Origin of the sequence: Bacillus sp. HMA207, from assembly GCF_003402455.1 — a bacterium.
Classification (GTDB): domain Bacteria; phylum Bacillota; class Bacilli; order Bacillales; family Bacillaceae_G; genus Bacillus_A; species Bacillus_A cereus.
Map to the genome: position 1 here is coordinate 3,052,298 of NZ_BEZT01000001.1, position 115,343 is coordinate 3,167,640.

Genomic DNA, 115,343 nt, shown 5'->3' on the forward strand with positions numbered 1-115,343 from the left:
AATAAAAACAATCCTATTTTCTCACTTATTAACCATTCCATCTTACTTTCAATTGCTGATCAAAGTAATAAAGAGATTAACAATTTTGAAGCAAGAAGTGCCATGGAGTATATGCTACAAGTAAATGAATGGTTAAAAACATATCACATCCATATTGCTTAACAAAAAGGAGTTCAAGGATAAAAACCTTGAACTCCTTTTATATTAATTAGCACATTGTTTATTATCAGTATCAATAGACCATCCAATAATCGTGGCACAGTCTCTACCTTTCCACTGCAGTACATTTGTTAATACAGGCTCAATCTGCAAGCTATTTCCGTCGTGTAATATTTCTACTAAAGATTGATCATCATCAAATCTTCGTTTGTCACACTCTAAAATACCGTCCGTTGCCATTACAATGTGATTCATTCCTTTTTCTAATCCTCTTACACCTGACGTAAAGCAAGGTGTATTTGCTGCAAAAATATTTTTCCTGCCAATATATTCGTAATTTTTCCGTTTATTTAATCGTCCTTTTCCATTTTTCGTTTTCTCAGAATGGAATAAATACGCGAAACAATCACCAACTGATAACCAATATAAAAATTCGCCTTTTCGTAAACAAATTAAGCAAGCGAGTTCCTCATCATCTTGATCACACTTTTTAATAAATAACTCATCTGTAAATAACGCTAATAAGTACATATGTGTATGATGAAAAGCTAAATGTATTGGATATGAGAATAACTCTTTTAGTTTTTCTTTTCTTTCCGAAATCGCTTCTATTATATAATCTATATTTTTTGTTTTGTGATGTGTATCAAAAATCATAACAAATTCAAATTGTAATTCAGGATCCCACCAAGCCAGCACCGCATCTCCTCGTTCATATGCATCACTCTCTTGATTTCCCCCATATACGCCGACTGAAAGAGGACCACATTTTTCAACATGTATTTCATCTACATACATCTGTTCATGACTAATCCATTTGAATGTATTCACAGCTATCATCCTCTCTCTTGCTAAATGTATACCTTTACACATAGATTACCTTATATTTCAATAAAAATAAACTTTTTCAACATTTTTTATCCAAATAAAAGGGTTTTATTTCTAAAATGACGAATATATCTTACTATACGATATAAAAAGGAGATTTATTATTATGAACAACATTAATCAACATTGGGAGAGCATTTATTATCACTTACGATACGAATACGAGGACAACCTTTCCCACCAAGCAATTCGTATTTTACAAATCGTTTCTCGTGAGAAAGATATAACAATTGGAAAAGTCGCTACTGAGCTTAGTCTTTCTCATAACACAGCATCTGAACATATAAAACGCCTTATTCAAAAGGGTTTCATCGTTAAAGAGAGAAATAAAAAAGATGAAAGAGTGGTAAACCTTACATTAACAATTGAAGGAATTGAAGTATTAGAAAAACATACTTTACTAGATAAAGAAAAGATAAAAATATTAGAATCACAGTTATCAAAAGAAGAACAACAATTAATTGAAAAAGCATTTTCCTTATTAGCGAAGGAGGCAAAATATGCATTTCCTCGTTAAAGTAATCGTTTCGGCACTTATTATCGGCGTTATCACTGAAGTCGCTAAACATTACAGTACGATAGGTGGCTTTATTGCTGCCCTTCCTCTCGTGAGTTTACTTAGTCTATTTTGGATTTCATTCGAAGGCGGGAATAAACAAGAATTGAGTCAATTTGCTTTAGGGGTATTATATGGATTCCCCGCATCAGCACTACTATTATTTATTGTCTATATTGGTTTAAAAAATTCATTTACACTTAGTACATCTGTCCTACTCGGTATAGGTGTTTGGTGTATCGTTTTTGCTTGTCAAAAATTATTTCAAGCTTAGGAGGAATTAACATTCATAAATTTGTAGAAATAATGGGGCAAAATATAGAAGTACATATAAAAGGAGATGGTAAACAAACTGTAGTCATTGAAACCGGAATGACTTGCTCATTTTATGATTGGTTTCCTATTATAGAAAAGCTTTCAGAGCACTTTACAGTTGTTTCATACCATCGCCCAGGTTACGGAAAAAGTGATTTAGGCAATCAGCCGCGTACAATAAGGCAAGTTACAAAAGAGCTACATATGTTACTAAACAAACTAGCTATTCAAGAACCATTTATTCTAATCGGTCATTCCTATGGAGGATTATGTGCACAACATTTTGCGATGTTACATGAAGATAAGCTGCAAGCACTTATTTTAGTTGATTCTACTTCGATGAACTTACACCGTTTAGATGAACTTCATTTACCAATTTCTGATCAAACTGATTCTGATGATGTTTGGTTTCACAAATATAATATATATTCCAAAATGGATGTAGACACACTTTATAATGAACTAAAACCTATTCTCACCGATCAATCAAAACAGCAAATTGAATTCTCTACCTCGCCTTCATTATATAAAGCGACAGCTTCTGAACTATCGGCGTGGAAAAACTGTGCTCTCTCACTAAAAGAGCTATGTAAAACATTAGAAATACCATTAATCGTTATCGGTAGAGATCCTCAATATTCTATTACTCAATTTACTAATGGTGGCATGCCAAAAGAGGAAGCAACACAACTTGAAGCAATGTGGCAAGAGCTAATTCACGAACAATTACACCTCTCAACTAACAGCCAATATATTCTTGCCAAACATGCTAGTCACGGTATAGAAAATGATCGACCAGATATTATTATTGAGGCGATTCATTTCTTACAAATAAAAAAAGGAAGCAACTAAAGCTGCTTCCTTACTTATCTATTCATAATCTTCTTCATCATCGATTTCTTCGTAATATGAACTTCCATTACTTACATATATAGGGCCATTCGCAACATCAATACGTAGTACCCACGCCCACGGCACAGCTAAACGTTTATGTATCGCTCGCCAAAAGCTCATTGATTTTCTTTCGTACTCCTGGAACTCCTGAAGTAACTCTTTGTAGGAGGAACCGTCTAACTGAATATTTGCTTCTAACAAACGAGAATGGGCATAGTACTGTAACTCTAGTTCAGCAGCAATTTCCATTTCTTCTTCCGTTGCCATACCAATGATTGTTCCATCTTCTGGTGCAATTTCATATACGTTTTGAACTTCAATAAGCCCTTCTTTCTCTTTCTCAAACATGTAAACAGCCTCCTTTAACATATATTTTTTATGTTACAAAGTCATACTTCTACAATAACTTCTCTCTTTCCTCTTTTTTTGATAAACTTTTACAAAATATTTAACCGATGACCTGTTTTCTCTATTCTTTCAGCAGAAATGAAACGATTTTTATCAAAATTTAATTTATACACATCAGGCATATGAAGTGTTTTCCAAAACTCAAAATCATATTTCGAATTAAAATAATTCATGAGTAATACCATAATATTTCCATGCGTACCTATTACAATATTCTTACCTTCATATTGTTTTAATATATTTTGCATACATATTACAGCGCGCCTTTGTGCGATATCATTCGATTCTCCGCCTTCGTATGCAAAACTCCAATCCTCCCACACATTCTCGATAGCATCATTAAAATTTGATACTGGCTCTGTGCTCAATAATCTTTCACGCAAATCTTCTTCTGTTTGTATTGATAATTTATATGTATTCGCAATTCCTTGTACAGTTTGGATTGCTCTTTTGTACGGACTAGAAATAACAACATCAATATGTTTATCTTTTAATAAATGTGTTACATTCTCTGCATCACAGTGCCCTTTTTCAGATAAAGGTCGTTCCCGTTCTTCTTTTGTATATGTAGAATGGGCATGGCGAACGAAATATATTGTTGTCATTTTTCAACCTCCTTTCTTATTTTCAATTTATATTCAATAATAAGATTGGAAAATCCTGTATTACAAAAGAGCACTTTTCATAAGTGCCCCTTTGTTTACATAATAAAATTATTTCATTATAATTTATTTCTGAATTCCTCACTTATGACAATATCTCGAATAAAGTAATCCATATTACTTAGAAGCTTTTCAAATGCTTTTTCACTCAAATTGTTCATCATAAAGACAATCTCAATCTTATTCCCTTTTTTATCAGTACCATAGAAACTATTTGTTAATACAAATGCCGTAGAACCACCTTTCTGTCCAGCAAATTCGAACATACCCTCTCCTACGGTTCCTTTAAATATATTCTCAATCTCACCTTGCATTTGTGGTGTAAAATAATTTCTGCTATTTATCTTTTCCAGTAAACTCATGTAATCCTTCGCATTTGCACCTATAAACCGATCTGACCAAATACGCTGAAAGTCCATATCGGCTTTTAAAGATATCTCGCGTTTTGTCCATTCTTTCTCGTCTTTCATCCATTCATGTATTTGCCATACATGCTTAACATATTCATCATTAGACATATTACGTAGCTTGTCCAATGCTTTATTTTGAGGAATATGCAGTTCTTTTTCAACATAGCCCCTCATATATAATGCCCCTGTATACGTTGGATAAAATTCATCGTGACTATTTAAGCCTAACTCTTTCAAACTTTCATTTATCCGCGCTGCTCCAAGCTTGTCTAATAAATATGATGCATTCGCATTCGAACTATAATGGATCATTCCTTTCACTACTTCTTCTAAAGAAGTTTGACCACCCTTCACTAACTCTTTAACTTTTACATCATCTAGCCATGCAGGGTGTGCACCACCATCAGTATTTTTCACATAGTATTTTTCTAATTCTATCAATGAAATTTGCTCGTCTTTTCTTATTTTCCCTTCAGCTACTTGCTTAGCATATTCAATTGCTATAACGATTTTCGACATACTTGCTAGCGGTAGTTTTTCTTTTTCATTTATTGATGTCAATGTTTCACCATTTCTTTTAACAATTAAAGAAGTTGTTTTATCATCCTTATGTTCTTTTATGTAATTTAGCACATAATTAGAGTTTTCTTTGGAATTGACATATTCCTTCACTGAAAAGAAAGCTATACAGCCTACTATAGTAATTCCAGCTATAATTCCAACAACTTTTAATCCCCTCATGATACTCCCCCTAAAATAAACATATTATATATTATACTAAATAAATTTCCCTTTTTAAGTAATAATTAGATTATTTATACAAAAATACTTCTTTTCTTAAACAACAAAAAAACATGCCTTCATTAGGAAAGCATGTTTTGTGATATCCTTCACATTGTTTAGTTAAAAAATAAATGTTTACTTACCATGATGTAACATTAAATCACTAAGTTCTTCTTCAATGTGATTTAATTTCGCAACGCCTTCTTTCCATTTATGAATATAACGTGAAACCCCAACAAAAAACAAAACAATAATTGTGGAAAGAATAATACCATATACGATTGCTACAGTACTCATAGTTACACTTCCTTATAATTAGTAATGTGGTTATTAGTTATATTTTTATTATAAACCTTTTTCTTTTAAAATACTTCGATTTCAACTTTTTGTAACAAAATTGATTTTTCTAACATTTTGTTCGTGAAAATGGCATATTTTTCACAAATTATACAAAACTTCACCATATGTACTATTACCATATGAGTTATATTATTAAATAGAATAAAGGGGATGATATACTATGACGACTTGGTTTATTGTAATGTTAGTTGTATTTGGAGCATTTAAAATTATCGTTTCTAGCCTTCCTAACTCTGTTATTGAATCCATTATTAGTCGCTTTGAAACACATCCACAACTCGAAGAAGAGAATGTGACTGTTACAATGAACGGAAATAACTTAGTAGGCGAAAAGAAATCAAAAATTATTCATGATTTTAACGAAGGTTTATTTTTAGATCGCTATTATGCACCACCACATAATGAGGGTACTCCTTTAATTATTAATGCAAAACGTGGCAAAAAAGATTTTACATTTTATATTTATAGTCATGAAGAGCATGTTGATGTTGTAAAACAATATAAAAAGAAGGTAGTTGCTTATAGTTTACGCTCTAAAAACCTTCAAAATAGTGATATGTTCGTGTCAGCTGATTTAGCTTAATACTCATATATAAAAAGGAATCCATGGCATATGGATTCCTTTTTACTATTTACTGAAAAATAAGCTCTGTCTTTAAACTATCTTTCGGTAACAACCAGCCTTTTTTCTCTAAACTCGCTATTAATAATTCCCTTTGCTTTGTCGCAATACTTTCTTCATTTGTTTTAAATGACACTTCTATTACGAAGTCATCTTCTAATTTCCCAGTATTACTTAATGGCCAAATTTCAATATTTGCTTTTATGTTTTCAAAATCTCCTGTATATCGCTTCATTAATGCAGGACCGTAAATACGGGAATTCTTTAACATCTCTTCTCCCCAATTTGTATACAACCATTTGTTCATTTTCCCTGGTAATTTTTCTATTAACATGTTTTGAGCAGCTTTTTCGTTTGGTAAATCAAGTACTTCATATCCTTTCGCACTGTAACTTTTCTTATTTGAAATACTTAACGTTTTCTTCTCAAATCCCCAGTCTATTTCTGCCTCATAATTATCAGTTTTACTATCAAATCCATCTTTTTTAGCCAATTCTAGTGCATCTTGAATTACACCGTTTTGAATAGGGTATCTTTTTTTATATGTTAGCTCAAAATCTTTACTAAATTCTTTCTTTCGTATTCTAGCAAACCAGCCCTCATTACTTAAATTTTTATTTGCCGTATCTAAAAACTGTACTTGTATTCTTTCATAATTTGTACCAGCCTGGAAATGCTCTAGTACATCTTGCTTCATCTCTTTGTTAGGACCTAGTACTTGTTCTGGCTTTAATAATAACTTCACTTCAAAACTAGGTGTCATTGGACTAGTGGCAAATCCTTCCTTAACGTTATAAAGGAAACAACAAAAGAAAACACTTACGAATACAAATACTCTTTTCATATACCTATCCCCTTTACATTTCAAATGACTTCTATACCTTCCATAGTAAGTGAATATACATTTTCATACCCTTCCGTGCTAAGCTTTTTCTGTAATCGATCCGTATCCTCTTTCAATGCGTGTACTAACACCGTATGTTCTGGTGATAATGCATTTAACATCTCTTTTACATCTCTTATACTTTGGTGAACTTTATATGGCACTCGCTTCATCCTACATTCTTTATCTACACGTTCTTTCAAAACTTTTTCTGCAAAACTCCCTTTCGCAATATGCCCAGTAAAAATAACGGCATTCCGTTTTTCATTCCGAAGTTGTTCATAATATAACTGCGCTCGTTTCGTTTGCATATTCGCATCACTCATTACAACTATTCCGTAACTATTTTGCATACTAATATCATTATCCATCACTATTATGTTTCTTTTTAAACTCTCCATAACCCATTTAAGTTCTTCATTATTTTTTATCCAATCTTTATATACGAACATCTCTTCAAACCCAGCCAAAATTTCTTTATCTACTATAAGCGGAAATTCTTTATATCGTTCATATAAATACAATACTATATCTTGTGCCCTACCAAGTTGTGGCAGCGGTAATAATGCTATTCCTTTATTTTGCATAACTCGTTCAATTTCTGCACATAGATCGTCTAATCTTTCATTTTGCGAAACATCCTCTGTGTGATAAGCGGCATCTACAATTGCAACTTTTATATTGTGGCCCAATTTCTCAGGTAAATTAGCTCGTAGTATATTAGACTCTGCTGAATAGTCGCCTGAATAAAATACGTATGTATTACACATATCAACTAAAAACCAAACAGCTCCTAATACATGCCCACTATATCCCCATTGAAACCGCAATGTAGGAGTAATTTGTACCCATTCATTTGGATTGCTAATCTCATCAATACATACATAATTTAAATCTTTTATGTGTTGGTCGCTATAAGGTAAATTCCACCCTTGCATCACATTATAGTTTCTCCATTTTTCATAATATAACGGCAGTTTCTCCTTCGTATAACGAGTCGTCCAAATTTTTTTCTTATATCCATACTTCGCTAATAAAGGTAAACCCATCGTATGATCTTCATGAATATGTGATAAAAATACTGCATCTAAAAACGGTACAACTTCCCTCTCTATTTTTGGATAACTATCCTCATAAGATCGATTAATACCACAATCAAATACTATTTTCGTCTCTTTATTTTTTACAAAATAGCAGGAGCGACCGTACTCTCCTGCTCCTCCCCATACTTCTACCCTCATCATGCTACCCCTTTTCGTTTTTGCTCCATATGCTGCAGAAATAATAAACATAGTGTTGTAAGTCCAACTGAAACGACAGCCATCGCCATTCCAATAGATACTTCTCCTTGTTCAAATTGAGCAAAAATAAATGTTGCTGACGTTTCTACTGATGGAGGTAGTACGAGAAGCGATGCTACTAACTCCCTTATCGAAATTGTAAATGTCATCGCCCATCCGGCAAGAATACCTGGGATAATAAGAGGCAATATTATTTTTCTAAAAATATAAATATAATTTCCAGAAAAAACACTTCCTGCCTGCATGAGAGAATCATCAATTTGTCCGAGTGATGATTTTACATATTGCACCGTGTAAGGTAAAAACAGAACAACATACGTTACGATAACCATGATTGGTGTATTATAAATTGACATAGGCATATATGGTGAATTCCAAAATAGAATAAGACCTACAACCATAACGATTCCTGGTACCATATTCGGTAACATACCGCACATATCAAGCCATTTTTCAGAGGTTTTTTTCCCCTTTCGAATCATAAGTGCCAAAAAGACTCCAATCATTACCGCGATAATCGCTGTTACGAGTGAAAAAAGAAAACTATTCCATAAAGCCTCTAATCCCGGAGATCCTATTGTAAACAATGCCTCATAATGGCTTGTTGTAAAGTTATTTACATGTAAACCGCCGCCTCTTAATTTTGACAAAGAAGCAATAAGTATAGAAAAGTATGGAATTCCAATTGATACGATTAATAAACCAATTACATACATCCATGCTACAACGCGCGTAAATATAGACAAAGTATATCTTTTAGATTTCACACCTTTTCCACTAACCATTGCATATGAATACTTTCGATTCAATACATTTTGCATATACCAAATGAGCATACAAGCACTAAGTAATAAAGAAGATAATGCTGTTGCACTACTAAAATCAATTGGCCAACTCGAAATAAATTTATGGATTTCTGATGTTAACACGTGGAATCCTATTCTACGTCCGAATGTAGCCGGTGTTCCAAATTCAGCAATCGTCTTTACAAAAATGAGTAAAGCACCCATTACATAACTTGATACTAATAACGGCAATATTATTTTTCTTAAACGATAGAAAAAACTTCCGCCATGAACTGCTGCAGCTTCTTCTTTACTACTCCCAATCTGAAGTAACGTGTTTTTCAGCATGAAATAAAGGAATGGGAATAAATGCAGACTCATAATTAAGACCATACCTCCTAAACTAAAAAACGATGATGAAACTGTCTTTAGCATCGGAAAAAATTGTTCAAAATAGCCGTTAGGTTGCATGAACAAAATCCAGCCCATTGATCCAATATACGGCGGTGTCATAAATGGAATCATAAAAACAATATCTAACTTACTATACTTTCCTACATCTGTTTTGCTCATAATAAACGCCAATGGAAATGCAAATATTGTAGCTCCTATTACAACGAGTACACCTAGAAGCATCGAATTCAGAAAAATCCCAGCTAATCCACCACTCTGCATCACTTCAAAAGGCTTTAAAAAATTCCAACTGCTATTTTCATATACACTAGAAAATAAAATAAGAAAAAGTGGAATGACGATTAACATCGCCACAAGTAATAACGCTACCGTCATTCCAACTTGTCTTACTGATACGAATCGATTTACCATGGAATCACCATCTTATTGAAATACTTTCTTAAATTGTTTTCCTATTTCATCTTGCTCTTTCTCAACTGTTTTCCAATCAATATTTAATACTGGAATCTCTTCTACATTTGGTCTATTTTCAGCTTTTATATCTGTTCTACCAGGCAATAAATACGCTTTAGAAACTTGTTTTTGTACATCATCGGATAATAAATAATCAATAAACTCTTTTGCGCCTTCTACATTTTTACTATCCTTCATAATCCCCGCTGCGCGTGGACTAATAACTGTTCCGCTTTTTGGATATACGATATCAACAGGTTCACCCTTTGCTTTTGCGCTGTACGTCATATAATCAACACCCGCAATTACCATATCTTTCGCACCTGTTACAACTGGGTCTAACGCTTCCTGATTTGCTCCTGCTACTGTAACTTCATTTTTCTTAAGCTGCTCAAATAAATTCCATCCATCCTTTCCATTCTTTTTCACATATCCTGTTACAAAATCTAAAGCTGAACCTGAAAGTGCTGGATCTGGAAGATTCACTTTCCCTTTCCATTCTCCTTTCGTTATATCGCTCCAATCTTCAGGCGCTGTCTTCACATTTTTTGTATTGTACACAATCCCTAATGCTGAAGCACTATACCCGAAATAATGTCCTTTATCATCTGACCATTCAGAACGCAGCTTATCAGCTTGTTTCGCCTCTTTATAAGCTAACGTTTGACCCTCTTTCTTTAATCCTTCCATCGCTGGTAAGGAAGCGAGTACGACAACGTCAACGACTGGATTTTTCTTTTCAGCTTCCATTCTCGCTAAAATTTTACCAGTTGTCCCTTGAAACATTTCCACCTTTATACCAGTTTTCTTTTCAAAGTCTTTTTGAATTTTTTCTGCTAATCCTTTTGGCCCTGCACTATATACAACAATTTTCTTTTCATTCGTATTTTTACTTTTTGCATCTGCATTACCTGTCTTTGAACTACAACCCGTTACTACAGTAGAAAATAGTAAAGTACATACAAATAAAGACTTAAGCGAACTGAATTTCTTCATACGATTCTCCCCCTATATGATGAATACATTTTTTTGGTACATATAACGATACTGGTTTCCCGATGCTTAGCTTACTATTGTGATAGGCTGTCCAGATGCCTAAAGTCCCCATATTTACTTTCACTTCATAACGTTCTCCTACATATGTAACGTGCTGAATTTCACCTGTATACATTTCGCACACATCATTTTTTGTCCAACTCACATGCTCTGGACGAATCATTTTTTCACCCTCTACAAGCCAATTCGCCTTACCAACAAATTTGGCAACAAATTCATGAGACGGTTTCACATAAATATCTTCCGGTGTTCCTTTTTGTAATACTTCTCCTTGTTTCATGACAATAATTTGGTCTGACATTGACATTGCTTCTGTTTGATCGTGAGTGACATACAGTGCAGTTAAACCAATGGAATGAACGATATCCATAAGCTCTATTCTCATTTCTTCTCGCAAAATTGCATCGAGTGCACTTAGCGGTTCATCAAACAAAATAAAATGAGGTTTTGTTACAATTGCTCTAGCGAATGCGACACGTTGTTGCTGTCCACCAGAAAGTTCGTGTGGATACCGTTTCTCCATACCTTGCAGGCGAACTCGCTTTATCGCATCTTCTACTTTTTCTCGTAAATGATTCGTTTGCTTTGTAGCCCTTAAACCAAATGCAACATTTTCAAAAACAGTCATGTGCGGCCATAAAGCAAAATCTTGAAATACCATACCGATATTCCGTTCATGAGGAGATGTCTTTATCTTTTTTGTAGCAGAATACATGCACTGGTCTCCAAAATATATTTCTCCTTTATCCGGTTCTTCAAGTCCTGCTATCATTCTAAGCAAAGTCGTTTTCCCACACCCCGAAGGTCCTAAAAGTGTAGTGAATTCCCCTTGTTTCATTACAATCTGCAACGGCTTTAACGCCTGTATTTTTCCAAATGTCTTTTCTAATCCACTAATTGTAATATCCATTGCTTCACCTCTCTCCCCTCATTCTTAACCTGCTTTCATTCTATATGGAAGATTTATACTCAATGTTAATGTACTGTAAAGATTAAATTAAAAAACTTCTAATAAACTATTTATTTCTATAAATTTTTTCTATAGTTAAAATAAAAAAGGCGGCAATTCATAATGAATCTCTTAAAATTAGAAATTGTAGTACTTATTAAGAAATACAAAAAGCTTACAATCGTTGCAGAAAAACTTGGCGTTAAACAACCAACTATTACATTTCATATAAAAAGCTTAGAAGAAGAACTCGGTGTGTCTTTATTTGAATTACGTTCTGGAAGGTATTTCTTAACAGAGGCTGGTGAGGCTTTGCACCATTATGCTTGTAAAATAGATGCGCTTATGAAAGAAGCTAGACGTGTCACGCAAGAGTTTAAAGATTTTCATAAAGGTGCTATAACAATCGGCGCTAGTTATGTACCAGCGACTTATCTTTTGCCAGAAGTCGTTCATCAATTTCAATGCGAATTTCCCAATATAAAAATAACGCTACTAGTGAAAACAGCCCCTGAAATTCGAATGATGCTACAAAATCACGAAATCGATCTTGGGATAATTTCCGCTGCTCCATTTGATGAACCACTTTTAAAACAAACGAATATAATGCCCGATACACTTGTTCTTGCCTTTTCCAAAGAACATCATTTTTCAAAGAAAGACAATGTATCGTTACAAAATATCGAAAAGGAACGCATACTATTGCATCGTAATCCATCTACAACGAGAGATTTACTTACACAATGGACGTTGGCGCACAACATTACATTCCAATCTGAAATTGAATTAGACTCATTGGAAACGATGAAACAAATTTTAAAATATGGTAATGGAATTGCCTTTATTTCTAAACTTGCTATCGAGCAAGAAATACAACGAAATGAGCTATGCTATATACCAATCCCTGAATTTGAATTTCAGCGTAATATTTATACGATTCATCATGAGGACAGATGGAATTCTAAAATCATTTCTTTTTTACTACAAAGCATCACTTCATTTACAACAAAAAATTAAAAGGCTGTCGTTATACACGACAGCCTTTTAAACTATAAATCTATTTATTTTTCTTTGCCTCAATTTTTGCTTGCGCCTCTTCAGCCTTATCTAATGCTTCTGATACTTTCTTCTCTTTTTCTTTCACTTCATCTATACTATCGACAGCTTTAATAAGTTTATCGATTCCTTCTTCTTCTACCTTTCTACGCTTTGCCACTCTTTCATTTACTTTCTCTTCCACATCTTTTGCTTTTTGAAGCATATTCTCTGCATTTGATGTTACAGCTTTTTCAAGTTCATCATCTTTTTTCTTTTGTAACACTTCATTTGCAATGTCTTTCGCTTCTAAATACTTACCGTCTTTTAATGCTGTTGCTCCGTGATCCATTTTCTCAGCAACTTCTTTATATGATTTCGCTTCGTTTCCTGATTTCTCTTTTTCTGCTTTTTCGAACCACATTGTTGCATCACTATACTTTTCATCTTTCAATGATTGCATACCTGTTTCAATATATGTGTCATAATTGCTACATCCAGCCATTACGACTAATAGAAAAAGCATAACAAAACTTAATTTTTTCATGCTGTTGTCTCCTTTTCTTTGCCTGCTCACTATACTGTAACATACATGAAAAAGAGTTTCAAAAACTAAAATACTAATTCGGTCATTTTTATAATAATAAGTCGAATTTTCATTATTTTCTTATTTTTAAGCGGACACATCTACTTGTTTTTTCGCCATATGTTGCTTTACTCCAACTAATACAACTAACAATAACCCTCCGCCTATTGTCATCATAACAATGCTAGTTGGCAACATATCTAATAGTAGTCCATATACAATCATACCAAGTGGTGCGATTGCAGTCGCAATTGTTTCAAGCAGGCCAAACACACGCCCTAGGTAGCTCGGATCTGTCGTTTTTTGCATATGTACTTGCATTGGAATGTTTACAATCATAATTGCTATACCAGTTAACATCATAAAAGCAATATAGTAAATAAAACTTGCTACTTTTGGAATGATAACTAACAACGGAAAGACTGTACATAAACTTAAACCTGCAAACAAAAACAGTCCAGTATAAATAGAACGAAACGGAGTATTCACTTCTTTACGCACTGATAAAGCAATCGCTCCCATTAGCATCCCGACTGCTAACATTCCTTCTACAGTACCGAGTTGCTTTGAAGATAAATGCAATGTATGGACGATAATGTAAGGAAGTGCAACTGTTAGACCACACGCAAAAAAGTTTACCCACAATGCTATTTTCATTAAACCATATATTTCATGTTGTCTTTTTACATATAAAAAACCTTCTTTTATACTCGTCAAGAAATGCTCTGTACTCTCAGCCACTTCTTTTTTATATAAATCAAATACGATAAATAATTGCAAAATAACCGCTAAAAAGAACGTAATACTATTTAATAGGAAAAACGATTTAATTGAAAAGAAACCATATACAACTCCGCCAATAATCGGTCCTAAAATATTTGATAAAGAAGCCGCCGTTTGATTTAAAGCACTCGCTTTTTGAATACGTCCTTCATCTACTAAACTCGGAATAGACGAAGTTAATGCAACAGAATAAAAACTTGCACAAATTGATAATAATGCTGCTGAAATATAAATAAAAAGAAGTGATGGTCCAAATATAGTAGCAAGAATAAACATACTAAGCATTGTTAAGCTACTTAATAAATCAGTACCAATGACAAGCCATTTTCGATTCACACGGTCTGCTACAGCACCAGCAATTGGGCCACAGATCATCCTTGGAAGTGATCCGCAAACGAGCGTAGTTGCAAACCCCATCCCTGAACCAGTAGTCTTTAATACATATAACCCCATTGCGAACGTATAAATACCTGCGCCTAATAAAGACGTCATTTTTCCAATCATCATTAAAATGATATTTCTCGTTGCAATCTTCATTCTTGAATCATGTTGTCCTATACTTATATCTTCCATTTTTGACTCTCTCCCCTTAAAAGTTAAATTGTGTTAAACTTATTATATAATCAACTTTCCAATTTTCACAACAAAAAGTTAAATACAATTAAACTTTTTAAATATAAAGGAGCAACAATATGGCAACTCTCGGCGAAAAAATTAAAGCATTACGAAAAGAAAAAAAGCTTACGCAAACAGCACTGGCAGGTTCGGAACTGACAAAAAGTATGCTTAGTCAAATTGAAAATGGAAAAGCTACACCTTCTATGAAAACATTACAATATATTGCGGAAAAACTTGAATGTGAAACGAGCTTTTTATTAGAAGAAGATGAAGGAGAAATTGTAGAACTCATTCAAAAAATGGAGCAACTAATAAAGGCAAATAAATGCGATGAAGTATACAAGACTTTACTACCTATCGTTCAAACAGAGCTACCTTCTACTTTAAATACAGCTCGCTTATATAAACAGTTCCTAACAGGAGCAACTATTATGAACGATTATCATATTGAATATTACGTTGAAACTGCTGTTTCTATATTTGAAAAATATACTTTATATCGAGAAAGCACTGAAACGAAACTACTGTTTTACTATATGCTCTTCAAACATAAAAAATATAAAGAATGTTTACAGATGATTGCTACAATTCGTGATGAATATAAAGCGAAGAATTTAGAAATGGATCTCATTACACATATACAATTATACTTAAAAGAAGCCATTATTTTACTCGCATACGGCAATTATGAAAAATGTGAAAAAGTCATTTTAGATGCACTTGCATTTTCAAAAAAACATCAAGTGTATTATAAAACAGATGAATTTTATCGCATTTTATCTTACCAAAAAGTCATTACAGCTGATAAAGAACAGTATTTATATTACATAAAAAAATCGGAGCAATTTGCCATTTTTACAGAAGATATTCTATCCATTGCGATTATTGATATTTTAAAAGCTTACTACTACAACACAATTACTAATGAATATACAATCGCATTAGAACATCTAGAACAATTCCGAGAAAAACTAAAAGATGAACCAATCTTTCAAGACGATGGATTATATTATCTTGAAAAAGGAAAATCTTTGTATGGCTTAAAACGTTATAAGGAAGCTTTGGCAATATTAAAACACGCTACCATACCAGATTATATGAGTCATCCACTTGATCAATCGTGGGTATTAACAGCTGGGTCTTATCGTGCCCTGTGTCATATAAAACTTCAAGATAAACCAGCTGCTCTGAAAGAAGCAAAAGAAGCAGTTCAAACGATAGATGGTTATCCTGATTCCATCTTTTCTTCATTTATTAAAGAAACATTACAAATAATACAAAAACTTTAAGAATGTCTCTAAATGGTATATTATTCCTCTTTTTTAGCAAAGATAATAATGATGGGAGGAATATAAATGAATATACAACGTGCAAAAGAGCTTTCTATGTCAGCAGAACAAGCCAATGTCAATTTTCAAGGCATGCCTGTTATGATTCAACACGTCGATGAAAGCAATGAAACCGCCCGCATATATGAAGTAAAAAACCCAGGACGCGAATTAACTGTTCCAGTTAATAGCTTAGAGGAAATATAAGAAATGCCACTTCTCTTTTGAAGTGGCATTTTTCTTCTTTCAGATTACTTATTATAAATTTCTTCAACTCTTTATTTTACATGAGCTGAAAAAATAAGAATTTTCTACTTCTTTTCTCTTTGTGACCTGCTAAAATACAAACTATGGATTAATTATTCGTACTATACATTAAGGAGGAAAAATAATGGCATCTAATTTAGAAAAAAACCAGCCTTATTATGCAGTTATATTCACTTCTAATTTATCAAATAATACAACTGACTATAATACCGTTGCCGAAGAAATGGAGAAACTTGCAAAGCAACAACCTGGATTTTTAGGTGTAGAAAGTGCACGAGGTAATTCTGGACTCGGAATAACAATTTCTTATTGGGAATCACTTGATGCGATTGAAAATTGGAAGAAGAACACCTTACATAAAGAAGCGAAAAAAAGAGGTCGTGAGCAATGGTATGACAACTTCCACCTGCGTATTTGTCTTGTTGAGAAAGAAATTAAGTTTCATAGAGGTACTTTATAACTATGAAGGAAAAATTAGCTCTCGTTATTGTTCATGAAATATATGGTGTGAACGACCATATGCATCACGTTACCCAGCACTTTACTTCATCTCATATAGATGTATTCTGTCCTAATCTGCTACAATCGCAACCTGCATTTCATTATATTGATGAAGAAAAAGCATATCATTTTTTTATGAATCATATTGGATTTGAAGATGGAAAAAAGCAAATTGAAACATTCATTACTCATCTTTCTAGTCGTTACACACATATTGGACTTATCGGCTTTAGTGTTGGAGCTACCATCTCATGGCTATGTAGTAACAATCCGAAAATAGATTTTATTATCGGATGCTACGGTTCCCGTATACGTGACTATGTTCACATAAAGCCTACATGCGCTACACTACTTATATTCCCTGAAAAAGAAGCTAGTTTTTCAGTATCCGCTTTCATTCAAACATTGCAGCAACAGAATAACCCTTTATTAGAAATAAAACAACTACACGGTGAACATGGATTTCTAAATCCGTACACTGAAAAATATAACGGGCACTCTACAAAACAAGCATATAATGTAATAGATTCATTTCTTGTAAAAAACACTCTTATATAGGAGATGTAAATGACACTTACATTACTCTTACTTATTTTCATATTCATTGCCTTTTTCTCAGTGCTAACTATTATTTTCGTAACCGTAAAAAAGGGGGAGTTTTCCAAACGGCCCTACTTACAATCTATTATCGTTTGCATTTTTTTTTACAAATTGGATTTTATATTTATCAACTTTTTATGCGTTACTTCCCGAGAAAATTAGTGAGTTCCTATTCCTACCCATTTGGTTTTTCCTTTGTATTTTAGGTTTTATAACTTTCTTGCGCGAATGGAGAAATAATCGTGTATTTTCCATATGTATCGTTCTTCTTTCCTTTATTAGTTTTTTATTTGGGTTATTGTTGTTAGTTCTTTTGGGGATGTAATAGAAGAAGGAAGAAAAGCCAACTTTCAACTTTTCTTCCTTCTATGTTTACCTTTAGTTTTCACTGTCACTGATTCACAAGGTGTATAATATATTTGAGGTGTCGCCTTATCAACAAACATCATAAACGTAACGAAACCGATAATAAAGAAAATAAACAACGTTAACAAAATTGCTCCTATCGTTAAAAGTATCATAACACCACCCCTATATTTTCATGTTATTACACCTTTCGCTATTATATGAGCGTAATCCTTTTTAGAAAAAGAAACGTAACAAAATAATCACAACCACTCCTGTTAATACTGTACCTAATAAACTACGAGTATATATGGCTACAAGAAATGTTGGAATTGCTGCGATCAGGTAATCCCATTGCACCGTCTCATGCATAAATAATACTTGTGCTAAAAGTGCTGCTAATATTGCAATTGGTATGTAATTTAACCATTTTAAACCCCAGTCTGGAATTTGTAGTTTGCTAAATACGAGTAGAGGTAAAATACGTGGCACGAGTGTAACAGCTCCTGCTGCTAGTAAAAGTAATAATACATCTAATCTCATTTCCATTTTTCAATCACCACTCCAATCGTCGCAGCTAGTAAGGTTGCGATAATAACCGCTATACTATCTGGCATAAATAGGTGTGAAACGTATGCAAGTATAATCGCTACAATTGCAACACTTAAATGAATTGCTAGCTTTGGTTTACTACTTATGAGCTGAAGTACAAATAATCCGATAAACATCGCTGGTAATGCATAATCCATCCCGTATGTATGTGGATCTGGTATCCACTCACCAAACAGACCACCAATAATGGTAGCAAGAATCCAGTTTAAATAAGCCGTTACATTTAGCCCAATCATCCATCTTTCGCCTAAATATCCTTTTTGCGCTGCATGCTGCACTGCGACGCCGAACGTTTCATCTGTAATTTGCGAACCAATAATGACGTTTTTTAATAGAGGTAGTTTCGTAAAGTACGGTGCGAGGGCAGCACTCATTAATAAATGGCGTAAATTAACAAAAAACACAGTAAAAATAATTGCGGAAGCAGGAGCACCGGCTGCATACATACCAGCTAATATAAATTGGGCAGAACCTGCATAAATTAAAGTCGACATAAATGCAATTTCAATGATAGAAAAACCTGCTGTTTTTGCAATTACACCAGCTGCTATACCGATGCTCAAATAACCAAATACAGTTGGTAAACAATCTTTTACTCCTTGCTGAAATGTATCGTCACTCTGCAAAGCTACATGTGCCTGAGCTTTACTCATCTCTATCATCCTCCATTCCTTCTAAAGTTCGTTTTCCTGTTACGACATGAACTAAATCTATATTTTCACGCCATAACGTATCTAACTTATCAGCTCCAAATTCCTTTGTGATTTCTTCAACCATAATATCGTGCCGCACATACTCTGTAGCAACGAGAACTAGCGCTGGGTCATACGTTGTAACGGCCCATGAAGTGCTATCATTTGAGAAGTTCGCAATTAATACTTCCTCTCCATCACGAGCAATAACAGTTAAATGACCACCCATTCTCTTTTCAACAACGTGGGGCGTCATATAATTATGATGAAACGTCGCTCCTATTTTTGTTTCTGGAGCTCCAAATAAGATTGAAAATATATGTACGCCTTCCTCTTCCTTTTGATGAATGTATGGTTCAATTTCATGCACTTGTTCTTCCCATACAGAAACCCATAACTCTTCCTTAGCTCTACTAATTATATTGCATATTTCTTTCAAAACACGATCATTTGAACGAATATGCGAAATTACATCTATTTGTCGCTCTTGTTCTAAACAATTTAATTTCTCATCTAAAAATTCAAAGGACTTTTCAAAGTCTTTTCGCATTCGATTCATTAATTCGGTAGCTGGTACTGGTACATATTTAACTGGTTCAGAAGGTACAATATGCACTGCTCCTTTATCCATTAACTTACCGAGTACCTCGTAAATCATAGAACGAGGTACTCCTGTTTGTTTACTCACTTCATAGCCCGTTACTGGGGAATGTTTTAGTAGTCCAATATACGCTTTACATTCATACTGAGAAAATCCTAACTTTTGTAACTCCTTTATAATTTCATCCATCGGTAACCCCTCACAATCTAAATCGCCCTTACTTCAAAACGACGATTTTGCTTCCCTTTACTTTTTACTTTATCAATAACAAGTGTTCCTATTTCACTCGTATTTTTCACATGTGTGCCTCCACAAGCTTGTTCGTCTAAATTTTCAATTGTAACAATGCGGATTTCTTGGATGGTAGTTGGCAGGAGATTTATTGCTGTTTTAATCATTCCTACAGCATTTTCTGCTTCTTCGCGGCTCATATAACGAGTGGAAATTTCTTTATTTTGCTTAATAAGTTTATTCACTTCCTCAACAATTTCTTCTACTTCCACGCTCGATAACTCTTGTAACTCATTAAAATCGATACGTGCTTTATCAGGATAAATTTGATTTCCGGTGCATAGAGCTCCATACTTTTCATAAACGACAGCTCCGATAAGATGCAGTAAAGAGTGATGACGCATTAAATTATGACGTCTTTCCCAATTCATCTCTAATTTAACTGGACCTAACTTTACTTGTGCTTCATCTTTTATATAGTGAACTATTTCCCCTTGCTCCTTCTTTACTTTTTCAACTTCAAATACAGACCCATCTTGTACAATGACACCCGTATCACATTCCTGTCCTCCACCAGTTGGATAAAAAATTGTTTCTTTTACAAATACTTTATTCCCTTCTACTCTTATCACTTCTGTTTCGCAACTCGTTTTGTATGCATCTTCTAAATATAATGCCGTTGCCATACTCTCACCTCTTTAGTAGTTATAGTTATACCTACTAATATAAAAAAGAAGCTCCATAAAGTCAATTGATAATTCTGATATTTAAAATTAATAAAAGACTCCTTTATTAGGAGTCCACTATCTCAATATTTCATTCGCTTCTTTTTCATAAATTTTATCAAATGACGTCATAACACGCTGTGATGCTTGAATCATCTTTTGATCTGTCATAAGATCTGCCATCTCTTTCGTCATATCTACATTTGAATTTTCTAGCATATGATTTTTTACTATTCCTGTTCCGTTCGGTAAATTAGCAATGTTTCCTTCTGCTAGTGTAAAGCTTTTGTTTTCACGTTGCACGAGACGTGCATTCGTTTCTGCATCTACTGTTTTTGTTTGCAAACGAGCAATATTATTTTGTGTTACTTCATCATATAATGTACCATCTGCTTGTACAGCAACCTTTGCTCCTTCTGGAATACGAATACGCTCATTATTAACATCCATCACATAAGCACCTGAAGATGTTTGTAAATAACGATCACTATTTAATGTGAAACTACCATCTCTCGTTAAAAACGTTTCATCATTTTTAGAAGTAACGAAAAATGATGTTGTGCCGGCCGCGCCGTCATCTAAAAAGAAATCTGTAGCGCTATTTGTCATTTGTATATTTCCTTGTACTAAATTCACATGCGTTGCAGCTGGTACTACAGCGTAATCGACCGAACCGATATTTGTTACCGCCCCATCTCCGCGGCGATATGTGTCTTGTACATCAAATACTTTAGACGTCATATTTTCTGCTTTAAATCCTGTCGTTTGAGCATTTGCAACGTTATTCGAATGAACATTAATGCGCTGCATGTAATTCATCATGCCCATAGAACCTATATAAAGACCGTTCATATTCGTTTGAATAAGGCAAGCGCCTTATTCTTCACCTCTTTTCTACGATGTTTGTAACATTTGTTTTGCTAAATGTTCAGCTGTAGCGATATGTATATTTTTCTTTATATCTTGGCCATCTGTCATTAATACAATAGGAGCTGATGATACTGCTGGAATTTTCAACAATTCGCCACTACTTGCTGTTTCATCAAATTTCGTAAACACAATACCATCTATATGAATATCTTTAAAGTTTGTAATAATTTCAATCATATCTTTACTTTTCATCGAAGCTGATAACGTTAAACAAATATAATCTGGTTCTACTTGTCCCATCGTTTCAATCATTTCTTCCACTGTTTCTGACGTACGATAATTTTTTCCTGCTGTATCAATTAAAATATAATCTACGCGTGCTTCTTCTTTAAAATACGTAAGCGCTCTTGTCATGGCAGCTTCATCACGCACAGCAATTACTTCCGATCCAATTGTCTTTACGTTATCTTGCAATTGCTGCACTGTCCCTATGCGCGAATGATCGGTCGTTATAAAACCAACTGTTTTTTTCTTACCGTGAAATTGCCATGCCATTTTCGCCAGTGTCGTCGTTTTACCAACGCCAGTTGGACCGATTAATGCAATTGTTTGTACTTCTTTTTCAAAGACGTTTTCCGTATTGAAATGAGATTTCATATCTTCCAATATGTACCTGATAACTTCTTCTTCCGTAATCATCGTTGCATTTTCAAACTTTATTTTTAACTTTTCAGCATATGCATGAATGAAATATTGTTCCACATCGTTTTGTTCTAGCATCCGAATTACTTTTTGAATAATAAACGGTACAGATTCTTGGTTTTCTTTCTTTGTAACCACTTCTTCTTTTTTTAGTGGAACGACTTGTTTCACAACTTTTTTCTTTTTCGTTACTTCCGTTTCTTTCGTCTGTTTCACCACGACAATTCCTTTTTCAAACAGCTTTAATAGTTTCTCTTTTTTTCTTGCCCATTCTTCACTATTTCCTGTTTGCATCGCCGCATATGACATAGGAGTCGTTACGTTTTCTAAATTGTGCAGTACTGATTGAATTCCATTCGCCTTCACAATTTGTTCTGAAGGATCATTCACAACATCCATTAACTGTTCATGAAATTGAGCTGTACCTTCATTCACTTCTTCCTGTTTTTCTTCTGGAAAAGCAACTAACATTTCATAATCCTTTTTCCAAAAAAACGGTATATTTCGTTTTACACTTTCATCAACAACGTAATAATAATCTGTACCATATTGGTCAAATAACTTTCGATACAATTCATTTTTCGAAGCTGCTTTTATTCGCATTAACGCTTCTTTCTTTTCTGTACTTTCCATTACTTCACCCCCTACTATTCAATATAGGCAATTTGATCCACAACAATTTCTGGTGCTAATTCGCTAATACAAAGTACTTGTGCTTCCACTTGATAACGTTCTAGCAGTCTTACAATCGCAAATCTAAAATCTTTTCTACGTGTTAATAACACTGGTTCTCTTCCCATTAAACGTGCTTGTTTAAAGACGCGCTGCACTTGCTCAACGACACGTGTTTCTAAATCTAAATCCCAGTTTAATAAGTAACCTTGATATGAATTATTCACAACATCCGCATCTAACTCAATTGAATCAGAGAAGAGCGCTGCATATATTTTTCCGTCTGGATTTTTCGCATTTTCACAAATAACTTTTGAAATACATTCACGAACAAATGATGTCACACCATCAACGTGGTTTTGATAAATTTCTTTGCCGTCAATAATACCTTCAATAATTGTTGGTAAATCACGAATAGAAATACCTTCTTTTAGAAGTTGTTTAATAACATTTTGAACGAGTGATAGATCAATTTCTTTCTTCTTAATCTCTTCTAATAGAACGCCATTATCATTTTCAAGCGAGTTAATTAAGTCTTTTACATGTTGGCGCTGAATTAATTCGTGAAGATTACGTCTAACGACAACATCTAAATGTGTAATTAATATGCTAAGTGGCTCTAACACTTGATAGCCTTTCATTTGTGCATCTTGCACCATATGCTCTAAAATCCAATATCCATCTTCACCGAAAATTGGATCTTTCGCTGGCTCTGCATCTAAATCAGCCATTACGTTTGGTGTTTTCAGTGCTAATAAATAACCTGATTTTAAAACACCTTCAGCCGCCTTCGCACCTTTAATTCGAATAATGTAACGTCCGCGTGGTCTAAAGCTCGTATTATCTTTAAAGTTAATTCCAGGAACATTAATACCAAGGTCAGTAATAATCGACTTCCTCATAAGAACAACTTTATCACGCGCTGTTTCCCCGTTAATTTTCTGCTTTACAAGTGCTGCTAAATCTAAACCGAGTTCTACTATAATTGGATATTTATCCGTAAATACTCCAAATGAATCTTCCACTTGTTGTAGTTGCTCATCTTCGCCTTGGATCATTTCTATTTCTTTTTGAAGCTCGTCTTCTTTTTCTTTCTTTATTCGATTTTTATTACGAATACCTAAGAAGATAATTGTTCCGCCAACGAGTGCAAATGGTAGAAACGGTAGCGGAGTAAAAATACCCATTGCGATAAATAAACCACCGAGCGCATATACAACGACTTCATGCGCTAATAACTCTTTAAAGATACCTTCTGTTACTGTATCCGGTGAACCGTCAAATACACGAGTTACGATAATACCTGTTGAAATTGCAAGCATTAACGAACCGATTTGGTTTACGATTCCGTCACCGACAGTTAACTGTGTATAATGAAGAGCTGCATCCGCAAAGCTCATCCCTTGCTGCATCATTCCGACAATTAAGCCGAAAATAATGTTTACGAATAAAATGACAATCCCGAAAATAACGTCCCCTTTAATGAACTTTCCGGCACCATCCATCGCCCCGTAAAACTCTGTTTCCATATTTAATTTTTTTCGTTTTGCTTGTGCATCTTTTTCTGAAATAATACGCTGGTTTAAATCAGCATCGATAGACATTTGTTTCCCTGGTAAAGAATCAAGTGTAAAACGAGCTGCTACTTCAGCTGTACGAGACGCACCGTTTGCAACAATAAACTGGAATATGATTAATACTGTAAAAATAACGATACCAATTAATAAGTTTCCGCCAATTACGAACTGGCCGAACTCTTCAATAACATGACCTGCATTTCCATCTGTCAAAATCGCTCGCGTCGTCGAAACGTTAATCGATACGCGGAAAATCCCGATTAATAACAACATCGTCGGAAATGACTTTAATTCATCCCACTCGTTAATACTTGTCGCTCGCATATAAATAAGTACTGACATACTTAGTAGAAAAACGATAATGATATCAAGTATAAATGGTGGAAGTGGAATTAAGAGCGCCACTACGAATGACGCTGCTAAAAAGATAGAAAAATAGGTTCTTGCAGAATCTATCTTAAACAAAGAGATCTCCTCCAAACGCGCTATTATACTTCAAGTTCGTTCGTCTGAATTAAATAGCGCATAACTTCAATTACAGCTACGTATAAATCTTCTGGAATCGTCTCATCTTCCTCGACTTGATAATATAAAGAACGAGCAAGTGGACGGTTTTCCACCATTGGTATTTCTTGTTCACGGGCAAGCGTTCGTATATATAATGCGAGCTCATCTTCCCCTTTTGCAACGACAATTGGTGCTGCATCAACGTGTTTATTGTAACGAAGTACGACCGAAATATGAGTCGGGTTGTTTACAATAAACGTTGCGCCATCCATCTTCTTCGCAATTGTTCCTTGCAAGATTGCATGCATAAAGTTTTTTCGTTTCCCTTTAACTTGCGGGTCCCCTTCATTATCTTTATGCTCTTGTTTCACTTCTTCTTTTTTCATCTTAATATCTTGCTCGTACTCCCATTTTTGATAAATGAAATCAATAATAGAAAGAACGATTAAAATAATTAAAATTGCTAAGAAAATAAATTTAATTTCCCTAATAATTTCAGTAAGTGATGCAGTCCAGTTAAATCCAATCATACTGACAATTTTCTCTAAATTCTTTTTAAAGAGAACGTAAGCGACGTAACCGATTAATCCCATATAAAACAGTGATTTCAAAATATCTACTAAACTTTTACGACTAAACAGTCTCGTAAAATAGTTTTTCGGATTAATACGTGACGCTTTCGGTTTAATGACTTTAGAAGAAAATAGGAAGCCGACTTGAATCATATAATTGAATAAATGAAAAGCGTATACGAGTATTAATATCGGAGCTGATACTTTCAGTAATAAAATCCCCATTAAATAAAAATACTCGGTTGAATCTGTATTTTTTCCAATTTGATCAAACAGCACCGCTACGGAATTTGCAATCTCATACCCTAGCCAATCTCCGAAGAAATAAACGACAACTGCTAATACGAGAATGGAAAATAAATTATTTAAATCTTTACTCCGGGCAATATTCCCTTCTTCACGCGATTTTTTACGCTTCTGCGGGGTGGCCTTTTCTGTTTTATTATCCTTTGCCATGCGCGTCCCCCTACTTCGTTAAGAAAAAGTTAAATAGTTTCGTATATTCTTCAAGTAATACATCCGTCATATTTTTAAACACATAACCGAGCATCGGTACACTCATCGCAATAAACAAAATACCACATGTAATTTTAATTACGTATGCATTCATAAAAACGTTTAATTGCGGAGCGTTTTTTGCAATTAAAATTAGAACAAAGTTAATGATGAATAAACTTCCCATAAGCGGAAGAGCAATTTCAACCGCTGATGTGATCGCAAATAATAGCGTTGCGAGTAGACTATCTAAGAAACTAGTCGTCAGCAATTTTGAAATCGCCTCTGTATATTGAAACGACTTTAAAATCGTGGCAACGAAATAATTAATGCCGCCAAGTGAAATAAAAATAATGAGAAAAAATATATCAAAAATGGTTGATAGTAAAGTAGACTGTGAGCCCGCATTTACATCAAACAAACTTGCTTGTGATAAACCGATATCAAAGTCTAAAATATGCCCGGCCATTTTCGGAATGTTCCACAGCATTTCTACAATTTTTGAAAGTGATAATCCAATTACAATTTGCGTTCCTGCATAAGCTGCAACGTCCCAAACTGTCTTGATGTGAGAGACATCCACTTGATCAGCCACTGTAATTGAAAGAGCAAGTCCAACAGTAACCTTCGCCATTGCTGGAATGGATCGGCCTGAGAAAAACGGTAAAAAATATAAAAATGAAGTAATGCGACAAAACGCAAAAAACGTTGCCGCCCATAATTCCATATTCATTTCAGTTCACCTATCTTAGTACGAACGCAATAGCGATGGGATTTTATCAAATAAATCTAAAATAAGCATCGTTAACTCTTGGAACATCCACGGACCTAAAATGATAATAACGAGCACAATACTCGCCATTTTCGGTAAAAACGTCAGCGTTTGCTCTTGAATTTGCATCATTGCCATAATAACCGCGATAATAATAACGACAATCAGACTTACAACGGCAATCGGCATTAAAATCATAACCCCTTTATAAAAAAAGGTTTGGAAAATATCTATAATTGGTGACGTATTCATTTATATGACTCCTATCACATAGCATCAAACGCTTCAGGCGACCGTCTTAAACATAATATCGACAATTTTTGTATATCCACCTAAATATACGAAAACGAGTATTTTAAACGGTAAACTTAAAATCATCGGCGGTACCATCATCATCCCGAGGTACATTAAAAGTGTACTAATAATCAAATCTATAAATACAAACGCTAAATAAATGAACATCCCTGTTAGTAAACCTTTTTGAATTTGCGTTAACGTAAAGGATGGTACAAGTGTAAATAAGGAAAGATCTTTCAAATCTTTCGGCAACTCTTCTCCGCGTACTTTCAGCATCATTTTCAAATCATGCTTATACGTATGCTTTGACATATATTCTTTCATAATAGGAGCTGTCGTTTCCGCAGCTTGGCTTACTGTTATTTTCTCTTTCGTCATCGGATCCCACACATCGCTCTTCAGTTGCCCGAGTACAGGCTGCATCGTAAAGAGTGATAAAAATAATGCAAGTCCAACAAGCACTTGGTTTGGTGGTAAATTCATTACCCCAAGTCCTTGACGTGTAATCCCAAGAACGATCATAAAATAAGTAAAATGTGTAAATAATAGAACGATAGAAGAAGATAATGATAAAAGGGTAACGAGCGCAAATAGTTGTACACTTGAATTACTCGTAAACTCTTTTCCATTTTCGAAATTAATAAAACCGTTCGGGGCCGCATACGCTGGATTTACAAAAATAATTGAAAAAACGATAGAAAATACGAAAATAACGGCTAATAATGATAACTGTTTCTTTATTCTCATGATGGATCCTCTACTTTTTTCGTTTCAGTCTTCACCGCGTCTTCTAGTGCTTGTTGAAACTGATTTCCTGTTCCGGTTAATTGCACAGACTGCACACCGTTATTACTAATAACAGTGAACACTTGCTTTCCGTCCACTTCAAATAAAAAGGCACTCGTTTGATGATTTAAATACACGCCGTCTTTTACTTGAATATGGCCATTTTCACCCTGCTTAAAAAACTGCTGTTTGCGCGTCTTTTTCGTCATATAATATGCACCGTAACCGAGCGCACCAAACAGTAAAACGACTTGAAATAAGGTCGTCATATACGACATATGACTCCTCCTCTACTCTTTATCTTGCATTTGACTTTGGGCTTTCATAAGCGCCGCTTGTTTCTTATCAGCTTCAATTTCAGAAATGATAATACCGAATTTCTCGTCCATTACGATTGCTTCACCGATGCCGACTTTCATATTACTTAAATACACATCTACTTTATGTCCTAAGTTTTTCTCTACTTCCAGAACATCGCCAACTTTTAACTGCTTTACATCACCAAGTGTAATAGATGACTTTCCAAGCTTTACACCGAGTTCAATCGAAATATCTGAAACAGTATCAATATGTGCTTTACCTGCTTCATTTCGCTTTCCTGCAAAATCTTCTAATCCCATTAATGACACGGGAGATACTTCATGCTTCATATGGATCCTCCTACTCTACAAAACTTTTAAATAGGAGCGCCTTACGCGTTCCATCTTTTCCAATAAAACAATTAAATTTATGCTTTCCATCTACATAACCAAGTAATTCATCCGAAACTTTCGTATGAAGCGGAATAATATCGCCTTCTTCAATTTGTTCAATCTCACTCATTGTCATTTTCTGCTCACCAATTGCAACGTGAACAGGTTTGTACACTTGATTTACTTTCACTTCCACTTCAGACGTATACTTTTTACGTTTATCTGAAGAATGTTCGACAATATTTTCAGACGTTAACTTATCCATAATTTCTTCAACAGATAAGAATGGAATTCCGATACGCACCGTCGTATTCCAAAAATCTGTTTTCATATTTACGTTAAGTAATGAAATAATATCGCTCGCTGTCGTAATCTTTAGTGCATTCGGATCTGTTTCTGTCGTTACAAATTTCGGTTCAATCGCAACAACACTTTCAAATGATTGCTCTAAATTTTTACAAAGAAGCAAGAATATATTATCAAGCGTTAAAAACTCAAACGCTGTTAACGGTCTGCGCATCGTAAAGTTACGCTTACTATCTCCGCCAAGCCAACATTCATGAATATAAATAACGAATGCTAAATCAATCTCAATAACAATTTCTCCAAGCTCTGGTAAACCGAGATCAATTACGCAATATAAATAATAATCTTTCGGCATTTTCTCCACATATTCACTCGTAAATGGAACTTGCTCAACTGTTGAAGGCTCTAGTTCAATTGGAATACGCATACGCGCTGATAACGTCTGTGACGTCTGTTTTCCAAAAGTAGAAGCAATCGCTTGCAAACTACGTAAATGCTCAACACCGAACTTCTCTGGTCTATTAAAATCATACTCTTGAAATTTCTCTTGCTTTCCTGCTTCTTGTGCGAAAGCTGGCATTTCCTCGCCTTCATTTACCGCCTTCAGCAGGGCATCAATTTGCTCTTGGCTTAATTTTTCGCCACTCATGACAATCCCCTTCCCTACCTTTTCAATTCAACGATTTCAACGTACATTTTTCCATTCTTCGTTAAAATCTTTCCGGTTCCAATCTCTTCATTCTCAAGCATAAGACGCACCGTATTTTTCGTTGAATTTTCAAGACGATACAATGTACCTTTCGTAATATGAAGCAGATCTTCAATTTTCTTTTTCGTATTTCCGATTTCAAAATAAATTGTTAACGGAATATCATCTTGTAATTTCAAATCTAGCCAACTCCCATATCATGTTCACGAAAATTTCATGTTCTCTCTATATATGAAACTTCTTATTTTGAAACGTCGATATTTAATATTTTTTTAATATATCCTTGCGTTTCTTTAAATGGCGGTACGCCTCCGTACTTTCTCACATTACCAGGACCAGCATTATAAGAAGCAAGCGCCAATACTAAGTCGCCGTTATTTTTCTTTAAATAACCGCTTAACTCTTTCACGCCACCTTCAATACTTTCAGCTGGTGAAAATGGATTCTTCACACCCATCTCCTTCACATTCGCTGGCATAAGCTGCATAAGACCCATCGCACCTGCATGTGACACCGTTTTCGGATTAAAATTAGACTCTACTTCAATCATTTTTTGAATTAACGTTTTCGGAATTCCATATGTACGACTTACACGATCAATAATATCCTCATACTTCCCTTCATTGGAAGAACGTATTTTTTGAATATTATACTTCTTCGTTAATTCCCACGTATCAACAGCCTCATTTTTCGTTTCTGGGAAACGTCGTTCAAACTCTTTTTGCGCAACTTGCACTTCCTCTGCTTTCTTCGTTTCAGCCTTTTCTTCAGGCTTACTCGCTTCCTCTACTTTATTAATAGTTTCTACGGGTTTATTAACAACCGCTTCTATTTTCGTAGATTGTACCGGCTGACTCATATCTTCTATGTTTGCCGGCTGCGTAGTACCCTTCGTCTCCTTCGCAGGTTCACTCTGCAACTTCTCTTGAAAACGACTACTAACGAATGCTTGTGGACTACTTAGCTTTTGCTGAATTTGCCCTTTCTTATATGCAAGCACTTCTTTTACTATATTTCCAACTATCATAATATCACCTTTTCGGTAAACAAAGATAATCTAATATTAGAGTTTTTTTTTAAAGTTTGCAATAATCCTTTTAATAATTATGTAATAAAAAAATGAATATATTGTTAAACTGTTATTTTTTTATATTTATTAATTCGAATTTTTAGTTGACACCCGTTGTAGCAAGGATTACAATAAATCTCGAAATTGATTTTTTCGCATATTACCGTTTTTCAATTTGCAGAAAAGTCAATATAAAAAAATGGGGGTTTCTTAACATGAGAATTAATACAAACATTAACAGCATGCGTACTCAAGAGTACATGCGCCAAAACCAAGCTAAAATGAGCAACGCTATGGACCGTTTATCAAGCGGTAAACGTATCAACAACGCTTCTGACGATGCAGCAGGTCTTGCAATCGCAACTCGTATGCGTGCACGTGAAAGCGGATTAGGTGTTGCAGCTAACAACACACAAGACGGTATGTCATTAATCCGTACAGCTGACTCAGCTTTAAACTCTGTATCTAACATCTTACTTCGTATGCGTGACATCGCTAACCAATCTGCGAACGGTACGAACACAAAAGAAAACCAAGGTGCACTAAACAAAGAATTTGATGCATTAAAAGAACAAATTACTTACATCGCTGAAAATACACAATTTAATGATAAAAATTTATTAAATACTGATCAAGTAATTAACATTCAAACTCTAGATTCAAGTGAAGGTGCTAAACAAATTGGTATCCAACTAAAAGGTGCTAACCTTAAGGACTTAAAAATTGATGATCTAAAGATTGAAGATGTAGCAATTCCTCAAGATAAAATTGCTGACCTAGGAAAATTTAAAGACGCAATGAAAACCTTCGAAGCTGATTTTGGAGCAGCAAAAGATGAAACAGCTAGAAAAAAAGTGGTTTCAGATGCTAAAGCTCAATTTGACAAAGTAAAAGATTTATTTGATGGAACTAAAGTGACTGCATTTGAAAATGCTATGACAGCTGTTAAAACTGCTGATAGTGCTGATAACACAGCGGAATTTGCAAAAGTTACAGAAACATTGAATGATGTGACTTCACAAAACACTTTAAAAGCAATCGACAAAATTGACAATGCTCTTAAAACAATCGCTGACAACCGTGCAACTCTAGGTGCTACATTAAACCGTCTTGACTTTAACGTAAATAACCTTAAGAGCCAATCTGCTAGCATGGCTTCAGCTGCTTCTCAAATCGAAGACGCTGACATGGCGAAAGAAATGTCTGAAATGACTAAGTTCAAAATCTTGAACGAAGCTGGTATCAGCATGCTTTCTCAAGCAAACCAAACTCCACAAATGGTTTCTAAATTATTACAATAAGCCATTTGAGTTAGTTTCCTGAATAAACCTCTCTGCTTGCGGAGAGGTTTATTTTTTCTATATAGATAGATTGAAAGATTTTTTTAGCTTAAAGAGAAGCTCTAACCATATTTAGTAGCGGTCAGGGCCTATTTTATTCTCGGTCCGTGTATGAAAACAAAAAGATATAGTGAGCATACGCCCCTTTTTCTTTTCATAACCGTTTATTAGCTTTAGAACACTAACTATATCAATCTATAAGGAGTGTCTATTATGCGTATTGGTACGTATGTTTTAAGTATGAATGCTAGGCAGTCGTTGTATGAGAATGAGAAGCGTATGAATGTTGCGATGGAGCATTTGGCGACTGGTAAGAAGTTGAACAACGCTTCGGATAATCCCGCTAATATTGCAATTGTGACTCGTATGCATGCGAGAGCAAGTGGTATGCGCGTGGCGATTCGTAATAATGAGGATGCGATATCGATGCTTCGCACGGCGGAAGCTGCCCTTCAAACTGTGACAAATATTTTACAGCGTATGCGTGATTTAGCCGTTCAATCTGCGAACGGTACGAATTCAAATAAAAACCGTCATTCACTGAATACAGAGTTTCAATCTTTAACAGAACAAATTAGCTATATTGGCGAGACGACTGAGTTTAATGATTTATCCATATTTGACGGTCAAAACCGCCCTATTACATTAAACGATATCGGTCATACGGTACATATGACGAAACATATTCCCCCTTCCCCTACACAACATGACATCAAGATTTCAACAGAACAAGAAGCAAGAGCGGCAATCCGTAAAATTGAAGAGGCTTTGCAAAGTGTGTCAATTCATCGTGCCGACCTTAGTGCAATGATAAATCGTTTACAGTTTAATATTGAAAATTTAAATAGCCAAAGTATGGCGTTAACAGATGCTGCATCTCGAATTGAAGACGCAGATATGGCGCAGGAAATGAGTGATTTTTTTAAGTTCAAATTATTAACTGAAGTTGCGCTTAGTATGGTTTCACAAGCAAATCAAATTCCGCAAATAGTTTCTAAACTACTACAATCGTAAAAATTCATCTTCCTTCTTCGGAACGATTCCATACAAAATAAAAGGGAAATACATATAAACTATGTATCTCCCTTTTATTTTGTACCCAATTTTTATTACTGTGTTACGGTCATAACTTGTCCGCTACGATCAACCATAATTTTCATTTTACCGTCTTGTGCATTATATAGCCCTAGTTTATGTAATTCCATTTTACAATCTTGTACGAAAGTTGGTAATTTACGAATTTGATCGATATCAGAACTTGTAATGAAATGAATTAAAAGCTGCGTCATACCTTTAATATCTTGTACAAGCTCTTCTTTCTCTCGTTTTAACCTTTCATTTTCTAGTTGTAACGACTGCAATTCACCTTCTAGACTACGTGTATTCTTTGCTTCTCTAGAACGCCCTGCTGCCATGCTAGAAAGCTTATAAATACCTTCCATAAACTGATGTAGTTCGTCTTCTTTCCTTTCACTACATTGATTAATTGTTTCAAAGTTATCAACGATACCAGATATAACTGTTACAAGATTTTTTTCATCCTCTTTATGCTGAATTTCACCTTTTAATTCGTACTCGTTTTCTTGTTTTCTTGCAACGATTGTCTCTTTTACTGGTATATATTTTCGCTTTCGTCCTGGTTTTTGTTTTTCAATATTTTCAAACGGTATTTCACGTTTTTTCAATTTATAATACGTATTTTGCAATTGACTTTCTGTTTTTGGAAAAAGATTTAGTTCATTTTTACTTACGTATTTTGAAATATTTAAAATGTTTAAACCGTGACGTTGACAAAATTGATACACTTCATACAGTAGCTCTAGTTCAGACTTCAGCCATGTAATTGCTGATTTTTCATATGCTCGCATCCCGCCATTTTTTTCTATATCTATTTGAAATAATACCATTCTATTATGTAAATCAACTAATTCTTCATACTTTACTTGGAATTCTTTTTCTATTTTTTTAAATTCCACCTCTAGTTGCATATCGTTCATTTTATTATTTGACATGTTTTGCAAAAGACCTAATACATTAATTGCTGTGTGGTGATACATAATCTGTGCCACTCCCCCTCATCCTTTCACAATTCTCATCTGACTCCCATGTCTTTTAAGAAAATAGCAATTTTTACATATCCATATTATAACAGTTCGAAATTATCTGTCAAATAATAAACATACAAAAATGTATAGAAAGTATAAAAATTTGGAAAATGTTTTTTTATTAATATGCAAAATTGCATATTAATTACATTTAATTATATTATATGGTATTTTGAATGTTTTTTCACCGAAAAAATTTGCGTTACCACGAAATATTAATAAAATAACCATTGAAAATACGTTCTTTTATATTTTCAAATCAAAAATCTTCAAATGAAGATTTTTTCATACATACAGCAGCAAACACCCCCAGAAACCTTTCATTTTTCTGCCAGCTTAAAGTATAGAATACTAAAAAGGAATTAGCCATATGTAGCATTGGCTAATTCCTTCCTCTCTCTAACAAAATAGAGTTATAAACCTAGTCTTCAAATCCTCAATCGAAGTCTCACTTCTTCTTACCTAAAACTACTTCATACCTCTGAACTCACATCACATGAGACTCTATTAAGCACTGAAAACTTCCTTACATAAGTAGTTCCTCTATTTCTACTAAATAGAAAAATGTTATACACCAGCTCTTCTAGTTACCTATAACCACTCCATATGTCTGGTCTCAACATCGCATAGGGCTCTATTAAGCACTGACTGCTCAACACTTGGCTAGAGCTTCTATTTCGGCTAAATAGAAACTTTTAAAGTACTAACTTATCAACTAAACCAATTAGCTCTTGAATATCTGGCTTACTTACTTGAGCATTTGCTCCCACAGCTTCACCTTTATGGAATAATTCATTTGTAATTAATGAAGAGAAAATAATGACTGGTAAACGATTCATTACTTCACTATCCTTAACCACTTTCGTTAAATGATGTCCATCCATTTTGGGCATTTCAATATCCGTAATTAGCAAGTGAATATGCTCAAACATTTTTTCGCCTTGCTCTTTCGCTAATTTTTCAATTTGCGCTAACGCTTCTGCACCATTGCTGAAGAAGTTCATTTTTGTATATCCAGCTGATGATAATGTTTCTTCTAATATTTGGCGAAGCATCGCTGAATCTTCTGCAATATAAATTACTTTTTCAGCCCGATCTGTTTTTTGTTCTAACCCTGCAATTGATTTATTGTCATAACCAGTGCCGCTAATTTCACATACAATTTTTTCATAATCTAATAGTAAAATGATTTTGCCATCTAGTTTTACAATACCAGATGTCGTTTCTTCTAGTCCCATAGATAATGAAGCTGGTTCATCAATTTGTTCCCATGAAATACGTTGAATACGATGCACTTCATCAACGCGGAAAATAACTTTCATTTGGTTTAATTCTGAGATGATAAACTTCGTTTGATCAAGTGGCTTTGTTGACTTTAAATTAAGAGCCATTGCCAAGTTAATAACAGGTAAAATTTCACCACGTACTTGAACAACACCTTCAACTGCATGATGAGATTCTGGCACAGTTGTAACAGGGAATGGATTAATGATTTCACGTACTTTCATTACATTAATACTAAATAGGTTTTCACCAACAGTGTACGTAACAATCTCTAATTCATTTGTTCCGCTTTCTAATAAAATACTTTGTGCTTGTGACATAAAGGTGTCGCTCCCCTTCCATTAATTCCGTATATCTAATTATTAAGCTTTATAAAAGCGAAAAAGTCAACTACCTATATAAAAAATATAGATAGTCGAACGATTCATTTTATAAAAAAACAATTATTCTTGTATAAACGAAGCAAGTGCCTCTAATAACACTTCTTGTGCTCCTACAACTTCCGTCGGCATTGCTTCCCATTTTTTCGAAAGCTCGGTCTCTACTCTTATTCTCAGCTCAGAATTCATTTCTGCTAACACATATTCTTTCGTTGCTATATCAACATCAAGTAGCGCGAGTGCATATAATTCCGGGTCATTTATTTTTTCGAATAATCGCTTTAATACTGCCGGTGCTATATGTTTTAATTTTTCAATATGAATTTCCTTATCCGAAAATAGTAACTCATATTGAATAAACGTAACATTTTCTTTAATCACTTTAAAATAACAATTATTTTTTTTATCATTCACAAAATAACCGTTTGGATCTGCGATAATACTTTCTACTTTACGAATTAAATCTGGCAAACTATTCGCCGCCATTACAGTCCGCTGCTCAACCTCACTCGGCGAAATGAATGTAACGCGATACTTATTTTGCGCCATCCTCCTCACCTCTCCTTTTATAAAAATCTATCGTCACATACTATCCAGAAGGCACTGGTCTACTATGAAATGATTATCTCATCCCCAACTATCTCAGTATGCCTCCATAGCTCTATTCTTACAACTAGGAGCTCTTCTGGACCATAACTGTTTATCCACACTAAACTTTGCTTACCTCTTTTTATACTACCCTAGTAACTCTCCATACCTTTGTCCTTACACACCAGTCGAGGCCCTATTAGGCACTAACCGCTCAAAAACAACGCTGGGTCCTCTCGTCAACCCTAAAAAGAGCTTTTTAGATCTTTTTAAGAACCTTTCAATAACTCTATGTTATTAAACCAAAACGCTATCTGCTGATCCGTAATATTTGGCAACATAACAAAAAACTCACGACACTTCATCTCATCCTTAAACAGTTGATACTTCCAAACGCTATCACTACCAACACTTATGAAATAAAACTCATGGATACGGCCAATGATTGCTTGTTTTTCACCAAATGAATACGGTGGCACTTGCTTAATTTCAAATTGATCTGGTAAATATACATGCTCTTCTCGTTCTATTTTTAATACTTGCTCGGCAAGTTCACGTTTATTTTCGAAAAAAGGCAATTGTAAAATTCGCTCTTGTCTTGTCATACGAATAAAAAACCCTTTCTACTCCATTACATTTTTTCCATGCGATATATATTATCGAATTAAGTTTACAACTTCATTTAATACTTCATCTGAAACTTTAATAACTTTCGCATTTCCTTGGAATCCGCGTTGATATAACATTAAGTCAACGAATTCTACAGATAAATCTACGTTTGCACCTTCTTGTGCACCACCACGTACTTTACCCGCACCGTTTTGACCAGATGCACCAAGAGCTAAAATACCTGTTGTATTCGTCGCTGTATAGTTACCATTACCTGTTTTCATTAGTCCGCCTTCGTTCGGGAACATCGCAACAGCTAATTGGCCTGCAGATTTCATACTTCCATCAGAATATTTTACCATCACATATCCACCGTCAGCAATGAAACAATCTTTAACCGTCGCTGCTGCTCTACCATCTACGTCTGTTACTGATAATGTTTTATCTGTTGGATGGTTTGTTAAATGACTTAAGTCTAATTTTATAGAGCCGCCATCAAATGGAATATTGGCCCCTTGCTCTTTCGGATTTGGATTTCCAACAGCATCAAATGTCATATTACCACCTGCACCTGGAACATCCTTAAACTCTGTTTCTTTTTTCGAGTCATTACGCATTTGTACTTTATATGTATAATTATGTTCGCTCGTTTGTTTAAACTCGACACGCATTGTCCATGTATTCCCCGCATTATCATATACAGGTAAATCTTGTGTAATTTGTTTTTCACCAGTTGGAATATTCCCTTTAATTGTCCCTTTCGATGTTCGAATACCACCAATTGCTGTTCCCATTGGAATTTGCAACGGTCCTGGAATTCCAGATAAATCAACTTCACCAGTTGCCTCATTCGCAGGGTATGCAAATACATATTGACCTTCAGTATTCGTAATATAATAATCTGAAGATATCCCAAACGTACCTTTACGAGTAAATTCCATATTTCCGCCTTTTGAATCACCTACAACGAAGAAACCATTACCTTCCATTGCGGCTTGTGTTTTGCCACCTGTTAACGTAATTGTACCATCACTATAATCCGTAACTGTACCACTCATTTTCACACCATTACCAATACTTTTCGGATTTGTTCCTGCGTATTTACCGTCACCTTTTGCACCAATCGAATTGTTATATAGTAAATCATCAAACATTGCTTTTTGTTTTTTATAACCTACTGTTTGTGCATTGGCAATATTATTTGAAGTTACACTTAATGCATTTTGTGTTGCATTCATCCCTGTAATACTTGTATATAACGCTTTAATCATAACGTATGGACACTCCTTATGAATTTGTAGTTTTTACTTCTTCAGTTACTTTTTGATCGTCTTTCTTTGCGTCTTCTGGGTTCGTTTCCCCAATCGGTTTATCAGACACTCTCTCAACGAAACGAAGAGATACAACCTTATTATTAATAACGAGCTGTACATCGTTATTTTCCGCAAGGCGAACCGTTTCTACTTGACCGGTTACTTTGTTTCCGTCACCGTCAACACCTCTTACGTATTTACCTAAAAACTTCATTCCACCATCAAGTGCTGTTGAATAAATCGTTGATTGCAGCTTATCTACTGCTTTCGTCATATTCTGTACTTGTTCCATAAGAGATAACTGCGCTGTCTGATTCATCATTTGATTCATATCCATCGCATTAAATGGATCTTGATGTTGGAAACTTGATAAAAACAATTTTAGGAAATCATCTTTCCCCATTACCCCAGGAGTCTTTTGCGCTCCTGCCGAAACTCCATTACTTTGTTGCACTGGCGATTGTACACCATTAACAGGTACATTACTTTTTTGCGCTCCTGCTTGTAACGGAATATGATTTGTACTCGTTGTATTTAATCCAACTGTTGGCACGCTTTATTCCTCCAATAATCCCGCAAATTCTGTTGATTGTTGTTTTTCATGATTTGTATTTGCTAATTTCTGTTTTTGCCTTTGCTCTTGTTCTCGCTGTTCTTTACGATTTTCATCTTTATCTGAATAGCTAATTTGAATATTGATTTCTTTTTCTTTTAACTTTAATTTCAATTCATCAAAAATGATTTCAACACGTTTTTTCGCATCGTGTTTTTCCATTTCTACGTGAACATCAATTTGATCTCCGTGTTTTTTCATAAACACTGTTAATGTACCAAGTTTTTCTGGATTTAACTGAAATAAAACACGTTCTTGTTTCACTACAAATTTTTGCAGCGCTTCTACTTGTGCTTCCATTTTCTTTCCTAAGTCAGGTAATGAAACTTTCTCAGCACCACTATTTGATTTCCCTACTTGTTCGGTACTCGTCGTTTTATTTAATAACTCTGCACCTGCAGAGCTCGAATCATTTAATGCATCAACCTCTGGCAACTCTACCTTTGCATCATCGCTCTCAAGTTTCGGAAGATCTACCTCTTTAGACTCTTCTTGTTTCTTTGCAATATTACAAGTTTCTGTTTCTACAACTTTCAATGCTTGCATCGTTTGCTCTGGCATCTTCATTTTGTCTAATACCATTTGCATTGTGTCTTCTAAACATATAGCATTTTTGATATTCATATTTGAAAGAAGTTCTTGTAATTGTTGTAATTCAGCTGCAGGTAATTCATTAAGTTTAATATTGCCATATTCTTTATATAGCTCTTGTATTTTTTGTATGTATTGATATAACAATTCCGGCTGCACATGTAATTGCTCAATTGCAACCATTTGCTCAGATACAGCTAATAACAACTGTTCTGTCTCTTTTTTTTCTTCTTTCTTTACAATAGGCTCTTCTTTCGTTACCGATTTTTTAGAAAGAATATAATCTTTTTTCTCTTCTGTTGGTGCTTCTTCTCGTTTCGTTTTCTCCGTTTGCGGCTGTTTTTTATTTTCCATTCTCATCGTACGATCGAATGAAGAATCTTCATTTTTTGATTGTACTTCTAGCCCTTTTTCTTTTTGCGGAGGTAAACTTTGTTGCACCGGTAATACAGACTGTATCACTACATTCACCTCATCCATTCATACACATTTTCAAATCCAGAAGCATTTTTTCTTCCAGCTTTTCTTGTGCTTTCGCAAGCTTTTTGCAATTTTCTTGATACATCTCATCAATGACACGTTCTTTTTCTTTTACTTGCTCTAAAAGGCTTTCATTTTTTTGAATAAAACCTTCCGTTTTTTTAATTTTTCGATTCCATTCTTCTATTCTTTCAGGTGAAAACGTATGTGAAGAAAGCATGCCAGCCATAATACGTTGCCCAGTTTGTACGACTTTACTACGCGATTTCACAACATATAAATCATATTCTTTTTTTTGTTCTATTTTTCTTTTTTCAGCCGTTAATTCATACACTTCTTTTAAAATATGTTCTTTTTCTTGATTTATTTGCAATTTTATTGTGTCGTACTGCTGTTTATCCACCTGTTTTCATAGCCCCTTCCTATTATAACGTTCTCTTTTTCTATTATATAGTTTTTTTCCAAAAAAATCTGTGAAATATTAAAAAACAAAAAAATAAGACCTCTTGGGCAGAGGCCTTATACTATATGGTGTATCGCTTCAACGATATCATCAAATTGGAAACTATCCGATCGACCTTGCTTTAAAAATGTATTTATACCTTCTACTTTATTTTTACATTCAAAAATATAAGCATTTTCTTCATTTTCTTGAATCGTTCCTAACTTAAAATACAATTCATTTTCTTTATAAATTGATAAAATTTTCCTCATTTCATTTGCAAGTTGCCAATGATGTGGCGACACGATTTCTTCCATAATCCTACTTACTGAATCTAATACTGAAATTGCAGGATAATGACTAAGCGTTGCAAGCTCACGCTTTAATACAATATGTCCATCTAAAATACCACGTGCTAAATCTGGTACAGGACCATTTAAATCATCCCCATCAACAAGCACCGTATAAATACCTGTTATAGATCCCTTTTGTGTTTTCCCAGACCGCTCTAACAACTTCTTCATATAACTTTCCATTAACAGTGTTTTACCACCAATCGGTAACTCTTTAACAGCAATATCAACACTTCTTCGTGCATCGGCAAAACGAGTAACAGAGTCCATCATAAGTAATACATTATTGCCTTGATCACGGAAGTATTCAGCAATAGACGTTGCGAGTTTCGCTGCACGAAGTTGCATAAGATGACTTTCATCTGACGTCGCTACAACAACGACGCTTTTTTGCATACCTTCCTCGCCTAACTCTTTTCGAATAAAGTCTTTTACTTCCCGGCCACGTTCTCCTACTAAACTAATAACGTTTATATCAGCTTTTGCGTTTTTTGCTATCATTCCAAGTAAAGTAGATTTACCAACACCTGACCCAGCAAAAATACCAATCTTTTGACCGATACCAATTGTTAGCATAGAATCAATTGATTTTATTCCTGTTTCAAATACATCGGTAATCTCTTCACGTTCAAATGCATGTATAGGCGGTGCATCTAGTTTAATTTTCTGTAATGGAATGTTTTCAGCTTCCTCATTTAACACTTCACCATTTGCACTTAACACTTTTCCGAGCAAGTGATTACCACGTGGTACAACAACATCTTCTGAAACTAATGTCACTGAATCTCCATAACATACTTTTTCTGTCTGTTCAAATGGAAGTAGCATATTATTTTCTTTTTCAATAGCAATCACTTCACATAAGACGTTATGTTCTCCAACGAAGCAAACATCTCCAATCTTCGCTTTCGGCCCTTTTGCTACGAAAAACTGTTCTTGTACACTATGAACTTTGCCTACTTTCGTATACAGTGGTGTTTCAATGAACTTATTCCATTTTTCGTTCTCATTCATTAACAGACGGCTCATACATTTTGCTCCTCAAATAGCTTCTCTTCTTCCCATTTCTGACGAAGTTTCGCAAATATAGGTGCAAATTTAAATTCAAAGAACTCTTTCTCTTCTTCCAGAACAAATTCACCAAACTGCAGGGAGAAATCATATTTCCATTCTACTAATTGTAGTAACCAATATTCTTTCGTATTTTCCTTCTCTTCTTGAATACGTTCAAACGTTTCTGGATGTACTGTAATGATTAATTTTTCAAACGAAGTTGGCAATGTTTGCACGATGCCAGTTAAAATAGGTAACACATCAAGCAATCGTGAATCTACCGCTTGATTCACGATTTTTTCTGCTAGATGAAAAGATTGATCCCATAATAACTCTGTCCATTCATATGCTGTTTCTTGTTGTTCTTTTTGAAACTGCACACGCGCTGCTTCCATCTGTTCCATTTGTTCATGAATATGCATTTGAAATTGTTCTTTATCTTGTAATAACTGCTGCCGCTCTCGTTCTAGCATTTGCTTCTCTTGCCTTAGCTGATTCATTTCCATATGTAATGACTCTTGCTGGGCGCGAAGCTCTGCATGATCAGTTTGTAATTCTTCCTCTTCTATTTGGACTGAAGCTGGTTTTGGAAATTGTAATTCATACGTTTCTTCAGAAAAAGAAACAGAATTCTTCGGAATTCTGTTTTTAAATAAGGACATCCTCTTCACCTCTTTGAACGATAATTCTTCCTTCTTTCTCTAGCTTTTTCACTGTACCAGTAATCGTTTGCTGCGCTTTTTCAGCATCCGTCATCTTAAGCGGTCCTAAGCCATCTAATTCTTCTAGAATCATCTCTTTACGGTTTGAAGACATACATGTAAATAATTTCTCTTTAATTTCTTCTTTTGCAATTTTAAGTGCTTTCGCAAGAACACCGTTATCTGTAATTTCTTCTAATACACGGCGAAGCGCAAGATCTTCAAGACCAAGTAAGTCTTCAAAGACAAACATATTTTCTTTAATTTTCTCAGATAACTCATAATCGACTTCATCCAGCTTTTGGAAGACTGTTTTTTCAACACCACGTGAAACATTATTTAAAATGTTTACGATTGTTTTCAAGCCATCAGTTTTATTAATTGCACTGAATGCCATATTATTTAATTTCGATTTTAACAACTCACCAATTTGATTAATTAATTCACCATCAACTTGTTCTAACTTCGCAATACCCATTACCGTCTCTACTCGCTTATGATCTGGCAATCTCTCAATTAATTGAGACGCAAGTTGCGGTTTAATATAAGAAGCGATAATTGCAATTGTTTGTGGTGACTCATCATTAAGCACTGTAAGAAGTGGTTCTAAATCTGTAAGTGAATTTAAGAATTCAAATGGATTATCTTTGTTATACCAAAGATCTTCCAATAATTTTTCCAGTTCGTCTTCTGGCATGTTTTTAAATATGCGACGAATGTATTCTTTATCTGGAGTGACTAAGTTCAATTCTTTTACATTTAGTTCATATAAGAACTCTCCTAGTACATTTTCTAACGTTTCTGGTTTGTATACACGAAACTTTGCGATTTCACGAAGTAATACTTCTTTTTCCTCAGCTGTCATATATTCAATGACTTTTGCTGCCACCCCTTCTTCTAATGTACGAATAAGGATGGCAGCTTTTTCTTTGGAGGAGATTTCATCTAACATCGTTGTTCCTCCCTTACTGTCCGTTTAACCATTTTTTAATTACTTTTGCAGTTCCTTCTACATGTTCTTTCGTAGCATCCTGCACTTGTTCATCTAACGTTGGTTCTTTCGGTTCTTCTGGTTCAGGTTTTGGCTCTGGCACTATTTTTTCTTCAGGAATTTCCAAGATACTTTCATTACTTGCAGCAATTTCGTCTTCTGCTAAGTATTCTTCATATTCCTCTTCTTCTTTCTTTCTCTTACGTCTTGCTAATAAGAACCATACTAGACCACCGATTGCTAATAAGCCAGCTGTAATTCCACCGAATAACCACCAGTTCATACCACTTTTTTCTGGCTCTTTCTCTTTTTCGGCTTTCGGCTGATCGAACTGAACAGTTACAACGTTAACTTGACCATTTATAAAGTTACCGTTCGGATCAGCTTGAAGTCCTGCCGCTGTTCCGATTGCTTCTTTAAAAGTTGTCATATCCATTCTACGTTTTACTAACGTATCATTATCTACCCATACAACAACATTTGTTTTCGTTAATTCTGGGTGTTTCTTAATTGTTTCAACTGTTTTATCTATTTCATAGTTTTCGATTTTGTTACCATTTTTATTATCATAGACAACTTTACCATTTTGATTATTGTTCGTACCGTAGTTTGGCACTTCACCGTTCGCTGTAATACCAGCACCTTGCTTCGTATCTGCCCCTTCTTGCGCAGTAGAACTTTCCTCTTGCTCTTGTTTACTACGAAGTACACCTTTATCACCATACTTTTCTGACTGACGTGTAACTTCATCGTAGTTTACAGATACTTTCGTATTCACTTTATATTCATTCGGTTTAAACATCGTCATTAACGTTGCATCAATATCTTGCTTTAATTTACCTTCAAGTTGATGCTGCATCTCTACTTCTTTCTCATAAGAAGAAGAACTACTAGAATGTGCTTCATCTGTCCCTTTTGAGATAACACCTTTTTTACTATCAATAACGCTTACTTCTTCTGCCTTCACGCCAGGAACTGCTGCACTAATCATTTGCTGTATACCTGCAACTTGATCAGCTGTTAACAATTGGCCACGCTTCACTCCAACCGTAATCGCCGCTGTTCCTTTCGCTTTTTCTTCATCAAAAATTGTCTCTTTTTCAGGCAATGTAATTTGAACATTTGCCGTTTCAACTGTCGCAAAGTTTCTTACAATATCTTGCTCCAATTGCTTCTTCGTACCGACAATTTGCTTCATTTTTTTATCTTGCTCACTTGAACCGAGCGAGCTTTCTAATAAAATTTCCTCACCGCTTTTAGAATTAAACGGTAAGCCCATCCCATTCATTTCTTTTCGAACCCATGGAGCATCATTCTTTTGCACACGAATCGAACCATCGGCCGCTAATTGATAATCGACACCTAACTTCGATAATTCTGCTGTAATCTCTTGTTTATCTGTATCATTTAAATTTTGATATACAACAACATATTTATCTGGCAAGGTGAAGTATAAAAGTGCTCCTGTTACAATCGCTAAAAGCGCAGCACCAATTACTAACTTATGCCACGTTTTTAACGATTGGATAACATTTTTCATCTTTTCCATTTAAACACACCCGTCCACTTTCCTAAATTTGCATATTAATTAGTGACTTATAATTTTCAATAAGATTATCACGTACAAGAGCAGCCGTTTTCATTTGAGACTCAGCTTTCTTTTGCTGAATTAAAACGTCATGTGTTTCTCCTACCCCTTTAGTTAGTAAATCATATACTGCTGTTTGTGCATTGTTTTGCGTTTGATTCATATCTTCCAATAAATCAATAAACTTTTTCTCCGGAGCTACAGATGTTTGAGAAGTTTTCGGTGCACCAATTGACTGAATTGCTCCAAATGGTTGTGTATGTAACATTGGTTGAATTTTCATATTACGATTTTCCCCCTTATCCTCGGCCGATTTCTAAATCTTTATCAAGCATTTTTTTATTCGCATTTAATACACTCGTATTCGCTTCATACATTTTTTGAGCAACCATTACATTCGTCATTTCAGCAGTTACATCAATATTGGGATAACGTACATATCCTTCTTCATTTGCGTGCGGATGCGTCGGATCATACACTAAATTTTCCGTTTTGTCTGCTTCAATACTTTTTATTTTTACTCCGTTAGTAGGAGCCCCATCTAGCATACTTGCAAAACTATTGTTTGATTCTAGCACCACACTACGACGCTCATATAAATCTGCCCCCGGAGCCGCCGTCGTATTTGCATTTACAATATTGTTAGAAGTAACTTCCATCCACTTTCTCGCTGTCGTTAGTCCTGAGCCACTTGCATTAATTGCCTGAAACATCCGTTGTCTCTCCTTCTACTTTTAACGTCCGCGTGCCGCTTGGTTAATTGCATATTGTGTATTAATTGCGTTAACTGAAATACCGTATAACTGATTTGCTTTCATTAAATCTAGCATTTCTGTCGTTACATCCACACTATTTCCGTCTTTATTCGTTTGCATTGATTTTGTTTGAATCTTTGCATATGTATTTTTCGTATTTACTGTCGGTAAGTGCATTTCATTCGTTTGATATAAATCTGGATTGCTCTTTAAATCAGCCGCATTATTTTTATATAAGGCACTACTTTTATTCATCTGCTCAGCAAATGTTACATCTTGTGCTTTATAGCCAGGTGTATTCGCATTTGCAATATTACTAGAAACAGTATTTCGTTTCGTCACTAAATAATTCATATAATGGCTTACATCACTCACTAAATCTGGCATATTCCACACCCTTCCTTTTCTAACGTAATGATCCACTGATAGAAGTTTCACTTCATTATTTATTTTCTTATATGCGTTTATTAAAATATTTACTATTATGTACCCTTACATATTTTATTCCATTTTTTCATTGTTGTCTTTAGAAAAATACAAAAATATAAAAAAGAATGCAAAAAACTGTATACACATAGTAATCTATAGAACATTTCAATATATAAACTATAAACTAAATTCCATTTTTCTATTATTTGGATTACTATTATTTTTTCATCACAGTCATAAAATGAAACCTCAATCAGCGGAGTTCTTTATGTAAACGAAGGAATAGACCCCCTTTTAAAAGGGGAATCTGTTTCCAAACGTTATTATTAATATTTACCGTAAAATGAATTAGCCTTCATTCGCCCATCATTTGTCATAATCATTTCTTCCAAAATCTTTTGCTTATCCCGAATATGCTGAGCTGCCTTAATAATGAACGGGCTTACTTCTGCTGCAACTTGCGCACGCGTTTCTTCATCCAATGTCACCATCCAGCGATTTAACATCTCACTCTTTTCAGCAAACTCTCTGTCTGACACTTGCAATTCACCGATTTCATTAAAACAGCTGACAAACGTCCGATAAATATCATTGTTCATTTTCAAGTGCTCCGCGGTAACCGTCTATTAAATCTTGTAACACTTTCACAATTGCATCAATATCTTTCGCTTCACGCGTTACTTTCATCGTTTGAATTTGAATGCTAATCCAATCATATAAACCATAGAGACTATCATATAAATCTTTCGTAATTTCAGGATTTAATTGAAGCTTTAGCTCTTCAAAAATACGTTCTAATTTTTCAAGAAGTGCGTCCCCTTCTTGAAGTTTAAAAGTATGTAAAAGTTCTTCTAAATTACGAAACTCTACAATACATCTTTCATAAATAAAAATTGTATTTTTAATCGGATTACTCGTCATAATATCATTTTGCATATAACGTTGCCATGCTTGCATACGATCACTTCCTCAACTTTCATTAATCATCACTTTTTTGTTTTGTCATTGCTTTAATTGTTTTTAGTTGGCTATCAAGCGCCGCCAATGTACTCTCTAGCTTTTGATACTTCTTCACGATTTCATCTTGCTTTTGCAAGTTTTGCGTCTCAATATCTTTAATCTTTTTATCTAAATCACTTACACGTGAGTCAATGTTTTTAACTCTCTCGCCGACTACACCTTTATCACCGAATAGTTTATCAAGCGGTTCTTCCATCATTTTTCCTAAACCGTTAGAACTAAAGAAAAATTGCTTCGCTGCATCGGGTTTTTCTTTTAATGCTTGTGTTAATTTTTCATCATTAACTTCCATCGTTCCATCTTGCTTTAATTGAATACCGAATGTGAATAAATAATTACCATCTTGAGAAAATGTTGCAACATTGTTCATCGCTTGACGTACGCTTTGCATAATTACCTGCCCTTGGAAAACTCCATCTTTCCCAGCAAAAAGGTCAACTGTAGAAACTGCTTTATTATACTCCGCTACCATCTTTTTAATAATATTGGCTGTGTCTGTTACATTAGAATCACTTACCGTAAATTTTAATTCTACACCTTTTGTTTTTGGATCTGTTGTTGTACCGGCATCTGGTGTCCCTTCTACTTTCGGCTCAGTTACTTTTAACAATTCAATTTTCACACCCGGAAGAGCCTCAATTGTATTAGTAAAACTTTCAGCTTCAATACCATTAATACTATATTTGGCATTTTGTGCTTCATTGATTGTATTAAGCGCTGTACCATCCGCATTAGCTAAACCAATATCTTGAAATAGTGTAGATGTGTTCCCCTCAAACTTAATTACTCCATCTGTTCCTTCTTTTTTCGAGGTCATGAAAATTTTATTTCCAAGTGTATAAGCTGATACGCCATAATCTCCATCATTAATCTTATTAATTAAATCTTTATATGTCATATCAGTTGTTACTTTTAGTTCTTTACCACCTAGTTTTAATGTTTCATCTTTAGGAAGCTTCGCATTTATATCTTTAATGTCATTTGAAGCTATTTGATGACGCTGCGCAAGCTGTGTAATAGTCATATTAAAAGTTCCTGCAATCGCCCCACCATCAGCTTTCACATTAATGTAGCCGTCTTGTGTTGTCGTTACTTTTTTCTCATTCCCTTTAAAAGCTGCTAAATCTTTAAACACTTGAGTAAAAGGAGTAAATTGTGTCTTTAAACTTGCATATACTTGTTTATCTTGCGTAAGTTTTTGCTTCTCAGTAGTATACGGTGTTTTTCTCATATCTAACGCTTGCATCTCTAATTCTACTAGGTTAGAAGTATCGATCATATTATTTCCGAGGTTCCAAATTTGTTGTCTACCACCAATACCTGTCATCGTTGTTCCTGCCATTTTTCTCACTCCTTATAGATTACATGTAGTCTAAAATACTTGTTTTACTCATCGTACTAACCGCTTTAAGCGTCGCTTCATACGTTGCATTTATATATGCCAAGTCAGAAATCGCGACCGCTAAATCGACATCCTCAATTTCTTTACGGTTTTCTTGAAGCGCTAAGTTTTGCTCGCTTAAAATTGTTTTAAACGTCTCCATCGTGTTCATTGTTGAACCAACTTCAGTTGTACGGTTAATGATGCCATCTAAGTTTTTCTTATTTTCCCCTAATAACGGTTGTAACGCTTTTTGGTCACCTTTTTGCATCGCTTCGCTCATCTGTTTTAGCGTTTTTATAACCGGGGATAATAATGCTTCTCCGTTACGGAACGCCTTGAATTCATAACCATCATTTAGTTGCCAGTTCACATCATTTTTTCCGCCCTGGTACGTACCATCTTCTGTAAATGGTGGATTCTCTGCACTATCACCACCGAAAATATAACGGCCTTGCTCTTTCGTATTCGCTAAATATACAACTTGTTTTAAAATTTGATCAATCTCTGCACCGATTGCTTTCAATTCTTTTTCACCATTTTGCTCACTTAATGCTTGTACTGTTAATTGATCTGCTCTCGTTAAAGATTTCAAAACACCTTGTAAAGTATTTTCAGTTTGTGTTAGTACATTTTTCGAATCCGCTATATCTTTTTGCATTTGCTCCATATTTGCCAATGAATGTTGAATCGCAAATGATTTACTTGCTGCAAGTGGGTCTTCACTCATAAGAAGATTTTTCTTCCCTGAAGTTACTTGGTTTCTATGGTATTGTTGTTGCACATTCAAATCCATTAACTGATTCTTTGCCCAGTTTGCATTTTGAAATGTAGATACTCTCATTTCTATCTCCTCCTTATATATTTCCAATCAATTATTATCACTTATCGAATAATCGAAAATAGACTATCAAACACTTCATTCATCGTAGTAATAGCTTTAGAGTTTGCGACGAAGTATTTTTGGAAGGCCATTAAATTTACCATTTCCTCTTCCATATTCACACCTTCGACGCTCATTTTTTCTTGCTGAATTCCTTCTAGTAAGTCCCCATGAATTTTTTGATAACCATTCACTGCACTTTTATCAGATGCAACACGAACTATAAATTGGTCTAATGCTGCTTTATAAGAAAGACCTTCTTTATAATCTCCATCTGTAATTGCTGCTAGTTTATTTGCTGTTTCAGCAGATATTTTCATTTTCGAAATATCTTTTTGGAATTCTGGATTTAACTTCATATCTTTCGCATGATCTCCAACGAAGAAATCTTTTCCCATCACTGTATTCACTTGATTTTTCATCGAACTCATTAAGTCTTCAAGATTTTTTTTATAATCAACTATCTTCGCTTTCGTGTCAATCGCTGATTTTATCGCTCCGCTAGTTACATTGATTTCTGAACCGTAAATCTCAACTGACATTGGGTCTTTCTCTTTATTTAATTGAAGTGGATATGTATCTTGTCCATTTACTGTTAAAATACCATTCATTCTAACACTCGCGATATTAGGATTCATAGATTCATAAGATACTTCGATGTTTGCATACTTAGACATCTCTGTAACGATGCGATCTCTTTCGTCTAGAAGTTGATTCGGCACTTGTGTACCTGCTTGTCCAATTTTATGATTCGCTTCTGCTAAACTAGCAGCAAGACGATTAAATTCATTAACATGCGCCTCAATATCTTCTGCTGTCTGTGCTTCCACTGTATCTAAGTTTTTCGCAAGACGATTCACTTGACTTGTGAACTTCCCAGTTTCAGAAATTAATGTATCGTAGTAGTTTGGTTGTTCTGGATTTTTTGCCACTTCACGAAAGGCATTAAAGAAACCGTCCATTAAACTAGATAATGAATTCTTTCCTGTCGTTCCAACCATAGACTCTACACGTGATAAAGTCGAATTCATGTAGTTATAGTAAGAGAGTTGAGATAATTGATCATTAAACTGCTTCGTCTTTACCTCATCAGTAATACGGTCAATACCTAGCGTTTGTACACCGTAACCAATCCTCTGTTCTGGCGTATGACCATTGCTTGCTCCAACAGATCCGTAATTCACCATTTGACGCACATAACCCGGTGTATGAATATTAGACAAGTTTTGTTTCGTTGTTTGTAACCCCATTTGAGCCGCTAACATGCCCGATAGCGGTGTATTATAATCAGATAATCTCATAAAGCTTCACTTCTCCTTTACAATAGTTCGTTCATAAAGATTTGCGAATTATTGTTTCGCTCTAAATTATATTCAGAAACAGAATCCACAATACTTTCTGTAGTTTTTAATAGTACGTTTAAGTAATATTGATTTTTCAAAAGAATCATTTTTACATTCTCTTCTAATTCAGTTACGTTTTTTTGTAATTCTTTCATTTTTTCAATTTCTTCTTGAGAAAAATACGAAAATAACGCACTTACACGAAACAATTCAACTCCTTGTTCTTTACAGAACTGAACAACCATTTCTTCAAATGAGCTTGATAACCCTTTTAAACCATCAATGTACTGCAATTGCTCTACTTGCAACTTTTGAACTGCATTTACATTTTTATTTTTTAAATTCTCATATATTTGCTCTCCAAGCGCTTGAATATTTTCATACGCTTTTTGAATAATAACGAGTTTTTCATATAATTGTATGTACATATAGCTTCCTTCCTTTTACAAGACTAAATTCACAATTAAACCATGGATTTCTCCAATTTGATTTAACATTTCTAAATGTCCTGTTTTCGTATTAATTAAGTTCATCACATCTTCTAATTCATTCAATCCCATTTCTGCCTGTTTCACAATCGTCATTTTCTGTGAATATCCGTAACGTGGGTGACGAGACATGACATCTTTATACTGCAATACATTATCAACGTAAAAATTCAAAAATGATTTTACTGTATTTTTGTATTCCATTACATTATCAAGCGTTAATTCCATTTCAATTTTCTCTTTAATTTCTCCAATATTATCGACAAACGCTTCCATTTGTTCTAGTAATTTATCTTTTTTCGGATCTGCATGCAAATTATCCGAAAATGCAAGTCCTGTCCTGACATTTGCTTCTTTCGGCATTTGAGTAGCAGGTGGTATATGCGATAAAATTGGATTATGCGAGATAGAACGTAGCATATATATCACCTATTTATTTTTTTATTTCTTCCTAAACTTAATCGTAAAATCCAGTTATTTATAATTATACTCTGAACAGTAATATTTTGCAGTTATTTTTTATAAAAGATATGTTACAATTTAGCATGAGGTGGCACAATTCTATGAATATTTTCCTTTGTGGTTCAAATCAATTAACAGCATTAGATCAAGAAGAAATTAAAAAATTTTTAACTGACTATGCTCACAAACATAAAATTTACATATTATGTTATAAATCTATTGAAAATGAGGTTCTTCGTTTTTTCGTTGAGAATGAAAGACTCGCTCAAAATTTATGCCTTTACACGCTGCAACCATTGCAAGCAATTACAGATGAATTCCAAGAAGTCGTTGATTACTTAAAAAAACACGGAGCCGAATATGTTGCTTTTGATCATCCTTCTGACTCCATTTACCGATCAGATTATATGTTTTTTGTTAAACAAATTATTGAAGACACTGATTTAGTTCTCTGTTTTTATAATGGGGACAAACATACATCTGTCATCCCTGTCGATGTTGCAAAAGAAGCAGGTATTGATGCTGTCATTTATGATTTACCAGGATTACATGAAAAGCAAATGAAAAAAAGCTTTGAACAAAAAATTCGTATGATGTAAAGGGGGAGGCACAATATCATTATTGTGCCCATTGTAAATATGATAATTGAACAAGATTATGATCATTTTATCGCGAGTTTTAAACAACAATTCAATATGGACATCGCTTCATATAAACAAGATAGAATGCGCCGTAGAATCGATGCTTTCATTTCGAGAAAAGGCTTCGAAAACTACACTAATTTCTTAAACAAATTACGCGCTGATCAAAATTTATTTTTAAATTTTATTGACTATATTACAATTAACGTTTCAGAGTTTTTTAGAAATAAAGAACGATGGCAAACTTTAGAGTCGAAAGCACTACCAAAATTACTCGAACAAAATAGCGGAAAATTAAAGGTATGGAGTGCCGCCTGCGCTGCTGGTGAAGAACCGTATACACTCTCTTTAATTTTATCGAAGCATCTTGCTCCATTTCGTTTTGAAATTCAAGCAACAGATCTTGATTTTCATATTTTAGAAACCGCAAAACGCGGTCAATATACAGAACGTTCTTTAAAGGAATTACCTACTGATTTGAAAGAACGTCATTTCACAAAAGAGAATGATCTATATTCATTGCATCAAAACATTAAACAAAACGTCTCGTTTAAACAACATGACCTTTTAATGCAGTCATTCGATACAAATTATGATTTGATTATTTGTCGCAATGTAATGATATATTTCACAGAAGAAGCAAGAGTAAAACTTTACGAAAAATTTAGTCGTTCTTTACGAAAAGGCGGTGTACTATTTGTTGGTAGTACGGAACAAATTTTAACACCCGAGCGTTACAATCTTCAGCGATTTGATACATTCTTCTACGAAAAAATATAAAAGAGGTCGTCACAATGGAGTGACGACCTTTTTACATAACTCGAATTAAAATAATACCGACAATCCATATAAAGAGAAAAAGAAGCGTCATAGACCATTTATGTTCTTGCATCGTTTGTTTCAATGCCTGTGATAATTGTGTCATGTTCATTTCCGCAAGCGCTCTCCATACACTTACATCCCGATCTTTAGCAATGCGGTCTGTAACGCTAATTAAAATTGTTTCGTTAGACAATTTCGTTATATAAGCAGTAATAACCGTTACCATCAAATTTATATTTCCTTCTGAAGAATCACTTTCCACTCTAGAGATAAGTGCACTCACATCTAGTAACGGAATATGTACTTTTCTACCAAATGATAGTTGTACTTCAGCGAAATCATATGTTCCATCTAACAAAGGAATTTCTTTTATATGCGCCTGCTTAACAAGCCCTTGTAGGCTTCTAATTACTTGTTCAAATATTTTTTCTGTTTGCTTACCTTCTCCAGATAACGTATGTAACTTTTTAAAAAGTTGTAACACTGTATCCATCTCTTTAGAAAGCATTTCCTTCATAATCTTTCCATCACTTAAACTTGCAAGTAAAATACCTATTTCATTATTTTTCGAAATAATTTTAGACTGTCCAGTAAACACTAAATTGCTACGCTTTCGTTCTTTCTGGATTTCATGCTCCGAAATAGCTGCAGGCTGTTTTAATGGTTGTAACGCCTTATCTTCAATTGTCGTACGTTTAATCTCCATTTAAGCGCCTCCACTACTATGAAATAATTAGCCCCATTCTTTATTACTCTTTAAAACTAAAAACAGTACGAATAAACCTGACATGATAGTAAACACATCAGAAGCTTGCACTCCCTGTTCACCTTTTTCTTCTTTCTTGTCTTTCGGTTCTTCTTTTTGTTCTTTCTTTTTAGAGGCAACTTGTTTGTTATTTTTCTCTTTTTGGTCCTTCCCCTTATGTACTTCCTTGTTGTCTTCGAACGGCTCTTTTATAACGTAAGTAAATTCCTCTTTCTCTTCCAACGGTTCTTTTATAAACTTATTTACTTTCTCATCTCGCTTCGGAATTTGAACAACTGGCAAATTTTCTTCTGGAACCGGGTTTTTGACTTTGGAATCTTCTTGCTTCTCATTTTCTTTCTTATCTTCTAATTCATTTTCTAGTTTATTATCTAATTTATCTTCTTTCTCTTCTATCTTTTTATCATCTTCATTTTTTGGCACCAAAACAGAAATGGTATATTCACTTTCCTCAACAAGTTTATTACCTGCTGCATCTATTATCTCTACAAGTAATTCGTATGGCCCAGCCGGCAATGCTTCTGTTATTTCAAATACTTTTTGCCAATCCATATCATGCTTGTTGTAGTCTAATAAAAACGAAAGCTCTTTATTTTCTTTCCCTTTTAATGTAACGCGCACTTCTTTTACAACCGATTCTATATCTGATGCTTTTACTCGTATATGTATAGAATCTCCCTGTTTTCGTTCAACTAAGTTCTCTTTTACTTCATCAATAGTAACTTTCTGTAACTTTGGCAATTCTTTATCTATAGTTGGCGTTTCATTTTTAATACGAATGAGCGGGACTTTCACTTCATTTTTTATGAGCTCTTCTTTCTCATTCTCTTTGTAACTTTGAACGAGCTGAAGATTCCAATCACCTTGCAAATCAAAATCCCCTGCTTTATAGTTAGCAACCCAGCTCTTCGTTTCTTCATCATACTCAAAAGATAACATTCTTTCTTGCGCATATTGCTCCCCATTTTTTTGTAACTGCAATATACCTTTCATACTTTGAATGTTTTTCCCATTTGGTTCTACAGCAATTCGCACCTCTTCGCCAACTTTAAGCTCCGGCTTATTTACTGTAATAATTCCCTGTTCTGTTTCTATCTTTCTTTCATTCAATTGTTTATTTACTACTTCTTGTTGTTCTGCTTCTTTTTGTTTCTCTTCATCTTGCTTCGTTTCCACTTGCTCTGACGATTCTTGAGATTCCTTATTTTCTTCTTGTACATTCACTTCATTTATTTTTTGATCTGACTCAATTTGTTCCTCAGCCTGACTTTGCAAGGGGAAGAACAAGCATACATGTATGCTTAGCCAGCTCATTAGAAAAAACTTTACGTTTTTCATCTACTAGTTCAAACTCCTATTTCAATGCCTTATAGTGATTTCGTCACTTTTACTCCGAAAAATCCATCTACATTTACAAGTTCACCATACGCCACTAATACATCATTTACATAAATACGAATTGGTTCATCAATATCCTCATCTAGCACAACTGCTTCATTTTCTTGTAAACTTAATATATCTTGAATCGTTTTCACTGTACTTCCAAATACAAATTTCACGTTCATTTCTACATTTTGTAGAATGGACGTGTCCATATATACTGGTTCCATTTGTTTTACTTCTTTAAATTCAATAGGTTGCACAACTGGTTCTACAATTTTTTCTTCTTCAATTTCTTCTGTGGCAATCTCTTCTTCTTCCACCATCGGATACAGAAGTCGCCTTACCATTTCTTTCGCTTCAGAAATTGGCAAAATTTGATACATCTTCGATTGAAGCAGATCACCAATTTCAAGATTGAACGTAATTTGAACGAGTTCGTCCACTTCCATTGACTCTCCCAAATATTCCATTTCTTCTTTTAACGTTACAAATTTAACATTTGGCGGCGTCATGTCCATTTTTTCTTGAAACATTTCTGACATCGCCGTAGCAGCATGACCCATCATTTGGTTCATAATTTCTTTAATACCGCTCAGTTCTAATTCAGTAAGCTCTTTTTCCGGATCAACTTCCCCTGTTCCCATCATCATTAAATCTACCATTGTTAAGGCAACATCTTTCGTAAATACGAATACATTCTCATTCTTTAGCCCTTCAACAAAGTCAACATTTAAAATAACAAATGGCACTGGTACTCCATCATAATGACGAACATTGATTGCTTCCACATTTGGTGTACTAATTGTAACTGGCTGATTTAAAAGCGTTGACAATACTGTTGAAGCGGAGCCAATTGAAATATTTGCAATTTCACCAAGCACATCTTTCTCTTCTTGTGTTAAATGCTCTTTTTCAACTTCTTCTACAATCTCAGTTTCCACTACTTCTGCTGGTTCGTCTGTTTCTTCTACTCCACCAGATAATTGCATTAATTTATTTACCATTTGTTTCGCATGCTCAACTGAAACAATTTGTACAAGTTTAGAGTTTACAAGATTATCTATCTTTAAATCAAAAGACACTTTAACAATCGTATGATTCCCATCAATTTCAGAGATTTTCTCCATTTCTTCTGATAACTTTACAACTTTAATCGTCGGCGGAGACATATCTACTGTATCTTGGAAGAATTCCGACATAGATGTAGCTGCGAATCCCATCATTTGATTCATCGCTTCTTGTACAGCACTTAGCTCTAATTCACCAAGTTCTTTTCCGTCCTCGATTTCACCTGTTCCCATCATCATTAAATCAGCAATGGACAATGCAACATCTTGCTTAAGGACAAGAAGGTTTTCCATATCTAATCCTTTTGTAAAATGAATGTTTAATACAACATGTGGAACTTCGACATCTCTTGAATCATATAAATCTACCAACTCTATGCGAGGAGCAGTAATGCTTACTTGCCTATTTAAAATTGTTGATAATACAGTCGAAGCTGAACCAAATGATATATTTGCAATTTCGCCAAGAATATCGCATTCTTGAGGCGTTAAATGCTCATTTTCTTTTTCTAGCACAATCGTGCTCGTATCCCCTTTTGTGTGTTGCTCAGGCATTTTCCCTGCCTCCTCATTTCTGTTTTTCTATCAAATAATATAAACTCTTATTTTATTTTAGCAAACTCATTAGTATAAAACGTTACTATGTATCCCATTATTAGATTCGTAGCAATTAGCCAAAAAGCTCCCCAATTGTATACAAGTGGGGAGCTTTCCTTCATTCCTATTATAAACCTTCTGGGTTTAAAATGAGGACCACTCGTCCATCACCGAGAATCGTCGCACCAGAGAAATAGTTAGAACTCTCTGCAAAGAAGTCACCTAATGACTTTAAGACTATTTCTCTTTGACCGATAATTGTGTTTACAATAAGTCCATAGCTGCGATGTGTATTACGAACAATTAACACAGGAACCATTTGACCATCATATGACGCAAACGCCTCATCTACTGTTTTTTCACCAAATACAGTACTTAAATGTTTCACTTCAATAATTTGATTACGATAATTTAACACATCTTTCCCTTGTAAGGATTGGATGTCTTCTCTCTTAATTCGAATTGCTTCAACGATATTTCCAAGAGGTAAAGCATAACGCTTATCATTCGTTTGAACAAGCATAGATTGAATAATAGACAACGTTAATGGAAGTTCAATTCTAAATGTACTTCCCTTTCCTTCCTCAGAATCAATAATTAAATGTCCACCTAAACTATGAATCGTATGTTTTACAACATCTAATCCGACACCGCGTCCAGAAAGATCTGATACAACTTCAGCTGTACTAAATCCTGGTTGGAAAATAAGATCAAACACTTCACGATCTGTTAATCTATTCGCATCTGCTTCAGTTACAACGCCATTTTTAATCGCTTTTTCTAATACTTTCCCTTTATTAATACCGTTTCCATCATCCGTAATTTGAATAACGACATGATTTCCACTATGAAAGGCTTCTAATTTAATCGTACCTGTCTCATTTTTACCTGCATCACGTCGTTTTTCAACAGTTTCAACACCGTGATCGATTGCATTTCGAATTAAATGAACGAGCGGATCACCGATTTCATCAATAACAATTTTATCTACTTCAGTATCTTCACCTGTAATTTGTAAATCGATTTTTTTCCCTAAATCTTTCGCTAACATACGTACCATACGCGGGAAACGATTGAACACAGTTTCAATCGGCACCATACGCATATTTAATAGTACATTTTGAATATCTTTTGAAATATCGCCTAATCGATTTAAATGTTCAATTAGCTCCTTGTTTTGAATCGTTTGAGCCAATTCATCAATGCGCCCACGTTCAATTACACTTTCTTCAAACATATTCATTAATCTTTCGATTTTCTCTAATTGAACACGAATTGAACGATTCTCCACTTTAGCATTTTTCGTTTTTGTAGTACTTTTAGCTGGCATAGCACTTGAAGGTTGATTCGTTGCCTCTATTGGTGATTCTACCTGCGTAGCCACAGCTGGTTGTAGCTTTTCTTCTACTTGCACAACTTCTTGTGTAACGACTTTTTTAGAAGCTACTTCCTTCGATATAGGTTCTCCTTGCTTTACTTCCACTTTCTCAATTTCAGAAACATGAAGTACTACTTGTTTCAATTCTTCTATACTACAATCCGTATCCATAAATACTGTAAATTCAAATCCGAAAGCATCTGCTTCAATTTCTTCAATACTCGGAGCTGTTTTTTGTATATTCCCTACATTTTGCAATGCTTCAATACACATAATGGCACGTACTGCTTTTAAAATCGCTTGCTGTTCAACTGTTATATGCACTTCATGCGAAACTGCATCATCGTTGTCTATATGATTTTGCTCTATATGTTCCGTAGGAGTTTCTACATTGCCGTTCAATAACGCTTCTAATTTCTGTTTAGTTGAGGCTACATCAATATTGCCCATTCCACCTTGTTGCACATCTGCAACCATCTTCTCCAAATTATCAATGCACTCAAAAATCACATCAATAATATCCGCATTTACAACTATATTTCCATGACGAATTTCATCTAACACATTTTCCATCTTATGCGTTAAATCAGCCATCTCCGTAAATTCCATACTCGCAGACATACCTTTGAATGTATGAGCGGAGCGGAATATTTCTCCCACAACATCCATATCAGCAGGATTTTGCTCTAACACTAGCACATTTTCATTTAGCGACTGTAAATGTTCTTCTGACTCTTCGAAAAATATATTTAATAGATCTGTTTGCATTTTTATCCCCTACCTGTCTAACAAACATTTCATTTATGTATAACAATTTAGTGTTTTACAATGAGAAAAAAGGGGGCCACACGTCGATCTGCTATCACTGTTTTGATTCCTTGTGGCACCCCTTCTATATTAACTATTTGCTACTTTTGTTAAAGCTTCAATTACACGATCGGCTTGGAATGGCTTTACAATAAAGTCTTTTGCCCCACCCTTAATTGCATCTAATACCATACCTTGTTGTCCCATTGCAGAACAAATAACAACCTTTGCACTTGAATCAATTTTAATAATTTCTTTTAATGCTTCAAGCCCGTCCATTTCTGGCATAGTAATATCTAATGTTACAATATCAGGTTGAAGTTCTTTATACTTTTGAATCGCTTCTACCCCATTCTCTGCTTCGCCGATAACTTCAAAGTCAGCATTACTTTTTAATAAGTTTTTAATCATCGTTCGCATAAACATCGCATCGTCTACTACTAAAATTTTATGTGCCATTCTTTTTAATTCTCTCCTTCTATGTATAAATATATCTTAATATTTCACCTTATCATTCTCACTCATTATACAAAATAAAATGATAAAATTTAATATTTTTTTAAAAGAATTTTCGTATTTTTATTATTTTATTATTAAAATAATAATATACTACTCTTTTATATAAATAACAACGCGACGGTTTTTTTCCCAGTTTTGCGGTGAATCATTTGGTACAATTGGCTTTGTGTCTGCATATCCTACCGCAGCTAGCCTTTTATCATCCACATTATACACTTCAATTAAATGGTGAATCATATTTGCCGCTCGTGCTGAAGATAACTCCCAATTAGAAGGGAATTTCTCGTTATGAATAGGTCTACTATCTGTATGTCCCTCTACAACAATTGGGTTAGGTACGGATTGAAAAAATCCAACTAATTGACTTATTATCCCTTTCGCTTCGGGCTTAACGTTTGCATCGCCTGTATCAAATATTAAATTATCTACTATAACGACGCTTACCCCTGTATCCTCCCGATATACATTCACTTGACTAATACCGTTATTATCTACATACGCTTTTAACTTCTTATATAATTCATCCATTCTCTTTTTTGAGATCATTTTTTCATCATTTTTTTCATGTGAAATATCTGGTATTGTATTTTCCATTACTTTTGCATCTACTTGCCCCGTATCACTAAACTTTTCAAGCATCTTTGACAATTTTACTGCATCTTGCTTTGATGTAGCAACTAGTAATACAAAGAAAGTTAATAATAACATCGTTAAATCTGTAAAAGTCGTCATCCAACGAGGCGATCCCTTTTGCGGTCCTTTACTCATCATACCACTCCTTGAAATATTAGGCTGCTCCTTTTACCTTTTTTACCTTTGTTTCGTATACGTATGTATCCAGTTTCAACTTTAATTTAGAAGGGATTTGTCCACGATACAATTCTGAAATTGCTTCTATTACAAACTTCTTCTCTGTATATAAATCTTCAATACCACGATATACTTTTTCCGCAAGAGGGATTGCAATCATATTCGCAAGTACAGACCCATATAATGTCGTTAACATCGCAACTGCCATCCCTGTACCAATTTGCGATGTATCTTGTAAGTTTTGGAGCATAATGATAAGACCAATTAAAGTCCCTATCATGCCCCAAGCTGGAGCAAAATCACCAATTTTATCTAATAATGCTGCTCCTTTTCTTAACTCATACACTTCCGTTTCAATATCTTTCAATAACACTTCTTTTAATTCATCTTCATCGTAACCGCTTAACATTAATCGAATTCCTTTTTGAATAAAAGGATTATCCACTTGCTCTCCATCTACCTCTAAAGAAAGCAAGCCGTGCTTTTTAGACTTTTTCGAAAAATCGACAAACAAATCCGTTAACTGTTCTAAATCTTCTTCTCTTCTATGTAAAACAGTAAAAATGCTTTTCGTATATTTTTTTATTTCTCCAAATCGATATGCCACAACAATTGTCGCTGTTGTTCCCCCTATGACAATTAAAATAGATGAAACATCTAAAAAGTTTTTGAAAGCTTTTATTCCACCGCCGCCAAGCATAATTGCCGCTATCACTATAATGAAACCTACTATAATGCCCACTGGGCTAGAAATATCAAACTTCCTTTTTCTTCTTTGTGGTCTAGCTAATACTTGATTTTTCTCTCCCATATTTCTGCCCTTTCCTTTCCATTTTTATATAACATTTTTTTATTTTAATAATACGTTTTCACATATAACATGTATTATACGCTTATCATCTGTTTATCGCAATATACTCATGAAATTGACACATTTCATTTCTATATTAGAATTATGGTATGAATAAATGAGGAGGATCACGATGGAACACAACATTTTACAAGTCATTGCATTAGCAGAAAAACTAAAATATGAAATGCGACATAGCTGGCTTTCCAACGGACGTCAAGAAAGTGTTGCCGAACATACATGGCGTATGTCTCTAATGGCCATTTTAGTTGAACCTTATTTGGATCAAAAAGTAAATATTGAGAAATTACTTAAAATGGTTATTATTCACGACCTAGTCGAAGCCGAAGCTGGTGATATCCCTGCATTTGATACAATGAATAGTCATGAATTACAGCTACAAAAACAAAAAAATGAACTAGAAGCTATTTCAAATATTAAACAAACATTAACAGGTTCTCTCGGTGAGGAATTATATGACTTATGGATAGAGTTTGAAGCGAAAGAAACGTACGAAGCAAAAGTTGCTAATGCACTCGATAAACTTGAGGTGAAAATCCAGCATAACGAAGCTGATATTGATACGTGGCTACCAATTGAACATAAAATGACATTCCAAGTAGCAAAGCATACAAACTTTGATTCTTTCCTATCTAAATTACAAAAAATTATTGAACAAGATGGAGAAAAGAAGTTAATTGCTGCCGGCATTGATGTTGAGGCATGCAAGCAATAATGAAATAAGACACTCAACAAGAGTGTCTTATTTCATTATTGTTGATATAGCCTGCTTATAAATAAGCTGTTGTTTTCCATCCACTAAAATTAAAACTGTAAATTTATCTACTCCAACAACTTCTCCTACTATTCTAACACCACTCTTTAAGAAAATTGTAACTGTACCTTTTTCTTCTTTTATTTGTTTATACAATTCTTCCTGTAAATGTTCCAATTACTTTCCTCTCCTTCCTGTGAAACATCTTAATATAAAAAACTATAAATTTCATTTATGCACTTTGTCTTTTATATTCATAAACTTATTAATTAGTATATCTAAATCACGACTAAATAACAAAACTTTATCATGATCCAATCCGTGTCTCGCAACAAGTTGAATTAACTCTTTCTTTTTGTTTTCTATTTTATTTTGTAATTGTCCCATCTCCATCTCTATACTAAAACTCCCTTTTCCCATAATATTACTTGTAAAATTATAGTACATATTCTCTCATAAAAAAATAAAAAAATGGTTTTTTTTACAATTTTTTATTTTTCTATGCCTAAATTACGAATCACGTAAAGGTTTATTTACAAATCACTAACATACAATCCTAATGAATCTACAGGCATTTGTCTAATTATAAATGAGACTGGCTCGTTTTCTATACAAAAAACATACTGTATATAGTAGTCCATGAACCATATAGATTAACTTACTAAAAAGGAGGAAAACATATGAGTTATGGTGGAAGTTGCGCTGGTTTCGGCGGTGGATTTGCTTTGCTTATCGTACTATTCATCCTTCTAATCATCATCGGATGTAGCTGTTGGGGTGGCGGCGGATACGGATATTAATATATCCTATCCTTGAAAAATGAACTAAAAACTATAGAAAAACAGCTCAAATATGAGCTGTTTTTTTTCATACTTTCGTATGAATTTATATCCCTCTTATTTGCGATTTCAACTAGCAACATATTGTTTACTATGGAATAAGAAACATTTTTCACTGATATAAAAGATGGTTATACATGCATATTACAAACAAAAATCATTTTAACATTAATTCTTGTCGGCATTTCATGGGGCATTATTGGAGGCGCTTATCAACTACTTCTAACGATCTATGCCGAAAAAATTTTCCATACGAACATTGGGATTTTATATACGGTTCAAGGGGCTGGGCTTATGATAGGAAGCCTTCTCGTTAATCTTTATATATCCCATAATAAAGAAAAAATGAAAAAAGTATTCGGTTGGGCCTACTTATTACAAGGAATTTTCTTTCTCGGATTCATTCTATCCGATCAACTTATTATCGGTATCATTACTTTATTCTGTATGCGTATAGCAGGAGGAATCATCGTTCCACTTGATACGACATTACTTCAAACTTACACACACGAAAATATGATAGGTAAAGTTTTTTCATTCCATTATTCTATTTACGGATCTCTTATTCAGTTATCGATGCTTTTTGCAGAAGGGCTGTTAGAAATTCTTTCTCCTCAAATGATTGGCAGTTTATTAGCTACATGCTGTTGTAAGTTTTATATGGCTGTTCTTGTTTTATCGTGGGGATCTCAGTGAATAATTTAATGATAATCAATACATTTTGATCCCATTCATTATTTGTTTCCCCATAATAAAATTGTTTCAAAATGTAAGTCGGATTTTTTAGTTAAAGAGCCTTATATGGCAATACTATTTGAGAAAAAACTAGATATTTATGTTAAAATACAAATGAGTTTGTGAAATATTGCACTTAAATAATAGACTTTAACTAGTTAAACTTGATTAAATAGGAGGGCTGTTTTGGGTATCACATTCATTTTCATATGTATTATATTAGTGGCTTCTATTTTGCAAGCAAGTACAGGTTTTGGCTTTTCCATAATGGCAACCCCTTTCTTACTTATGTTATTTCTACCACAAGAAGCTATACAAATAAATATTATTTTATCTTTAATTATCTCCATTTCACTCATTTGGAAAATAAGAATGGACGTTGATTTTGTTCTACTGAAAAGGTTTATTTTTGGAAGTATAGTTGGTGTTCCTTTTGGCATTTTAATTTTCATTTCCGTTAACATAAACACTTTTAAATTAGCAGTTAGCATCCTACTCTTACTATTAACATTGTTGCTAATATGCAACGTTAAGGTTAGATCAACACAATCTAGAGATTTCATAGTTGGCGGATTATCTGGTCTTTTAACGACAAGTATCGGTATGCCAGGTCCTCCCCTGTTACTTTATTTTACAGGAACTAATACTGAAAAAGAGAAGTTAAGAGCAACTACATTAGCTTTTTATCTGTTTATATATTTCATTAGTCTAGTAACTCAAATACTCTTTACTGGCACAAACAAAACCATTTGGGAATCAAGTTTTTATGCCATTCCAATTGTATTTTTAGGTTTGTTTATAGGTCAAATTATTTTTAAATGGCTTAATCAACGGATTTTTAAAATATTTACGTATATTCTTTTAAGTTGTACAGGGGGTTATCTTCTTATTGAAAGTTTGAACTTGTTATAGAAGATGCTTTAGATTGTGCCATAACAGATATGTTCAAACGAAATTATTACTGTATTTTCCGGCGGGGTATTCCATATCAAAACTTAAATAACTTTATTAACAGTTTACAATTAGCAATAATCTTTCTTTCATAAGGAAAATATTTCAAATCAAATACTAAATAAAACGATAAAAAGCGGCTATTATGCCGCTTTTACTTACTATTGGCATTTCATCCTCATTTTCTATCACTTTTGTAAAAAATTATTAATTTTTATTTCTATGTACATGATAACAAACAAAATACCTAAGTTCAGAAAGAATAAACAACTTTCTGGCCTTAGGTATTTCTCCTTCTCAAAAAGGCAAACCTGCATCACAGGTTTGCCTCTTTACTCACTTCTTATTTAATCCTTTTTCACTTAAAAACTCTTTCATATGCATTCTTTTTTCTTTAGACATAAACGAACTCATTGATTCCGTCCATGTTACGTTTTTCTTGTTTGATGATCTTTCTTTATAATACGCGTTCATCGTTTCATCATATTCGTTTAGTAATTCATCATATTTTTGTTCATCATATCCATTTTCATGAAGGATTGCTGCTACTGGTAAACGTGGTTTCACTCCATGATCTTCATCTGGTACGCCGACTGTCATTCCGAATACAGGATATACTTTATCAGGTAAATGAAGCAGTTCACTCACTTCTCTCGGATTATTACGAATACCACCAATATAACAAATACCGTATCCTAACGATTCTGCTGCTAGTGCTAAGTTTTGCGCAAAAAGTGAAGCATCTACCGTCGCAACGATAAAGTCTTCTACTCCCTCATGCTTTATCTCTGTACTATGTTTTTCACATGCAATTTCAAGTCGTTTTAAATCTGCACAACAAACAAAAAATGCTGCACAGTCCTTCACATGACGATTTCCGGATAGCTCTGCTAGTTTAGCCTTTAATTCCTGATCTGTTACATATATAACAGAATACGCCTGTACAAAATGTGATGAAGCTGCATGTTGCGCAGCGTGCACCATCTTTTCTACTACATCTTTTGGAATTGATTCTTCTTTATATTTACGAACTGAAACATGTTGCTCCATCTTATGTATGATCTCATTCATGAAAATCACTCCTTTTTTCTCTTCATAATGAAAAATTAACATATCTTTTTCAATTTTCACAACTTATAAGCACAAAAAGAGCAATTCTTTTTGAATTACTCTTTTTTAAAACGTTTATCGATACGGTAAATGAAATTATACTTATCTTATTACGCCGTTTTCAAGACTTTAATACCTTTTACGATATTCCAAATGAAGTAGTAAATTCCTACAAGAATGAACACTGCATATGTGATAGCCATTCCAATTCCAGCACCGTCAGATTGATTGAAACCTAAACCGTACATGCCTGATATTGCTAGTCCTCCAAATAAGATTGCGTATGGGAAAACATGTGACCAAAATGCTTTTTTCGCGTGATACTTCACTTCATCTTCTGCAACAAAGTACACGATAATTGGTAGTAAAAATGGTGCAAAAAAGATACTAAAGTAACATAACGAAGATAAAATATTATTTCCTTTCATCCGATTCACCTCTAAATAGTTTTTGTTACCTTCATTATGTCAGGAAATCATTCTAGAAACTATCGCTTTACCTTTCACGAACGTGACATATTTGTAAGATTTTCCTCAAACTAAATCCCGCCTGAAGTTTCAGACGGGATCACTTTCACTATATTCGATTCATAAACCAATACTGTGTAATTGCTAAATATTCTCGTATATTCGATGGAATGATGATTGGTTTCGGTGTTTTTGCCGGAAGACCTTCTAATTGTAAACCTTGTTTGGCCGCTATTTTTTTCGCTCTAAACATGTGAAAATCGTTTGTTACGATCATACCTTTTTTCATATCGGCTGGAATTAACGGTTTTGAGAATGTAATATTCTCATCTGTACTCGTAGATTTGTCCTCCATTATAATGCGGTCTTCTGCGATATTTTGTTTTATTAGTCCTTGTTTCATTGCTAATGCTTCTGAAATGTCTTCACCTTTTCCTTGTCCTCCAGATACGATAGCGATTGTTTTCTCATGTGATTTTAAATATTCAGCTGCTTTATCAATACGATATTGCAATGAATAAGATGGTTTCGTCCCATTTACTTTCGATCCTAGTACAATTATGTAATCAGCATCGTAGGTTGCATTCATATGCCCATGCTTATAAATGTGATATTGTAAAAACCCCGCATACACGGCGCAAATCATTATAACAACTAAAATGCCCTTCATTATTTTCTTCTTTCTCATATTCATATACTCCTATTTTCTTTTACTTCCTTCATGATAATATCCATTTATTTGTTTGTATACAGACAGATTCCAATAAACCCTAATTTATCCTCTGAAAGGTAATATTTATATTACTTTCGGGAATAGTAAGTACAACTTTACACGAAGGAGTGTCTCTATTGCTTCTCTTTTTATGTAACGTGTCGTTCTTTTTCATCTTATTTTTACTATCGCTTAAGTTACTCGGTAAATCCGCGTTAGCACAACTAACTCCTCATGATTTTGGGGCTATAATCTTTTTATCTTATTTAGCTTTCCAAGCCATACCCGTCTCTGGTGCTTTACAAGCATTTCTCGGTATGGTTATTATCACATGTTTACATTTACTCCTTACAAAATTAAGCCTATTCAACAAACTAAATCGTTTTATTCTCGGACACCCTATCATTTTAATTAAACATGGTGATATTATTTTTGAGAACTTACAAAAAAGTAGATACCCCATTGCAGAACTGCTTTCTAATCTTCGCGTTGCAGGATATCCAAGTGTTCATGAAATTGAATACGCTATTTTAGAAGCGAACGGCGCTATTAGTATTTTACCAAAAAGAGAACTTGTACCATTAACTCCAAAAGATTTAAACATAGAAGTTAAGTATGCTGGATTACCAATTGCACTTATCGTCGATTCACAAATTCAATACGATAACTTAAAGTTAATACATAAAGATGAAAAATGGTTATATAAAGAATTAAAAGAAAAAGGAATTACAAATATTAAAAACGTTGCCTTTGCTTCTGTTCAAGAAACGGATGGATCTTTTGCGATTAGTTTAAAGGAATAAAAAATCCCCTTAATTGCTTAAGGGGATTTTCTTCATCATATCGCTTCTTTCTCTCCTGCCATATTTAATGGCACAGGATGTTTCATGCGATTCATCGTAAATACGATAATTGCTGTCATTACTTCAGCAACTGGCATAACGAGCCAAATTCCATTTATACCAAATAATTTCGGCATAATCCATAACAATGGAATAATAAATAGTAATCCTCGGCTCATTATAATAAGTACTGATTTCTTCGTTTGTCGTACTGATTGGAAATACTCTCCATACACAATGTTATAACCTAAAAATACGTATTGGATAAAGAATAAGCTAATACCTGTTAAGGTTAACTCCAATAATTCTGGAGATTGAACATCAAATAAACCAATGATATATTTCCCGAAGAATAATCCGACAATTATCGCAATGCCTCCGAGGACAACTGCAATTTTCACAGCAAACTTCAGTCCTTCACGAAGTCTCTCTGATAAATTTGCCCCGTAATGAAAACTAGCAATTGGCTGTAATGCTGCTCCAACACCAAAGAATAATAGTAATGTCATTGCATGAATACTATTCACCATCGCATAGGAAGCTACTCCTACTTCTCCTGCATATTGGACAAATGCGATATTAAAACCAATCGTTACGATTGCAACCGTACTTTCTGCTGTAAAACTTGGGAAACCAATCACCATAATTTGTTTGACAGTATCCCATTCAAAATGAAATTTCGTCCACTTTAAAATACTACTTTTTCTAAAGAAGTGCGTTAGTAATACAAGGAAACCAACCGCTGCCGAAAGAATAGTCGCTGAAGCAGCACCTGTAACGCCCCATCCAAAGATAAAAATAAAGATATAGTCAAACACTATATTTAATACAGCTGTTACAACAAGACCAGCCATTGCTAAATTAGGATTTCCATCATTTCGTATGAATGTACTTAAAATATTTTCTAAAACGTATATCATTCCAAATGTTAATAATACGTGTAAATAGTCTAACGCATATGGTAGAATCACTTCATTTGCACCAAATAAATATGCTAAATCTTCTATTCTCCATAAGCAAATCGCTGCTAAAATCCCTACGATAACAACTGCTACCGTCATGGATTGAGTAAAAATAGACCTTGCTCTTTCTCGTTTATTTTCACCTAATGCAATGGAATATAACGTTGCCCCGCCCATTCCAATCCATAATGAAATAGAGAAGAAAATCGAAAACGCTGGAATAGCCACGTTTACTCCTGCTAAACCGTTCGCCCCAACTCCTCTACTAATCATGACCGCGTCAATTACAATATTCACTGACATTAATACCATTCCAAGAACGGCTGGTATTAAATATGAAATAAATAAACTTTTAATTGGTTTTTCTCTTAATTTTTCTGTTGCTTCCATACTATTATGCTCCTTTTTCAACTCTCTGTTCACAGTTTAAACCTTCAAGTAACTTGAAGGTCAAGAGAGAATTAAAAAATAGGTAACTGAATTATATTAATGAATGTAAATTTGTAATCAATTCAAAGGTTTTCATCTTATTTTTTTACTACAGGAATTTGAATTTCTGTTACTTGCTCCTCTGGATTTTCTGTTACAGACCAATCAATCAATCCAATCTCAATCGAATCTCCATGTACTTCGTAACCTTCTTTATCAATGTATGTAAGTAACTCCTTGTACGTTGCATCTGTTTCTTCATACGGTCCATGATGATAAGAACAAGCATATAAACCTTCTTTAATTTCATCTGAAGTATGCACTTCATACGGCATATAATCCAAAAGAATAAATACGCTGCTATATGCTTGAAACTCCTTTTGCATTAATGCTTTTTTGGAAATTGTCACACCTATATCTCCTGAAAATAGACTATCATCCATTTGCCTCATATTTTTTTGCAACGAATGAATGTAGTACTCAAACATATCATCCGTCGTATTCGGGGCAACCGCAATAGCTGTTATTTTTCGCTGCGGAATCTCTTTAATTACCATTTGTTCAGCTTTTGCTTTTGTTGCTTTCTTAATTAAATGAATTCTATGCTCCATTTTCGCCAAAGCATACTCAATTTCTCTTTGTTTCTTCAGCATCATCTCTTGTTGTTTTTCCAGTAAATTGAGTGCGTATGCTGGATTTCTTTCATCAATATATTTCTTAATTTCCTTTAACGGAATATTTAACTGGCGTAAAAATTTAATCGTATCTAACAGTGAAAATTGATCGATTGTATAATAACGATAATTCGTTTGAGGATCCACAATGGACGGATGAAAAATTCCTTTTTCATCATAATACCTTAATGTAGATTCTGCGATATTATGCATTTTCGCCATTTCTCCAATTGTAAAACGTTTATTTAATAACATCTTTTATTTCCTTCCATTTCTATTTATTTCATTATATGTTCATTTTCTCTTCAAAACAAAAAAGAATTCCCATACGAGAATTCTTTTTTACTATTAAACCTCTATTATTATAGGAAGAATCATCGGCTTTCGTTTTGTATTTGTATATATATACTTCCCTAATGCTTCTCTTACCTCCCTTTTCAAAATACCCCAGCTATTCACATTCTCTTTCTTTAAATTATTAATCGTAATAACAGCTAATTTATTTAATTCTCTTAGAAATTCTTCTGAATCACGGACATAGACAAATCCACGAGAAATAATATCTGGACCTGAAATTATTTCTCCATCCACTTTATTAAAAGTAATAACTATAACGAGCATTCCATCTTCTGAAAGTTGTTTACGATCACGTAATAATGCATTTCCAACATCTCCAATTCCTAATCCATCTACATATATATTTCCTGCCTGTATTCTTCTAGATTGAATTGCCACTTCATTACTTATATCTACAACATCTCCATTACGTACAATAAAGATATTTTCCTTTTCAATACCAATTGATTCTGCTAACAAACTATGGTGATGTAGCATTCTAAACTCTCCATGAATTGGAATAAAATATTTTGGCTTCATTAATGTAAGCATTAACTTCAACTCTTCTTGATATGCATGACCGGATACATGCACTCCAGTAGAACTACCTGATCCGTAAATCACCTTTGCTCCTAATGCAAATAAATTATCGATAATTCGAGAAACGTTACGTTCATTTCCTGGGATAGGTGTCGCGGCTATAATAACCGTATCTTCTGGTAAAATATCCACTTGTCTATAGTTTCCACTAGCTAAACGCGCTAAAGCTGCCATTGGTTCTCCTTGACTTCCTGTACAAAGTATTGCAACCTGCTTTGGATCTAAACGATTTACCTCATTTGCTTCAATCAACATACCTTCTGGAATATGTAAATAACCTTTCTCTAGAGCAACCTCTACTACATTTACCATACTTCTCCCTAGCAAAGCTAGTTTTCGATTTGTTTTTATACATGCTTCAACTATTTGCTGAACACGATTCACATTAGAAGCAAACGTAGAAATAATTACTTTTCTATTTGCTTTCATAAATATTTCCTCTATCCGTTCTCCTACTGACCTTTCTGATGGAGTAAAACCTGGGCGTTCTGCATTTGTGCTTTCAGATAATAAAGCTAGTACACCTTCACTTCCTATTTTAGCCATTTTATGAATATCAGGATGTTGATTATTTACTGGTGTTAAATCAAATTTAAAATCACCTGTATGTACTACAGTACCTTCTGGTGTATGAAAAACAATACCGAGACAATCCGGAATACTGTGGTTCGTTTTAAAAAAAGTTGCCTTAATAGAACCACAATCAATTTCTGATTCTGAATGAATAACGATTAATTCCGTATCATTTTGAAGATTGTGTTCCTTTAATTTAATTTCAATTAAACCTAACGTTAACTTTGTTGCATAGATTGGTACATTTAGTTGTTTTAAAAAATATGGTATTCCGCCAATATGGTCCTCATGCCCGTGCGTTACTATTAAACCGCGAATTTTTTCTTTATTTTCTTGCAAATATGTGACGTCTGGAATTATTAAATCAATCCCTAATAAACTTTCATCTGGAAATTTAGATCCACAATCAATGACGACAATATCATTTTCATATTGGATAGCATACATATTTTTTCCTATTTCATTTACTCCACCTAAAGCAACAATAGACAAGTTATTTTTTAATGCCTTCAAATTATAAATCCTCCCTTTCACAGTTATAGTTCGTGAAATAGTATGTAGACTTTATTATTTGTAATGGAAAAGGACTTCATACTATTTTATACATATAAAATTCACACACTACTCTTACACCTATATCCCAATAAGACAGCTTCTTCCTCAAAAAGCTCCCATTTTTTCATTGATTTTTTATAAAATCTATTATATATTAATTACAGGTTCAAATTACAAGTTCAAAAGAACTTGTAATCAGACCCTTTTGTTTAATGGGTTTTACATATTTTCATTAGGCAAATTCCGAGAAATCGTATGATAAAATTAAAAATGACGAGGAGAGGATCAGATGGAATTCGAATTTTTCTTTCAAATTGCACTTATTTTATTAAGTACAAAGCTTGCTGGTGATCTTAGTGTTAGATTAGGTCAACCTTCTGTACTAGGTAAATTAATTGTCGGTATCGTTATCGGTCCAGCTGTATTAGGTTGGATTGAAAATTCAGAGCTTCTAACTCAATTAAGTAATGTCGGGGTTATTCTCTTAATGTTTATGGCTGGACTTGAAACAGACTTAGAAGAATTAAACGCAAATCGTAATTCTTCTTTAGCAGTTGCACTCGGAGGTATCATTCTTCCATTCGTAGGTGGTTACGTTTCCGGCCTTATTATGGGAATGGAACAAGGAAACGCTGTATTCTTAGGATTACTTTTATGTGCGACAAGTGTTAGTATTTCCGTTCAAACACTTCGCGATTTAGGAAAGATGAAAACACGTGAAAGTACAACTATGCTAGGCGCAGCTGTATTTGATGACATTCTTGTCGTTATTTTATTAGCATTTGCAATGAGCTTCTTAGGTACTGATGATGTTAACTTAACAATGGTTATCTTGAAGAAAGTGGTATTCTTCGCTTCTATTATTTTAATCGGATGGAAAGGTGTTCCTGCGATTATGCGCTGGTTATCACCACTGCGCGTATCTGAGTCTATCGTGAGCGCGGCCCTTATCATCTGTTTCTCATTCGCATATTTCGGCGAATTATTAGGAATTGCTGGTATTATCGGTGCTTTCGCTGCTGGTATTGCAATTTCTCAAACAAACTACAAACATGAAGTAGAAAAGAAAGTAGAACCAATTGCTTACGCTATGTTCGTTCCAGTATTCTTCGTTAGTATCGGTATGAATATTACATTTGACGGTATCGGCAATCAAATTTGGTTCATCTTAGCATTAACTGTTATCGCTGTATTAACGAAATTAATCGGCTGTGGATTCGGTGCACGAATGACTGGATTTGACACTAAGTCTTCTGCAATTATCGGTGCTGGAATGGTTTCTCGTGGTGAAGTTGCACTTATCATTGCAGGAACAGGACTTTCTTCAGGTCTATTGGCACAAGATTACTTTACAGCAATCGTTATTGTCGTTATTTTAACTACAATGATTACACCACCAATGTTAAAATACACTTTTGGTGCAAAAGATAAAGCAATGAAAGCAAGTAAATAAGTTTACTATAATAAAAGGAGATTGCTATTTTATAAGATAGCAATCTCCTTTTTGTTTTATCTTTAAACAATCTCGTTCTTTTTTAACCATTTTTCAAAAATAGTTCGTGCTTCTTCATCATTGATATCATCACTAAATGAATACACCTTAATACCATAATCATCTATATATTCACCCAGTTTCATTTCCTCCACTTTCTTATAAAAATCGTCTGCCTCATAGTGCGGAAGATAAGCATCCCAAACTGGTTCATTTATTCTTTTGTACGCCGTCACTTCTAAATCATATCCGTCTTCATAATATCCGATGTGATAATGTTTGCTCGGATCATATTTATCCATTAAAAGTCCCCTCCTACTAAACAAAAGCGAGCCTTATATTAAAGCTCGCTCCTCTCTCTATTTATTAAATACGTTCCATCGCCGTCTTCAACGTTCCAACAACAAAGGCAATTTCTTCACTTGAAATAATAAGCGGCGGTGCTAATGTTAAAACGTTATTATACCCTGCTGTTGTCATACCATTGCGTCCTATAATTAAGCCCTTTTCTTTACAAGCATTTACAACACTTGCAATTTTGTCGTTATCAATTGGCTCTTTCGTCTCTTTATCATTTACTAATTCAATTCCAACTAATAGGCCTTTTCCTCTAATATTCCCAACAAGCGGATGTTCTCCAATTTCATCTTTTAGTTGCTCTAATAAAAGGGAACCCATTTGCGCAGATCGCTCGATTAAATTTTCATTTTCCATAATCTCTAAGTTTTTAAGTGCTAATGCACAAGCTGCTGGATTTCCACCAAATGTATTAATATGGCGGAAGAATTCATATTCTCCTTTACCTTTAAAAGCCTCATATATTTCTTTTTTCACAGCTGTTGCAGATAATGGTAAATATGCGCTCGTAATACCCTTTGCCATTGTAATAATATCTGGCTTCACATCATAATTCATAAACCCAAATGCTTTTCCTGTACGACCGAAACCGCAAATTACTTCATCACTAATAAGCAAGGCACCGTGTTTTTGACACGTCTCATGAACAGCTTTCATATAGTCTTGTGGTGGCATTAATATGCCCCCGCCTGTAATAATTGGTTCCATAATAAAAGCGGCAATTGTTTCACTTAATTCCCACGTCATAACACGATCGACTTCTTTCACACATTCTACATCATAAATATGCTGCCCTTCAATCCCAGGCATACGGTAACAATCCGGTGGTGTTACGTGTAAAAAACCTGAAGCAAACGGTTCATATTGATATCTACGCTGCGCTTGTCCCGTCGCTGCCATTGTCGCCATTGTATTCCCATGATACCCACGATAACGTGACATAAATTTATAACGATGTGGTTCACCTTTTTGAGCATAGTATTGTCTTGCTATTTTAAAAGCTGTTTCGTTCGCTTCTGAACCACTATTTGAGAAGAAAATAACATACTCTCCCCCAAGCCACTCATTTAACTTTTCAGCAAGCTTTATAGCTGGCTCATGGGATTGTGACATTGGAAAGTATGATAATGTTTGTAATTGCTTATAAGCCGCTTCTGCGAGCTCCTTTCTTCCATATCCACTATTGACACACCAAAGGCCACTCATACCATCTAAATATCTTTTTCCTTGTATATCTTCAACCCAGCACCCTTCAGCTTTTGCCCCTACCATTGTACTATTTGGACTAAAGGGACGCATTCCGTGCCAAACATATTGCTCATCTTTTGCTAATAATTCATCAGTTTGCTTCGTTTTCATCATTACTTCCACCTTCCATAACAACTTATTTTTCACAAAAGCTGCGCTGGTGCCATGATGACTTAAATTTCTCCCTGCTATTTTCATTCCACAAAATTAAGACAAATCCTACTTACAAATCAGTAATATTTACAAGAAAATGACAAAAGAAAAAAGAGCTTTTCTTATCTATCGAAAAGCTCCTCTTTTATTTAATGTGAAGACACATCACTAATACCGTGACCAGTATTAGATTTTACGAGAATTTCATCAAATTTCGCTGCATCTTCTTTCTTACTAGATAAAACAGTTCCTAAATATGCTGCAAGAAATCCGAGCGGAATTGAAATGATTCCTGGTGTCGTATATGGAAATATCGCTTCCCCAACAAAAATAGCTTTTCCAGCTACAGGGTTCCAAACATTCGGACTCAACGCTACGAGAACAATAGCTGATACGAGACCCACAATCATACCAGAAATAGCGCCCGTTGTATTAAAACGCTTCCAATATATTGTAAATAAAATCACTGGTAGATTTGCACTCGCTGCAACTGCAAATGCTAATGATACTAAAAATGCTACGTTTAATGTTTGGGCAAATAATGCAAGTATGATAGATAGTATCGCTACTCCAATAGATGCATAACGAGCCATAGATACTTGCTCTTTTTCCGTTGATTTCCCTCTGCGAATGATTTCATTATAAAAATCATGAGCGAATGCTGATGCTGCTGTTAATACAAGACCTGCCACTACAGCCAAAATCGTTGCAAAAGCAATTGCTGATACGAAAGCAAATAAGAAGTCTCCACCTAACGCTTTGGCTAATAAAGGTGCCGCCATATTACCAGCTGGGTTCGCTTTAATAATCGCTTCATTTCCTACAAACGCTGCCGCACCAAATCCTAAGAAAATCGTCATAATATAAAATGCACCAATTAACCACGTCGCATATACGACAGATTGACGTGCAGTTTTTGCATCACGTACTGTAAAAAAGCGGACAAGTATATGTGGTAATCCAGCTGTACCAAGTACTAGTCCTAAATTTAAAGACAGTGTATCAAGACCATCCTTATACTTTACACCTGGATTTAAAAATGAATCTTTTAAAGGGGTAGCTGTTTTCATTTGAGCGAACATTTCAGTCACGCTGAAGTTGAATTTTGCGAAAACGATAACAGAAATAATAAACGTACCAGCCATAAGTAATACAGCCTTTACAATTTGTACCCAGCTCGTTGCTGTCATACCACCAAAAATAACATACACCGTCATAAGTGTTCCAACGATTAATACAGATGTCGTATATTCAATCCCTAATAATAACTTAATAAGTGCACCCGCGCCAACTAATTGTGCAATCATATAAAAGATAGAAATCGTCATCGTATTAAGAGCTGCAACTCCGCGAACTTTTTTCGCATCAAAGCGTGCTGCAATCATATCCGCCAAAGTGTACTTTCCTAAATTTCTAAGCGGTTCTGCAACAAGATATAGTACAACTAAATAAGCAACTAAAAAACCGATACTATAAAAGAATCCATCAAACCCAGTTAATGCGATTGCTCCAGCTATACCGAGAAATGAAGCAGCAGACATGTAATCTCCAGCAATGGCCAGACCATTTTGCCAACCAGTTAATCCCCCTCCAGCCGTATAAAATTCACTCGCATTTTTCGTTTTTTTCGATGCAAAATAGGTTATGACGAGCGTACCAAGAACAATAATTAAAAATAGTGCAAATGCAGTAGTATTCAAGTTCAGCCCCTCCCTTTTTTCATATCTTGCAGAATTTTTCGGGAGATTTCATCAAATGATTCTGCTTTTTTGCTGTAAATCATACATAGTGCCCATGTCATGATAAATTGGGAAAAAGCAAATACCCACGCCCATGTAACGTCTCCAAATGCAGGTGTATTAAGCACCTTTGAATACGATGTTAGAATAGGTAATGCGATAAAAAAACTAAAAAAGAAAATACTCATTGGAATGATAAACTTCTTTTTCGTATTTAATAACAATTGAAATTCTTCCGACTGAACGACCTCTGTATAATTCACCTCATTTTGCAACTTACGTGCTGACGTATCGTCTCGTTTCATTAACCGATCCCCTCTCTTACTTGAAATACACTTCCCCCTTGCATACCTAAAGACTAAATTTTATAAATATTCAGAAACTTATATTCATTTTAGACAATCCATGCATTCATGCAAAGATTTTTTGATAGACATTTTTCGGCAATTTCCCCTAAATTTTTAATATACTTTTTCAAAATAAAGTGACACTTTACTTATTTATCCTCATTAAGACAAAAGCAGTGCTTAACGCACTACTTTTGTCTTTTTTTCCTTTTCTAAATTACGAGCCGTTTCGCTTAGCTCAACATCTTTTCCGTCTTTAAGTGTTCCAAATATAAAATCGAATACTGGATTTGAAACACCAAACCAAAACTTTTCATTTTTATAATGGTGTAATATATGTTGTTTTTTTAGCCATCTTCCAAACTTAGTGACGGGACGAATCGGTCTATGAGCAATATAATGTTTCCATTCGTAAACGAGCAGCATAATAATCATTCCGATTCCAAATGAAAGTGTAATAGTAACACTTTTTGTAATACCATATGCTATAAGTAAATATATAGTAAAACTAGGTATACTAAACCATACAGGTAAAAACAAAAGTTTTAAATCATCTGGATATACGTGGTGATCATAATGCAATCTTCTTAACATTTTTAATAGAAATGTGTTTTTAGGTGGCTTTATATGGAATAAAAAACGATGTGTCATATATTCATTAAGTGTATAGAAAACAATCCCAAACATACATGCTAACATGCCAAACCACGTAAAAAATTGCATTTTTAAAATAATAATGAAAACAAATAGAATGCTATACATAATAACGATATCATGTTGTAAAAAGAACTCTTTCCCCACTTTCTTCATCTTGTTTCCCCCTTTTCCCAAAAAACAGCCGCAACATATCGTTACGACTATTTCTTTTCTATTCTTATTCTATTCACTTTACAAATTTGCCTGCTGTTCTATTGTCGAGAAAAAATTGTTTGGTCCAAATATATTTTGCTTCGGAATAATATGTTCCACTGCAAACACTGTTACTTCTCCTCTTTGCACTTCTCCAATAATGAGCCCAAATATTTCATGATTTACTGCAAACGTCGGTTGCTTTGTTTGTAACAATCTTGCAGCATTATGAAATACCGCTTCATATAGTGGATTTCTATCAGTAATTTCTTTTCGGATTTTTGGCGCTAACGTAATTATAATTTCTTTTCCGTCAATAGTGGTTCGATACATAAAAATCTCCCCTTCAATCTTATGTGAACAACTGTAAAGCTTTGTATGCAAAATGTATAGAGTAACCTACTAAAATAATACCTGCTCCGGCTGTTATGTAGCCAAGCGCTTTTGGTTTTAATAAAGTTCTTCCAAAATGTACAGAAAAAGCAATATTTAAATTCCATAAAATAATACCAACAATAATGCAAAGACTGTACAAAAAAGCTTCTTGTTTCGTTACCTTCGTAAGTAATGAGCTAAGTGTACTTCCGTATATACCAAACCAAAAAACAAGATTTAATGGATTGGATATCGCAATTAAAAATCCTGCCATAAACGATTGCTTAAGGCCACCTACCTCTTCTTTTTTATATTCCATATTCGAGTCGAAAATTCCTTGTTTTACACTTTGAAATCCTAAATAAAATAACAAGAAAAAACCCGTGCAATACATGAAGGCTTGTACATATGTATACATAAACACAGAAGATAAACCGAAATAAATGAGAAGCATAAATAAAACATCTGCAGTCATTCCACCAATTCCAACAACCCAAGCGTGCCAAAACCCACGTTCAATTCCTCGTTTTAACATTTCAATATTAATCGGCCCTACTGGCGCAGCTAATGATATACCTAATACGATTTGCTGTATAATTGCTCCAAACATCGCTCTATCCTTTCTACTCTCTTTACTACTAGTTAATGATGTAATTTGAAAAAATAGACTAGCTTTCATAATAAAATACCCTTTTTTATCCAAAATATACAAAAGAGCCATCTAGGTGATGGCTCTTACTTTTCTATCCTATGAAGAAAAGGACATTTCCCTTTTATTGGCTCTACATCGTCTCCTATGAAATATTGTTTCCATTCACGATGTTCCGGGTCACCATAATGACTAATGTTAGGATGTTTCGGCAATTGATCCCACTTTTCAACTCGCTCACGGACCATTTGTCTTGAATATGCTCCTTTAGGACGATCTCCCTCTAATCCATCAAAAATAGTGCGTGGCTGAAACCCAATAACGAGAGAATTCCCTAAATGTCTAGTTTTTCGTTGTTTATAAGCTGGCGCATTTCCAAATGCGAATATTGGCTCACCACCAAATGAAAATTCCCATAAATAATGGTCTGGATCTTCAGGAATTTGCTTTGGCCATGCTTGATTATCATTTTCATGTAAATACTGTAACACTTTCCAAAAGGAATCACGGTAATATTCGAGTGGCTGTTCTTCACATTCCGGTTCTACAAAAAGGAAAAAGCCCCTTCTTACAATCGGCCTCTCTTTCATTAACTCTAAAAAAGATAACATTGTATGTGGCAAATGACTCCAATCATTATGAGAAAGAAATGAATAACGAAGTTCATTCTTTTTCAAAGCTGTTAAACCGAAATAACATGGAAAAGTTGGTTCTAACACAACATTTGAAAAAATCTCAAATTCTTTTGCAACCCAATCCGGTATGTCGGTTCTCGTTCTCATTCCTTCATTATCTAATAAGTAAGACTTATTCATTCTTTCACCTCATTATGTATAGCATTCAATTAAGAATATTACATACTCGGCCTGTCCTATACCTATTTAAAAATTTGACTGAAAAATTATTTAAAAATACAAAAAAATAAAATCGCTTACTTGACTAAATTCTCCCAATTCGTGTATATTTAAATTAATCATTTAGCAGAATATTCAAGAATATAGCATTTTTAGTTTATATTATTTTTTAAAATGAATTTCACTAAATGAAAATAGTAAACGCTTTTAGGAGGAATTGTAACATGCAAGGAAAAGTAAAATGGTTTAACAACGAAAAAGGTTTTGGATTTATCGAAATGGAAGGCGCTGACGATGTATTCGTACATTTCTCTGCTATTCAAGGCGACGGCTACAAAGCTTTAGAAGAAGGTCAAGAAGTATCTTTCGACATTACTGAAGGTAACCGCGGACCTCAAGCTGCTAACGTAGTAAAACTTTAATCCAACATATAACAGGAGGTTACCTTACTTGGTAGCCTCCTTTGTTATTCCTTTGTATATTTCCGTTTTACAGAGCAAAAACTATGTGAAATGCGCACTATACAAAGGAGGAATTATTAATGGGATCAGAAGTAAATGATTTTGAAGAAGTGAAATTCCGTGTAGAAACAGCACAAAAAATGGTAGGATCAGCAACAATTTCAATGGATCCAGATACATTAGAGCATGCTACTACTGCTGTAGAAGCAGCTCGCTCTCAGCTTGAAATTATGAAATCTGTTGCAACTGATTTAGATGAACCATTTTTAATGAATGAGGAAAAGAAATTAAATAAATGTGAGCATCAACTAAACGAAGCAAGACACTAAAAAACATCCAGAGAATTTTCTCTGGATGTTTTTTCATGACAACTGTTCCCCATACTTTTTCAATGTTTCTCCCACTGTACATTGCCTTATACAAAATGAATGAGCGTAATACTTACTATTTGTCTTTCGATTATGTTCTCGCAAAAAACATCCTTCACAATACGTTTCTAATAAGTCATTTACCTCTGTAATGAGTTGCTTTTTATCCACCTTTGCACCTCTCTATTCGGTTATTTCTTTATGACTATCAATACTTGTTCCTTCTAATGCTTGCGTAGCTAATTGATGTGCTTCTTTATTTTGTTTTCTAGATATCGGCTCACATATAAGTTTTAATTTCATTTGCTTCGCCTTTTGCTCAATTTGGTCTAAATAATGATTTAAATGTTCATCATAACAAGGCCATTCTCCGGCTAATTGCTGCAGTACCACTTGTGAGTCTCCGCGAAGTGTAACTGCTTCATACTTAATCCCTAGTTCCTCGAGTATATTCATACCGTATAATAATGATGCATATTCCGCTTCATTATTATCATATATACCTTCTATATATGCATTGCGGCGAATGCGGTAGTTTGTATTTCCTTTTTTATAATACACACATATACCAACGCCAGCTTCTTTCGTTTGCACATCATACCCCCCATCAAAATAAACGAGTATTTCTTGGGGCTCTTCCTCTACTTGCTTACTTAACTTTTTCATCTCTTTTAATGACCATTCTGCGTCCATTTCATCGTAAAATAAAAGTTCCTTAGCTCTTCCTGTTTTCTCAAAATCCTCTGCAAATTGAAGTACTTCTTCTATGTTCATATACTCTGTTGTTAATTCCGTCTGCAATCCACGCTTCGTTTTATACAACCAATGAATTTTATATTTCATACTACATTCCCCTTATGTAAGACTTCTTATATGTAGCCAGCTAATGAAAGCCTCACTTTATTTTATTATATTTTATCTAGAGTCACAGCATAATATTCAATATGATTACATACAAAAAGAGCTATCCCATAGGAATAGCTCTTTCATCTATTACATAAATCTTTCAAATTGTACTCGCTTATTAATCCAGTACATTACAGGCATACCGATCGCCATTACTACGAATTCACCTGCTGCACATGTTAACCAAGTCCACATAAATGGTAGATCAAATGCAAGATGAAGTTCAATTGCAATCATAAACATTGTAATTGTAAAGATAACTGTATTAAAAATCATACGAGCCCAAACACCTTTAATAAATCGCATAGAAATAATCGTTGCAACTAATGCAAGAATAGATTGCCCTACTCCAAATACTAAATCGTAAGCGATCATAGGTGAGAAAAAGAGATTCGTTAAAAATACACCTAATACAATTCCGTAAATTGCTTTCTTGTTAAATACAACGAGATGATTAAACATCTCTGAAATACGAAATTGTACATTCGTAAAGCCAAATGGCTGAATAAGCATAGAAACAGCAATATATAATGCCGCTAAAATACCATTACCGACTAAAGTTCTAATATTCATGACAAAATCTCCTTAGTTTTTTTACGTGGGATGGTTTCGAACCACGTTATTCGTTTTTTAGGCAACAAGATTATATTTTACGTGGTAGCCCCTCTTTCGTCAATAGATTCCTATCATAAACTACCTTTTTCCTTTTAGACAACGTATAATAAAACATATGAAAGATTTAGGAGGTTTCACTTCATGACAGCAACAATTCAAAATGAAAAAGTGATCGTTTCCATTTCTGACAAAGGTGCAGAATTACAGAGCGTTCGCTTAAAAGAAGACAACATAGAATATTTATGGCAAGGTGATTCTACTTATTGGGGACGCCGTGCACCAATTTTGTTCCCAATTGTCGGCCGATTAGTAGATAATACATACTACGTAGACGGTAAACCATATTCATTAACACAACACGGTTTCGCTCGTGATCTTACTTTCTCTGTGAAAGAACAAAGCGAAACAAAAATCACTTATATCGTTACTAGTAATGAAGAAACATTAAAAAAATACCCATACGAATTCGAATTACTCGTTTCTTATGAGCTAAATGGACAAAGCGTTCATATAACATATGAAGTAAACAATCCTACTTCAAAAGAGATGTTCTTCTCAATCGGAGCACATCCTGGATTCAACTTCCCTTTATTGGACGGTGAATCATTTACAGATTATCACTTATCGTTTAATGGTTCGGAACGCTTAGAAACAAGCGTATTAGAAGGACCTTATCTTTCAAACAAAAAGCAATTAATCGCTGAAAATACGACTGAATTGCCACTTACATATGATTTATTCAAAAATGATGCACTTATTTTTGAACATATGAATACGAATGAAATTTCGATTCGTTCTCATAAACATAATAAATTTGTAAAAGTAGAATTTGATGGATTCCCATTTGTTGGCGTATGGACACCAGGGGATAACGCACCTTTCTTATGTATTGAACCTTGGTATGGCATCGCTGATGAAGTAAATCCAGCAAAAGATTTCAAGAACAAAAAGGGAATTCAATCTTTACAAGCGAATGAAACATTTACATGTCGTTACAGCATCACAATCGGATAACTACTCTATCCCCTACTTCAAAAAAATATTTAAGTAGGGGATCATCTTATAATTTGGAGGTTTCTCATTTTGATTGAAGTATATATTGATGGTGCATCAAAAGGAAATCCTGGTCCTTCTGGTGCAGGAGTGTTTATTAAAGGCGTTCAGCCACCTGTACAATTATCAGTACCACTTGGAACAATGTCCAATCATGAAGCAGAATACCGCGCTTTACTTTTAGCATTAAAATATTGCATTGAGCATAATTATAGCACTGTCTCTTTTCGTACAGATTCGCAGCTTGTTGAGCGGGCTGTTGAAAAGGAATACGCAAAAAATACAATATTTGCACCTCTTTTAGATGAAGCACTGCAGTACATAAAAAACTTCGATCTCTTTTTTATTAAGTGGATTCCAAGTAGTCAAAATAAAGTAGCTGATGAATTAGCTAGAAAAGCTATCTTACAAAATTAACGGGGGTATGAGTGTGAAAAAAGAGTGGATTGCTCCTCTTGCTTTATTATTTGTCTCTTTTATTTGGGGAGCTACGTTTGTTGTCGTTCAAAACGCTATGTCTTTCGTTGGTCCATTTACGTTTAATGGTATTCGCTTTTTATTCGCTGGAATTATTTTATTATTCGTTCAAATTATTTTCTCACAGAAAACTTCAAAACAAGAATTAAAACATAGTAGTTTAGCTGGATTAATGGTTGGGTTCTTCTTATTTGTTGGCTATTTATTACAAACATTTGGCTTACTTTATACAACTTCTTCAAAAGCAGGTTTCTTAACTGGGCTAAGCATTGTTATGGTCCCAATCTTATCATTTATCTTTTTAAAACAAAAAGCCACCATTTTCATCGTACTTGGTATTGCTGTAGCTACAACAGGTTTGTACTTATTAACAGCTGCTGATTCTTTCCAATTAAATATAGGAGATATACTTGTTCTTGGTTGTGCAGTCGCTTTCGCTGCCCATATTCTTATTAACGGCTTCTTTTCTAAAAAAATATCACCTTTATTATTAAGCACATCTCAAGTATTAGCTGTTGGTATATTTTCTTCTATTTGCGCTTTTTTGTTTGAAGATTGGGAAAAGTTATTTTCAATATCACTATGGACGAATCAATCCTTTTTATTCGCACTCTTTCTAACTGCCCTGTTTGCAACATCTATTGCTTTTTTCATTCAAACATCGGCACAAAAACACACTTCTCCAACGAGGGTAGCAATTATTTTCGCAATGGAGCCCGTTTTTGCTGCATTAACAGGCGTTCTCGTTGCAAATGAACAACTTTCTATTTCTGCTATTATCGGATGTCTATGTATTTTTCTAGGCATGATTTTTGTTGAATTACCTTCCAAAACAAAAAAAGAAGCGCAGGCTGCGTGAAGTTACGCTTGTAACTTCCGCATAAAAGCCTTAGCGCTTTTTTTATCTGTAATTTCTTCCTCTTTCAATCGTTCTAATAACGCAACGAAATAACTACCATCAAACTGCAATTGATGTTTAATTGTCGCTTCTATTGCTGCGTTCACAATCCCATCAGACGCACCAGTATATCCTTGTCCAAACATAATAAACCCTTGTGCTTCCTCTGATAATTTAAATCCTTTCGTATGTAAGAATGAAAGATAATCTTCTACTGTTTGCATGTTATTCCCACCTACTCAAAAATTCTCCATCTCCTATCATACATGTTTTTACACGCTATGAGAATGAAATTTCTTTGACAACTTTGTAAATCAATCTTCTACTTCGCTTACAATGGAGGATTTTCTAACAATCTGAAGGAATATGTACAGTGGAACTTATTTCATATTAAAGGGGAGACACGATGAAACAAGCACTATTAATTATCGACGCTCAGCAAGAATTAATTGATGGAAATGAGCAAGAAAATGAAGTTTTTCGTAAAACCGAGCTATTATCTACACTAAATATAGCCCTGCAGAAAGCAATAGATTCAAATGCTCTTATTGTTTTCGTAAGAGATATCGATGTTGCTTCTGGTAGTGGCGAAGGATTTGAAGTACATAATCAAATTCAAGTACCCCAGTCTGCAATCTTTATTAATAAAGCAGCAACCAATTCATTCTACGGCACTTCTTTACTTGAACTTTTAAAAGAAGAAAACATTAATCATATTGTTATAGGCGGATGTAAAACAGAACATTGCATTGACACTGCAGTTAGAGCAGCAACTGTACAAGGATTTGACGTTACATTAATTAAAAACGGTCATTCAACAACTGATTCTAACGTATTGTCTGCAGAACAAATTATTAGTCATCACAATAAAACTTTACACGGTCATTATAACGTTGATCATTTTTCTATGGTGAGAGATATCGAGGAAGACCTCTTTCAGCCGACTCATGATCAATATCGTGATTAGCGAAAAAGAATCCTTCATTCAGAAGGATTCTTTTTCACCCAAAAATTTGTGCTGCAATGCTATATAACTCATTATTCCTTTTTAATAATTGACCGCTATTTTTCATCATAATTGGTGGTGTATTCACCTTTTTAAAACCAGCAATCTCTAATACTTTCATGAAATCTTTCTTTCCTTCTAGTACATCAATTCTTAATTTACCATTATGCCCTTTTGCTAAATCATGTACAATTCTCATTGCCATCTCATCATTTTTAGCAACAACCGGCCCTATTATCTTATTTTCTGGTGTTTGTATGCTTAAACCGTAACCTAATACATTTTGTTCCTTGTCCTTTACAACGATACACTGTTCACTTTGCATAATTCTTTTCTTTAAAAACTCTTTTCTATTTGTTCCAAACGCATATTCATCTATTTTTATTATTTTTTCTAAATCACCCTCTTCATAATTCATCACATAATCTTCATTTCTTATACAATAATCTTTCGCATTGTATGAGTTACATATGTATTTAGAAACATAACTTACTGCCCTAAATCCTAACTTTTCATATAAAGGTTTCCCTTCATCCGTAGCAATAAGCATAATTGGAGTATGAGCTGATACGCTTTTAACGCACGCTTCCGTTATTATCTTTCCAATCCCTCTCCCCTTATAATCTGGATGTACAATCACCATTCCGATAGACGCTAATTTCTCCCCATATAATATTATTGCCGCGCTAGCAATTAGTTCCTCTCTCTCATTCCAAACACCGTATACAATCCCTGCGTTAAAAATAGTCTCAATTTCTTCTCTGTTATAATCCCACCCAATATAAGAAGATAATGATACAATATTCCCTGTTTTTGCTTCCCTAAGACGCTCCACCCTAATTTCCAATTCACTCATACTCCATCCCCTTATCTAGACATTTAAATCATTATTACGAAATCAACTTGTACATGTTTCCCTTTATTTGTCACACACATATGTTATTTTGACCAAGACTATATTGTAAATGAGGTGACAACATGCCCATTACGAATCGATTTTCTACCACCACTAACGGCGCACTCGCTATTACTGGAAATACTTTAGGCTTAAGTAAAATTAGTAATCAAAACCGTGCTGGTACAATCGGGGCAATTGGTGCATTCGCAACTACGAATACTGCTTTACAAGTACCTACTTTTCCTGCTGGTACAACGTTAAACTATACACAAAATAGTTCTACCGCTATTTTAAATATCCCTGCTGGTAGTACTATTCTTTACGCAGAACTCGTTTGGGGTGGAAACTATTTATCTCGTGATCAAAACATTACGAGTGTATTAGGAAACCCAGTTTCTTTTACAACACCTGTTTCAACATACTCGATTACTCCTTCAGCTGTTACGGCTTCAAACCAAACATTCGTTTCAAACTCTATTACATTTGGCTTTTACACTCGTTCAGCAGACGTAACAACCCTTATTCAAGCTGGAGGTTCTGGTTCCTATACTACAGGCGCGGTTCCTGGACTTGTAGATCCTATAGATGCTTCTAATGGAACAATTAATTCGGCTGGATGGACGCTTATCGTCGCTTATCAAAACGGGACATTGCCAGCAAGAAACTTAACCATTTATGTAGCGGGTAACCGTGTTTCTGCTGATACCGGTAGTGCAGATGTAGCTGTTTCTGGATTTTTAACACCTTCAGGAGGACCTGTAAGCGGGAGGTTATTTTTAAGTTCTATTGAAGGAGATGCAGATTTAATAGGGGATCAAGCTTTATTTGGACCAAATTTCAGTTCATTAAATGCTTTATCTGGGCCAAATAATGCTGTAAATAATTTCTTCGGTTCTCAAGTTAATAATGCTGCAGGAAACTTAGATACAACTGGGACATTTGGAACGCGAAATCAAAGTGCTTCTACAGGTACAAACATCTCCGCTGGAAGACAGGGCTGGGATATTACTTCTATTGATATTTCTCCTTATTTAACAAACTCACAAGTATCCGCCGCAATCCGTTTAACTACTAACGGAGATGCATATATGTTAAATACAGTCGGCTTACAAATTAATATAAACTCCCCAAATATACAAGCAACGAAAAGCGTAAATAAAAGTGTTGCTGCAATTGGAGATATTCTCACTTATACAGTTACTATCCCTAACACCGGGCTTCTTCCTGCCAATAACGCTATTTTTATAGATAGCCTCCCTAACGGTACTTCTTTTATACCCGGCACTGTAACAGTAGATAACGTACCACAAACAAATGCAAATCCTGCAGCTGGTATATCTCTTGGAACAATTAATAATGGTACTTCTCGCACAGTAACTTTCCAAGCTACTGTTGTTTCTCTTCCAAGTCAAAATCCTATCTCTAACACTGCTAATATTACATTTCAATATACACCTATCGCTGGAGGAACAACCTTTAACGGTCTTGCAACAAGCAACTCTGCTGGAACACAAATTAACCTGGCAGATATTAATGGAACAAAATCAGTTAACAAACTTTTCACAGATATTGGTGAAACATTAACTTACAGTATTGCCCTAGCTAATATAGGAAATATTGCTGCAACAAATGTTATATATACGGATCCGATTCCTAGCGGGACTACTTTCATTCCAGGAAGTGTAACTGTGAACGGAGTTACTCAAGCTGGCGCAAATCCCGCTAATGGTATATCAATTGGATCAATTGCTGCAAATTCTACTACTACTATTTCATTTCAAGTATTTGTTCCTTCTATCCCCCAAACAAATCCAATATTAAATAGTGGTACAACAACATATCAATACATTCCTGTACCAAATCAACCTGCAGTAAGTGGGACTGATACGACCAATATCGTATCTACTCAAGTGAATAACGCTACTGTAACAATGGCAAAAGCAGTAGATAAAAATTTTGCAGATATTGGTGATACACTAACGTACACCGTTTCCTTTACAGGTACAGGTAATACAAATGCGAACAATGTTATTTTTACGGATGTCATTCCTACTGGAACAACTTTCGTTCTAAACAGTTTAACAATAGATGGCACGACACAAGTGGGCGCAAATCCCGCTAGCGGTGTGAACATTGGATCCATCCCAAGCGGCACAATAAAAACTGTTGCATTTCAAGTAGTAGTAAACACAATACCCGCTTCAAATGTCGTATCTAACGGATCAAGCGCTTCTTATCAATATACCGTCAACCCTAGCCAATCTCCCGTTACAAAAAACATTTCTTCTAATCTCGTTTCCACTCAAATTAACAATGCGAATTTAACATTAACAAAATCAACTAACAAACAATTTGCCACAATTGGCGAAACGATAAGTTATACAATCCTTATTACAAACAGTGGAAATGCAACCGCTAATAACGTTCAACTAACAGATCCACTTCCAAACGGAACGATATTGACTCTTGGTACTGTAACACTAAACGGAGTTTTGCAGAATGTAGATTCTCTTGTTGCTTTACCTATCGGCACAATTCCTGGTGGAGCTACTTTTACCTTATCCTTTCAAGTAACAGTCATTAACATTACTGCCCAAAACCCTATTATTAATAACGCTTTCGCCTCTTATATTTACACTGTAAATCCAAGTTTGCCACCGACTTCAAAAACAGCAAATTCTAATTCTGTTACATCAACAATTAGACTAGCAAATCTCCATGTTAATAAATCTGTAGATAAAACGTTTGCGGAAGTTGGCGATGTATTAACTTACACCTTTGCTCTTACTAACGATGGAAATGTTGCAGCGAACAATATATTACTATCTGATTCAATTGCGAATGGAACCGCCTTTGTCCCAAACAGCGTTATAGTTAACAGTGTTACTCAGCCAGGCGTTACACCAGCTAGCATCAATATTGGTAGCATCAATGCTAATACTACAATTACAGCTTCATTCCAAGTAGTAATAACTAGCATTCCAAATCCAAATCCTATTTCAAATAGCGCTTCCATCTCCTATAACTTTATCGTTGATCCAAACACTTTACCTGTAAGTAAGAACACTACTTCAACCACTACATTTACTCAAGTAAACGATGCAAATGTCATTTTAGCCAAAACAGTGGATCGAGAGTTCGCTACCGTAGGGGATATATTAACTTATACTGTTACTTTGACGAATGCAGGAAGTGTTTCTGCTGATAGCCCTACTTTCGTAGATACGAATCCAGACGGTACTACTTTTATTCCAAACACTTTTCTTATTAATGGTGTACTTCAAAATAACGCAGATCCAAATATAGGTGTTCCGCTACCTTCCATTGCTGCTAATGGCTCACTTACTGTCTCTTATCAAGTAACCGTCACCTCTTTACCAACACAAAATCCAACATTAAATTCATCTAGTACACAGTATAGCTTTATTCTAAATCCGGGCGATCCACCAACTATAGAAACATCTGTAAGTAACACTGTAAGTACACAAATTAATTTAGCAAATGTAGTGATTGTCAAAGAAGTAGATTTAACTATCGCCGATGTCGGGCAACCAATCACATATACAATTTCTTTAGCTAATCTTGGCAATACTACAGCAAATAATGTTATTGTTACCGATATAATCCCTAATGGCTCCACTATCGTACCAAATAGTATTTTTATAGGTGGTACTTTACAACAAGGTGCAGACCCTAGTACCGGTCTTCAAGTCGGCTCCATTCCTTCAGGTGGTTTTACAACGATTGTTTTTCAAATAAGTGCAAATGGGCTACCTTCACCAAACCCAATTCAAAACAGCGCTTCACTTCAATATAGCTTTATCGCTGATCCTAACTTACCTGCTCTCGTTAGAAACGCTGCTAGCAATATAGTAACTACACAAATTAATACTGCTAATATCGTTGCTACAAAACTCACAAGCACAAACTTCGCTGATGTTGGTGATGTCATACTATATGCAACTATTTTAACAAATAACGGGAATATCCCTGCTGCTAATGTAACGTTTACAGATATCATTCCAGCGGGTACCCTCTTCATTCCTAATACTGTAACGATTAATAATGTCCCTGTAGCTAACGCAAATCCTGCCACCGGCATTTCAATTGGTACGATAGGAGCGAATTCATCACGCACCGTTGCATTTCAAGTTTTTGTACCAACTATCCCTGCTGTAAACCCAATTACAAATCAATCAGGCACAACATTCCAATATACGTATGATCCATCCAAACCTGCTGTGATGCAGATGGTTGCTTCTAACACTGTACAGACAACTATTAATAACGCCTCAATTGCCGCTACTAAATCGGCAGATAAACAGTTTGCTAACGTAAATGATATTATTACGTACACGACTACTTTAACGAATAATGGGAACACACTTGCATCAAATGTAATATTTACAGATGTAATTCCAAACGGGACATCGTTTATTCCTAATAGTGTTACTGTAAATGGGAATACACTGCCTAATGTCAATCCAGCAAGCGGAATTGCAATCGACCCAATAAATCCGAATGCAAATACAATCATCTCATTCCAAGTACAAGTAAATTCTATCCCGAATCCAAATCCAATCCCAAACCAAAGTAATACAACGTACCAGTATGTCGTAGATCCTAACTTACCTCCAGCATCCGCCAATACGTTAAGTAACGTAATAACAACTCAAATTAATAACGCTACTATTGTCGCTACTAAGTCTGTGAATACACCGACAGCTGCAATTGGTGATATTGTTACTTATACGATTGCAGTAACAAATACAGGTAATATCCCTGCTAGTGCAACTGTTTTAACAGATGGGCTTGGCGCAGGAGCTTCATTTATCCAAAACTCCGTAACGATCAATAATGTTCCACAACCAGGATTAGATCCATCACTTGGTGTTCACTTGGCAGATATTTCGCCAGGAGATACTGTATTCATTACTTTTCAAGCACAAATTTTAGCGATACCACCTAGTAGCACATTAACAAATAATGCTCTTGTAAATTATGAATATACCGTGAATCCAAACCAATCTCCTGCTGTTGGTAGCACCGTAACAAATACAACAGTTACACCAATTATTGACGCTACTTTAGTAATAAATAAAAGCGCTAGTACAACTTTCGCTACAATTGGTGATACAATTACATTCACTTCAGCTGTTACAAACAACGGAAATACTACTGCGAACAACATTATTTTTACTGATACAATTCCAAACGGTACTACCTTTATCCCAAATAGCTTTAAGATAAATGGTGTAACCGTTCCGAATGCAAATCCACAAAACGGTATCAATATTGGTAACTTGAATTCAAATGCATCTGCTACACTCAGTTTTCAAGTAAACATTACAACACTTCCAAACCCTAATCCAATCCCGAATAAATCATCGCTTCAATATAGCTTTATTGTAGATATAAATGAACCGCCAGTTTCACGAACAGTTCAATCTAATAAAACCTTTACACAAGTAAATACTGCTTCTGTTATCGCAACAAAAACTGCAAGCAGTGCTTTTGCTGCTGTTGGAGATACAATTACGTATACAACTACCCTCATCAATAGCGGCAATACTACCGCAAACACACCTGTTTTTATCGATATATTACCACCTGAACTTTCATTCGTTCCTGATAGCGTACAAATTAATACCATCCCACAACTTGGATTTAGACCAGATAGCGGGATTTCTTTAGACTCAATTCCAGTTGGAGGAACGACAACAATTAGCTTTCAAGCTATCGTTGGCTCAATACCAATTACAAATCCAACTTTGAACCAGTCTAGCACGACATACTCGATCATTGTTGATCCTACCCAGCCGCCGGTGACAGAAACAGCTACAAGTAATCCAACTTTAGTTCAAATTAACGAAGCGATTATTCAAGCAACGAAAAGTGTGGATCGGCTATTTTCTGACATAGCACCTGGAAATTCATTTTTAACGTATACAGTTTTATTAGAAAATGTAGGAAACACAACTGCTACGAATATCATTTTTACAGATCCGATTCCAAATAACGCAGTATTTATAGAAGATAGCGTTCGAGTAGGCGGAGTTTTATTACCTGGAGTAAATCCAGCGAACGGGATACCAATTGGGGATATTATTGCAGGAGATTTTATAAATGTTACCTTCCGTGTGCAAGTAGTTAGCATTCCAAATCCAATTTTCACAATTGGACCAGGCGGACCAAACTCACCGGTTGTAAACGGCGCTTCTATTGATTATAAATTTATGACAGGACCTAATTTACCACTTGTTTCACGAAATACGACATCTAATTCTGTTTCGACACAAATAAATTCTGGGGAAATTGTGGCAATCAAATCTGTAGATAAAACTTTCGCAACGATTGGTGATACAATTTCTTATACAATTACATTAAGTAACCCTGGAAATGTCACTTCACAAAATATAATTTTCACGGATACTTTACCTGATGGGACGACATTCATATCTGGCACTCTTACAAACGATTCTGGTACACAGCAAATCGGAAATCCATCTAACGGGATTCAGATTGGAAATATAAACCCAAATGGAACGGCCGTGATTACTCTCAACGTACTTGTTACAAACATTCCAAGTATAAACCCGATTTCTAATTTTAGTTCTGTACAATTTGCACATGTAGTTGATCCTAGCCAACCTGCCGTAACACAAACGAACGTATCTAATGCTGTTTCGACAACAATTAATAGTGCAATATTAACGACCCAAAAAAGCGTTGATAAATCTATCATTTCTGTTGGAGATACGATTACGTATACAACAACTATTACAAATACAGGAAATACGACTGCAACGAATATAACGTTCACGAGCGCAATTCCCGCTAACACTACCTTTATACCAAACTCAGTCAAAATAAATGGGGTTCAGCAATCTGGTGCGCAACCAGCACTTGGAGTAACTATACCAAATATCGCGCCTGGTGAAACAGTAACTGTTACCTTCCAAGTAAATGTTATTTCTGTTCCTCCTTCAAGTTCAATTATGGGTAACGATACAATTTTATATTCTTATACTGTTGATCCAAACGGAACTCCTGCTACTACTTCTACTTCAACGAATATTGTCACAAACCCAGTATTAGATGCTATGATAACGATGGCAAAATCGGTCGATCAAACAATTGTTACACTAGGTGATACCATTACCTATACAACCATTTTAACGAATAATGGCAATACAAATGCAACGAATATTACTTTCACTGATCTTATTCCAGACGGCACAACGTTCATTCCGAATAGTGTCACAATCAATGGCAGTACACACATCGGACTCGATCCTAATACAGGTATAACAATCGGATCAATTGCTCCTAACAAATCAATATCTATCGCATTTCAAGTTACTGCTACTTCTACACCAAACCAAAATCCTGTAGCCAATTCCGCTACTGCTTCTTACACATTTATCGCTGATCCAAATGCACCGATTGTTTCAAGAAACGTTACTTCAAACACAGTGTTTACTACGATTAATACAGCTAACATTCTTTCATTAAAACAAGTCGATAAATCCTTTAGTCGTATTGGAGACACACTCACTTATACTGTCATTTTAACAAACAATGGAAACTCATCTGCACAAAATGTTATATTTACAGATACAGTGCCAAGCGTCACTACATTTATTGCAAACACATTTTCTATTAACGGAGTTCCTCAAAGTGGGGCGGATCCATCGAACGGTGTGAATATTGGGACAATAACAGCCGGGACTACAGTAACAGTTTCGTTCCAAGTTACTGTAACATCATTACCAAACCAAAACCCAATTGTAAATTTCTCATCAACATCGTATCAATTAGTCTCACCACCTGATGCAGAAACTTCAATTAGTAATCCTGTTTCAACCCAAATTAACGAAGCAATATTGTCTATGACGAAAAATGAAAGTGTATCCTTTGCAGATATCGGGCAAACTGCTTTTTATACTACTTCTATTACCAATGTAGGCAATACCGATGCAACTAATATTGTATTCACAGATACATTACCAAGTGGACTCACATTTGTTCCTAACACATTAACTGTCGATGGCGTTTTACAACCTAACGCGGATCCAAATACAGGTGTATTACTTGCAACACTTCCACCAAACGAAATATATAGTATCGTCTTTCAAGTTACAGTGAACAGCATTCCCCCTAGTAACCCAGCACCAAATACAGCATCAACGACGTATGAATTTACTGTTGATCCTGTTAATCCTCCCGTTTCAAGTGCAGCTACTTCCAACACTACACTCCTTCAAATAAACAACGCAACTATTATTAGCACCAAAACAGCCAATCTTACTTTTGCGGATGTTGGTAATACAATAACATTTACACTTAACCTTCCTAATACCGGGAATGTGACCGCAACTGATGTAACTATTATCGATATTCTTGATAGCAATTTAAGTTTCGTTCCAAATAGTTTCACAGCTAATGGGCAAACCATTCCAAACGCCGATTTATCAACTGGTGTAAATATTGGTTCCATTAATGGTGGTAATACGGCAATCGTTACATTCCAAGCAACTGTTATTACACTTCCAACACTTAATCCCATTTCTAACTCTGCTTCTACCACATATCATTATGTCGTTGATCCTAGCCAGCCACCTATTACAACTTCTAATCAATCTAATACAACGACAACACAAATTAATAGCGCTATCCTTACTGCACAAAAAAATTCAAATGTATCTACGGTAGATATCGGGCAGGATATTACCTACAACGTTACAATTACAAATAGCGGAAATGTGAGTGCAACAAATGTTATTTTTACCGACCTTATTCCAGACGGAACTTCATTTGAACCGAATAGTTTTACACTGAACGGAACTAGCATCCCAAATGCAAATATCATTACAGGCGTTCCAATTGGTGATATTGCGCCAAACCAGTCTGTAATCGTAGCATTTCATATTAGTGCCGATGCAATTCCGCCTATAAATCCAATTACTAATCAAGCTAGCGTTAGCTTCAAGCATATCGTTAATCCAGCTAATCCTCCTGTTTCAAAAAACATTACTTCAAATAGTGTTACAACAACAATTGAAAGTGCTATTTTAACTACTACTAAAATCGGAGATAAAGCTTTTGCAACGATTGGTGATACGATTACGTATACAACTACGATTACGAATACAGGAAATATTCCTGCTAATAACGTTATTTTCTCAGACCCGATACCATCGTGGACACAATTTGTTGCAGGATCAGTTATTGTTGATGGCACTCCATTACCATCCGCTTCGATTATTAACGGTATTGGCATAAATACAATCATTCCAAATCAAACTGTAACAATCATATTTCAAGTTCAAATTGTAAGCAATCCAACAACATTTACACCGGAACTCCAAAACTTAGGGTTTGTGAACTTCCAATATAACGTAGGAAATGCATTACAAGCTCAGCCTGGCAATGTGGAAACGAACGTCTTCGTTACTTCTATTAATTCAGCAATACTTTCAGCTGTAAAAACTGCTAATGCTGCCTTTGCAAACATCGGAGACACGATCACTTATACAGTTTTAATTCAAAATAACGGCAATACAAACGCTACGAATGTAAATTTCTCAGATTCGATTCCTGCAGGAACAACTTTTGTTGAAAATAGTTTTACTGTAAATGGAAGTACCATTCCAGGTGCAAATCCAAATAGCGGCGTTAATATCGGGACCGTGAACGCGGGTAGTTCCTTAACTGTTACTTTCCAAGTCATAGTTACATCTACTCCACCGTCGAACCCAATTACAAACGTTGCATCTATTCAATACGAATTTATAGTTAATCCTGCCTCTCCTCCTGTTTCAGGTACAATAACTTCTAATAGTGCTTCCACACAAATTAATAACGCTACTGTTACAACTGTTTTAGAAGCAAATCGATCAATCGTATCTATCGGAGATATCATTACGTATACAGCAACATTAACGAATACTGGAAACTTCCCTGCAAATTCTGTATTACTCATTAATGGCGTTCCTGAAGGAGCATTATTTGTTCCAAATAGTGTTACACTTAACGGGATTCCACTTCCAGATGCAAGTCCAACTCTCGGTATTCCAGTTGGTATTATCGCACCAGGTGATTCCGCTACGATTACGTTCCAATTTCTTGCAAGTTCTATTCCACCGCAAGGAGCGATTATAAATCAAGCACTTACAAGTTACACGTATATTGTCGACCCAAGTCAACCTCCAGTTACAGCAACATCCTCATCTAATACAGTTAATACAGCTGTTGTTGATGCATCATTATCCGCAATTAAAAGTACAGATTCTCTCGTACAATCTACTGACGGTACAATCACTTACACAGTAGTCGTTCAAAATAACGGAAATACTACTGCAAATACAGTTACTTTAACAGATTTGGTCCCAGAAGGAACTGCATTTATTCCGAATAGCGTAACTATTAATAGCGTTTCCGTTCCAGATGCTGATCCTAACGTAGGAATACCATTAAACTCCATCACACCGTCAGAAATCGTCACTGTAACATTCCAGGTTATCGTTCAATCTATTCCAAGCGTGAACCCAATTTCTAATACAGCCCGTATTGACTACACTTTTATCGCCGATCCAACTGCTCCTATCATCTCTCGAACAATTACGTCTAATCCCGCTTTCACACAAATTTCAGATGCGACTATCCTTTCTTTAAAAGGAGTCAATGCACAACAAGCAACAACAGGTGATATTTTGACTTATATGATAACACTAGAAAATACCGGAAATATTCCAGCTACTAATCTCATATTTTCAGATACTATTCCCCAAAATACTACATTCGTAGAAAATAGTTTTACACTTAATGGAACAACTATACTTGGTGCCAATCCAAATGTAGGTGTTACTTTGCCTACCCTAGTAGCAAACGCTACTCATCTTATTTCGTTCCAAATTCTTATTAACGATTCATTCTCGCAAGAATCGATTACAAATCAATCCAATACAACATATACAATCCAACCAGACCCAGGGCAACCGCCTATTAGTGAAACATCTACTAGTAATATCGTCATTACAAATTTCGTGCAAGCTCAATTGACAATTACAAAAACATCCAATCCAACAACTGTAGATATCGGTGGAACTATACTTTATATTTCTGAAGTGAAAAATATCGGTAATGTTGACGCAATAAATATTAATTTCACAGATTCTATTCCAACTGGGACTACATTCGTTCCCGATAGTGTCACAATTAACGGTGTCCTTCAGCCAGGTGTAAATCCTGAAAACGGAATACCGATTGGAACAATTCCAGCAAACAGTTCCAAAACGATACTATTTCAAGTGCAAACAAATAATCCACCTACTGAAACCGAAATTGCAAATCAATCTTCAGCAACTTACCAATATGTAAGTATTCCTACAGCCCCACCAGTAAATCGCTCTGCAAATTCTAACATTGTTACAACATCACTTCAAAATGCAAATATTATTTCTGTTAAAAGCGCGGATGTAACTTTCGTATCAATCGGGCAAATGATTACCTACACAAATACACTACAAAATATAGGAACCGTTCCAGCTAACAATACCGTGTTCATTGATAACATTCCGGAGGGTACTATATTCATTGAAGATAGCTTAGCAATAAATAATGTCATTCAGCCTGGTGCGAACCCAGAGAATGGAGTAATTCTCGGCACGATACAACCAGATGAAACAGTCACTCTTTCATTCCAAGTACAACTTACAAATATACCAGCGGGCAATACAGTCATTAATATTTCAAACACTTCGTACGAATACCAAATTGACCCTAGTTCTCCAATTATTCAGCGTAGATCGTTATCAAATGCAGTAAATACTGAAGTGCGGACGGCAAATGTTAGCGCCATTAAATCCGCCAATAGAACCATTACACGTATCGGTCAAATCATCACATATACAGTCGCAGTTACAAACGCTGGTACAATACCTATTACAAATACTCTCCTACTTGACGCAATTGCTGCTGGCACCACATTCGTTCCAAATAGCATTCTTGTAGATGGCGTACCAAGACTTAACGAAAATCCAATTACAGGTATCAATCTTGATATAATTCTTCCAAATAATACGATTATTGTTACGTTCCAAGTAAGCGTAGTCTCTATACCGCCACAAAATAACATTAATAATATCGCCGTCATTCACTATGAGTATCGACCAGACCCAAGCACACCACCAATTTCAGAAACGACCTCTTCCAATGCTACAAACATACAATTTATTGATGCTATTCTTATTGCTACAAAGTCCACTAATACTGTATTAGCTAACATTGATGAAACCATTGAATATACAGTATTCATTCAAAATAATGGATCGGCTACAACTAACTCCATCTTTTTTACAGATACTATAGCGGATGGAACAGTATTTATTCCAGGAAGTGTAGTAGTTAATAATACTGTACTTCCTGCAGCAGATCCGAATATCGGCTTTTCCATTCCTAATGTCGCAGCAGGTCAAATGGCTACAATAACATTCCAAGTTTCCGTTACGAATTTACCTGCTGTAAATCCAACACCTAATACTGCAAACGTCGTCTACGACTTTATTTTCAATCCTGACTTTGCACCAATTCAAAAATCTACTACTTCCAATACTACTTTTGTTCAAATTAATGATGCTGACATCGTTTCACTTAAAACTGTTGATTTAACCTCTGTAACGATTGGTGACATTTTAACTTATACAACAACTTTAACGAATACAGGGAATACGGATGCCACTGCTGTTGTATTTACAGACAATATTCCTAATGGAACAACCTTTATTGACGGTAGCGTTTTAGTAAATAACATTCCTCAGCTTAATGCCAACCCAAGTGCAGGTATACTTGTGGGAACGATTGCTCCTAATATTTCTATCCCAGTCACATTTTCTGTTACCGTCGTAGCTCTTCCTGCTAGCGGCCATGTTCAAAATCAATCAACTTCTCGGTATACAATAAACGTGGAAGAACAAATATCCACTAGCAATATTACCTTCACTGAAGTTATTTCTGCTAATGTAATTGCGACAAAAACAACACCTATCCAATATGCTGACCTACAAACTATTATCCCTTACACTATTTCCATTACAAACAATGGGAATATACAAGTAGAAAACATTATTGTTACAGATATCATCCCAGCAAATACGAGCTTTATAGAGAATAGTGTTATCGTGAATGGCAACGCTCGGCCAAATGACAATCCACTTAACGGTATACAAATTGATAACATTCCGCCTAATACGACAGCAACCATTCTATTCCAAGTACGGGTTACTTCGATTCCACAAACAAATCCAATCTCTAACACGAGTACAATTGAATATGAATACACGGTACCAAATCGACCACCTATTACCGAAACTATTATTTCATCAGCTGCTTTAACAGAAATTAATCATGCGAATTTGAATAGTAATAAAGCTGTTGACCTTGCATTTGCAACGGTTGGTGATACGTTAACGTATACGATTACACTAAATCAAACCGGCAATGTTGCAGTAAATGATGTAATCATTCAAGATATTATTCCTCAAGGTACTACGTTTATAGAAAATAGCGTCATTGTAAACGGAGAAACTCTTCCAGGAGTGAATCCAGTAAGCGGCATACCAATTGGTACTATAACTATTAGTGGAGATGCTATCGTTTCATTCCAAGTAACTGTGACTTCTATTCCAACACCAAATGAACTAAACAACAACGCAATTACTACTTTTAACTATATAGTCAACCCAAATAACGTACCTGTTACAAATACGACTACAACAAATACTGTCAAAACTACTGTCCAAAATGATAATGTCATTGCTTTTAAGTCTGCTGATGTAACAAACGCCTTACCTGGTCAAACTTTAACGTATACAATTACGATTACGAATAGCGGTAATGTAACGATTGAAGACCTTCTTGCCATAGACGCCGTACCAATAGATACGACTTTTGTTGCTGGTAGTGTTACGATTAACGGAATCAATCAGCCTAATGAGAATCCTGAAAATGGTATTACGTTAGGAAATCTTGCTCCTAATGAATTTGTTATTATTACGTTCCAAGTGACAATATCTTCTTCTACTCTTCAATCTACAATTAATAATGATGCTTCTGTTTCCTATACCGTTATCATTGATCCAACAAAACCACCTATTACAATTACAAAACAAACAAATACCGTTACAACGACAGTTATTGATCCGATGGTTCGCATTGAAAAAACAGCTGACAAATCTATTGTCGTTATAGGAGATATCATTACATTCACATTGGCGGTATTTAATCACTCCCCAATTCCGACAATCAGTACTTCTGTTATAGACACAATTCCAGCTGGTACAACATTTATAGAAAACAGCGTAACCATTAACGGCACTCCCGTTCCAAATGTTCGTCCAGACACTGGTATTAATATTGGTTCTTTATCTGCAGGTACAGTAGCAACTATAACATTTCAAGTTCTCGCAACTTCTATTCCTTCAAACAGTACAATTATAAATTCTGCAACAGTTACCGCTGCTTTTCAGTTGACACCACAGGATCCAATTATTACTTTCATTGTTAATTCAAATATTGTTCGTATACCAGTTGAATTTGTAACTGCAACCGTCACGAAAGGTGCTTCCGTCAGCTCAGCTTATTTAAATCAATATTTTGATTACACGGTACGCATTACAAATACTTCCAAAATTTCACTCTCAAATATTTCGTTACAAGATACTATTCCAGCAGGTTTACAATTTATAAATGGCACTGTCTTTATTAACGGTGAACGCTCTCCACTAGCGAATCCGAATATCGGTTTCCTAGTTACTACTAATTTGGAACCAAACGAAACAATTATCGTGTTATTCACAGTACAAGTAATAAGTCCACCTGTTAATAATGAGTTTAAAAATACGGCCAATATTTCGTTACAACTTCAAGTCTCGCCTACCGACCCACCAATTACAGTAACCGTTACAAGTAACGAAAACATCGTCACCTTTGTTCCAGAAAATCCAGATGAAACACTTCCAAATTTAAATTGCTTCTTTGACGGTGAACGCTTCATTCGCATTACTCCTCGAAATGTACGAAACTACCTTTGGACTTGGATTTGGTGGAAGTAATTGAAACAAAAAAGAGATTGTAGTTTGGTTGAAACCAAATTACAATCTCTTTTTCATTACCTATATTCCACTACGTTGTAACTCGTCCAAGGATATACGATTAAACACCACCTCAAGTTATTTTAGTCGTAATAAGTTGGCCAGCTTCATTAATGGTAACTTTCCATTTCACTCCACTAGCAGTCTTCATGATTATACCTTTACTTGCCTCTATTTCAATATCTCCAAACATTCTTCCGCCAGTTGTCGCTAACCAAGCACTCCCATTTTCCATAGAAGATCTTGCAAAAATACGATTAATTCGAAAACGCTTATGATCTTGAGAATAACCACTTAATGTAATTCTAACTTTATATAACTGACTCGCCTTCATATTCGATATAATTGTATCGCCAACATTTAATGGAACATCCAACGCGATAACCCAACTTCCAGTTGCACTTAATGCATATTCAATTTTAATTTTCTTTGGGCTCTCTCCCCATCCAAAATACATTCCAAAACAATTTAACATTTGTATTGGTTTTTTCGTAAAATCCATTTCAATTACAACTGGATTACTATCTGGAACGTCAATATAGTTTACACTTTGTTCATCTATTAAATTAAAGCAATTTGTGAGATTTCCCCCGTACGGCACTTTTCCACTTACTTGCTTAACGTTATATTTCTGCTGAGCATTTACTAAAATATCATCTTGATTTCCTATTAAATGAGGTCTATTTAACGTCAAAGGTAACTGAATTCGTAGGGATTCTTCATAAGTAGACTTACAAACATTGTACTGTCCTTTATCTACAATAGTTGTCGAAAGCAGATTTGAAAAAAGGTAGTTACGATGAGAATTGGAAGAAAATTCAATAACAATTTGTTCACTACTCATCCGGTACGTATCCCAGATCATACAATCAAATGTATTATACGCACCTGAACAACGAATTACTTTTTCCGTTTGTTGTCTACATTGCACTTGAATATCATGAAACGTATTTCCTGAACTTTCATTTGGCAAATCACTATTTCCATCTACTTCAATCCCATATACACATCCATCAATAAATATAGATTGAAATACATTGGCGTTAATCCAGCAAGGTGTATTGATAACATTTATATATTCTGTCTTCAAATGTATTGCAGTTTGAAAGTTTTTAATTTGAATAAATTTAACTTGAAAGAAACTAATAAAATCCCATGCCTTTTGACAATAAAAATGTATAGCTTTTCCTTTATACGATGGAGTTGTATTTATTATATTTATATTTGATATAACAGATTGATTAGGTACTTCGATTTGTTGTGAACCAGAAACATAAATAACAGCAGATTGAAACAATGGATTTATAACTTGAAGAGTACCACCAACTATCGAAGCGTTACTTTGTAGCTCAAATGCATTAAAATCCCCATCAATTTGCAGTGTTACGGTAGGATCCAACTCTAATCTTACGTTTGATTTAATAACAATCGGCTTTACAATTTTGTACGTATTTACCCCTGTAATTCTAACCGTCGAAATTCGATTCGCTACACAATAATCAATAGCTTGCTGAATTGCTAATGAGCTATCATTTCCCGAGTTTGGAACTGCGCCAAAACAATCAATATGAACGCTACTTTCTGGCGCACAATCTTCTTGGGATGAAATATATTCTGACAAAATAAATTCACTCCTCATATTACCTTTTTCATATAATATGTGAGTTGTCTCTTAAAAGTTTCTATAATAAAAAAAACAAACGACCTACTCGGTCATTTGTTTAATTCATATATATTTTTCGTTTCCTCTATCATTTTAGTTAACGAGAAATATCTCATTGCTTTCTCTCGTGCTTTCAATCTAATAGCAGTTACCTTTTCTTCATTCCCTTGTAGTTCCTCAAGCGCACTTGCGAATTCGGATTCGCAATATTCAGATATCAAAACACCTGACTCTCCATCTATTACCGCTTCATGTATTCCACCAACATCTATTGAAACAATTGGTGTCCCTGTAGCCATCGCTTCAATTACTACCATTGGAAACACTTCACGAAAAGATAATAAAAGTAAGGCGTCCATATTCCCTATAAACTCATGCGGCTCTGAAATATTCCCTAGCATCTTCACCCTTTGCTGCAATCCATATTTTTCTATTTCTTTCATAATCGATTCTTTCTCTGGTCCATCACCAGCAATATAAAACATAAAATCATTTCTCTTTTTCAACACATTTGCAATTTTGACAAATAGTTGATGGTTTTTCTCTTTGGATAATCTAGCTAATATCCCTATTTTATATGTAGATTCTTTCTTTTTCTGCTGGAATAAAAACTTTTCAATATCAACACCGTTATAAATTGTATTTATTTTTTCTTCTGCTACATGAATTGAAATTAAATTGTTCTTTTCAAACTCACTTACTGTAATAATATTGTTCACATATTTATTCATGAAATACCGAAAAAGCGTTGGCATTTTCTTTTCTAATATCGTTACATTGTGTTTCGTATAAACAATTTTCATCTTTTTTTTAATAAACTTTTGAAGTAGAAAAGCATATAATACCATTCGCAAACTATTTGCATGAATAAGTTCTATCTTTCGTTTACAAATTTCGTTTCGTAAATAATAAATATTTCTCAAATGATTCCATCGACTAAGTAATATAAAATTTTCTTTTCTAGTAAGGGATTCATATAGTTCTCCATCACCTGCAGCTGTATAAATCTTAAAATCCTCATAATGCAAATTATTTTCTAATTTACAGAAATAATTTTCGGCTCCGCCAGTTATCAATTTATCTGTCATCAACAGTATGTTCATAATTGCGTCTTCCCAACTACATTGATTTTATTTTTTTTATAAGCATGATAAGCATACTTACTAAAATAGTAAAAGCTTTGCACTGCATTAAGACTTTTTTGGTCCCTTAATAATTTCCAATACCGAAAAGCTGCTCTAATTTTATTTCTAGAAACAGAATTTGTAACAATTCTATATTTTGCTAACACTTGCTGTATACCTTTTGCTTCATACCCTTCATGTAATAAGTTCAGCCATAACGCTGTATCTTCCGGCTGTATACTAGGCATTTCGACATATGGAATTTTTTCACGATCAATCATCACTGTTAAACAACCGATAATTGTATTTCCTACTAAATAATGATAGTCAACAGATTTTGGTGCACTCACTTCACGATTTAATTCATTACCGTTTTCATCAATTAAACTATACGACGCATATGAAAAAGCAATATTCATTTCTTCCATAAATAACAATTGTGTCTTCAATTTATGCGGCAACCATATATCATCGCTATCTAAAAAGGCAATGTACCTTCCTCTTGCCTCTTGGATCGCTAAATTCCGAGCTTTAGCAGCACCAACATTTTGTTTTAATGATAATAACCTAATACGTGAGTCTCCTTCTATTATATCTTTAATTTTTGTGGCAGATTGGTCGGTTGAACCGTCATCAACGATAATCATTTCCCAGTTTTCATACGATTGATTCTGTACAGATAAAATTGTCTCACCTATAAATCGTATACTATTATAAGAAGGTGTTATTACAGAAACATAAGGCGGCTCGTTATGTGCTGATAGACATTTTACCATCTATCTTTCCCCTTCCTTCATATATTGAAATATACTTCACAACAACTGCTAAAAATAAAAAGAACGCTTCGTTAATAATGAGTGACAATGACATCATCTGAAATAAAAATGCAATCATAGTCAATAGAAGATATGGTTTTTCACGAAACAAAGTATGCTGCGCTAGCTTGAACATTAATATGAATAAAAACGCGCTATATAGAAGAAAACCAATTGTACCCGATTCAGACAAAATTTCTAAAAATGTATTGTGTACATATAATTTTTCATTAAATTGATACTCATAATAATTCGAAAAGTTAAAAGCACCGATTCCGATATATGGATTGGATAAATAATATTTAAAAGCAGCTTCCCATAATGTAAATCTACCACTTCCATTATCATGGGAAAAATCAGAAATTCGTTTATTTAATATGTCATCTAATTGGCCCCCCATTACACTATTCGATAAACTAAAAATAACTACACTAAACAATACTAAACTTATAATTATTTTTATTTTTTTGGCGAAACTAGACATACATATATATACAAAAACGACAAGCACAAGCGCTAGTATACCACCCCTTGAAAAGGTTAATAAACTCGTCGTAACACATAAAATTAACCCTAGAATGTTAGTGATATTTTGTAAATTCGTCATATAGTACATAAAAAATATTGTATTATAGAAAATAAAGATGTTAGGATCATCTAGCAATCCAATTAACCGTGGATATCCTCTATCAACTAATAAACCAGCAAAAATTTCTCTCTCTTCTCCACCGTATAAACTAAAGTATTGTAAACCGATTATATAGAGTATTAGACTTACAACATTAAATACTACTCCTACATAAGCAATAGATGATTCAAGTACCACTATTTCAGTATTCCCCAATAAATTCCTCATTATAAAATAGCATCCTAAAACGAGTAGCACGCCAAAAATCATACGAATACTAGCATTTAAATACATAGAAAGAATTCCACTTAAACAATAAATGAAATAAAACAGTAAAAATATAACTTCATGAAAATATAATTTTTGAATATGAAAGTCTTTAATTGTTAAACAAAAATATATGACTAAAAAAATCATATATATCTTCAATGAAAATCCAATATATAAATTGTATTTACTTAACATAACAAATAATATTAGAAGAATAATCCATCCCATCGATACTTTCATATTATTTTCCATAGGCTATATCCCCTGTTTCGTAATATAATCCTTTTTGCGTATTTTTCTTATAAAAGAAAGAAGAAGTTTTTTTAGCTCATAATCATATAGGAATATGGCAGCTACTACAATTAGTATATTAAGAACAAGCGCAATTAAATGATATGTATGCAATATATATTGCACTCCAATAAAGGTTACACCAAAATAAATTGTATACGGTATTACAATTTGGAATACAATTTTTTTCTTCACTACACTTACCGCTATATATCCCACTAAAGCGACTATTTCAAATAAAACCATAGCGTATGCCGCTCCTATCACTCCACCAAGACTACTAAAGCTATAAAGCATAACCCCACCGATCACCAATGCTACACACTGCACAACAGTTCTCTTATTTTGACATCCACTCGTCGTTAAACCGTCAGCAATAGCAATATTTAAACTTTGTAGCACAATAAGAAATGATAATATTCGGAGTGGTTCTACTGCATTGCTCCATTCCTCATGAAAAAATATAGAAATAAAGTATGGTGCTAAATGATATAAACCGATCGTCATACATATTCCTACAATCGCCATTGATTTAATTTGAAGCAAATTTAATTTCGTATGCTCTTCTAAATTATTCTGGTTATAATGCTTAAAGAGCACCGGAAAAAACGCACCTGCAATTACCCCTGGTACCTGATATAAAGCTGCCGGCATCCGGTACGCCACTGCAAAAACACCTACCATACTTAATGGCAATGTATAGTTGAGCAAGATAGGTGCTAATTGTGGCGTACTCATTATTAAAAAACCGCTAATAATAAAGGGAGTTAATTGCCAAAATAACGCTTTATGAATTACGATTTTCATATTCATTTTCGTCTTTCTTCTCATGATATATATACTAAATAAACCACCGATCATATACCCAAAAGCATATAAACGAGCCGTTACATACACCGGTAACTCTCCGAAAATACAAAAACATGTAATTATAATGACAACTGATGCTGATACAACTTTTATGAGCGCTATATACTTCATACGTTCCGTCAGTTGAAAATAGGCAATCCCTATGTTTTGCCAAGTTAATCCTATTAACATGAAAAACATTACGTTTATCATCATATAAATTAAATTTTTATCCGCATACATATAATGAATAGCAATATAACCGATGATAGAAATAAAAATAAGTAGAATCATCCTTATTTTTATATACGATGATAAAATCTGCTCTAAATCTGCTCCATCCTTTGCCCCTTCTCGAAGAAACGTATTACTAAGTCCTAAGTCTGTAAAGAATAACATAACAAACGTCACTGCTATGGCAACACTAAACATCCCATAATGTTGTGCGTTAAAAAAGTTTGCTAAAACAATTAAACTGACGGCCTGAAGAAGGTTAGCTAAAATCGTACTATAAAATAGATGGATAATATTTTTTAGAATAGATCTACCCATACAAGTTCTCCTTTGCAAGTAACCTACTTACATATGTTGTTTGTTTACATATTTATCTTGCACCATTACCGTTCAATACAATTAAAACGGTTTTACATAAAATACGGATGTCCATCCGAAATGTTTTCATTTCAATATACTCCATGTCAAGCCTCAACTTTTCCTTTGGATCAAGATTATACCCTCCATTTATTTGTGCCCATCCTGTTAATCCTGGTTTTACTATTAAACGTTCCTTAAATTCTGGAATATACGCATCAAATTCATTATAAAAAAACTCTCTCTCTGGTCTAGGGCCTACAAAAGACATATCTCCTCTTAAAATGTTTAAAAGTTGCGGTAATTCATCAATTCTCGTTTTTCTTATAAACAATCCAACTTTTGTAATTCTTTGATCATGTTCTTTTGCCCATTGTGGTCCGTTCATTTCAGCATCCTTTACCATCGACCTTAATTTAAATACATTAAACTTCTTCCCGTTTATACCTAAACGTTCTTGAAAGTATATTGGAGCCCCTGATGTTTCTAAGGTAATCATAATACAAAAGAACAACATAATTGGTATTGTTAATAGTAACAATATGATTGAAAATATAATATCAAACAAGCGTTTTACACTTCGATTCAATATGCTAGGCTTTTCTTGAGCCGGAATCGTATACAACTTGGCTTGATTTGTTTCACGAATCATGGATCGTTACCCCCACATTCAAGAATATAAAATTATACCTATTAATTCACATTCTTTCCTATTTATATCCGCTATTACTTTTTGCACTGTACGTAGTGAATCTTTTCGCTTTTTAACTGCTAAGACCACTCCATCGCATTTCTCTGCAATAATGTGCGTAGCAGGAAGATCAAATACTTCAGAAGAATAAAAGAAAATGTAATCAAAATCTTCTTTCCACTTAGCAATCGCATTATCAAATTCATCCATAGCAACTAAGGGCGTCCCTGTGTGTACTGTTTTTTTTGCAGGAATACAATATAAGTATTTAGACAAATTACTAGAAAAAGATTCATAATTGTAGGGGGAAGAGCTTATTATATCGTTTACTGTTATCATGTGATCACTTTGTAATAATACCTGTAATTTAGGGTCAGAAAAATTCACATCAATAAGTAACACCTTTTTCTTCATTTCCGCAAACACTAGACCCATATTTACTATAAGCGAGGCAACAACTCCTCTGTCCTTCGTTGAACTAACTGTGAACAGTTGTTTTCCAGATTTTTTCAGATCGTGATACACCGTATAAAACTGCTCTTTCATCAGATCATCATGCAGATCGAATGGCAGCTGTTTCTTTGTCCTAAACATCGACATGTTCACCTCGATATATAGATGATTGTTTATCAACCTCTGTAGGTTTCTTTTTTCTATTCGGTTTCATATTTATGTGACCAATAACAGAGACTGTTGTTATTTTCTCTAAATCTTGTTCCGTGTATATACGTTCATCAAAATAATCTTGAAATACAGCTAAACCTATCCCAACAAAAAAACTAACAATTAAAGAAATAGGAATGATCAGTTGAAATTTTGGAAACAATTTTTCAGCCTGTTCCTGTAACTCAGGATCCGTCAACACTTTCACACCTTGTACATTTGTGTACTGTTGAAAACTTTGTTGTGATTGCTCTGCCAATGTCTTTACAATGTCTTTCACGATTTTCGGATTGGAATCTTTTACTGTAACAGTTACAATTTGTGAGTTGTCCGTATTCACAACCGAGATTTTTTGTGCTAATTCATAACTTGATTGCTCTAATTTCAAAGTTTTTTTGACTGTTGAAATAATTAATGGGCTTTTTAAAATATCAACATACGATGTTACTAGTTGCTTATTCTCTTGTGTTTTATTTGTTGAATTTTCCTTATTAAACTCATCTAAATTCCCAACAAGAATTTGCGTTGAATATTGATATGACGGCTTTAAAACATACATAGAGATAAGAACTAAAGAAGCGGTTAAACAACACATCGTTAAAATAATCGTTACGAATCTTCTTTTCAGTAATTGTTGAAAATCTTTTATACTCATTTCTTGCTTCAATTATTTCACCGCCCTTTTCTGAATAACATCCTGCAATTCACTCTTTACAGATAACCCTTTCTCTCTTCTATCCACTTGTTTTGTTACATACTTTCCGACTCCGAATGCAAATTTTTCTACATATACATACGAAAGCATTGCAAGTATAAACGAAAAAACAAGTGAAAAAATTAAAATAATAGGCAACGGTAATATTTCATGGAGCATGTATATAAGGGAAAACAACGATATAATATGGTATAAATAAAGACTGTAAGAAATCTTCCCCAAATATAACAAATATTTATTATGTAGCAAGGACGACAAAGTTGATATTGACAAACTTAATATGACCAATAAACATGCACTTATCGCCACTACGTAGTCTCGAAATATAAAATTATTGAGCACTTTAATTTCTCCTATAAGCCCTTCATACATAAAAAGTAAAATCGCAAATAAAAACCATGCAATTTTCGTGTTTTTAGTACAATTACTATAAAAAACTATTAAATTATTTTTATACTTCGCAACTAGTGCTCCTAGTAAAAACAGCACTGTGTAATGCAATGTTAATGCATAGCTTGTTAATGTTAAGCCCGAGCGAAACAAAAATAATATTACGACAGAACATATACTAAAACTAAACAATAATAGTAATGAACACCTTAACGTTTTTCGTAAGCAAATCATCAAAATTAACGGGAAAATTATTGATATTCGCATTTCATGGACAAGTGACCAAATCACACCGTTATATGCATCTGTATTATATTTCCCAACCAATAAAATATGTTGTGCGATTAAGCTTGAAGAACTTTCAATCGTCCATGAGCGATTAAACCATTCACTTAAATAAGAAATACCATATTCACTAATTGTAATCTGGCATACAATAGCTATAATTATTGCCACAATATAAGGAATATATATTCTGCATATACGTTTTAAAAGGTATGACCCATAGCTACTATAGTTTTTTTGAATAGATTCATACAAAACAAATCCGCTCAAAACAAAAAAGATAATAACTGATTCGTTACCACTACTAAAAATTAGACGAGCAGGCGTTTCTTTTAATAGATACACAACAAATGGTTTATTATCTTCATAACTGTAATTTTGAAATGCTGAAAAAATCATTAAATGATGACCGATCATTACTATTAATGAAGAAATCCCTCTTATAGAATCCAATTCCTCGTATCTCTTCATCTTTTTGCATCAACTCCTAATGAAATGATAATAATCATTTCAAAGCGACATCTTTATTCATATTCCTCTCCTTTCTTTTCATTCCAATTTTTCATATTAAAATGATTTTATAGTATAAATTTGAGTGTATTGTAACATTTTTTGTAATATTATGAATAGCGAATCTCAAAAATTGGTATATACCAATTTCAACCTCGAAAAATGAGTAATATTGATAGAAAAACGCTATAAAAATATCTTGCAAATTTACATAAATTAAAGAGATGAATAGCGTTTTTTCAATATAAAATAAAAAAGATAGCCTGCATAGGCTATCTTTTTTATTTTATTTAATTACTAGCACCACTATATGCTACATGTCGTTTCTCAATTCTCTCTTCAATTTCCTTCATATTTTCTTTATTATTTAATAGTGATTGTTTATTTTCAATTAATAATTGTTTAAAAGATTTTCTCACTTTTTTTCTCATTTTCATTGTCCTCCTTGGGGGATGATTTATATAAAAGATAAAGAATTATCTGTGTGTTCTTATAATAATTGATTGTTGTGAATTCTATTTGAACTTCATATGAAAATTCCGTTTATTTTCTGACAACTTTGTGAACACGAAAAAAAAGACTATCTAAAACTATGTTGAAATTAATTTACTTCATTATAAAAATTACTATTTTCATCAACTTTTATCATTATATCTTGTCGAAACATTTATATATTAAAAATTGAGTTCGACATAATTTTATTTACTATCATACTGTTTACAAAAACAAAAAGAAGGTGTCACCAAGTCAAAGTTCGACTTATGCAACATCCCTCTTTCCAAACTATTTATAGCATATTTATTAATATTTCAGGTCTTCCCCAATTCATTTCTTCACAAACAAATCTAAGTTTTTCTTCATCCATTGTGTGTAACCCTTCTTCTAGTGAACATGAAATTGGAACTTCACAGTGAATTTCGGCTAATTGTAACGAAATATTTAAGTTCTCTAAATCACTTTCAATCTTCGTACGCTGCGCTTTTGTTAATGATTCTACATTTTCTAGTACAGCGGATACTGTTCCGTGCTCTTGAATAAGCTTATACGCTGTTTTTTCACCGATACCTTTTACACCTGGATAATTATCACTTGTATCTCCCATGAAAGCTTTTGCATGGACGATTTGCCACGGCTCTACACCTTTTTCTTCCATGATTTTCTCCGGTGTGTAATATTCGTAATTTCCAATTCCTTTACGCAGAAGCATAACTGTAACGTTCTTATCAACAAGTTGAAGTAAGTCCGTATCACCTGTTAAAATATAAACTTCAGCTTCATTGCAGTATTGTTTTGCAAGCGTACCGATACAATCATCCGCTTCGTAGCCTTTCATACCGATAACTGGAATGGATAATTTCGCAGTCATTTCTTGCACTAAATCGAATTGAGGAATTAATTCTTCTGGTGGCGCTGCACGATTTGCTTTATAATTCGAGAACGATTCTGTTCTAAATGTCGTACTTCCCATATCCCAGCATGTAACGATATGTGTTGGTTCGATCGCTTGCGTAGCTGTTAATAAGTGTTTCATATAACCATGAATCCCGTTCGTAGGAGTTCCATCTTGTCGTTTCATAAATTGTCCGTAGACACTTGTTGCGTAAAAAGCACGAAATAATAGTGCCATACCATCAACTAATAATACTTTTTTCATAATTCCTCTCCTATTAAAAAAATAATAACCTTACGTTATCACGTAAGGTTATATAAATAGATTACCATTCTACGTTTTTGCTCAACTTTGTCTATTATACATTGTTTTTGTATATTTAGCACCATTAACACATTAAGACGTTCTACTACAACAAGTATGCAATATGCCTGAATACGTATTTTTTCCAGTAGAAACAACGACAGCCTTTGCATTTCCACTAACGATATGTGAACCTTTAAAACATACATTTTCAAGCTCAAGTGGATTATAATCTTTCATCCGTTTTAATGGAATAAATCGTTTACGTTCAAGGTGATAGCAGCTTTCAAACTTCTCTATATTCGCTTCGTTTCCCGTTAACACAGACTCATTCACTAATAAATCATCTGCATAAATAATACGTACATCAGCCGGCACAGCATCTCCAGCCGAAAGAAAAATTATATCTCCAGGTACAAGTTCTTGCACTGGTATCTCCATCATTTTCAGTTCACTATTTAGCCCTGTACTACTAGAACATTCTACTCTAGATACAGTAATCGTTTCACGTTGTAATTCATTACACACACGTTGTTTTGAAAAACCTGGAATCATGCCACCAAGCTTCATCATTACTTCTGCGAGAAGTGCTCTTTTTGAAGTTAGTTCATTTCGGCCATATACTTGAATACGTTTTTGTGCCTCTTTCATTGATAGTCCGTCTCTTGTTGTTTTAAAATATGCAAATACAGATTTTACATCTCTTGTTGCAATTTCAATTAATAAATCTTTATTTTTTTGGAGCATTGTTTGTTCTTTTATTGATTTTTTACTTAGTTTATATGACGTGTTACCCACAGTTTTGTTTGCATATAACATATTATCGTCTCCTCCTTTACAACATAGGAAGAAACGCTTTGTTTCTCAATTTATCCACTTTACTGTGAAAGTGTCTCGCGTTTTATAAACGCTACATTATGATAAATATAGAGGGAGGAACAAATCGTTTCCTGCCTACATCATATATTTTTGATTTGAAGTATATGGGTAACGGAACCGAGTCAGAATTTGACATGCTCCTCACCTCCTCGTTTAATTTTATAGTTTATACTATGAAATTACTCATAGCTTGGTAACAAAAAAGGCCCCTACCCTTAAGAGAGTAGCGGCCATTACATACACAAATAAACGATTTCTAATATAATTAGAAATCTACGGACCTCTCCCTCACCGAGTTTTAGCACTGTATAGCATAGGTACATTACCAGCTACGTTAAGAAAAACCTTAATTCGATCATTCCTGTTGACCCATTGGCGTCTCTCGACATTTTTGGGCAGTAGCATTTCTCTATACAGGAGCCTCACCTAACAGAGACTTATTTTCATTACATTGAAAATGTTACTCTTATTTAAAATAGATGTCAACCGTAGCCTATAATTTTTTCAAAAGGTATGGCAAACTAACATATATAAAGTGAAACTTTAATCAGCCCTCACCAATCGGGCTTTTACGGGATAAAATAAAAAACTTTACGTTTAAACGTAAAGTTTTTAATAAGTTATACAACCAGCAATTACAATCCCAATTGAAATTGATAAAAACATAAGAAAAAGACCGACTGCTTGATTATCTTCTTCGAGACTTTTGTTTATATTAAAGCGTGGTGTAAGCCACTCAGCTAAATAAAAGACGATAATTTGAGCCAAAATCCCAACTGCTCCCCACGAAATCATATCAAGAAGTGAAATTGAATTAGCTGCTGTCGAATATAAAACAACAGCTAACCCAAGTAATCGTCCTCCAAGCACATAGCTTACCGCCTTATTTCCTTGGGCCATTAACTTAAATTCCTTTACTTTCGTTGTCACTTCCATCAAGAACAGACCTATACATAAAAGGCCGAGTGTTACTACTAAATATAATAAAAAATTAATCATTTTTTCCCCTCCTTTTTATACCTACCGGTAAATAGTACGATTCATTTCCTGTAATCTTTTCTCCCGCACGAATACCGATACTACTCGCTTTTCCAGCAATTAAAAACGAACCAAACACATATGACAGTTTCTCGATCCCTTTTTCTGTTT

General features: G+C 34.4%; 120 protein-coding genes, 2 pseudogenes and 2 riboswitches (2 of these 124 running past the window's edge). Of the genes and pseudogenes, 28 read left to right on the forward strand and 94 right to left on the reverse strand.

Going from position 1 to position 115,343, the window contains the following annotated elements; translation table 11 throughout:
• A protein-coding gene (gene asnB, locus HMAS_RS15675; RefSeq protein ID WP_048534373.1) for an asparagine synthase (glutamine-hydrolyzing) crosses the window boundary here: on the forward strand, positions 1-162 show its end. Its footprint begins 1,662 nt before the window's first position; only the last 162 of its 1,824 coding nucleotides appear in the window; its start codon lies off the left edge, out of view; its stop codon occupies positions 160-162.
• Positions 163-204: 42 nt separating this feature from the next.
• Here the strand turns inward: asnB and HMAS_RS15680 are convergent, their stop codons facing one another.
• Positions 205-1,032 (reverse strand): protein phosphatase 2C domain-containing protein, encoded by an 828-nt coding sequence (locus HMAS_RS15680; RefSeq protein WP_002040904.1) that lies wholly within the window; start codon positions 1,030-1,032, stop codon positions 205-207.
• 121 nt (positions 1,033-1,153) lie between these two features.
• Between HMAS_RS15680 and HMAS_RS15685 the strand changes: the two genes are divergently transcribed.
• Genes HMAS_RS15685 through HMAS_RS15695 form a run of 3 tightly spaced genes read left to right on the forward strand, consistent with a single transcriptional unit; the run spans position 1,154 to position 2,770 of the window.
• Positions 1,154-1,564 carry a MarR family winged helix-turn-helix transcriptional regulator gene (locus tag HMAS_RS15685; RefSeq protein WP_001059785.1) on the forward strand — a complete coding sequence of 137 codons (411 nt, stop codon included), beginning with the start codon at positions 1,154-1,156 and terminating at the stop codon, positions 1,562-1,564.
• Positions 1,548-1,877: a DUF3147 family protein gene (locus HMAS_RS15690; protein WP_000545640.1), complete on the forward strand. Its 330-nt coding sequence runs from the start codon at positions 1,548-1,550 to the stop codon at positions 1,875-1,877. The genes HMAS_RS15685 and HMAS_RS15690 overlap by 17 nt, the downstream gene beginning before the upstream one ends.
• Positions 1,838-2,770 carry an alpha/beta fold hydrolase gene (locus tag HMAS_RS15695; RefSeq protein ID WP_116344917.1) on the forward strand — a complete coding sequence of 311 codons (933 nt, stop codon included), beginning with the start codon at positions 1,838-1,840 and terminating at the stop codon, positions 2,768-2,770. Before HMAS_RS15690 ends, HMAS_RS15695 begins: the two co-directional genes overlap by 40 nt.
• A gap of 18 nt (positions 2,771-2,788) precedes the next feature.
• Here the strand turns inward: HMAS_RS15695 and HMAS_RS15700 are convergent, their stop codons facing one another.
• The 5 genes from HMAS_RS15700 to HMAS_RS15720 form a co-directional block, all read right to left on the reverse strand.
• Positions 2,789-3,160, reverse strand: coding sequence for a hypothetical protein (locus HMAS_RS15700; RefSeq protein ID WP_000461779.1), 372 nt, complete (start codon positions 3,158-3,160; stop codon positions 2,789-2,791).
• 89 nt (positions 3,161-3,249) lie between these two features.
• Positions 3,250-3,825, reverse strand: coding sequence for a histidine phosphatase family protein (locus HMAS_RS15705; protein ID WP_000208262.1), 576 nt, complete (start codon positions 3,823-3,825; stop codon positions 3,250-3,252).
• Positions 3,826-3,941: 116 nt separating this feature from the next.
• Entirely contained in the window at positions 3,942-5,033 is a 1,092-nt protein-coding gene (locus HMAS_RS15710) for a serine hydrolase (RefSeq protein WP_116344918.1), read from the reverse strand.
• Positions 5,034-5,210: 177 nt separating this feature from the next.
• The gene (locus tag HMAS_RS15715; RefSeq protein WP_000108701.1) at positions 5,211-5,372 is read right to left on the reverse strand and encodes a hypothetical protein; all 162 of its coding nucleotides are present in this window, start codon (positions 5,370-5,372) and stop codon (positions 5,211-5,213) included.
• A 65-nt stretch (positions 5,373-5,437) separates the two neighbouring features.
• Positions 5,438-5,554, reverse strand: coding sequence for a hypothetical protein (locus HMAS_RS15720; protein ID WP_012593193.1), 117 nt, complete (start codon positions 5,552-5,554; stop codon positions 5,438-5,440).
• 41 nt (positions 5,555-5,595) lie between these two features.
• On the opposite strand from HMAS_RS15720, the gene HMAS_RS15725 reads away from it, so the two are divergent.
• Complete coding sequence (locus HMAS_RS15725) at positions 5,596-6,018, forward strand: YfmQ family protein (protein ID WP_000214579.1); 423 nt, start codon at positions 5,596-5,598, stop codon at positions 6,016-6,018.
• A 49-nt stretch (positions 6,019-6,067) separates the two neighbouring features.
• On the opposite strand, the gene HMAS_RS15730 is transcribed toward HMAS_RS15725, so the two are convergent.
• Genes HMAS_RS15730 through HMAS_RS15750 form a run of 5 tightly spaced genes read right to left on the reverse strand, consistent with a single transcriptional unit; the run spans position 6,068 to position 11,859 of the window.
• On the reverse strand, positions 6,068-6,901 hold the full coding sequence (locus HMAS_RS15730) for a hypothetical protein (RefSeq protein ID WP_070179189.1): 834 nt from the start codon (positions 6,899-6,901) through the stop codon (positions 6,068-6,070).
• 20 nt (positions 6,902-6,921) lie between these two features.
• Entirely contained in the window at positions 6,922-8,184 is a 1,263-nt protein-coding gene (locus tag HMAS_RS15735) for an MBL fold metallo-hydrolase (protein ID WP_061113453.1), read from the reverse strand.
• Entirely contained in the window at positions 8,181-9,851 is a 1,671-nt protein-coding gene (locus HMAS_RS15740; RefSeq protein WP_061113452.1) for an ABC transporter permease, read from the reverse strand. Before HMAS_RS15740 ends, HMAS_RS15735 begins: the two co-directional genes overlap by 4 nt.
• A gap of 12 nt (positions 9,852-9,863) precedes the next feature.
• Positions 9,864-10,889 carry an ABC transporter substrate-binding protein gene (locus HMAS_RS15745; RefSeq protein WP_069604197.1) on the reverse strand — a complete coding sequence of 342 codons (1,026 nt, stop codon included), beginning with the start codon at positions 10,887-10,889 and terminating at the stop codon, positions 9,864-9,866.
• Positions 10,867-11,859: an ABC transporter ATP-binding protein gene (locus tag HMAS_RS15750; protein WP_000355541.1), complete on the reverse strand. Its 993-nt coding sequence runs from the start codon at positions 11,857-11,859 to the stop codon at positions 10,867-10,869. The genes HMAS_RS15745 and HMAS_RS15750 overlap by 23 nt, the downstream gene beginning before the upstream one ends.
• Before the next feature lie 162 nt (positions 11,860-12,021).
• On the opposite strand from HMAS_RS15750, the gene HMAS_RS15755 reads away from it, so the two are divergent.
• Entirely contained in the window at positions 12,022-12,915 is an 894-nt protein-coding gene (locus HMAS_RS15755; protein ID WP_001050612.1) for a LysR family transcriptional regulator, read from the forward strand.
• Positions 12,916-12,955: 40 nt separating this feature from the next.
• Here HMAS_RS15755 and HMAS_RS15760 read toward each other — a convergent pair whose 3' ends face one another.
• Positions 12,956-13,480: a DUF4398 domain-containing protein gene (locus tag HMAS_RS15760; protein ID WP_000736438.1), complete on the reverse strand. Its 525-nt coding sequence runs from the start codon at positions 13,478-13,480 to the stop codon at positions 12,956-12,958.
• 126 nt (positions 13,481-13,606) lie between these two features.
• Positions 13,607-14,875: an MFS transporter gene (locus HMAS_RS15765; RefSeq protein ID WP_000389503.1), complete on the reverse strand. Its 1,269-nt coding sequence runs from the start codon at positions 14,873-14,875 to the stop codon at positions 13,607-13,609.
• 119 nt (positions 14,876-14,994) lie between these two features.
• Between HMAS_RS15765 and HMAS_RS15770 the strand changes: the two genes are divergently transcribed.
• The 5 genes and pseudogenes from HMAS_RS15770 (at position 14,995) to HMAS_RS15790 (ending at position 17,941) form a co-directional block, all read left to right on the forward strand.
• Complete coding sequence (locus HMAS_RS15770; RefSeq protein ID WP_044306856.1) at positions 14,995-16,209, forward strand: helix-turn-helix domain-containing protein; 1,215 nt, start codon at positions 14,995-14,997, stop codon at positions 16,207-16,209.
• A 66-nt stretch (positions 16,210-16,275) separates the two neighbouring features.
• A complete protein-coding gene (locus HMAS_RS15775; protein ID WP_001025737.1) occupies positions 16,276-16,455 on the forward strand; it encodes an H-type small acid-soluble spore protein in 180 nt (59 codons plus the stop codon).
• A 184-nt stretch (positions 16,456-16,639) separates the two neighbouring features.
• Entirely contained in the window at positions 16,640-16,975 is a 336-nt protein-coding gene (locus tag HMAS_RS15780) for an antibiotic biosynthesis monooxygenase family protein (RefSeq protein WP_044306855.1), read from the forward strand.
• Positions 16,976-16,977: 2 nt separating this feature from the next.
• Positions 16,978-17,574, forward strand: coding sequence for a dienelactone hydrolase family protein (locus tag HMAS_RS15785; protein WP_044306854.1), 597 nt, complete (start codon positions 16,978-16,980; stop codon positions 17,572-17,574).
• 9 nt (positions 17,575-17,583) lie between these two features.
• Positions 17,584-17,941 (forward strand): annotated as a pseudogene (locus HMAS_RS15790) (hypothetical protein).
• 25 nt (positions 17,942-17,966) lie between these two features.
• On the opposite strand, the gene HMAS_RS15795 reads toward HMAS_RS15790, so the two are convergent.
• The 17 genes from HMAS_RS15795 to HMAS_RS15875 form a co-directional block, all read right to left on the reverse strand.
• A complete protein-coding gene (locus tag HMAS_RS15795) occupies positions 17,967-18,137 on the reverse strand; it encodes a DUF3951 domain-containing protein (protein WP_000602244.1) in 171 nt (56 codons plus the stop codon).
• Positions 18,138-18,198: 61 nt separating this feature from the next.
• On the reverse strand, positions 18,199-18,510 hold the full coding sequence (locus HMAS_RS15800; RefSeq protein WP_000425946.1) for an AzlD domain-containing protein: 312 nt from the start codon (positions 18,508-18,510) through the stop codon (positions 18,199-18,201).
• Complete coding sequence (locus HMAS_RS15805) at positions 18,501-19,226, reverse strand: AzlC family ABC transporter permease (RefSeq protein ID WP_048558355.1); 726 nt, start codon at positions 19,224-19,226, stop codon at positions 18,501-18,503. The genes HMAS_RS15800 and HMAS_RS15805 overlap by 10 nt, the downstream gene beginning before the upstream one ends.
• Complete coding sequence (locus tag HMAS_RS15810; protein ID WP_000343362.1) at positions 19,219-20,055, reverse strand: TrmB family transcriptional regulator; 837 nt, start codon at positions 20,053-20,055, stop codon at positions 19,219-19,221. Before HMAS_RS15810 ends, HMAS_RS15805 begins: the two co-directional genes overlap by 8 nt.
• A 17-nt stretch (positions 20,056-20,072) precedes the next feature.
• Entirely contained in the window at positions 20,073-20,783 is a 711-nt protein-coding gene (locus HMAS_RS15815) for an alanyl-tRNA editing protein (protein WP_116344919.1), read from the reverse strand.
• Between the two features lie 117 nt (positions 20,784-20,900).
• The gene (locus tag HMAS_RS15820) at positions 20,901-21,674 is read right to left on the reverse strand and encodes a flagellar basal-body rod protein FlgG (protein WP_001013938.1); all 774 of its coding nucleotides are present in this window, start codon (positions 21,672-21,674) and stop codon (positions 20,901-20,903) included.
• Positions 21,675-21,716: 42 nt separating this feature from the next.
• On the reverse strand, positions 21,717-23,027 hold the full coding sequence (gene flhF / locus HMAS_RS15825) for a flagellar biosynthesis protein FlhF (RefSeq protein WP_000446166.1): 1,311 nt from the start codon (positions 23,025-23,027) through the stop codon (positions 21,717-21,719).
• A 14-nt stretch (positions 23,028-23,041) separates the two neighbouring features.
• Positions 23,042-25,108 carry a flagellar biosynthesis protein FlhA gene (gene flhA, locus HMAS_RS15830; RefSeq protein ID WP_000472534.1) on the reverse strand — a complete coding sequence of 689 codons (2,067 nt, stop codon included), beginning with the start codon at positions 25,106-25,108 and terminating at the stop codon, positions 23,042-23,044.
• A 23-nt stretch (positions 25,109-25,131) separates the two neighbouring features.
• Complete coding sequence (gene flhB, locus HMAS_RS15835; protein ID WP_001030111.1) at positions 25,132-26,178, reverse strand: flagellar type III secretion system protein FlhB; 1,047 nt, start codon at positions 26,176-26,178, stop codon at positions 25,132-25,134.
• Between the two features lie 10 nt (positions 26,179-26,188).
• Complete coding sequence (locus HMAS_RS15840) at positions 26,189-26,950, reverse strand: flagellar biosynthetic protein FliR (RefSeq protein WP_001055718.1); 762 nt, start codon at positions 26,948-26,950, stop codon at positions 26,189-26,191.
• 15 nt (positions 26,951-26,965) lie between these two features.
• Positions 26,966-27,241: a flagellar biosynthetic protein FliQ gene (locus HMAS_RS15845; protein WP_001098080.1), complete on the reverse strand. Its 276-nt coding sequence runs from the start codon at positions 27,239-27,241 to the stop codon at positions 26,966-26,968.
• A 33-nt stretch (positions 27,242-27,274) separates the two neighbouring features.
• Positions 27,275-28,033 carry a flagellar type III secretion system pore protein FliP gene (locus HMAS_RS15850; RefSeq protein WP_001220582.1) on the reverse strand — a complete coding sequence of 253 codons (759 nt, stop codon included), beginning with the start codon at positions 28,031-28,033 and terminating at the stop codon, positions 27,275-27,277.
• A complete protein-coding gene (locus HMAS_RS15855; RefSeq protein WP_000121178.1) occupies positions 28,030-28,350 on the reverse strand; it encodes a hypothetical protein in 321 nt (106 codons plus the stop codon). Before HMAS_RS15855 ends, HMAS_RS15850 begins: the two co-directional genes overlap by 4 nt.
• 12 nt (positions 28,351-28,362) lie before the next feature.
• The gene (gene fliN / locus HMAS_RS15860) at positions 28,363-28,722 is read right to left on the reverse strand and encodes a flagellar motor switch protein FliN (RefSeq protein WP_000680010.1); all 360 of its coding nucleotides are present in this window, start codon (positions 28,720-28,722) and stop codon (positions 28,363-28,365) included.
• Positions 28,723-28,732: 10 nt separating this feature from the next.
• Positions 28,733-29,719: a flagellar motor switch protein FliM gene (gene fliM / locus HMAS_RS15865; protein ID WP_000012360.1), complete on the reverse strand. Its 987-nt coding sequence runs from the start codon at positions 29,717-29,719 to the stop codon at positions 28,733-28,735.
• Between the two features lie 14 nt (positions 29,720-29,733).
• Positions 29,734-29,958: a flagellar motor switch protein FliN gene (locus tag HMAS_RS15870; RefSeq protein WP_000775712.1), complete on the reverse strand. Its 225-nt coding sequence runs from the start codon at positions 29,956-29,958 to the stop codon at positions 29,734-29,736.
• A gap of 62 nt (positions 29,959-30,020) precedes the next feature.
• The gene (locus HMAS_RS15875; RefSeq protein WP_025709189.1) at positions 30,021-30,806 is read right to left on the reverse strand and encodes a lytic transglycosylase domain-containing protein; all 786 of its coding nucleotides are present in this window, start codon (positions 30,804-30,806) and stop codon (positions 30,021-30,023) included.
• 257 nt (positions 30,807-31,063) lie between these two features.
• On the opposite strand from HMAS_RS15875, the gene HMAS_RS15880 reads away from it, so the two are divergent.
• Both HMAS_RS15880 and HMAS_RS15885 read left to right on the forward strand, forming a co-directional pair.
• On the forward strand, positions 31,064-32,149 hold the full coding sequence (locus HMAS_RS15880) for a flagellin (protein WP_025709190.1): 1,086 nt from the start codon (positions 31,064-31,066) through the stop codon (positions 32,147-32,149).
• Between the two features lie 252 nt (positions 32,150-32,401).
• The gene (locus HMAS_RS15885) at positions 32,402-33,202 is read left to right on the forward strand and encodes a flagellin (protein ID WP_025709192.1); all 801 of its coding nucleotides are present in this window, start codon (positions 32,402-32,404) and stop codon (positions 33,200-33,202) included.
• A 95-nt stretch (positions 33,203-33,297) separates the two neighbouring features.
• Here HMAS_RS15885 and HMAS_RS15890 read toward each other — a convergent pair whose 3' ends face one another.
• The 22 genes from HMAS_RS15890 to HMAS_RS15995 all read right to left on the reverse strand — a co-directional run bounded on the left by HMAS_RS15890 (position 33,298) and on the right by HMAS_RS15995 (position 51,998).
• Positions 33,298-34,245 carry a DNA-binding domain-containing protein gene (locus HMAS_RS15890; RefSeq protein WP_025709193.1) on the reverse strand — a complete coding sequence of 316 codons (948 nt, stop codon included), beginning with the start codon at positions 34,243-34,245 and terminating at the stop codon, positions 33,298-33,300.
• Between the two features lie 743 nt (positions 34,246-34,988).
• Entirely contained in the window at positions 34,989-35,897 is a 909-nt protein-coding gene (locus HMAS_RS15895; protein WP_000075943.1) for a chemotaxis protein, read from the reverse strand.
• Between the two features lie 123 nt (positions 35,898-36,020).
• Positions 36,021-36,506: a hypothetical protein gene (locus HMAS_RS15900; protein WP_025709194.1), complete on the reverse strand. Its 486-nt coding sequence runs from the start codon at positions 36,504-36,506 to the stop codon at positions 36,021-36,023.
• A gap of 308 nt (positions 36,507-36,814) precedes the next feature.
• The gene (locus HMAS_RS15905; RefSeq protein WP_000198166.1) at positions 36,815-37,150 is read right to left on the reverse strand and encodes a DUF3964 family protein; all 336 of its coding nucleotides are present in this window, start codon (positions 37,148-37,150) and stop codon (positions 36,815-36,817) included.
• 51 nt (positions 37,151-37,201) lie between these two features.
• The gene (locus tag HMAS_RS15910) at positions 37,202-38,425 is read right to left on the reverse strand and encodes a flagellar hook protein FlgE (RefSeq protein ID WP_000588320.1); all 1,224 of its coding nucleotides are present in this window, start codon (positions 38,423-38,425) and stop codon (positions 37,202-37,204) included.
• Between the two features lie 16 nt (positions 38,426-38,441).
• Entirely contained in the window at positions 38,442-39,020 is a 579-nt protein-coding gene (locus tag HMAS_RS15915) for a flagellar hook assembly protein FlgD (RefSeq protein ID WP_025709195.1), read from the reverse strand.
• A 3-nt stretch (positions 39,021-39,023) separates the two neighbouring features.
• Positions 39,024-40,133 carry a flagellar hook-length control protein FliK gene (locus HMAS_RS15920; protein ID WP_044306869.1) on the reverse strand — a complete coding sequence of 370 codons (1,110 nt, stop codon included), beginning with the start codon at positions 40,131-40,133 and terminating at the stop codon, positions 39,024-39,026.
• Between the two features lie 10 nt (positions 40,134-40,143).
• Positions 40,144-40,554, reverse strand: a complete 411-nt coding sequence (locus tag HMAS_RS15925; protein ID WP_000360860.1) for a hypothetical protein — start codon at positions 40,552-40,554, stop codon at positions 40,144-40,146.
• A 116-nt stretch (positions 40,555-40,670) separates the two neighbouring features.
• Positions 40,671-41,975: a flagellar protein export ATPase FliI gene (gene fliI / locus HMAS_RS15930; RefSeq protein WP_000088687.1), complete on the reverse strand. Its 1,305-nt coding sequence runs from the start codon at positions 41,973-41,975 to the stop codon at positions 40,671-40,673.
• Positions 41,972-42,661, reverse strand: coding sequence for a FliH/SctL family protein (locus HMAS_RS15935; protein ID WP_025709197.1), 690 nt, complete (start codon positions 42,659-42,661; stop codon positions 41,972-41,974). The genes fliI and HMAS_RS15935 overlap by 4 nt, the downstream gene beginning before the upstream one ends.
• Positions 42,648-43,652: a flagellar motor switch protein FliG gene (fliG, locus tag HMAS_RS15940; protein ID WP_000883364.1), complete on the reverse strand. Its 1,005-nt coding sequence runs from the start codon at positions 43,650-43,652 to the stop codon at positions 42,648-42,650. The genes HMAS_RS15935 and fliG overlap by 14 nt, the downstream gene beginning before the upstream one ends.
• A 13-nt stretch (positions 43,653-43,665) precedes the next feature.
• Complete coding sequence (locus tag HMAS_RS15945) at positions 43,666-45,240, reverse strand: flagellar M-ring protein FliF C-terminal domain-containing protein (RefSeq protein ID WP_000413958.1); 1,575 nt, start codon at positions 45,238-45,240, stop codon at positions 43,666-43,668.
• Positions 45,241-45,262: 22 nt separating this feature from the next.
• Entirely contained in the window at positions 45,263-45,562 is a 300-nt protein-coding gene (gene fliE, locus HMAS_RS15950) for a flagellar hook-basal body complex protein FliE (RefSeq protein ID WP_000701670.1), read from the reverse strand.
• Between the two features lie 16 nt (positions 45,563-45,578).
• The gene (flgC, locus tag HMAS_RS15955; RefSeq protein ID WP_000484680.1) at positions 45,579-45,992 is read right to left on the reverse strand and encodes a flagellar basal body rod protein FlgC; all 414 of its coding nucleotides are present in this window, start codon (positions 45,990-45,992) and stop codon (positions 45,579-45,581) included.
• A 21-nt stretch (positions 45,993-46,013) separates the two neighbouring features.
• A complete protein-coding gene (flgB, locus tag HMAS_RS15960) occupies positions 46,014-46,472 on the reverse strand; it encodes a flagellar basal body rod protein FlgB (RefSeq protein WP_372588481.1) in 459 nt (152 codons plus the stop codon).
• A gap of 317 nt (positions 46,473-46,789) precedes the next feature.
• Entirely contained in the window at positions 46,790-47,062 is a 273-nt protein-coding gene (locus HMAS_RS15965) for a hypothetical protein (RefSeq protein ID WP_025709200.1), read from the reverse strand.
• Complete coding sequence (gene fliS, locus HMAS_RS15970; protein WP_001149516.1) at positions 47,052-47,420, reverse strand: flagellar export chaperone FliS; 369 nt, start codon at positions 47,418-47,420, stop codon at positions 47,052-47,054. Before fliS ends, HMAS_RS15965 begins: the two co-directional genes overlap by 11 nt.
• Before the next feature lie 22 nt (positions 47,421-47,442).
• Complete coding sequence (locus HMAS_RS15975) at positions 47,443-48,825, reverse strand: flagellar hook-associated protein 2 (protein WP_000929309.1); 1,383 nt, start codon at positions 48,823-48,825, stop codon at positions 47,443-47,445.
• 19 nt (positions 48,826-48,844) lie between these two features.
• Entirely contained in the window at positions 48,845-49,708 is an 864-nt protein-coding gene (locus HMAS_RS15980; protein ID WP_001266416.1) for a flagellar hook-associated protein 3, read from the reverse strand.
• A 41-nt stretch (positions 49,709-49,749) separates the two neighbouring features.
• Complete coding sequence (flgK, locus tag HMAS_RS15985) at positions 49,750-51,048, reverse strand: flagellar hook-associated protein FlgK (protein WP_025709203.1); 1,299 nt, start codon at positions 51,046-51,048, stop codon at positions 49,750-49,752.
• A 17-nt stretch (positions 51,049-51,065) separates the two neighbouring features.
• Positions 51,066-51,518, reverse strand: a complete 453-nt coding sequence (locus HMAS_RS15990) for a hypothetical protein (protein ID WP_025709205.1) — start codon at positions 51,516-51,518, stop codon at positions 51,066-51,068.
• A 15-nt stretch (positions 51,519-51,533) separates the two neighbouring features.
• A complete protein-coding gene (locus HMAS_RS15995; protein WP_000946323.1) occupies positions 51,534-51,998 on the reverse strand; it encodes a YaaR family protein in 465 nt (154 codons plus the stop codon).
• Between the two features lie 143 nt (positions 51,999-52,141).
• Here HMAS_RS15995 and HMAS_RS16000 point away from each other — a divergent pair, with 143 nt between their 5' ends.
• The gene (locus HMAS_RS16000) at positions 52,142-52,639 is read left to right on the forward strand and encodes a flagellar motor switch protein FliG (protein WP_001020110.1); all 498 of its coding nucleotides are present in this window, start codon (positions 52,142-52,144) and stop codon (positions 52,637-52,639) included.
• Positions 52,640-52,678: 39 nt separating this feature from the next.
• Positions 52,679-53,461, forward strand: a complete 783-nt coding sequence (gene cheR, locus HMAS_RS16005) for a protein-glutamate O-methyltransferase CheR (RefSeq protein WP_000582879.1) — start codon at positions 52,679-52,681, stop codon at positions 53,459-53,461.
• Positions 53,462-53,492: 31 nt separating this feature from the next.
• Here the strand turns inward: cheR and HMAS_RS16010 are convergent, their stop codons facing one another.
• The 7 genes from HMAS_RS16010 to HMAS_RS16040 form a co-directional block, all read right to left on the reverse strand.
• Entirely contained in the window at positions 53,493-54,209 is a 717-nt protein-coding gene (locus HMAS_RS16010; RefSeq protein ID WP_025709208.1) for a hypothetical protein, read from the reverse strand.
• A 27-nt stretch (positions 54,210-54,236) separates the two neighbouring features.
• Positions 54,237-55,607 (reverse strand): hypothetical protein, encoded by a 1,371-nt coding sequence (locus HMAS_RS16015; RefSeq protein ID WP_025709210.1) that lies wholly within the window; start codon positions 55,605-55,607, stop codon positions 54,237-54,239.
• A 29-nt stretch (positions 55,608-55,636) separates the two neighbouring features.
• On the reverse strand, positions 55,637-57,274 hold the full coding sequence (locus HMAS_RS16020; protein ID WP_025709212.1) for a flagellar motor switch protein: 1,638 nt from the start codon (positions 57,272-57,274) through the stop codon (positions 55,637-55,639).
• A 169-nt stretch (positions 57,275-57,443) separates the two neighbouring features.
• The gene (locus tag HMAS_RS16025) at positions 57,444-59,462 is read right to left on the reverse strand and encodes a chemotaxis protein CheA (protein WP_001192608.1); all 2,019 of its coding nucleotides are present in this window, start codon (positions 59,460-59,462) and stop codon (positions 57,444-57,446) included.
• 129 nt (positions 59,463-59,591) lie between these two features.
• Positions 59,592-59,960, reverse strand: coding sequence for a response regulator (locus tag HMAS_RS16030; RefSeq protein ID WP_000940565.1), 369 nt, complete (start codon positions 59,958-59,960; stop codon positions 59,592-59,594).
• Positions 59,961-60,110: 150 nt separating this feature from the next.
• Positions 60,111-60,788, reverse strand: coding sequence for an OmpA family protein (locus HMAS_RS16035; protein WP_000033627.1), 678 nt, complete (start codon positions 60,786-60,788; stop codon positions 60,111-60,113).
• 19 nt (positions 60,789-60,807) lie between these two features.
• A complete protein-coding gene (locus tag HMAS_RS16040) occupies positions 60,808-61,641 on the reverse strand; it encodes a flagellar motor protein MotP (protein ID WP_000504191.1) in 834 nt (277 codons plus the stop codon).
• Positions 61,642-61,813: 172 nt separating this feature from the next.
• On the opposite strand from HMAS_RS16040, the gene HMAS_RS16045 reads away from it, so the two are divergent.
• Complete coding sequence (locus HMAS_RS16045; protein ID WP_000400771.1) at positions 61,814-62,416, forward strand: HD domain-containing protein; 603 nt, start codon at positions 61,814-61,816, stop codon at positions 62,414-62,416.
• Between the two features lie 27 nt (positions 62,417-62,443).
• Here HMAS_RS16045 and hfq read toward each other — a convergent pair whose 3' ends face one another.
• Both hfq and HMAS_RS16055 read right to left on the reverse strand, forming a co-directional pair.
• Entirely contained in the window at positions 62,444-62,632 is a 189-nt protein-coding gene (gene hfq, locus HMAS_RS16050) for an RNA chaperone Hfq (RefSeq protein WP_000400665.1), read from the reverse strand.
• A gap of 51 nt (positions 62,633-62,683) precedes the next feature.
• Positions 62,684-62,902 carry an aspartyl-phosphate phosphatase Spo0E family protein gene (locus HMAS_RS16055; protein ID WP_000291691.1) on the reverse strand — a complete coding sequence of 73 codons (219 nt, stop codon included), beginning with the start codon at positions 62,900-62,902 and terminating at the stop codon, positions 62,684-62,686.
• Between the two features lie 233 nt (positions 62,903-63,135).
• On the opposite strand from HMAS_RS16055, the gene HMAS_RS16060 reads away from it, so the two are divergent.
• The 3 genes and pseudogenes from HMAS_RS16060 to HMAS_RS16070 all read left to right on the forward strand — a co-directional run bounded on the left by HMAS_RS16060 (position 63,136) and on the right by HMAS_RS16070 (position 64,941).
• Positions 63,136-63,255 (forward strand): YjcZ family sporulation protein, encoded by a 120-nt coding sequence (locus HMAS_RS16060; protein WP_000120179.1) that lies wholly within the window; start codon positions 63,136-63,138, stop codon positions 63,253-63,255.
• Positions 63,256-63,396: 141 nt separating this feature from the next.
• A pseudogene (locus HMAS_RS16065) lies at positions 63,397-63,994 on the forward strand (MFS transporter); the annotation flags it as partial.
• 221 nt (positions 63,995-64,215) lie between these two features.
• Positions 64,216-64,941, forward strand: coding sequence for a sulfite exporter TauE/SafE family protein (locus HMAS_RS16070; RefSeq protein WP_000513085.1), 726 nt, complete (start codon positions 64,216-64,218; stop codon positions 64,939-64,941).
• A 375-nt stretch (positions 64,942-65,316) separates the two neighbouring features.
• On the opposite strand, the gene nfsA is transcribed toward HMAS_RS16070, so the two are convergent.
• The 3 genes from nfsA to HMAS_RS16085 all read right to left on the reverse strand — a co-directional run bounded on the left by nfsA (position 65,317) and on the right by HMAS_RS16085 (position 67,245).
• On the reverse strand, positions 65,317-66,051 hold the full coding sequence (gene nfsA, locus HMAS_RS16075) for an oxygen-insensitive NADPH nitroreductase (protein WP_025709219.1): 735 nt from the start codon (positions 66,049-66,051) through the stop codon (positions 65,317-65,319).
• A 149-nt stretch (positions 66,052-66,200) separates the two neighbouring features.
• On the reverse strand, positions 66,201-66,518 hold the full coding sequence (locus tag HMAS_RS16080; RefSeq protein WP_025709220.1) for a DUF4870 domain-containing protein: 318 nt from the start codon (positions 66,516-66,518) through the stop codon (positions 66,201-66,203).
• Between the two features lie 148 nt (positions 66,519-66,666).
• Positions 66,667-67,245, reverse strand: a complete 579-nt coding sequence (locus HMAS_RS16085) for a YdcF family protein (RefSeq protein ID WP_025709221.1) — start codon at positions 67,243-67,245, stop codon at positions 66,667-66,669.
• A 161-nt stretch (positions 67,246-67,406) separates the two neighbouring features.
• Here HMAS_RS16085 and HMAS_RS16090 point away from each other — a divergent pair, with 161 nt between their 5' ends.
• Positions 67,407-68,072, forward strand: a complete 666-nt coding sequence (locus HMAS_RS16090) for a DUF421 domain-containing protein (RefSeq protein ID WP_025709222.1) — start codon at positions 67,407-67,409, stop codon at positions 68,070-68,072.
• Between the two features lie 35 nt (positions 68,073-68,107).
• On the opposite strand, the gene HMAS_RS16095 is transcribed toward HMAS_RS16090, so the two are convergent.
• The 3 genes from HMAS_RS16095 to HMAS_RS16105 form a co-directional block, all read right to left on the reverse strand.
• Complete coding sequence (locus HMAS_RS16095) at positions 68,108-69,463, reverse strand: MATE family efflux transporter (protein WP_000388393.1); 1,356 nt, start codon at positions 69,461-69,463, stop codon at positions 68,108-68,110.
• 137 nt (positions 69,464-69,600) lie between these two features.
• Complete coding sequence (locus HMAS_RS16100) at positions 69,601-70,431, reverse strand: MerR family transcriptional regulator (RefSeq protein WP_000925932.1); 831 nt, start codon at positions 70,429-70,431, stop codon at positions 69,601-69,603.
• A gap of 93 nt (positions 70,432-70,524) precedes the next feature.
• Positions 70,525-72,198 carry a ribonuclease J gene (locus tag HMAS_RS16105; RefSeq protein ID WP_000645618.1) on the reverse strand — a complete coding sequence of 558 codons (1,674 nt, stop codon included), beginning with the start codon at positions 72,196-72,198 and terminating at the stop codon, positions 70,525-70,527.
• Positions 72,199-72,529: 331 nt separating this feature from the next.
• Here HMAS_RS16105 and HMAS_RS16110 point away from each other — a divergent pair, with 331 nt between their 5' ends.
• The gene (locus tag HMAS_RS16110) at positions 72,530-73,693 is read left to right on the forward strand and encodes a cation:proton antiporter (RefSeq protein WP_088859447.1); all 1,164 of its coding nucleotides are present in this window, start codon (positions 72,530-72,532) and stop codon (positions 73,691-73,693) included.
• Positions 73,694-73,755: 62 nt separating this feature from the next.
• On the opposite strand, the gene HMAS_RS16115 is transcribed toward HMAS_RS16110, so the two are convergent.
• From HMAS_RS16115 to HMAS_RS16150, 8 genes are all read right to left on the reverse strand, one after another.
• On the reverse strand, positions 73,756-74,034 hold the full coding sequence (locus tag HMAS_RS16115; RefSeq protein WP_016122203.1) for a DUF3986 family protein: 279 nt from the start codon (positions 74,032-74,034) through the stop codon (positions 73,756-73,758).
• Between the two features lie 64 nt (positions 74,035-74,098).
• Positions 74,099-75,448, reverse strand: a complete 1,350-nt coding sequence (locus HMAS_RS16120; protein WP_000850964.1) for an aspartate aminotransferase family protein — start codon at positions 75,446-75,448, stop codon at positions 74,099-74,101.
• Between the two features lie 191 nt (positions 75,449-75,639).
• Positions 75,640-77,190 carry a solute symporter family protein gene (locus HMAS_RS16125; protein ID WP_001098243.1) on the reverse strand — a complete coding sequence of 517 codons (1,551 nt, stop codon included), beginning with the start codon at positions 77,188-77,190 and terminating at the stop codon, positions 75,640-75,642.
• A 2-nt stretch (positions 77,191-77,192) separates the two neighbouring features.
• Positions 77,193-77,534, reverse strand: a complete 342-nt coding sequence (locus HMAS_RS16130; RefSeq protein WP_025709227.1) for a DUF485 domain-containing protein — start codon at positions 77,532-77,534, stop codon at positions 77,193-77,195.
• A gap of 222 nt (positions 77,535-77,756) precedes the next feature.
• Entirely contained in the window at positions 77,757-78,386 is a 630-nt protein-coding gene (locus tag HMAS_RS16135; protein WP_000755401.1) for a sterol desaturase family protein, read from the reverse strand.
• A gap of 78 nt (positions 78,387-78,464) precedes the next feature.
• On the reverse strand, positions 78,465-78,758 hold the full coding sequence (locus HMAS_RS16140) for a hypothetical protein (protein WP_000286361.1): 294 nt from the start codon (positions 78,756-78,758) through the stop codon (positions 78,465-78,467).
• 19 nt (positions 78,759-78,777) lie between these two features.
• Positions 78,778-79,521, reverse strand: a complete 744-nt coding sequence (locus tag HMAS_RS16145) for a LysE family transporter (protein WP_001196841.1) — start codon at positions 79,519-79,521, stop codon at positions 78,778-78,780.
• Positions 79,522-79,535: 14 nt separating this feature from the next.
• The gene (locus HMAS_RS16150) at positions 79,536-80,264 is read right to left on the reverse strand and encodes a YqcI/YcgG family protein (protein ID WP_001043767.1); all 729 of its coding nucleotides are present in this window, start codon (positions 80,262-80,264) and stop codon (positions 79,536-79,538) included.
• A gap of 263 nt (positions 80,265-80,527) precedes the next feature.
• Here HMAS_RS16150 and cspB point away from each other — a divergent pair, with 263 nt between their 5' ends.
• Both cspB and HMAS_RS16160 read left to right on the forward strand, forming a co-directional pair.
• Positions 80,528-80,725 carry a cold shock-like protein CspB gene (gene cspB, locus HMAS_RS16155; protein ID WP_001161731.1) on the forward strand — a complete coding sequence of 66 codons (198 nt, stop codon included), beginning with the start codon at positions 80,528-80,530 and terminating at the stop codon, positions 80,723-80,725.
• A gap of 119 nt (positions 80,726-80,844) precedes the next feature.
• Positions 80,845-81,093 (forward strand): DUF2564 family protein, encoded by a 249-nt coding sequence (locus HMAS_RS16160; protein ID WP_000534392.1) that lies wholly within the window; start codon positions 80,845-80,847, stop codon positions 81,091-81,093.
• Between the two features lie 33 nt (positions 81,094-81,126).
• Here the strand turns inward: HMAS_RS16160 and HMAS_RS16165 are convergent, their stop codons facing one another.
• The 3 genes from HMAS_RS16165 to HMAS_RS16175 all read right to left on the reverse strand — a co-directional run bounded on the left by HMAS_RS16165 (position 81,127) and on the right by HMAS_RS16175 (position 82,611).
• Positions 81,127-81,303 carry a zinc-finger domain-containing protein gene (locus tag HMAS_RS16165; RefSeq protein WP_000358801.1) on the reverse strand — a complete coding sequence of 59 codons (177 nt, stop codon included), beginning with the start codon at positions 81,301-81,303 and terminating at the stop codon, positions 81,127-81,129.
• Positions 81,304-81,315: 12 nt separating this feature from the next.
• Positions 81,316-81,975 carry a ribonuclease H family protein gene (locus HMAS_RS16170; protein ID WP_000875547.1) on the reverse strand — a complete coding sequence of 220 codons (660 nt, stop codon included), beginning with the start codon at positions 81,973-81,975 and terminating at the stop codon, positions 81,316-81,318.
• A gap of 150 nt (positions 81,976-82,125) precedes the next feature.
• On the reverse strand, positions 82,126-82,611 hold the full coding sequence (locus HMAS_RS16175; protein WP_001026471.1) for a QueT transporter family protein: 486 nt from the start codon (positions 82,609-82,611) through the stop codon (positions 82,126-82,128).
• Positions 82,612-82,617: 6 nt separating this feature from the next.
• Positions 82,618-82,662: riboswitch (PreQ1 riboswitch) on the reverse strand.
• A 132-nt stretch (positions 82,663-82,794) separates the two neighbouring features.
• Here HMAS_RS16175 and HMAS_RS16180 point away from each other — a divergent pair.
• The 3 genes from HMAS_RS16180 (at position 82,795) to HMAS_RS16190 (ending at position 85,042) form a co-directional block, all read left to right on the forward strand.
• On the forward strand, positions 82,795-83,667 hold the full coding sequence (locus tag HMAS_RS16180) for an aldose 1-epimerase family protein (protein WP_025709232.1): 873 nt from the start codon (positions 82,795-82,797) through the stop codon (positions 83,665-83,667).
• Between the two features lie 69 nt (positions 83,668-83,736).
• Complete coding sequence (locus tag HMAS_RS16185; protein WP_025709233.1) at positions 83,737-84,123, forward strand: reverse transcriptase-like protein; 387 nt, start codon at positions 83,737-83,739, stop codon at positions 84,121-84,123.
• Between the two features lie 13 nt (positions 84,124-84,136).
• A complete protein-coding gene (locus HMAS_RS16190) occupies positions 84,137-85,042 on the forward strand; it encodes a DMT family transporter (RefSeq protein ID WP_000712609.1) in 906 nt (301 codons plus the stop codon).
• A 2-nt stretch (positions 85,043-85,044) separates the two neighbouring features.
• Here HMAS_RS16190 and HMAS_RS16195 read toward each other — a convergent pair whose 3' ends face one another.
• Complete coding sequence (locus HMAS_RS16195; protein ID WP_001195212.1) at positions 85,045-85,305, reverse strand: DUF6123 family protein; 261 nt, start codon at positions 85,303-85,305, stop codon at positions 85,045-85,047.
• A 182-nt stretch (positions 85,306-85,487) separates the two neighbouring features.
• Here HMAS_RS16195 and HMAS_RS16200 point away from each other — a divergent pair, with 182 nt between their 5' ends.
• Positions 85,488-86,048: a cysteine hydrolase family protein gene (locus HMAS_RS16200; protein WP_006928708.1), complete on the forward strand. Its 561-nt coding sequence runs from the start codon at positions 85,488-85,490 to the stop codon at positions 86,046-86,048.
• Positions 86,049-86,082: 34 nt separating this feature from the next.
• Here the strand turns inward: HMAS_RS16200 and HMAS_RS16205 are convergent, their stop codons facing one another.
• Positions 86,083-86,943 (reverse strand): GNAT family N-acetyltransferase, encoded by an 861-nt coding sequence (locus tag HMAS_RS16205; protein ID WP_025709234.1) that lies wholly within the window; start codon positions 86,941-86,943, stop codon positions 86,083-86,085.
• A 122-nt stretch (positions 86,944-87,065) separates the two neighbouring features.
• Here HMAS_RS16205 and HMAS_RS16210 point away from each other — a divergent pair, with 122 nt between their 5' ends.
• Complete coding sequence (locus HMAS_RS16210; RefSeq protein ID WP_116344920.1) at positions 87,066-102,098, forward strand: DUF7507 domain-containing protein; 15,033 nt, start codon at positions 87,066-87,068, stop codon at positions 102,096-102,098.
• Between the two features lie 112 nt (positions 102,099-102,210).
• Here HMAS_RS16210 and HMAS_RS16215 read toward each other — a convergent pair whose 3' ends face one another.
• The 14 genes from HMAS_RS16215 to HMAS_RS16280 all read right to left on the reverse strand — a co-directional run.
• Complete coding sequence (locus tag HMAS_RS16215; protein WP_116344921.1) at positions 102,211-103,758, reverse strand: hypothetical protein; 1,548 nt, start codon at positions 103,756-103,758, stop codon at positions 102,211-102,213.
• 92 nt (positions 103,759-103,850) lie between these two features.
• On the reverse strand, positions 103,851-104,903 hold the full coding sequence (locus HMAS_RS16220) for a glycosyltransferase family 4 protein (protein WP_001023684.1): 1,053 nt from the start codon (positions 104,901-104,903) through the stop codon (positions 103,851-103,853).
• Positions 104,900-105,700 carry a glycosyltransferase family 2 protein gene (locus tag HMAS_RS16225; RefSeq protein WP_025709238.1) on the reverse strand — a complete coding sequence of 267 codons (801 nt, stop codon included), beginning with the start codon at positions 105,698-105,700 and terminating at the stop codon, positions 104,900-104,902. The genes HMAS_RS16220 and HMAS_RS16225 overlap by 4 nt, the downstream gene beginning before the upstream one ends.
• On the reverse strand, positions 105,675-106,889 hold the full coding sequence (locus HMAS_RS16230; RefSeq protein ID WP_000429875.1) for an O-antigen ligase family protein: 1,215 nt from the start codon (positions 106,887-106,889) through the stop codon (positions 105,675-105,677). The genes HMAS_RS16225 and HMAS_RS16230 overlap by 26 nt, the downstream gene beginning before the upstream one ends.
• Before the next feature lie 3 nt (positions 106,890-106,892).
• Positions 106,893-108,329 (reverse strand): oligosaccharide flippase family protein, encoded by a 1,437-nt coding sequence (locus HMAS_RS16235; RefSeq protein WP_116344922.1) that lies wholly within the window; start codon positions 108,327-108,329, stop codon positions 106,893-106,895.
• Positions 108,330-108,381: 52 nt separating this feature from the next.
• Entirely contained in the window at positions 108,382-109,020 is a 639-nt protein-coding gene (locus HMAS_RS16240; RefSeq protein WP_000617648.1) for a sugar transferase, read from the reverse strand.
• An 18-nt stretch (positions 109,021-109,038) separates the two neighbouring features.
• Positions 109,039-109,659, reverse strand: coding sequence for a CpsD/CapB family tyrosine-protein kinase (locus tag HMAS_RS16245; protein WP_025709243.1), 621 nt, complete (start codon positions 109,657-109,659; stop codon positions 109,039-109,041).
• Positions 109,646-110,389, reverse strand: coding sequence for a YveK family protein (locus HMAS_RS16250; protein WP_006928690.1), 744 nt, complete (start codon positions 110,387-110,389; stop codon positions 109,646-109,648). The genes HMAS_RS16245 and HMAS_RS16250 overlap by 14 nt, the downstream gene beginning before the upstream one ends.
• A complete protein-coding gene (locus tag HMAS_RS16255) occupies positions 110,390-111,583 on the reverse strand; it encodes an acyltransferase family protein (RefSeq protein ID WP_025709246.1) in 1,194 nt (397 codons plus the stop codon).
• A 329-nt stretch (positions 111,584-111,912) separates the two neighbouring features.
• A complete protein-coding gene (locus HMAS_RS16260; RefSeq protein WP_001228048.1) occupies positions 111,913-112,053 on the reverse strand; it encodes an FbpB family small basic protein in 141 nt (46 codons plus the stop codon).
• A 356-nt stretch (positions 112,054-112,409) separates the two neighbouring features.
• Complete coding sequence (locus tag HMAS_RS16265; RefSeq protein ID WP_000757067.1) at positions 112,410-113,276, reverse strand: 5'-3' exonuclease; 867 nt, start codon at positions 113,274-113,276, stop codon at positions 112,410-112,412.
• 132 nt (positions 113,277-113,408) lie between these two features.
• On the reverse strand, positions 113,409-114,134 hold the full coding sequence (locus HMAS_RS16270) for a cation-transporting P-type ATPase (RefSeq protein WP_061113345.1): 726 nt from the start codon (positions 114,132-114,134) through the stop codon (positions 113,409-113,411).
• Between the two features lie 335 nt (positions 114,135-114,469).
• A riboswitch (M-box (ykoK) riboswitch) is annotated at positions 114,470-114,635 on the reverse strand.
• A 171-nt stretch (positions 114,636-114,806) separates the two neighbouring features.
• A complete protein-coding gene (locus HMAS_RS16275; protein WP_000606868.1) occupies positions 114,807-115,193 on the reverse strand; it encodes a DUF350 domain-containing protein in 387 nt (128 codons plus the stop codon).
• Positions 115,186-115,343 carry the 3' portion of a glutathionylspermidine synthase family protein gene (locus tag HMAS_RS16280; RefSeq protein WP_000084947.1) on the reverse strand. It continues 1,081 nt past the right edge of the window, so only the last 158 of its 1,239 coding nucleotides appear in the window; its start codon lies off the right edge, out of view — the gene reads right to left on this strand; it ends in the stop codon at positions 115,186-115,188. The genes HMAS_RS16275 and HMAS_RS16280 overlap by 8 nt, the downstream gene beginning before the upstream one ends.

Excerpts from the sequence above, each read along its gene's own strand:
- HMAS_RS15740 (WP_061113452.1), bottom strand. The coding sequence starts at position 9,851 with ATGGTAAATCGATTCGTATCAGTAAGACAAGTTGGAATGACGGTAGCG.
- HMAS_RS15710 (WP_116344918.1), bottom strand. The coding sequence starts at position 5,033 with ATGAGGGGATTAAAAGTTGTTGGAATTATAGCTGGAATTACTATAGTA.
- HMAS_RS15805 (WP_048558355.1), bottom strand. The coding sequence starts at position 19,226 with ATGAGTAAAGCTCAGGCACATGTAGCTTTGCAGAGTGACGATACATTT.
- HMAS_RS16095 (WP_000388393.1), bottom strand. The coding sequence starts at position 69,463 with ATGGAAGCAACAGAAAAATTAAGAGAAAAACCAATTAAAAGTTTATTT.
- HMAS_RS16115 (WP_016122203.1), bottom strand. The coding sequence starts at position 74,034 with ATGGATAAATATGATCCGAGCAAACATTATCACATCGGATATTATGAA.
- HMAS_RS16085 (WP_025709221.1), bottom strand. The coding sequence starts at position 67,245 with ATGAGAAAGAAGAAAATAATGAAGGGCATTTTAGTTGTTATAATGATT.
- HMAS_RS15770 (WP_044306856.1), top strand. The coding sequence starts at position 14,995 with ATGGCAACTCTCGGCGAAAAAATTAAAGCATTACGAAAAGAAAAAAAG.
- HMAS_RS16240 (WP_000617648.1), bottom strand. The coding sequence starts at position 109,020 with ATGATTCGTGAAACAAATCAAGCCAAGTTGTATACGATTCCGGCTCAA.
- HMAS_RS16245 (WP_025709243.1), bottom strand. The coding sequence starts at position 109,659 with ATGTCGATGTTTAGGACAAAGAAACAGCTGCCATTCGATCTGCATGAT.
- fliG (WP_000883364.1), bottom strand. The coding sequence starts at position 43,652 with ATGTTAGATGAAATCTCCTCCAAAGAAAAAGCTGCCATCCTTATTCGT.
- HMAS_RS15780 (WP_044306855.1), top strand. The coding sequence starts at position 16,640 with ATGGCATCTAATTTAGAAAAAAACCAGCCTTATTATGCAGTTATATTC.
- HMAS_RS15720 (WP_012593193.1), bottom strand. The coding sequence starts at position 5,554 with ATGGTAATAGTACATATGGTGAAGTTTTGTATAATTTGTGAAAAATAT.
- HMAS_RS16055 (WP_000291691.1), bottom strand. The coding sequence starts at position 62,902 with ATGTACTATAATTTTACAAGTAATATTATGGGAAAAGGGAGTTTTAGT.
- HMAS_RS16110 (WP_088859447.1), top strand. The coding sequence starts at position 72,530 with ATGGAATTCGAATTTTTCTTTCAAATTGCACTTATTTTATTAAGTACA.
- HMAS_RS15820 (WP_001013938.1), bottom strand. The coding sequence starts at position 21,674 with ATGAACGGTCTTTATATAGGTTCTATGGGCATGATGAATTACATGCAG.
- HMAS_RS15705 (WP_000208262.1), bottom strand. The coding sequence starts at position 3,825 with ATGACAACAATATATTTCGTTCGCCATGCCCATTCTACATATACAAAA.
- HMAS_RS15890 (WP_025709193.1), bottom strand. The coding sequence starts at position 34,245 with ATGTATCACCACACAGCAATTAATGTATTAGGTCTTTTGCAAAACATG.
- fliN (WP_000680010.1), bottom strand. The coding sequence starts at position 28,722 with ATGAAGCATGAAGTATCTCCCGTGTCATTAATGGGATTAGAAGATTTT.
- HMAS_RS16025 (WP_001192608.1), bottom strand. The coding sequence starts at position 59,462 with ATGCAAACAGATCTATTAAATATATTTTTCGAAGAGTCAGAAGAACAT.
- HMAS_RS15855 (WP_000121178.1), bottom strand. The coding sequence starts at position 28,350 with ATGTCGTATATGACGACCTTATTTCAAGTCGTTTTACTGTTTGGTGCG.
- HMAS_RS16145 (WP_001196841.1), bottom strand. The coding sequence starts at position 79,521 with ATGGCTCTTTTGTATATTTTGGATAAAAAAGGGTATTTTATTATGAAA.
- HMAS_RS15990 (WP_025709205.1), bottom strand. The coding sequence starts at position 51,518 with ATGTACATACAATTATATGAAAAACTCGTTATTATTCAAAAAGCGTAT.
- HMAS_RS15905 (WP_000198166.1), bottom strand. The coding sequence starts at position 37,150 with ATGACAAGACAAGAGCGAATTTTACAATTGCCTTTTTTCGAAAATAAA.
- fliI (WP_000088687.1), bottom strand. The coding sequence starts at position 41,975 with ATGAGCCGTCTGTTAATGAATGAGAACGAAAAATGGAATAAGTTCATT.
- HMAS_RS15900 (WP_025709194.1), bottom strand. The coding sequence starts at position 36,506 with ATGGCGCAAAATAAGTATCGCGTTACATTCATTTCGCCGAGTGAGGTT.
- HMAS_RS15845 (WP_001098080.1), bottom strand. The coding sequence starts at position 27,241 with ATGAATACGTCACCAATTATAGATATTTTCCAAACCTTTTTTTATAAA.
- HMAS_RS15850 (WP_001220582.1), bottom strand. The coding sequence starts at position 28,033 with ATGAGAATAAAGAAACAGTTATCATTATTAGCCGTTATTTTCGTATTT.
- HMAS_RS16255 (WP_025709246.1), bottom strand. The coding sequence starts at position 111,583 with ATGAAGAGATACGAGGAATTGGATTCTATAAGAGGGATTTCTTCATTA.
- HMAS_RS15910 (WP_000588320.1), bottom strand. The coding sequence starts at position 38,425 with ATGATTAAAGCGTTATATACAAGTATTACAGGGATGAATGCAACACAA.
- HMAS_RS16220 (WP_001023684.1), bottom strand. The coding sequence starts at position 104,903 with ATGAACATACTGTTGATGACAGATAAATTGATAACTGGCGGAGCCGAA.
- HMAS_RS16225 (WP_025709238.1), bottom strand. The coding sequence starts at position 105,700 with ATGGTAAAATGTCTATCAGCACATAACGAGCCGCCTTATGTTTCTGTA.
- HMAS_RS15750 (WP_000355541.1), bottom strand. The coding sequence starts at position 11,859 with ATGGATATTACAATTAGTGGATTAGAAAAGACATTTGGAAAAATACAG.
- HMAS_RS16260 (WP_001228048.1), bottom strand. The coding sequence starts at position 112,053 with ATGAGAAAAAAAGTGAGAAAATCTTTTAAACAATTATTAATTGAAAAT.
- HMAS_RS16230 (WP_000429875.1), bottom strand. The coding sequence starts at position 106,889 with ATGGAAAATAATATGAAAGTATCGATGGGATGGATTATTCTTCTAATA.
- HMAS_RS16270 (WP_061113345.1), bottom strand. The coding sequence starts at position 114,134 with ATGTTATATGCAAACAAAACTGTGGGTAACACGTCATATAAACTAAGT.
- cheR (WP_000582879.1), top strand. The coding sequence starts at position 52,679 with ATGATAATTGAACAAGATTATGATCATTTTATCGCGAGTTTTAAACAA.
- HMAS_RS16000 (WP_001020110.1), top strand. The coding sequence starts at position 52,142 with ATGAATATTTTCCTTTGTGGTTCAAATCAATTAACAGCATTAGATCAA.
- flgK (WP_025709203.1), bottom strand. The coding sequence starts at position 51,048 with ATGAGATTATCTGATTATAATACACCGCTATCGGGCATGTTAGCGGCT.
- HMAS_RS15745 (WP_069604197.1), bottom strand. The coding sequence starts at position 10,889 with ATGAAGAAATTCAGTTCGCTTAAGTCTTTATTTGTATGTACTTTACTA.
- HMAS_RS15935 (WP_025709197.1), bottom strand. The coding sequence starts at position 42,661 with ATGTCCTTATTTAAAAACAGAATTCCGAAGAATTCTGTTTCTTTTTCT.
- HMAS_RS15785 (WP_044306854.1), top strand. The coding sequence starts at position 16,978 with ATGAAGGAAAAATTAGCTCTCGTTATTGTTCATGAAATATATGGTGTG.
- HMAS_RS15775 (WP_001025737.1), top strand. The coding sequence starts at position 16,276 with ATGAATATACAACGTGCAAAAGAGCTTTCTATGTCAGCAGAACAAGCC.
- flhF (WP_000446166.1), bottom strand. The coding sequence starts at position 23,027 with ATGGAAAGTACAGAAAAGAAAGAAGCGTTAATGCGAATAAAAGCAGCT.
- HMAS_RS15715 (WP_000108701.1), bottom strand. The coding sequence starts at position 5,372 with ATGAGTACTGTAGCAATCGTATATGGTATTATTCTTTCCACAATTATT.
- HMAS_RS16040 (WP_000504191.1), bottom strand. The coding sequence starts at position 61,641 with ATGGGAGAGAAAAATCAAGTATTAGCTAGACCACAAAGAAGAAAAAGG.
- flgC (WP_000484680.1), bottom strand. The coding sequence starts at position 45,992 with ATGTTTCAGGCAATTAATGCAAGTGGCTCAGGACTAACGACAGCGAGA.
- HMAS_RS16205 (WP_025709234.1), bottom strand. The coding sequence starts at position 86,943 with ATGAGTGAATTGGAAATTAGGGTGGAGCGTCTTAGGGAAGCAAAAACA.
- cspB (WP_001161731.1), top strand. The coding sequence starts at position 80,528 with ATGCAAGGAAAAGTAAAATGGTTTAACAACGAAAAAGGTTTTGGATTT.
- HMAS_RS15980 (WP_001266416.1), bottom strand. The coding sequence starts at position 49,708 with ATGAGAGTATCTACATTTCAAAATGCAAACTGGGCAAAGAATCAGTTA.
- HMAS_RS16235 (WP_116344922.1), bottom strand. The coding sequence starts at position 108,329 with ATGGGTAGATCTATTCTAAAAAATATTATCCATCTATTTTATAGTACG.
- HMAS_RS16275 (WP_000606868.1), bottom strand. The coding sequence starts at position 115,193 with ATGATTAATTTTTTATTATATTTAGTAGTAACACTCGGCCTTTTATGT.
- HMAS_RS16265 (WP_000757067.1), bottom strand. The coding sequence starts at position 113,276 with ATGAAAAAAGTATTATTAGTTGATGGTATGGCACTATTATTTCGTGCT.
- HMAS_RS15800 (WP_000425946.1), bottom strand. The coding sequence starts at position 18,510 with ATGGAAATGAGATTAGATGTATTATTACTTTTACTAGCAGCAGGAGCT.
- HMAS_RS15735 (WP_061113453.1), bottom strand. The coding sequence starts at position 8,184 with ATGATGAGGGTAGAAGTATGGGGAGGAGCAGGAGAGTACGGTCGCTCC.
- HMAS_RS16180 (WP_025709232.1), top strand. The coding sequence starts at position 82,795 with ATGACAGCAACAATTCAAAATGAAAAAGTGATCGTTTCCATTTCTGAC.
- HMAS_RS16170 (WP_000875547.1), bottom strand. The coding sequence starts at position 81,975 with ATGAAATATAAAATTCATTGGTTGTATAAAACGAAGCGTGGATTGCAG.
- HMAS_RS16045 (WP_000400771.1), top strand. The coding sequence starts at position 61,814 with ATGGAACACAACATTTTACAAGTCATTGCATTAGCAGAAAAACTAAAA.
- HMAS_RS15965 (WP_025709200.1), bottom strand. The coding sequence starts at position 47,062 with ATGAACAATGATATTTATCGGACGTTTGTCAGCTGTTTTAATGAAATC.
- HMAS_RS15945 (WP_000413958.1), bottom strand. The coding sequence starts at position 45,240 with ATGGAAAAGATGAAAAATGTTATCCAATCGTTAAAAACGTGGCATAAG.
- HMAS_RS15755 (WP_001050612.1), top strand. The coding sequence starts at position 12,022 with ATGAATCTCTTAAAATTAGAAATTGTAGTACTTATTAAGAAATACAAA.
- HMAS_RS16160 (WP_000534392.1), top strand. The coding sequence starts at position 80,845 with ATGGGATCAGAAGTAAATGATTTTGAAGAAGTGAAATTCCGTGTAGAA.
- fliM (WP_000012360.1), bottom strand. The coding sequence starts at position 29,719 with ATGAGTGGCGAAAAATTAAGCCAAGAGCAAATTGATGCCCTGCTGAAG.
- HMAS_RS16020 (WP_025709212.1), bottom strand. The coding sequence starts at position 57,274 with ATGCCTGAGCAACACACAAAAGGGGATACGAGCACGATTGTGCTAGAA.
- HMAS_RS16195 (WP_001195212.1), bottom strand. The coding sequence starts at position 85,305 with ATGCAAACAGTAGAAGATTATCTTTCATTCTTACATACGAAAGGATTT.
- HMAS_RS16030 (WP_000940565.1), bottom strand. The coding sequence starts at position 59,960 with ATGGCACATAAAATTTTAGTAGTAGACGATGCGATGTTTATGCGAACG.
- HMAS_RS15685 (WP_001059785.1), top strand. The coding sequence starts at position 1,154 with ATGAACAACATTAATCAACATTGGGAGAGCATTTATTATCACTTACGA.
- HMAS_RS15840 (WP_001055718.1), bottom strand. The coding sequence starts at position 26,950 with ATGAATATGGAATTATGGGCGGCAACGTTTTTTGCGTTTTGTCGCATT.
- HMAS_RS15725 (WP_000214579.1), top strand. The coding sequence starts at position 5,596 with ATGACGACTTGGTTTATTGTAATGTTAGTTGTATTTGGAGCATTTAAA.
- HMAS_RS15795 (WP_000602244.1), bottom strand. The coding sequence starts at position 18,137 with ATGATACTTTTAACGATAGGAGCAATTTTGTTAACGTTGTTTATTTTC.
- HMAS_RS15765 (WP_000389503.1), bottom strand. The coding sequence starts at position 14,875 with ATGGAAGATATAAGTATAGGACAACATGATTCAAGAATGAAGATTGCA.
- HMAS_RS15810 (WP_000343362.1), bottom strand. The coding sequence starts at position 20,055 with ATGGATGAAATTATAAAGGAGTTACAAAAGTTAGGATTTTCTCAGTAT.
- HMAS_RS15730 (WP_070179189.1), bottom strand. The coding sequence starts at position 6,901 with ATGAAAAGAGTATTTGTATTCGTAAGTGTTTTCTTTTGTTGTTTCCTT.
- HMAS_RS15975 (WP_000929309.1), bottom strand. The coding sequence starts at position 48,825 with ATGGCAGGAACAACGATGACAGGTATTGGTGGTAGACAACAAATTTGG.
- HMAS_RS15880 (WP_025709190.1), top strand. The coding sequence starts at position 31,064 with ATGAGAATTAATACAAACATTAACAGCATGCGTACTCAAGAGTACATG.
- HMAS_RS16200 (WP_006928708.1), top strand. The coding sequence starts at position 85,488 with ATGAAACAAGCACTATTAATTATCGACGCTCAGCAAGAATTAATTGAT.
- HMAS_RS15895 (WP_000075943.1), bottom strand. The coding sequence starts at position 35,897 with ATGTCACAAGCACAAAGTATTTTATTAGAAAGCGGAACAAATGAATTA.
- HMAS_RS15680 (WP_002040904.1), bottom strand. The coding sequence starts at position 1,032 with ATGTGTAAAGGTATACATTTAGCAAGAGAGAGGATGATAGCTGTGAAT.
- HMAS_RS16175 (WP_001026471.1), bottom strand. The coding sequence starts at position 82,611 with ATGAATATTAGAACTTTAGTCGGTAATGGTATTTTAGCGGCATTATAT.
- HMAS_RS16015 (WP_025709210.1), bottom strand. The coding sequence starts at position 55,607 with ATGAAAAACGTAAAGTTTTTTCTAATGAGCTGGCTAAGCATACATGTA.
- HMAS_RS16080 (WP_025709220.1), bottom strand. The coding sequence starts at position 66,518 with ATGAAAGGAAATAATATTTTATCTTCGTTATGTTACTTTAGTATCTTT.
- HMAS_RS16135 (WP_000755401.1), bottom strand. The coding sequence starts at position 78,386 with ATGAAGAAAGTGGGGAAAGAGTTCTTTTTACAACATGATATCGTTATT.
- nfsA (WP_025709219.1), bottom strand. The coding sequence starts at position 66,051 with ATGAATGAGATCATACATAAGATGGAGCAACATGTTTCAGTTCGTAAA.
- fliE (WP_000701670.1), bottom strand. The coding sequence starts at position 45,562 with ATGAAAATTCAACCAATGTTACATACACAACCATTTGGAGCAATTCAG.
- HMAS_RS16210 (WP_116344920.1), top strand. The coding sequence starts at position 87,066 with ATGCCCATTACGAATCGATTTTCTACCACCACTAACGGCGCACTCGCT.
- flhB (WP_001030111.1), bottom strand. The coding sequence starts at position 26,178 with ATGGCAAAGGATAATAAAACAGAAAAGGCCACCCCGCAGAAGCGTAAA.
- HMAS_RS15885 (WP_025709192.1), top strand. The coding sequence starts at position 32,402 with ATGCGTATTGGTACGTATGTTTTAAGTATGAATGCTAGGCAGTCGTTG.
- HMAS_RS16130 (WP_025709227.1), bottom strand. The coding sequence starts at position 77,534 with ATGAAACGAGACGATACGTCAGCACGTAAGTTGCAAAATGAGGTGAAT.
- HMAS_RS16120 (WP_000850964.1), bottom strand. The coding sequence starts at position 75,448 with ATGAAAACGAAGCAAACTGATGAATTATTAGCAAAAGATGAGCAATAT.
- fliS (WP_001149516.1), bottom strand. The coding sequence starts at position 47,420 with ATGCAAGCATGGCAACGTTATATGCAAAATGATATTATGACGAGTAAT.
- HMAS_RS15815 (WP_116344919.1), bottom strand. The coding sequence starts at position 20,783 with ATGGCAACGGCATTATATTTAGAAGATGCATACAAAACGAGTTGCGAA.
- HMAS_RS15700 (WP_000461779.1), bottom strand. The coding sequence starts at position 3,160 with ATGTTTGAGAAAGAGAAAGAAGGGCTTATTGAAGTTCAAAACGTATAT.
- HMAS_RS16140 (WP_000286361.1), bottom strand. The coding sequence starts at position 78,758 with ATGTATCGAACCACTATTGACGGAAAAGAAATTATAATTACGTTAGCG.
- HMAS_RS15690 (WP_000545640.1), top strand. The coding sequence starts at position 1,548 with ATGCATTTCCTCGTTAAAGTAATCGTTTCGGCACTTATTATCGGCGTT.
- HMAS_RS15760 (WP_000736438.1), bottom strand. The coding sequence starts at position 13,480 with ATGAAAAAATTAAGTTTTGTTATGCTTTTTCTATTAGTCGTAATGGCT.
- HMAS_RS16100 (WP_000925932.1), bottom strand. The coding sequence starts at position 70,431 with ATGTTATTAAATAAACGTTTTACAATTGGAGAAATGGCGAAAATGCAT.
- HMAS_RS15995 (WP_000946323.1), bottom strand. The coding sequence starts at position 51,998 with ATGCTACGTTCTATCTCGCATAATCCAATTTTATCGCATATACCACCT.
- HMAS_RS16035 (WP_000033627.1), bottom strand. The coding sequence starts at position 60,788 with ATGAGTAAAGGACCGCAAAAGGGATCGCCTCGTTGGATGACGACTTTT.
- HMAS_RS15875 (WP_025709189.1), bottom strand. The coding sequence starts at position 30,806 with ATGATAGTTGGAAATATAGTAAAAGAAGTGCTTGCATATAAGAAAGGG.
- HMAS_RS16060 (WP_000120179.1), top strand. The coding sequence starts at position 63,136 with ATGAGTTATGGTGGAAGTTGCGCTGGTTTCGGCGGTGGATTTGCTTTG.
- HMAS_RS16010 (WP_025709208.1), bottom strand. The coding sequence starts at position 54,209 with ATGGAGATTAAACGTACGACAATTGAAGATAAGGCGTTACAACCATTA.
- HMAS_RS16150 (WP_001043767.1), bottom strand. The coding sequence starts at position 80,264 with ATGAATAAGTCTTACTTATTAGATAATGAAGGAATGAGAACGAGAACC.